The organism is Methylocaldum sp. GT1TLB, assembly GCF_051027445.1.
GTDB lineage: Bacteria > Pseudomonadota > Gammaproteobacteria > Methylococcales > Methylococcaceae > Methylocaldum.
Genome location: NZ_CP194898.1, coordinates 2,696,662 through 2,809,084, shown reverse-complemented (window position 1 = coordinate 2,809,084; position 112,423 = coordinate 2,696,662). Strand labels below are relative to the sequence as shown.

Sequence of the window (112,423 nt, the reverse complement as noted above, 5' to 3'; positions counted from 1 at the left end):
AATTCCGGCATCATTCTTACTCCGTGGCGAAGCGGATTAGGTCATTCAAGCTTCCTTCGCCTTGCTCTGCATTGAAGGCGTAGCGAGCCGCGGCGCAGTCGCCATAAACCTTATCCAGCTTTTCCATACGGTCGTTCAGGCGGCCGATAGCCTGGTTGATAAAATCCGGCCCGACCACCGGATCGACGAAAGCCAGGGACAACGAGCGCGGCTGTTGGTCACCTTTTTCAGCCAGCGCATAGGAGGCATAGGCGCGCGAGGCATAGCTGTTTTGTTTGCCGGCGGGAGCGATCTTGCACATGGCTTCGAGGATCGCGGCCAGCGTTTTTTTCGTTAGTCCGTCATCACCTTGCAAATTGTCCCGCAGCAATTCCCGATTGATGCAGGCATAGAGATAGAACACGCCGGCGCCGAAACCGCTTTCACCCATGTGTCCCGCGCCCATGTTGGCGCGGTTCAAATCATCGACGGCAGTAAAGAAATCATCTTCTTCCTGCACCTTGTGGACGGTGATGGCGTGGGCGATCTGGGCGGCGGCCTCGGTGTTGAAGTCCGGTGAACTCGCCAACATGCGGCCAAACAGGGCGATATCGGCGGCCCGGTGTTCGTGGCGCAGCAGCTTCAACTGTTCCTCCGTCGGCGCGGAGCCTTGAGCGGCCAGGGTTTGCACCAGGCTATCGATGGCGGCTTGTTCTTCCGGGCTGAAATGAGCCAGCTGTTCGATGTCCAGTTCCGCCAGTTTGTCGGTGGTTTTCTTCAACGCGCCGAACCGGCCGGCAATGGCTTTGGCCCACTCCTTGGCGTCTTTTTCCGCCACGCCCCGCGCCGTCAGATCGCGATAGATCTTTCGGCCCATTTCCTTGGTGCGCACCCCCACATGCCCTTCCAGGGTTTGCGCGAATAATTCCGAACTGCGCCAGGCGCGCTTGAGGCTTTGGGAGGAAATCCGCAGGCGTTTGACACCGCCGACAATGGCGGATTTCGGGCGGCTTAAATCGTCCCGGTTCAGATTGGAAGGCGGATAGGACGTTAACAGGTGCAATTGCAGAAAACGATGCATGGGGGATTTCCTTCTTGTTGTTGGCTACAGATTAGGATTGTGAGGCGTTCTTGGCGGCCTGGGCGAAATAGGCGTAGGCCCATTCCTTACGGATTGAGTCGTTCCAGTCGTAGAGGCTCCGCGCCAAATCCCGGACATTGGCGGTTTTGTCCAGGAGGCCCAAGACGCGGCGCATGAGCGGATAAAGCTCGTCCAGGGTTTGCGCTTCCAACAGACGGCGGAAGCGCGCGGCGCTGACCGCGGGCTTGGCGTCACCGGTCGCCATGGCTTGCGGCAATTTTTGTGCGTCGTTCGCGCGGACATGGGCCAACAGCCCCACGATAGCGGCCAAACCTTCACGCCCACATGGGTCAAGCCCGACCTGTTCCTCCAAAGGCTGGGCGATGGTGTAGAAAGCCGGACAGAGCAGAACTTCCGTGATCGTGGCGCATCGGGACAATGCCGCCCGCTCGCCTTTGTTATTCTCCAGTTGTTCCCACCACCGATATAACGTTTCGCTGGCGGGTTGCTTCGGCTCGAACGGATTCTTCATGGCGTGTTCCCCTTTTCCATGTCTTCGTTCCCCTCGTCTTTGGGCTGGATTTTGGGCAATTCGAGCGTTTCGGCGCGCAGCTTCTTGCCATTCAGCTTCTTCTGCAATTCGATGTGGGCCAAAGCGATACGCTCGGCGTTTTCATGTTCCCAGGCGCCGGCATGGGCGTGATAATCAAACGAGTGCCGGGTGTGGTCGCGCAAATCACGATACCAGCGTAAAGCCAAGTCCTGGCGCTGTTCGAGTGCCAGCCCGGTGCTCCGGCAAGCCGCGGCCGCCTGCTGCAACAGCCTGTAAAAACCAGCTTCGGTGTCATGCCAGAACGCTACGTCGAGATAAGCCAGCTTGGTGGTATCGACTTTTTCTTCGGGGCCGAACCAGGCCTGGCGCAAAGCCGTGCGCAGATAGACCGCGCACAATTCCGCCGCTCCGATCAAGCGCCGCGTGAAATCATGAAACGCCTCTCGCCAGATGTCCGGTATGGCGTGCAAGGGCATGACCGATTCGTACCAGCAGCGCGGCTTCATATTGTCCATGTCGTAACCGAACGTCCACAGTTGCACGGTGTCGCCGGTTTCGGCACGTTTTCCGAACTGGGACACCACTCTGGCCGCTTCTCCGTTGGTGTCGGCTCCGGTCGCCGCCAATCCCGGCCAATGCCGGTAAGTCATGCCGCCGGGCTGGGCGTGCAAAGGCAACGGCTGTTTGTCCTTGTCGTAGTAATAGGGACTTAACGGATGTTTCCAGCCGACGTAATTCGCTCCATAGTTCTTGGTGACGTACTGGGTGACCAGCGTTTCGTGGGGCTCGCCCGACAGACTGCATAGGCCGCTTTCGGTGTGCTGGAAATCCAGGCGGATGCGACGTGGCGTGGCCCAGTAAGCGTGGGCCGGATGAGTATTGGCCGGGGCATAGACATAGCCCGACTTCGCGTCGCTGGTTTTGATTGGCCCGGCCCAGGGAAACAGAGCTTCCGGCGTATTTGGCCCTGACCAGTCGTTCAGGAAATCCGGCTGCGGCAGCACGTTCCACCACAGCAGTTCCCACAGCGAGAGAGGCCGATTATCGTGTTTTGCTGGCATGACCAAGGTAGTCAATGGCCCGCCGCCGCGCAGGGATGTGCGGTGCCCAACACCACCGCTGGGTGCGTTGGTTTGTAGGGTGAGCAAAGCCATCGCCGCACAGGCTGGACTGAGGCCATTGATATAACCGCGTTTGACGAAATGATCGGTGTTGTCGCGTTCGGCCTTGGCGCCGGGCGCATCGATGAGCAGGGCGCCGATAGGCTTGGGCTCGCCTTCGACAAGGTCGTAATCCTGCATGAACCGAACCCCATCCCCTGCCAACTCAAAATATGGCGCATAAGAAACGAAATGCTCTTGCAAGATTTCGGGCGTGGGCGGCGACTCGCACCGATCCCGCCAAGCTTCTTCATCTTCCGGAGGGCTGAGGGTTTGCAGGAGCCCTATGAGGAATTGCGCCAGAGCGGCGTTGAAATCCAGGCGCGGCGCATCAAGCCGGACAATGGGATCGTCATCCAGACCTTGCGTGAGTTCATAGGGCGCAATAACCGCTGCCAAGCCGCTGGCGCGGCGTACCGGCAACCAGCGATCTGTAATCAGATTTAGCATGAGAGATTCCCCTTATCCGATCAGCAGTTTGGAAGCCAGCATCAGACTCACACCCAAAGCCAGGATTAACGCGAGCAGGGTCATGGCAAACAGACCGGGCAAGCGTTGACTGACTGTCGTCGACTGAAACCAAGCGATGATCTGTAACAGTTCTCTCACAATGTGTCTCCTGGCTCGTATGGAGTCAGGAATCATAGAGGCACTTAAATGAAATCTCAAGGGGTGATTACTCAGGTAAGTACGCGACCAGAGAATTCGTATAAAATAGACTTGGTCCCCACACTCAAGTAAGCCACTGGGAGGAAATCGCCCCCACCTATTTGCAGTGGGGATGAACCGGGGTGATTACTCGGTTATGTGACGTTCCCCACGCCCGTGGGGAAGGCGACGGGCTACAAAAGCCCGTCGCCTTTATCTATCAGCTATCGATCGGCGAAGACAAGCACTAAGGCTCAACGCTCAGCCCGGACCGTTCGGAATAACTGACCTTAACTCGCCGTTTCTTTCCATTCAAAGCATCACAACGCCAGGCACCGTCGGCTTCAATCAGCGGCAACAACACCGACCAGCGTCCCTTGCCGGGCAAGGATGGCTTGAGTTTCTCAAGCTCATTTCGAAGCGCCGCATCTTCGATCACGGCATCCATCACTAGCGCCTGGCGCACCCGTACTTCGCTCAAATGCCAGCCATCCTCGCCTTCGTGCCAAGGCAAGAGCTGTCCCTCCCGCCAGCGAGCAAGGCGCAATGTGTGGGTTTCCTCGCCTAACCGGGTCAGTGCAATGCGGTCTTCCCACCAGGTTTCCTCGTCCGCCTGATAGCCTGCATCCAGGCGAATCGCATGGTGTTTGACGGCGGATTGTTGCACCAACCGGCCTGCTTCGGCATCGAAATGCTTGCCCAACAAGGCACCCGGCATTGCTTGATCCGCTTCGGGGCCATAAACGCCTTCGATCAAAGCACGGGCATCCTCCGGCATTCGGAATCCTTGTTGGTCGGCCAATCGCTTGGCCGTCAGCCATAACTGACCGTGGTTGGGATAAACCGCCGCGCCCTTGGGGAAAAAGCCCTGGTACCAATCCTCGCCAACCTCGCTGTCGGGCAAGGGGCCGAAAACGATAAGCTGCGCTCCGCCGCGCCGATCCGGCTGACGGGCGGGTAAAAGGTTGCCTTGCTCGTCACGCGCATGGCGTTGCAAACGCCCGGCCCGCTGAATGAGCAAGTCTATGGGCGCGAGATCGGAGACCAGCAGATCGAAATCCACATCCAGAGATTGCTCCACCACCTGGGTGGCAATGACCAATTGTCCCGCCCGCTCCGTTGGACCGGAGTCTTTGCCAAAACGCTGGAGCATAGCGTCTTCAATGCATATCCGGTCGCCCGTGGTGAAGCGGGCATGAAAAAGATGGACGCGCGCAGGATCGAAGCGCTCGTCGTCCAGAACGCGGGCATGGGTTTCCAATGCGTCGGCCACCGTGTTGCGTATCCAGCAGGCGCAACCGCCGGCGGCGAGCGTCTCGTGCAGCGCCGCCCAAACCGATGCTTCCTCGGCCTGAAGTTCAACCCGCACCGAGCGCGCCACCTCGGGGCGAGTGCCCAACGGTATTTCGTTAGGTTTGATTGGGGAGTCGCTTATCTGCGTCAGCAGTGGATAAGCATCGGACTGTAAAGACTGAATACCCGCGCCCAGTCCACGCCGAAAGGCATCGGCCAATTGCTGTCGGCTTGCCAACGGCAAGGTGGCTGAAAGCAGAATCGCACTGCCGCCGGCACGGGCCTGCAACGTGAGAAGCTGATTCAGCAAACCCAACATGTAGGCGTCGCAGGCATGGACTTCATCCACGATCAGCAATTTGCCGAATAAACCCAGCACTCGTAGCGACTGATGCTTGCTGTGCAATACCGCCAGCAGGGCTTGGTCGACAGTGCCCACGCCGACATGGGCCAGCAAGGCTTTTTTCCGATTATCGGCAAACCAGGCATTGCAGCGGGCGGAGGCCGATTCATCGGTAGCGTTGAGGCGCTCATCTTCGACCGCATGCTCAAAAGGAAGAATCGAGGATTGAAAGCCGTCGGATAAGTGTGCCGCACCATGCGCCAATACCAGCGAAGGCTTTGCCGTTGCAGCGAACAAACGGTTGTAAACCGGTGCAATGCGCACATACATGGCATTGGAGGTCGCCATGGTCGGCAGTGCGAAATACACGCTATCGGCCAGGCCCGCCGCCATCAGACGCTGCGAGAGAATGACGGCGGCCTCGGTTTTGCCTGCCCCAGTTACATCTTCCAATACAAACAATTGCGGCCCCGACGCTAGCGGCACCCGGTCCGCTTCCATTTGCAAAGGCGTCAGGCCGGTTTTCAGGAACTCGAACAAGGTTTCCGGCTGCTGCGACGGTGCTACGGCAATCGGCAATAGATCAGTCGCCGCTACCGCTGATTCTGCCTGGTTTAGCGTGGAATCCCAGTATTTCTCCAGAGGCCATTCGTCCGAACGGTAGGGAAAGAAATCCTGGTTCGATCCCAACCAGTCCGCCAGCACCGCAAGACCCGCCAGCCACCACGAAAGCGCCCGGCTGGCTTTGGCGAAGGTTTTTGGATCGAGCGTGCTTAGAGCTTTTTCTAGGTGTTCCGTCAAGAATAGATGCCGAACGTCTTCGGCGAATTCGGCGGCGGCAAGCCGATCCTCGGCAAAGAAATGATCGGTCAAAATAAACCCCTGTCCGACCGATTTGGCCAGTATAGGTGGCTTGCCGTGATGCCCCATGACTGCCGAAGCCCAGTATTCCAGCGTGTGATTGGAGAACGTGGCAAAAGCGGAAAGTGGCTGCAATTGGGGCCAGAGACATTGTTGCCAGTAGGCAAAGCCTAAGGAATCGTGGCGAACTGTGTAATTATTCGAGCTGGTCTTGCTTTGCAATCTTTTCAGTATATCCGGCCGTTGTCCTTGGAATCTCTCGCTGAACTTGCCGAGATCATGCAGCGCTAAGAAAAAACCGAACAGAGCAACAAGGATTGTTTCGTCCAAGCCCAGAAAATTGGCCAAAAATGATCGTAAGCGATGCGTCCGACGCAGAAAAGTCACACCTACCGCCGCCACATCCAGACTGTGATACGGCAAGAGGTGGTAAGGTGTCCCGCCTTCTCCTTCTTTACGGGCTTTTCCCCAATATCTCCAAAACCTCTTCTCCATTTCTTATCCCCCATTAACCAAAAACTAGCAAAATCGCTTCGTACTTTTCTTCTAACAACGCTTTCCCAATAACCGCCGCGCCAGCAAGATCTGCATGTCGCGCCGTCCGTCCGCGATCAGCATGACATAGACGGTATCGTCGATGGTTCGATAAACGATTCGGTAAGGCTTGAAGAATAATTCGCGGTATTCATGAATGCCGAGGGCCGATAGCTCTCTCGGGTAGACGCCCTGCTTGGGAAATTCCGCGAGGCTATCGAAAACATGCTGGATTTCGTCCAGCACGTGAGCGGCGCGTCCGGTGAATCCTGTGTGCAAATGTAGTCGAACGGATCTTCGAGGTCATCGGCGGCATCAGCGGTCAAAAGAACGCGATGAACCATCACTCTCGTCCCTTGTTGCGTAATCGGCCGATAACATCGGCCGGTTCCTGCACGTTGCCGGCTTCGATCTGCCGGGTTCCGAGCGCCAAAATTTTCAGCAGCGCCAATGTTTCCTGCGTTTCCTCATAGGTTTTGACGTCCTGGATAACCGGCTTGGCTTCGCCGTTCTGGGTAATTACCAGGGGTTCGCGTTCTTCGGTGAGTTGGCGTATGACCTCGGCGGCGTGGGCCTTGAGATGGCTAATGGGCTTGATCTGTTTGGAATATTTCATTGGTGGGTTCCGGATTAAAGCAGTTTCCATTCGTACGTAAGGATTGATTGCAAATGGGCTTAGTGTGGGAGCGGGCTTTAGCCTGCGATCAGGCGATTATCGCGGGCTAAAGCCCGCTCCCACGAGCCGTAAACCACTCCGACAGCCGCTCTAAAGAGGAGGACTGGATTTAGTCTTAATTTGGTTCCTTATCAATCCGAAGCGGAGTGGCGTATAGGGTTCCAACTGCCGCTACATCGATGCAGTGATATGGCAAAAGGTGATAATTCGCCCGATCACCGGATTCGCGTCGAATTACTGCCCAATATTTCCAATAAGCACGATCAGCGGCCATCTCTTATCTCCCATGCAATGTAAACCTTATAGCATGGGTAGTGGCTCACTAGGTGAGCCTGTGCGGATGCCTGTATGTCAGAAAAGGCTGAAATTTTTGTAAGCGAATGCTTACGTCATGTATCGGAACGAGACTCTGGGGCGGGGGTTTGGGAGGTGAGTGTTTGAAATACCGATGGGATGTCGGTTTGCTCACTTGGTTTATGGACGAGTCGCCCTCACCCGGCCTGCCGGCCACCCTCTCCGAGAGAGAAGAGGGTTTCTACACAAATCGTCATCTCGGCATTGCGAACGATGCGCTTCACTGCGTTCAGCACATCCTACGAGCTCTGATTAAGTCCTTCGACAGGCTCAGGACGAACGGTAACGTATTGATTCCGTTCGTGGTGAGCTTGTCGAGCCATGAACGGAATCCACTTGTTCATAGCTTCCTTTACTTGGGCGATCGCATAGACCGGTATGCTCAGCCATTCAACCCGCCCAGTGTTTCCTTCAGCGCGTCCTCCACCTGTTCCAGCCAGATGAATTGCAGTTTCTCCTTTGCTTCGGCGGGGATTTCCTCCAGTTCCTTTTGATTGCGGGCCGGCAGGAGGACACGGGTGATGCCGGCGGCGAGGGCGGCGAGCACCTTTTCTTTGATGCCGCCGACCGGCAGGACCAGGCCGCGCAGGCTGATTTCGCCGGTCATGGCGGTGTCGTTGCGGACCGCCTTTTGGGTGAGCAGGGAGACTAGGGCGACGAAGATGGCGACCCCGGCGCTGGGGCCGTCTTTGGGCGTGGCTCCCGCAGGGACGTGGATGTGGATGTCGCTTTTTTCGAATACTTCGGGCTGGATGCCGAGATCGGCGCAGCGGGCCTTGGCAAGACTCAGGGCGGCTTGGGCGCTTTCCTTCATGACATCGCCCAGTTGTCCGGTCAGCGTCAGTTTGCCGGTGCCGGGAGCGCGGCTGGCTTCGATGAAGAGAATGTCGCCGCCCACTGGGGTCCAGGCGAGGCCGGTGGCGACGCCGGGCACGCTGGTGCGCATCGCGACTTCGCTTTCGAAGCGCCGCGGGCCCAGAATAGTCGGCAGAAGCTCGGGGGTCACCGTCAGGCGCTCGATTTCGCCTTCGGCGATGCGGACGGCGGCATGGCGGAACACGGCGCCGATTTCCCGTTCCAGGTTTCTTACGCCGGCTTCGCGGGTATAGTCGCGGATGATGGCGGTGAGCGCCTCGTCGGTGATCTCGCATTGATCGGGGTCCAGGCCGCAAGCTTCGGCCTGCTTGGAAACGAGATAACGCCGGGCGATCTGAAGCTTTTCTTCGGTCGTGTAGCCGGGCAGGTGGATCACTTCCATGCGGTCGCGCAAGGGACCGGGAATCGTGTCGAGCATGTTCGCCGTGCTGATGAACATGACGTGGCTGAGGTCGAACGGAACCGCGAGATAGTTGTCGCGGAAGGTGCTGTTCTGCTCGGGATCGAGCACTTCCAGCAGGGCCGCGGACGGATCTCCGTGGAAGCTGGCGCCGAGCTTGTCGATTTCGTCCAGCATCATGATGCAATTGCGCGCGCCGGCCTTGCGGATGGCCTGGATGATGTTGCCGGGCAAGGCGCCGATATAGGTTCGCCTGTGTCCCCGGATTTCGGCCTCGTCGTGAACCCCGCCCAGGCTGACCCGTACGAATTTGCGGCCGGTGGCCCGGGCGATGCTTTGCCCCAGTGAGGTCTTGCCGACGCCCGGCGGCCCGACGAAACAGAGGATCGGGCTTTTTCCCGCAGGATTCAGTTTGCGTACCGCGAGATATTCGAGAATCCGCTTTTTGATTTTTTCGAGGCCGTAGTGATCTTCATCCAGGACCTGCCGCGCCTCGGCGACATCCAGGCGGTCCTCGGTCTCCACCGACCAGGGCAGTTCGACCAGCCATTCCAGATAGCTGCGCACCATGGAGTGCTCGGCGCTCGCCTCGGGCATCCGTTCCAGCCGCTTCAGCTCCTTCATCGCCTGATTTTCGGCCTCTTCGGGCATTTTCGCCTTGGCAATGGCTTCGTACAGTTCGCCGATTTCCTCGGTGCGTTCGTCGGTTTCGCCCAGTTGCTTTTGAATCGTCTTGAGCTGTTCGCGAAGCAGGAATTCGCGCTGGCGCTCATCCATGGTTTGTTTGGTCTGGTCGCTGATTTCCTTGGAGATGCGGAGGACCTGAATGCGATGGCGAAGAAGGTTCGAGATTTTGTCGAGCCGTGTCTGAGCGTCGAACGTCTCGAGGATTTCCTGCTTTTCGGCGATCGCCAAATCCATGAACGAAGCCACCAGGTCGGCCAGCGTGTGTGCCGAGGATACCTGTTGAACGGCGTTCAACAATTCCGGTGGTGCCTGAGGGAGCAGCGCCAGTACTTCGGCCACTTGGTTCTTCAATTGCAACAGGCGGGCCTCGATGGCGGGCGTTTCGATCTCTTGTTCCTTGATCGGCTCGATGCGGGCTGCGAGAAACGGATACCCTTCCAGGAATTCGAGGATACGAAAGCGTTGCTCGCCCTGGCAGACGATGTTGTGCGAGCCTTCCGGCCCGGTCACGTAGCGCAGGATGGCGGCCTGGGTGCCGACCGTATAAAGTTCGTCCGGCTCGGGTACGTCTACTTTGGGGTCCCGCTGCAGCAGGATTCCGACCGAGGTGTCCCGGCGAAGCGCATACTGGGCCGCGGCAATGGAGGGTTCCCGCCCGACGCTGATGGGAACGATGACGCCCGGGAAAAGCACGATATTCCGCACCGGAATGATCGCGATGGTATCCGGAGGTAGGATTACAGCGGACTCGGAGTGTTTGTCTGATCGTTGTTCGGTTTTCATGGCGGCAATCAATCCGTCTTAAAAAGAGGAATGGTCAGACAGCCGTTTGCGTAAATCGGGTCACCGGGACGCAATCGCCAAGGCGGCAATTGGATGCGCCGCTCGAAGCGGCCGTAAGGTATTTCCAGGCGATGGATGACGGCGCTATCCGGGGCGATCTTCAAGGACCTTTCGCCGGATATGACGACTAGGTCCTCGGTTACGGCGACATCGATGGCTTCCGGAGGCACACCCGGCAATACGACCGTGATGGTGATCGCATCGCGGGTTTCGATGATGTCGACGGGCGGTTCCCACGTCGGCCGGGAGGCGATAAGTCTATGGACTTGAAAGAAGCGCCGATGGAGCCGCTCCGCCTGTTCCAGCAGTTCGCAGGCTTGCGCCCACATCCAGGTTGTCGGACCGTGCGACATAACAATAATCTCGCAAAAGCGGGCTTGAAGCCGTACATGGCGAAAGCCGACGCGAAGCCGAGAATTCGGCCGCGGATATCCGTATCCGACTCATGAACTCCCTTGAAAGACTCCCGTTTCGGTGAACCCGTGGGAGAGGCTGTGCCGTACTCAGGTTTCGCCGCTTCCCAATCGCAAACGTCGCTTTAGTCGCGACCTTCCATGTACTCCATACGTAATTGGACGTTTCGGCCGTCGCGAAATTCATTGATATCGAGCCGATAGACGGCTCGAAGGCGTCGGCAGGCCAGCCAATCGGCAGGTTCGTCGACGAAAAAGGCAATACCGTCGATCAGCTTGTCCGAGTTCGGGATCTTGAGGAGAAATTTGAGATGGCGGTCTCCGACGATGCGGCTTTGCGCCACGTCGAATTCGCCGTCGAACAAGGGTTCGGGAAAGCCTTGGCCCCAGGGGCCCGCTTGGCGCAGCAGTTCGGCAACTTCCAGCGCCATTTCGTGGGCTTCGAGCGGCCCGTCGCTGTGTATCGCGTGGTCGAGGTCCAGGTCGGCCAAATGGCGAGCCACCTCTTCCTCGAACAGCTCGGTGAAGTGCGCCAGGTCGTCCCGGTGGAGACTCAGGCCCGCGGCCATCGCGTGTCCGCCGAATTTCCGCAGCAGGTTCGGGCAGCGCGTCGCGATATCGCTCAGGACGTCGCGGATGTGCACGCCGGGAATCGAGCGCGCGGAGCCTTTGATCTCGTCGCCGTCGGTACGGGCGAAAGCAATCACCGGCCGATTCACGCGGTCCTTGATCCGGGACGCCAGTATGCCGACCACGCCCTGATGCCAGGAATCGTCAAACAAGCAAAGTCCCGGCTTAGTCGCCAAGGAGGTATCGAGGTCTTCGAGATGAGCGAGCGCGTCGAGCTTCATCTGTTCCTCGATCTCGCGCCGATCCCGGTTCAGCTGGTCGAGCCGGACGGCCATGGCGCGGGCGGCGTCCGCGTCGTCGGTCAGCAGGCACTCGATGCCGAGGGTCATGTCTTCGAGCCGGCCGGCCGCGTTGAGCCGGGGCGCGACGGCGAAGCCGAGGTCGGCTGCCGTGATGATGCGTGAATTGCGCCCGGAAACCTCCAGCAGCGCCAGCAATCCTGCGTGGGCTTGTCCCGAGCGGATGCGCTGAAGTCCCTGATGAACCAGGATGCGGTTGACGTGATCCAGCGTCACCACGTCGGCGACCGTGCCCAGAGCGACCAGATCGAGGAGTTGCGCGAGGTTCGGCTCTTCGGCACCGGTTCGAGCGAAATGGCCGGCGGCTCGAAGTCGGATTCGCACCGCGGAAAGAACATAAAACATCACGCCGACGCCGGCCAGATATTTGCTCGGGAAAGGATCACCGGCCAGATTCGGGTTGACGATGGCGTCCGCGCCGGGAAGCTCCGACCCCGGCAGGTGATGATCGGTGATGAAGACCCGCATGCCGCGGGCTTTCGCCGCCGCCGTGCCTTCCAGGCTGGAGATGCCGTTGTCGACGGTCAGGAGAACGTCCGGAGTACTTTGGGCGGCCATCGCGACGATCTCCGGCGTCAGACCGTAGCCGTATTCGAAACGGTTGGGTACGAGATAGGAGACTCGCTCCGCGCCGAGCAACCTCAGTCCCCGGACGGCCACCGCGCAGCCGGTGGCGCCGTCTGTGTCGTAATCGGCGATGACGAGAATGCTCTGATTTTTTCGAATCGCCTCCGTCAGTTGATCGGCCATGGCTTCCATGCCGCTCAACAGCCAGGGCGAGGGGAGTTTTGCCAGCGAGCGGTCCAGTTCCTCGGCGACGATCAGCCGGCGCGCGGTGTAAATGCGTTGCAGCAGCGGCGGGAGATGGGAAAAGGCTCGATCGGGAAGTTGATCCGATCCGCGGGGGACGATTTTCTTTTTAACCGGGTAGTAAGGCATTGGGCGGCAAATGGGTCTGTGGAGAGCTGTCGTAGGTCGGAAATCCCTTTCCGACACGCCGTCGGCAAAGGATTGCCGACCTACACAATACTACCGAGTCAAGCCCGCAATGAGCGGAACGTAATGATCGATCAACAAGGCCGAAAATATCCCGACCAGATAGACCAGCGAATAGCCGAAAGTTTTCATGGCCAGCTTGTTGTCTGCCTCTTTCTTGAGGCGAATCGCGTAGTATAAAAATCCGATTCCGAGCCCCACGGCCGCTCCCAGATAAAGAAAGCCGCTCATGCCGGTGAGATACGGGAACAGGCTTACGATCACCAGCAATATGGTGTAGAGCAGGATGTGCAGCTGCGTTACCTCCACGCCGTGGGTCACGGGCAGCATGGGGATGTTCACCTTGGCGTAATCGTCGCGCTTCGCGATGGCATAGGCCCAAAAATGGGGCGGGGTCCAGGTGAAGATCAGCAGGAACAGCAGCAGGGCGTAAGGGTGCACCCCGCCGGTCACGGCGCACCAGCCGAGCACCGGCGGAGCCGCGCCGGCCGCGCCGCCGATCACGATGTTCTGCGGAGTCGCGCGCTTCAGATAGACGGTGTAGATGAAGGCGTAGCCGATCAGCGAAAGAAAGGTCAAAAACGCGGTTAGCGCGTTTACGAACAGGATCAGAATCGCCATCGAGAGCGTGCCCAGAGTGGCGGCGAAGATCACCACCTGGTTCGGCTGAACGTGCCCTGAGGGCAAGGGGCGGTTCTGGGTGCGCGCCATTTCGGCGTCCGCACGGCGGTCCAGGAAGTGGTTGAGAGCGGCTGCGGACGCGGCGGCGAGACCGATGCCGAGGCTTGCCCACAACGAAACCGCCAGAGGAGGGAGTTCCGGAACGGCCAAAAACATGCCGATCACGGCGGTGAACACGATGTGGCCGACTACCTTGAGTTTGCACAGGGCGAGATAGGTTCGCCAGGAAACGGCATTCGTGGATTCGATATCAGTCGTCGAGTTCATCGTTTCGCTACGGTCTTCGTTTACAATACCGGCTGGTTCGGCAACCTGCCGTTCAATCCTCAACACATTCAGGAGAGCGTCAAATGCAGTTTCGCGGACTCCGTCTGGCCTTGCTGGTATTACCGTTGTCGCTTCACGCTGCTGAGCCTGCGGTTCACGAGTTCCGGCTGGATAACGGGTTGAAGCTTTTGGTCCAGGAAGACCACCGCGCGCCGGCAGTCGTTACGCAGGTTTGGTACAAAGTGGGCGCAAGCTATGAATACGGCGGTATCACCGGCATCTCGCACATGCTCGAGCATATGATGTTCAAGGGTACCGAGAAACACCCGCCGGGCGAATTCTCCCGTATTATCGCAGCAAACGGAGGTCGAGAAAACGCCTTCACCGGGCAAGATTACACGGCCTATTTTCAGACCCTGGAAAAAACCAGGCTGCCCGTGAGCTTCGAACTGGAAGCGGACCGCATGCGGAATCTGCTCCTGTCCGACAAGGAATTCAAGAAGGAACAACAAGTCGTCCTGGAGGAGCGGCGGCTGCGCACCGACGATCAGCCGCGCGCCAAAATGGAGGAGCATTTTCAGGCGGTTGCCTACACCAACAGCCCTTACAAGAATCCGGTCATCGGCTGGCCGGACGACGTCAGCGGATTGACGGTGGGCGATCTCAAGCATTGGTACGGACTTTGGTACGCGCCGAACAACGCCATCCTTGTCATCGTCGGCGACGTGAATCCGCAGGAGGTTTACGCACTCGCCAAGAAATACTTCGGTCCGTTGAAACCCAGCAAACTGCCGGAAATCAAGCCGCGAGGCGAAGTCGAGCAACTCGGGGCGCGGCGTATGACGGTTCGTCTGCCGGCCAAGCTGCCGTATCTCGTGATGGGCTACAAGACCCCCGCCTTGCGAACAATAGGCGAAGAGGATTGGGAGGCTTACGCGCTCGAAGTCGCCGCCGGGATTCTGGATGGCGGCAACAGCGCGCGGCTGTCCAGCCGCTTGGTGCGCGGGCAGCAGGTGGCGGCGTCCGCCGGAGCCGGCTATAACCTTTATTCACGCTTGTCCAATCTTTTTACCCTGGAGGGGACGCCCGCCCAAGGCAAGACCTTGCAGGCACTGGAGAAAGCATTGGGCGAGGAAATCCGTCGCCTTCAGGACGAACCGGTTTCCGCCGCGGAACTGGAGCGGGTCAAGGCGCAGGTTCTGGCCCATCATATTTATCAGAGGGATTCCATGTTTTATCAGGCGATGCAGCTTGGCATGACTGAAACCGTCGGGCTCGGTTGGAAAACCGTCCAGGAGTATGTGGACAAGGTCAACGCCGTGACGGCCGAGCAGGTTCAAAAGGTTGCCCGGAAATACCTGATCGACGATCGGCTGAGCGTGGCCTATCTGGAGCCGTTGCCCATGCCCGAAGGCGCGAAGGCGCCGGAAGAAGCCGCACCGATGGGAGGTGATCATGTTCGTTAAGCGCATGTCCCGATGGCTCGTGTTTCTGTTCTTGTTGATCAGCGCGCCGGTTTACGCCGTGCCGGAAATCCAGCATTGGGTCTCGCCGCAGGGCGGTCGGATCTATTTCGTGCCGACCGAAGGTTTGCCGCTGCTCGACGTTCAGGTCGTGTTCGACGCGGGCAGTGCCCGCGACGGTGAAAAATTCGGCCTTGCCGCTCTCACGTCCGGCATGCTCGACACCGGCGCGGGAGACTGGGATGCCGATGCCATCGCCCAGCGGCTCGAGAGCGTCGGAGCATCAATGGGAACCGGTGTTTCGCGCGATTCGGCCTATTTGTCGCTGCGCAGCCTGACCCATCCCGAGAAGCTCGGTGTCGCCTTGGATACGGCCCGGGAAGTCTTGGCTCACCCCCGTTTCGAGCAGAAAGACTTCGACCGGGAGAAAAACCGGACGCTGCTCGCGATCAAGCAGCGCGGCGAGGAACCGGACGAACTCGTCGAGATCGCGTTTTTCCAAGTACTGTACGGTAACCATCCTTATGCCCATCCGCAGGAGGGTTTCGCCGAAACCGTGGCGCCATTGACCCGCGAGGATCTGGTCGATTTCCATAAACGCCACTATGTGGCGAGCAATGCCATCGTCGTGATCGTGGGCGATGTGAAACGGGCCGAGGCTGAAGCTGTCGCCGAAAAACTGCTGTCGGGCCTCGAAAAAGGCTCGGCTCCGCCAGCGTTGCCTGCGCCCGCGCCGCTGCAGTCGGCCGAAATCATCAAACAGCAGTTCCCGTCGGAGCAGACTCATGTGCGTGCCGGAGTTCTAGGGATGACGGCGACCGATCCCGACTATTTTCCGCTTTACGTGGGTAACCACATTCTGGGCGGCAGCGGCCTGGTTTCCCGCGTTAGCACGGAAGTCCGCGAAAAACGAGGGCTTTCCTACAGCGCCTACAGCTATTTCATGCCGCTTCGGGAACTCGGGCCTTTCCAGATGGGGCTCCAGACCCGCAACGATAAGGCCGAGGAAGCCTTGCGCGTCGCTCTCGACACCATCAAGGATTTCGCCGCGAACGGACCGACCGATAAGGAACTGGAAGCCGCCAAGAAAAATATCATCGGCGGTTTCGTTTTGCGCCTGGACAGCAATCAGAAACTCACCTTGCAGGTGGCTAACGTCGCGTTTTACAACCGTCCTCTTGATTACCTCGCCACGTTTACCGAGAAGGTGGAGGCGGTGACCCGGGAGGATATCAAGCGCGCTTTCCGGTCCCGGATCGATCCGGGCAAGATGCGGACCGTGCTGGTCGGCGGCGGGGCGAAGTGAAGAATGAGCTCCGCATCATCGCCGGCCGTTTCCGCAGCCGCAAGCTCAAGTTTCCCGATGCTCCCGGACTCCGGCCGACGCCGGACCGGGTCCGGGAAACGCTGTTCAATTGGTTGCGGAACGACATCGAAGGCGCTCGCTGTCTCGATCTATACGCGGGTAGCGGCGCGCTGGGATTCGAAGCCGCTTCGCGCGGCGCCGCCAAGGTCGTGCAAGTGGAACGGGATGCGTTAGTGTGCGGAGCTCTCGAACGGAATCGTGCGCTATTGAACGCCGAGGCGGTGGAAATCGTCCAAGCGGAAGTCGGGCGTTTCTTGGAGGGTGCGGGGCAGCCGTTCGATGTGGTTTTTCTCGACCCGCCTTTCCACCAGGGCTTGGTCATTCCGTGCTGCCGGGCGCTGGAAGAGAACGGTTGGCTCTCATCCCACGCTAAAATCTATGTGGAAACCGAGAGCAGTTTTCGGCTCGAGAGTCTTCCGGAAAACTGGCGGACTTTGCGCGACGGCAGGGCGGGAGAAGTCGGCTACCATTTGTGCGAACGCATCTCTTCCGGTCACTTCCCATGATCATTACCGCGATCTATCCCGGAACATTCGATCCCATCACCAATGGCCATGTCGACCTGGTGACGCGCGCCGCCCGCATCTTCGATCGAGTGGTCGTCGCCGTGGCGGAGAATAAGAACAAGACGCCGTTGTTCAACCTGGACGAGCGAGTGGAATTGGCGCGAGCTTCGTTGCAGGCGGTGGGAAACGTCGAAGTTCTGGGCTTCGATACCCTGCTGGTGAACTGCGCGAAAAAGTGTGGCGCCACCGTGATTCTGCGCGGATTACGTGCAGTGTCGGACTTCGAGTTCGAATTTCAATTGGCCGGCATGAACCGCCATCTTTGCGCGGAATTGGAGACGATGTTTTTGACGCCCAGCGAAAAGTACGCGTTCATTTCGTCTTCGGTGATTCGCGAAATCGCGAAGCTAGGCGGGGACGTGTCGAGTTTCGTGCCGGAACTGGTGCGGGAAGCATTAGTCGCAAAGTACGCTAGTTTCCCAGACGCGCCTTAAAAGCTACTACGCGGTTCGAGAGCGGCGTTGCGAAGGTGTGGGACCAAATCCGCCGGGAGCGGATTGGGACGTGCGGAGCACAAGGCGTAGCCCGAGCCGGCAGGAAGCGGCGAGCACTCGTCATGTACTCAATGCACACTCCGGGCCTTGTGTTGCGGCTCCCATCCGTGGGAGCCGCCCCGAACGGGGCCTGCCTTCGGACCGCTCGCGACGCTTTTGGAACACGTTTTTAGTGAGATTGTTATGGCTCTGATTATTACCGACGAATGTATCAACTGCGATGTGTGCGAGCCGGAGTGCCCGAACGGCGCCATTTCGCAGGGCGAAGAAATTTATGAAATCAATCCGGCGCTCTGTACCGAGTGCGTCGGGCATTTCGATAAGCCGCAATGCATGGAAGTGTGCCCCGTGGACTGCATTCAAAAGGATCCGGATTACTCGGAAGACCGCGATTCCCTATACGAAAAATATTTGGCTTTGACCAAGGGGTAAGGCGCTACACGAAGCGATGCAGGTCCGGATAAGGCCGACCGTTGTTCCAAAATTGAGTTGGTCTGGAACCCCTTTCGATGTCTTTGTCGGCAAAGGATTGCCGACCTACGACTCTCCCGATCCGCATCACTAAACCGCGGTGAAAAATGCACTAGCGGCTTATCCCGGTCCACATCAGACTTAGCGTAGGTCGGCAATCCTTTGCCGACGAATGTGCCCGCTACACTGAGTCGTGTCGAAGGGGCGGCAGCCCTCGCCGGCTCTCGACTTGAAACTCTTTAGAATTTCCGCTCCGCGTGCCTGGCCATCTGCCGCAGCTTGGCCACGGCGAGTCGATTGATGTCCTCGGCCTTTTGCCCGGTCAGCAGTTCCAGGGCCTGATCCACCGAGTTCACCGCATGAACCGCGAACTCGCGGCGGCGGACGGCGTCGACGACGTCATCCTTCAGCATCAAGTTGCGGATGTTGACTTTCGGGATGACGACGCCTTGTCTGCCGGTAAGCCCCCGTGCTTCACACAGGCGAAAGAAGCCCTCGATTTTTTCGTTGATGCCGCCCACCGTTTGTACCTCGCCGTATTGGTTGATGGAGCCGGTGACGGCGAAGGCCTGTGCGAGCGGTATCCCGGTGAGAGCGGAAATCAAGGCGCAAACTTCGGCGAGGGCCGCGCTGTCGCCGTCGACATAGCCATAGGATTGTTCCAGGGCGATGTTGGCGGAGATGGCCAAGGGGAATTCCGTGGCGTATTTGTGGCCCAGATACCCGGAAAGAATCATGATGCCTTTGGAATGTATGGCCTGCCCCAGTTCGGCTTCGCGTTCGATGTCCACTACGCCGCGGCTGCCGGGATAAATGGTGGCGGTGATGCGCGCCGGCATGCCGAACCGCACGTCCCCGATTTCCAGTATGGTCAGGCCGTTGATCCTGCCGACCGAGTCGCCGTCGGTGTTGATCAGAATGGTGTCGTTCATCATGTCTTCCAGCAGAATCCGGCTGATGCGTCCGAGCCGTTCTTCCTTGGCGGCCAAGGCTTTTTGGATATGCCGTTCGGCGATTGTCTCCGCGCCTTCCTGCCCACGGAATTGCTCCGCCTCGGCGACCAGTTCGAACACATCGTGCACGCGCGCGGAAAAGCGCTCCTGGTGTTCCGCCTCCCGTGCGCTGAACTCGATCAGCCGGGCGACGGCATCGGCCGTTATGGGCTTGAACCCGTCGGCTTCGGCATGGGTTTTGATGAGCCGCGCAAAATCCAGCACCGATGCGGACGTCAGCGGGATATCGTCGTCGAACTCCGCGAGAACCCGGAACAGTTCGTTGAACTCCGGGTCCATGGACTGGAGCAGGTAGTAAAGTTCGCGAGAGCCGACCAGAACGAGCTTGACGGACAGCGGGATCACGTCCGGATCGAGTGTCGGAGCGACGGAGGGTTGCTCTTCGGCGGGAAGCTCGATCTTGATTTGCCGGGCCTTGAGCGTTCGCTTCAAGGTCGGCCAGACGTGGGGCTCGGCGAGCAACTTTTCGGCCTCGATGATCAAATAGCCTCCGTTGGCCTGGTGCATCGCGCCCGGATAAATCAGGCGGTAATGCGTGGTCAGGGTGCCTTGCTCGCTGATGTATTCGAGGCGTCCGAACAGGTTGGGGTGATTGGGATTTGCCTCGTAGATCACGGGCGCCCCGATATCGGGGCCGTGGCTGACCAGCAGCCGCGGGGCGTATTGGGTGATCAGAACGGCTCGTCGTGTTGATTCTTCATGCGCCTCATGGCCTCGGTCTTCGGCCAAGTGTTCCGCGACCACGCGAGGCAGGTTGCGGCGTATGTCGGCCAGATACTGGAGTATCGCCGGCAGGTCGGCATACTTTTGATGCAGGCCGGCCAATAGGGGCTCTATGGCTTCGTCGATGGTGGAGGCATCGAGCTGTCGCTGCCGGTTGATGCTTTCGCGCTTCCATTGCGGCATTTCCGAGAGGAGTTCGTTGAGATAGTCCTCCAAATCCCGGACGTGGCTGTGAAAGCTGGACTTTTCGGTATCCGGCAAGGCGGCGAAGTCGTCTTCGTCGGCGGGCTTGCCGTTAACCAAGGGACTGAACACTACGGTGTCGCCGTCGCGGAAAAGGGCCATCTTAAGGTCTTTCGCGCGCCGTTCGACTTTGTCGACCGCTTGGTTGTAACGTTGCTTGACCTCCCGATCTATGGCCGTTTTGCGCCTTTGATAAGCCGGATTCTCGAAGGCAGCCGGAAAGGTTGCGAGCAGATTGTCGACCAGCATTTCGATATCGGCGAGCAAGGATTTTCCCTGGCCCGGCGGAAGTTGCAGGGCAAAAGGCTTGCGCGGGTCGTCGAAATTGTTGATATACGCCCAGTCGCTCGAAGACGGCCGCTCCTTGGCTCGCGCTTTGAGGTAATGGGTCACCAGCGAAAGCCGCCCGGTTCCGGCTTCGCCCATCACGTAGATGTCGTAGCCCGGTCTTTGCATGGCAACGCCGAAGGCGATGGCCGTCTGCGCCCGGCTCTGTCCCAGCATGCCGCGAAAGGATTCCAGGTCCTCGGTCGTGGCGAAGGGCAGTTCCTCCGGTCGAATGCGAGCTTTGAGAGCTGCGGGAGGAAGTCCGGACATTCCGTAAGAGTTCGTCATCGGGGATATGCTGGCAGCGGTATTTTTTGGCGGTCGGAAAGCTATTTCAACGGAACGATCTTGGCTTCCGATGTGGAAGCACTCCGCATTTTCCGGTCCATCTGCTGTAGTGCGCGCGGAAATTCGCTTTGGATGCGCGGCATGATCTTCAGTGAGTCTTCGGTGTAATAAACCGCGTCGTAAGGGACCGGCTGGTCCAGGGCGCTGCGCTCCGAAGATCGAAAATTCTGCCAGGCGAGCACGATATTGCTGCGGGAAACGGCGCCATCCAGAAAGACGGTTTCCTCCGGATCGATCACGGCCAGATACTGCATGCTGCGGATAGGGACGAACAAAGCCTTTTCGCCGCTTCGATAAAGCAGGGTTCTCGACCGGTTGTAAACGACGGCGGCCAGATTGCGCCTTTCCCGCTTGAGCTCTCGGGTACGATAAAAGATTTCTTTCGTGTACATCTCGCCGCCCTCGCAATAGGTTCCAGCTTACGCTAACGCTTAGCCCGGCCAGTTTCAATCATCTGGAATACAAAGTGTGAGTTTGCTATATTCGAAAGGCAGACTTGTCAAGAAAGCCGGGATGTAAGCACTGCTGGCGTCCCACTTCTGGTATGAATTTAGTGGAAAGCCCCGGCATGTCGAGTCAGTTCTCACTCTCCGTTCCAAGTGCCAGCGTGAACGCGTCCGGACGAGGTCAGTCCAATTCAAGAATCATAAAAGACCATCTCATCAGCACCGTTACCCTTTGAGTTTGGAGAAAAACTATGACGATAAAAGTTGCTATCAACGGATATGGCCGTATTGGGCGAAATATCCTGCGGGCGTTGTACGAGTCGCGACGGACCGGGGAAATTCAAATCGTGGCGATTAACGATCTGGGCGACGCCAATACCAACGCGCACTTGACCAAATACGATACGGTACACGGACGCTTTCCGGGAGAAATTTCGGTGGATGGCGACTACATGATCGTCAACGGCGACCGGATACGCGTGTTTGCCGAGCGGGATCCGGCCAAGTTGCCCTGGCGCGATCTGGGCATCGATGTCGTCCACGAGTGCACCGGTATCTTCACCTCCAAGGCCAAGGCATCGGTCCATCTCGAGGCGGGGGCGAAGAAAGTGATCATCTCGGCACCGGGGGGAGAAGACGTGGACGCCACCGTCGTTTACGGCGTCAACCACCAGACTCTGAAGGCAACCGACACGGTGATTTCCAACGCCTCCTGCACGACCAACTGCCTGGCGCCGCTGGTCAAGCCTTTGCACGAGGCGATCGGTGTTCAGCACGGTCTGATGACTACGATCCATTCCTACACCAACGATCAGGTGCTGACCGACGTGTACCACAAGGATCTGCGTCGCGCCCGGGCCGCCACGCAATCGATGATTCCCACCAAGACCGGCGCCGCGGCGGCGGTCGGATTGGTGTTGCCCGAATTGGCCGGCCGGCTGGACGGTTTCGCGATTCGAGTCCCGACCATCAACGTTTCGCTGGTCGATCTCACTTTCGTCGCGTCGCGCAAGACCAGCAAGGACGAGGTCCACGAGATCATGCGCAAGGCCTCGGAAGGCTCGTTGAAGGGGATTCTCGGTTACAACGACCTGCCCTTGGTATCCATGGATTTCAATCACGATGCCCGCTCCTCGATTTACGAGGCGACCCTCACCAAGGTCATGCAGGGCAACATGGTCAAAGTACTGGCCTGGTACGACAACGAGTGGGGCTTCTCCAACCGTATGTTGGATGCCACGGTGGCTTTGATGGAAGCTAGCTAGACACGAACGATTAATTAAATGAGACGAACCAAGATCGTAGCGACTTTGGGACCGGCGACCGACGATCCGGCCATTTTGGAACGGGCCATAAGAGCGGGCATTGATGTCGTACGGCTCAATTTTTCCCATGGCGACGCCGAAACCCACAAGAAGCGCGCCGAAGCGGTGAAGGCGATCAGCCGCAAGCTGAATCGGCATGTCGGCATTTTGGTCGATTTGCAGGGACCCAAAATCCGGATCGCGCGTTTCCAAGGGGACGGCAAGGTTCATCTTCGGGAAGGCGCGCGCTTCGATCTCGACACGGCTCTCCCCCCGGACCAGGGCGACGAACGTCAGGTCGGGTGCCTGTATTCCGATCTTCCCAAGGACGTGAAGCCTGGCGACGTTCTGTTGCTGGACGACGGCCGCATCGAATTGGGCATCGACAGGATAGAAGGCTCGCGGATCGTCTGCCGGGTGGTCGTCGGGGGCGAGTTGTCCAACCACAAGGGCATCAACAAACAGGGCGGCGGCTTGTCCGCCGCCGCGCTGACCGACAAGGACAGGGAAGACATCAACACGGCCGCCGAAATCGATGCCGATTACCTCGCCGTATCCTTTCCGCGATCCGCCGCAGATATCCGTGAAGCGCGGGACTTGCTGCGCGCCGCCGGGGGAGAGGCGGGGATCGTGGCCAAGATCGAGCGCGCCGAGGCCCTGGAGCCGGGCGTGATCGAGTCCATCGTCGATGCATCCGACGCCATCATGGTGGCGCGCGGCGATCTCGGGGTGGAAATCGGCGATGCCCAGTTGCCGTGGGTCCAGAAAGATCTGATCAAGCTGGCGCGAAGCCGGGACCGTGCGGTCATTACGGCCACGCAAATGATGGAATCCATGATCCACAGCCCGATGCCGACTCGTGCGGAGGTGTTCGATGTGGCCAATGCGGTGATCGATGGCACCGATGCGGTCATGCTTTCCGCCGAAACGGCCAGCGGCAAATATCCGGACAAGGCGATCGCGGCGATGGTCCGGATATGCAAGGAGGCCGAACTGCACCCGCGGGTTCGGCAGTCCACCCATCGTATCGACGAGACGTTCGACTACATCGACGAAGCCATCGCGATGGCGTCCATGTATATCGCCAATCACTTGCCGGTTAAGGCGATCGGCGCGCAGACGGAATCGGGATCGACGCCGCTGTGGATGTCGCGCATCAGTTCCGGCATCCCGATTTACGCATTGACCCAGCACGAAAAGACCTGCCGCAAAGTGACTCTCTATCGCGGCGTTTATCCCATCAGCTTTTACAGCACGACATCCGACCACGCGGTGCTGAACCGGGAGATCATCAACGAATTCCTGAGCCGCGATCTGGTCAAGCCGGGCGACCTGGTCATCCTGACCAAAGGTGATCTTACCGGCGTGCGCGGCGGTACCAACGCCTTGAAGATTGCCCGAGTCGGCGCCGTATAACGTGCGGGCCGCCGTTCGGGGCTGTCGATTCCTGCTTTTTTCGTCATGAGGGAGAAAACATGAACGGCGACTATTTGACGCGATTTCTCATCCACGAGCAGCGCAAAAATCCGAACGCCACGGGCGAGTTCACCATGCTGCTCAGCGATATCGCGACCGCCTGCAAAGCGATTGCGCACGAGGTGAATCGCGGTGGTCTGGCCGGCAATCTCGGTATCGCGGGTTCGGAAAACATCCAGGGCGAAGCGCAGAAGAAACTGGACGTGATCTCCAATGAGATTTTCATCCGATCGCTGGAGTGGACCGGCCATCTTGCGGCGATGGCGTCGGAGGAAAACGACGAAATCATCCAGATTCCGCCGAGTTATTCGAGGGGCAAATATCTGATTTGCTTCGATCCTCTGGACGGGTCGTCCAATATCGATATCAACCTGACGGTCGGTACGATCTTTTCCATCCTTCGGGCGCCCGAAGGCCGGGACAACCCCACCGAGGCGGATTTCCTCCAGCCGGGGACCAAGCAGGTCGCCGCAGGTTTCTGTACCTACGGTCCGACCACCCTGATGGTGCTGACGACCGGCAATGGCGTGAACGGCTTTACCTTGGACCGGGATGTGGGGGAATTCGTTTTGACGCATCCCAAGATGCGGATTCCCGAGGAAACCTCCGAGTTTGCCATCAACATGTCCAATCAGCGCTATTGGGAAGAACCGGTCAGGCGTTATATCGAGGAATGTCTCAAAGGCAAGGACGGCGGCCGGGAGAAGAATTTCAACATGCGCTGGGTGGCGTCTATGGTCGCGGAGGTTTACCGCATTTTGACCCGGGGCGGCATCTTCATGTATCCCTACGACACCCGCGACGCCAGCAAGCCAGGCAGGCTGCGCTTGATGTACGAGGCCAATCCGATGAGCTTCATCGTCGAGCAGGCGGGAGGGGCCAGTTCGACCGGGCGCCAGCGGATCATGGACATCGAGCCTGCCGGCATCCATCAGCGCGTCCCCGTGATTTTGGGATCAAAAGCGGAAGTCGAGCGGGTGTTGTCTTATCACCTGTAATCTATCGGTAGGCATTCATCTCTCCCTCTGGGACATGGCAGAAACAAGGTTCCGATTCATGTTTCTGGCGTAGGGTGGGTTAGGCCGCGAGGCCGTAACCCACCGAGCGACCTCGAATCGGTGGGTTACGCTCCGCTAATCCACCCTACAGTCTACGGCCAGCCAAAATCCATAGACTGCGAAATCCCTAATTCATGCCTGCGCCGGGTATCATAGTGTTGTTGAGACGATGCGAGAATGCGCGCGGCGAACACGCGTTGCGCATCCGCTCCGGCGATTAAGGCTGCCGCAAACCTTCGGTTTGCCCTTGGTTTCCCTGCTGGACTTTAGGAAGGCCGTGGGGATGCAGAAGGCCGAAGCGGTAAGCCAATAGCAATAAGATGAACAGGCCGATGGATAAGCCGATGCGCACCGTCAAGGCTTTGACCGTTCGGGGAGAACGGGTGCGGTCCTTGACGAGATAAACCAGGGCCGTGCCTAGGCTTCCGACGATGACCAGGAGGAGCAGAATGATGAGAACTTTCACAACTAGATTGTCTTTTAGTTTGAGGTGGTGCGGGCACCGGATGTTTTCACCCGGAGGTGGCGATTGCGCGATTATAGCTTCAAACCGGGGCTGACTGCTTCGCTGATAGCGATCATGGTCCTTCCCCTGTTCATTTCCTTAGGCGTTTGGCAGTTGCATCGAGCCGACGAAAAAAAAAGCTTGATCGCATTGCATCAGCAGCGGATGCAAGATGAACCGCTGACCTTGGGTGCCGAAGAACCGAACTTGGAGGATGTTCGATACCGGCGAGTCATCGTTTCCGGGGAGTACGACGTGGAACATCAATTCCTATTGGATAACCAGGTCCACCAGCAGAGCCCCGGATATCACGTATTGACTCCTCTGCGCATTGCCGGAACGGACTCGGCGGTCTTGGTGAACCGCGGCTGGATACCCATGGGTGCAAGCCGAGCCGAACTGCCCGATGTGGATATTCGTCAGGCTAGCGTACAAATCGCCGGCTCGGTGGACCGCTTTCCGGGCGTTGGTTTAAGGCTCGAAGGCGCTGAAATACCCGCGGCTGGCTGGCCGGCCGTGGTCCAGGTCGTCGATCCTGAACGCATCGGCGAGCGGTTGGGCTACACGGTCCTTCCCTATCAGGTTCTGGCGGATGAAACGGTGGACGAAGCTTACATCCGGGCTTGGAAGGAAACCCGCCTCGATCCCGGAAAGAACCTGGGATACGCGCTTCAATGGTTTCTGTTCGCGTTAATCGGCCTGGTGTTATATGTTCGCCACGGCGTCAAATTACAGCCTCGAAGGCAATAATTTCCCTAATTTTTCACCCATTCTTCCCATGTCTACCGCAAAGAACTCTCTGTGGCGAAATCGCGCCCTGATCATTTTTATCGCCCTAATATCCATTATTCCTTTCGGGCTGGCTTGGTACTACGCCAAGAATCCGCAGCTGATCACCAAGCGCAGCAACTACGGCAGCCTGATCCAGCCGCCGAGCCCTATCGATTACGGCGAATTGCTCGCGCACCCCGTCCGTGGAAGCGAGCTATTGTCGGAGATCAAAGGTCGCTGGGTGATGCTCCACGTGATTCCGGATAGGTGCGGCGACCCTTGCGCGGAAACGATTCATAAGACCAAGCAGATCCGGCTCATGCTGAACAAGGAAATTCCGAGGGTGCGCCGTTTGCTGCTGCTCGGAAACGATTCCGCCGCCGCCGATCTCGCTCCCGTGCTCAATGACGATGAAACCTTGCTGGTGGCGGTGACGAGCGGGGCGTTATCGCAGAAATTGGCCGCCGCCGTCGGAAAGCCTTTGACCGAGGACATGGTGATTCTGATCGATCCGTTCGGGAATGCCGCGCTATGGTACGACTCCGGGTTCGATCCTTACGGCATGCTCAAGGATTTAAAGCATTTGCTTCGCGCATCCCAGATCGGCTGAATCGGATGCCCAAGCCTTCGAAACATTCTCCGATGCGGTTTAGCGCCCTGGTAGGTCGGGAATCCTTTTCCGACGCCGCGGGTTGACAAACCGTTTTCGTCGGCAAGGGATTGCCGACCTACGGTGGTGAGAAATGCTCTAAAGCAGAACCTTTAATCGTTCCGGATCGTCGTGCTGGAACCTCGAAACGACAATAACAAAGTGGGACTATGTTCAGAAATCTAACGCTTTTTTCCCTGGTTCTCGCCTTCTTTGTCATGGCGATGGGAGCCTATGTCCGCATTTCGGATGCCGGGCTAGGGTGTCCGGATTGGCCCGGCTGCTACGGAAAGATGATCGTCGAAGAGCCGCAAATCGCCGAGGCGTTGCGGCAGACGCCGTTCGACGCGGCCAAAGCCTGGAAAGAAATGATTCATCGCTATCTTGCCGGAGCCTTGGGCGTTTCGGTTTTGATACTGGCGGGACTCGTATTCCGGGTGCGGGAAAACCGAGGCAAGGCGATCGCATTGACTTACGCAAGCCTTGCCCTGGTGGTCGGACAAGCGCTACTCGGCATGTGGACGGTGAAATTCCTGGTCATGCCAGCGATCGTCACGGCCCATCTGATGGCGGGGTTCGTGACGCTTGCCCTGTTGTATTGGTTATACCGCACGGTGAGTCCGCAGATTCTGCCGGTCGGGGACACCCGTTGGCTGCGCCGCTTGAGCGGTTTTTCTTTGCTGTTGTTGTTCGCGCAGATTTTTCTGGGCGGATGGACATCGTCCAATTACGCTGCGCTGTCCTGCCCCGATTTCCCCACGTGCATGGGTTCGCTGTGGCCGGATGCCGATTACGTCGACGGCTTTACGCTTTGGCGGGGTACCGGTCCCGACTATCAGAGAGGCGGATTGCCGCTGGACGCCCGCATCGCCATCCATTGGGCGCACCGTATCGGAGCCGTCGCGGTATTTCTGGTCCTCAGCCTGTTGGCCATGGGCATTACCTCGAATCGTAAGGTGCCCCACCTGAGCAAGGCCGGTGTGCTCCTCAGCTTTTTGCTGCTGGCGGAGATCAGCTTGGGGATCGCAGCGGTGCTGCTGCGCCTGCCGGTCGCCGTGGCGGTCGCGCACCATGCCGTGGCCGCGCTGCTTTGGCTGAATGTGCTCCATGCCTATCTTTATCTCCGCCTGCCGCGCCGAGTCGAAGCCGAAGAGCCCGCGCGCGAGGAAGCCGTCGAGCGCATCGGTGTCGCGCCGCCTGCCGAGGTCTTGCCGCCGGTCGTCCCGCCGGTTCCCGTCGAAAAGGTGCCTGCGCGGCCCACGCCGGAGGGCATGTTCGTTCGGCTCAAAAGCCAGCTCGGGAAAACCCGCAGCGGTCTGACCGGATTTCTGGGTACGCTGGCGCTCGGCAAGAAGGCCATCGATCGCGACGTCTTGGAAGACATCGAGTCCCAATTGCTCATGGCCGACGTCGGCGTGACGGCGACTCAGGACATTATTCGCCATCTGACGGAAAGTCTGGAGCGGGATCAGCTAGCCGATGTCGGCACCTTGGCGGCCAGCCTCCGCGAGTATTTATACGATGTCCTGCGGCCCGTCAGCGTTCCGCTCGACATTCCGGTCGAGACGCGGCCGTTCGTGATCCTGGTCGTGGGCGTGAACGGCGTGGGCAAGACCACGACCATCGGCAAACTCGCCAAGCGTCTTCAAAACCAAGGCCACAGCGTCATGCTGGCGGCCGGCGATACTTTCCGCGCTGCGGCGGTAGAGCAGTTGCAGACCTGGGGCGAGCGGAACAACGTCCAGGTGATCGCCCAGCATACCGGGGCCGATTCGGCTTCGGTCATCTACGACGCGGTGCAGGCGGCCCAGGCGCGGGGCGTCGACGTGCTCATCGCCGATACCGCGGGACGTCTCCACACGAAATCGAATCTCATGGAGGAACTCAGCAAGATCAAGCGCATCATGGGCAGGTTGGACGAGACCGCGCCGCATGAGGTGCTCTTGGTGCTCGATGCGAGCACCGGCCAGAATGCGATTTCCCAAGCCAAGCTGTTCAACGAAGCGGTCGGGCTGACGGGCATCGCGCTCACCAAGCTCGACGGTACCGCCAAAGGCGGCGTTATTTTCGCCTTGGCCAAGCAGTTCGGGCTGCCCATCCGGTTCATCGGGATCGGCGAAGGCATCGATGATTTGCAGGATTTCGATGCGCGGAAATTTGTGGACGCGTTGTTCGCGGAGTGATCGGAGATCTACTCGCGGGAAAATGCGGTGAAGCCGTTGGCGTCGATATGACCAAGACGAGCGATTCAAGCCCGGACTGCGCAATCGGAAGCGCCGTGCCGGGCGTGTTTTAATCCCTGGTCTTGAGTCTCAGCTCGCCGAGCCGGCCTGTTTCTTCGAAAAGTCCGGTGAGTTTTCGTTTAAATTCGTTAGTAATCGGCCCCATATCCTTTCTCTCCTGAACGACTCTGGGAGTCAGGAGCACGACAAGTTCGGTTCGATTGCGGACCTTGTTGGTAGTTCCAAACAAGGCGCCAATAAAGGGAATCTTGCTTAGGAAGGGTATCCCTGTTAAGTCCTTGGTCTGATTGTCTCTAATTAGGCCGCCCAAGGCGACGGTCCCGCCACTTCCGACGGCAACTGCACTTTCAATCGCTCGCTTTGAGATGATGAAGGTATCTGTGTTTCCCACTCTGGTTTGCCTTGGCGTACTGACTTCCTGCGTGATTTCTAGGGTCACCAGTCCTCCTGCGTTGACTCGAGGGCGGACATGTAGGATGACGCCGGTATCGACATATTGAAAGCTGCTGGTTATGGTCGGCTGGTTGGTGACGCCGACGCCGGCAAGCCCGGTAGTTTGGGCGGTCGCGAGGGGAATGGTGTCACCCACGTTGATCTGTGCTTCCTGATTATTCAACACCATCAGGGAGGGCGAGGAAATCACGTTGACCTTGTTCTCGCTCGCCAAGGCATTGAGGACGATCCGGATGTCCTTGGCGCTATTGACGAAGGCATAGGAAAAGCCACCTCCCGCAGCCGCGGCAGCCGTCGTAAGCGCTTCAGCTGTTAAATCTCCCGTGCTGCCCAGTGCATACGCGCCGCTGCCTTGATTGAACAGCCACTGGAGCCCGTATCGTAATTGGCCGTCAAGGCTCAGCTCGACGATCGAGGCATCGATCAGTACCTGTAAGGGTACTCGATCCAATTCTTTGATCACCGCCTCAATTTCCTTGTACTCCTGCGCCTTGGCGGTGATGATCAGAGCGTTATTCGCCGGATCTGCAACGATGCGCATACCGGCGAACTCGGCGACAGCGGCTCCACGCGCGCGTCGGGTGCCGTTGACATCTCGTCCTCCGATGCCTCCCCTTGTTCCGGTGCCGACGCCGGTCCTGGTTCCGAGTCCCCCGGTTCCGGTTCCCAAGCCGCCGGTTCGGCGAGAACCACCCATAGTGGTAGTGCCGACGGTATCACCGGCGGCAGAGCCTAAGCCGCGGGTGGATTGAGATGTTCCAGTGGTTCCGAACGAGGATCCATCCTGATCGCCGGCGCCGCCTGCAGCACCGAAGGCGCCGATTTCAGTGCCTGTCATTCCCGGGCTTATAGAGGGTCTTGGCGCTCTCCGCTGCGCCGCTCCCTCGCCGAAAATGCCGCTGAGGGTCTCAGCTAATTCCACGGCATCCACGTTCTGCACCCGGTAAACATGGATGCCGCCTACTCGGGTGGTGCTATAGCGGTCGAGTCGTTCCACCCAGGTTTCCACCTCGTCCAAATAGCGCGGCTGGGGGGTCACCGCCAAAACGGCGTTGAGACGTTCGATAGGCAATAATCGGACTACGCCAGCCAAAGGTCCTTTGGCCGTGTCGCCCAACACTTTGTCCAATTCTTCCACTATCGTCGCAGGTTCGACGTTTCGAAGCGGATAAAGGCCAACCGACATGCCGCGCATGAAATCCACGTCGAAGAGGCGGATCGTATCGAGCACGCCTTCCAATTCCTCTCCGGTGCCGGCGAGTACCAGGATATTTCGGGTCTCATCGGCGCGGACGATGGACTTGGGCGGCATCATCGGTTCGATGACCTTTTGCATTTCCTGCACGCCCACGTAGCGCAGCGGTACGACCCGCAACTGATAGCCTGAGGGGAGCGCCTGGCTGGGTAAGCCGAGCCGGGCACCGGGAGCGTTGATCGTCGCCGTGGCGTCCGGTTCGATGCGGTACAGGTTTTGCTCGCGAATCAGTACCGCCCCGTTCATTTTGAGCAGCATTTCCAGCGTGGGGATCAGCTCCGCATCGGCAAGGGGACGCGCTGTCTGGAGGCTTACTTTGCCTGCTACCTTGGGGCTAAGCACGTAATTGACTCTCAGCATGTCGCCTAGTATGACTTTGGCCACTTCGCCCAGGTCGGCATCATCGAAATTCAACGTGTATTTTCCCTCTTTCGGAGGCCGTTTCTCGACGGGCGCGCCGGGGCCAATCACGCTGCCGGACGGAGGGTAATACTCGGGTGGTCTCGGCGGTTCTTGGGCAAGCGGTTCAGTTTGTAGGGGAACGGTCTCAGCCTCGACTTTCTGACCCTCGGTCGTTAAATTCGCCGGTAAGGACGGCGGTCTCAGTGCACTAGGCTTAAGGTATTCGCATCCAGAAAACCCCAAGGCAAGCACCAGCGGTGCTACGACGAATCGATTTGTTGTTTTGCGCATGGACTCTTTTCGTTTTTGATGTCTGGTCGTCAGTCTATCTAAAGCATTGTTTTGCAGGATGCGGTGAATACCCGAACCGCATTCTACGATTTATCACCATGATTCAACACGAATGACTACTCGGTAAAATCTCGAAAAATCGCCATTCCGGCATCTTTCGAGCAGAAAAGTGAAAGCAAAGGTTTCTTTCTCTCCCCGGATAAGACGCAGCACGTCGACCACTTGCAACGACTCCGCCCTCCATGAAGGCAGCTGAAGCAGAGCATACCGGATGCGCTCCAGGAAAGAACCGCCATCTGATCATGGCTACAGCCATTGATGACGCCGGAACGGGAAGGTTTCCTCTTTGCATCAAAAAAGCCTCATGAGTGGATTTTTCACGCCCTCATGAGACTCGGTATTCCTAATCGCTGAAGATATTGTTACTACTCTACGCCTTCGGCTTCTTCCTCAGCCGTTTCCTCTTCCTCTATGACTTCGGGTTCTTCCTCTGTTTCTTCAACCGCCGGAGGAGGCGGAGGCGCAGGCGGACGTGTCGCCGGCCTCGGAGGTGATGGCTGCTGCGGGACTTGCTGAGGCTGTCCTGGTGTCGCCTGAGCGGGTGCAGTCTTGGGTTTGGGTTTGAGCAGCATCAGCTCTCGTTGTTCGTCGTCACGTTGCAGCGTTACTTTATCCGGGGCGAACTCGACCAATGTCCAACCTTCGATCGAACCGTTTTTCTTCAAGCGTTTGTACTTGCCTTTGGCGTCTACCAGGAGGGCAGTCTTGTCGGTCGGAGTGAAAGCGATCCCCATCAGCTTCACGGTCAGAGGCATATCCGGTGTCGCCGTAGCCGTTGTTTCCCCTCCTTCCGCTCCGGGGCGGCGGCCTTCCATGAATAACGGGCGCTCGACGATCGTTTCGTATTCCTGAATGTCGGGCAGTTCGAAATCTTCGGCGTCGACCGGCTCGGTTGCTTCCTGACTCGCGGCTTTTTCCGAAGGTGTCGCCGCGATCGATCGCTTGTTTTTCAACACCGCCGATTCGACGGCGACGCCGATGAGCAGCACACTTGCAATGCCGGCCAAAATCAAACTGAGTAAATTGTCGCGGGCCCACTTGGTCATGGCTTAATTGCCCTGCATGTAACCGATAACGTCAAAGTCCACGCTCAGCTTATCGACCGGCTGGGACTGCTTGGTCGCCGGATTGCGCGGCATCCGAATCGGCCGGATATTGATGTTCTCCACGAACAGCATGGGCTTCGAGGTCTCGATGCTGTGCAGAACATCCCGCAATACGTCAGTGCTGCCGTTGACACGTATCTTGACGGCGATTCGCGTGAAATTTTCTTCCTTCCGCTCGGGGATCACCTGGGTGCTGGTCAGCTCGCCGCCGGCTTGGCTTACGATCTCTTTGACCATCGACTGCAAATCGGCGGAAGCCAAGGCCGCAGTATCGCGCGCAATAAAGCGCTCGTCCTGCTGTCCCGCGGCTTTGATCTGTTCCAGCTTGGCGAGCAGCTCGTCCTTTTCTGCGGCGACTTTTTGATAGCGTTGCAGACGAAACCGTAAATCGTCGACGGTTTCGCCGTACTCCCGGGCAAGATCGACCAGCGGGGCAATCGCCACCACATAAAGCAGGGCGATGGCACCGACTAGGATTCCTAGGGCCAGGAGCTGCGGTTTACTCAGTTGCAGCCGGTTTTTCAGAAAACCTCCCGTTGACGACTTCGCTGGCGATTTGAAAACGTTCCAATCCACTGGCCATGTCTTTTGTCACCGGCGACACAAAACTGGTATTTTGAAAGAACGGCGATGCTTCTATCAGCCCGATCAAGGCCGAAGCGGATGGTGACTGTCCTTGTACGACCAGCCGGTGATCCCGGTACTGCAAGCCGTTGAGCCAGGTTTGATCGGGCATGACGTCGGTCAGCTCCTTGAGCATGTCCACCATGGCCGGCTCGGTACGCTTCTTCTGCTGAAGAAATCTCGTCTGGTGCACCAAATCCTCTACTTGTTGGCGCAAGGATTCGACTTCCTTGGCGGTCTTGCTGGCCTTTTTCACTTCCTGTTCCAGGTCCAGTGCGATCGATCGATTGGTCCAGATCGGCAGAACTCCCAGCGTGATCAAGAGCGATGCGATCAAAGCGGCAAGTGCCAAATTGATTCTGTATGGCCAAGGATTGCGTGGCGGCCGGTACTGCTCGGGCAATAAATCGTACGCCCCGATCGGGGAGTCGCCCGCCGCATCGACGACGTCCGGTCGCCATCCCCAAACCGCCAATTCTTCCAGCAAGGCATCCAATTTGTTGCGGGGCGCCAATACCAGTTCCGCCTTGATCTGCCGATTCGTCGGCGACCGCTCCAGCAGGCGCGCCGAGTAATAAACTTGATCGCTCTTGAATGGCGTCAGGCGATCCATTTCAAATGCCGCCACCTGATTCAGGTTTTCTTCGGCCGCCAACGGAAGCTTTAACGATTTCCGCAAGCACTGGCCTGGCGTCAAGCGCAGGATTGTTTTTGCCTCGGCCAGCGTCGGCATGCTTTCTATGAGGCGTTCCCGTTTTTGGCTGCCGCTCTCGTCCAAGCTGAAATAGCCGAGCGGGCGGTCCTCTTCATCGTTGTGGTAGACCGCATTCACGCCATCGTCATCCTTGGTCAATATCAGATATTCACTGGATGCACCGAGAAGTTTTCTCAATTTCGCCGGCACGAGAAAGGACAATTCGCCGCTCCACCAGCGGAAGAATCTTGCGGCATCGAGATTGATCGGCGTATCGAGTTTCAGCATGTGTACTGCATGTGTGCTATTGGTCGAGCGCTACGCCGACTGTCTGCGGTTTCCATCTCAGGAAAACGAAAGGGCTTCCCCCAGGGCGTCTCGCTTCCCGTCGGATGACGGCCATAGCCGGCGGATCGGAATGGTTTCGCGATATCGGGCGGGCGAGAATCGTGTAAACCGAATCCCCGGTCGAGTGGAACCGAATTCCGGGAATGGCGGGAAGCGGAGGAGGTGGTGTATTCCCGGTTCCGCTCTCACGGGCGGCGAGAAAGCTGTCCACCGCCTGGCTGTTTCCGTCGGTCAGGGCCAGTAAAACAGTTATCGAGGCCTTTGCCGGGTTGACGCCATCGACGTTATTGTAGACTGTGAAAAAGGGCTCCAATTTTTGGTATAGCGACGGTGTAATTCCCAAAACGCCGCGGAGTTCTTCCAGCACGAGAAAATTACGGTTTTGCGGCATCTGATCCAGCCCGGCGGCGCGGTATTCGGCGGACTCGGCCCCACTGAGACGCTTTAGGTCATCGCTGTCGCGCCAGTCGAAAATGGCATCGGCCAATTTTACCGCCTGATCTTCGTCTTGGGTCACTTTGGTCAATATAGTCCGTAGTGTCGATTCTCGGGCGGCGTTGAGATCGATTTTTCCTGCCTCGTCGTAAATGCGTACTTCGATGGGAACGCCGCCCAATGCCAGTCGATAAGGAGTGCCGTCCGCGCGCCATCGCTGCGCCGCATTCGGCAAACTCAGCATGAACATGGCGTAATGTATGCCGCCGTCGGATAAGGCAACCGCCTTGGCGCGTTCCCGGGAATTGGTCACCAATGAGGTTTCCCGCTGGGTCGACAGCGCGAAACTGCCCGCCATGATGGTCATCAAAGCCAGTATCCAGAGCACCAAAATCAGGGCTACGCCTTGCTGTCCCGTTCGTGCGTGAAACGCCATAGGCATTATCGGTGAGTTCGCAGCGCGATCACTAAAGGAGGCCAGGGTTCTTCATGCTCCGGTTCGATTTGCACTTGAATCAGCATCGGCAACTGAGACTGCTGCCATTCCGGCAGCCAAGTCGAATTGCTTGTTTGAGCGGTCTGAAGATTTTCCGGCAGGTAGGACAATTTGATTTGATCCAGATTTTCCAGCAGCAATACATCTTCGATCGGCTCGGCCGCTACGGTGGCTTCGCGCGAATTCGGGTTCGAGACGTACGGCCGCATGGCGACCTTCAGATCGTTATGTTGCCCGTCCCTAGCGACATATAATCTGAATCGATATAGACCGCCGGCCTTGACCTGCGGCGGCATTGTCGAAACATATTCGAGCCAATCCTCTCCGCCTCTCAAGGAAATGGCGACGCCTTCGGACTCTTCCATCTCGACCAGAGGCAAAGCGCTTCCGATGTGGTTGCGCAAAAAATTCTCCACGAGGAAAAGCCGGCTTGCCCGCGCCATTTTGTCCTCGCCGCTGTCCCAACTGGTTACCCCGATACGCAAACTGCCGAATAACAAAAGCATCATGACGCCGAGCAGAGTCGTGGCGATGAGTACCTCGATCAGAGTGAAGCCGGCGCTGGTCCGGTGCTTATGCGCGGTCATCATCAAAAACTGCTGATTCCTGCTGCTTTGTTAGGCAGCAGCCTGAGTGTCGTAAGCTCGAAGAAGCGGGGTTCATCGCCTTCCTCCCATTCTATGCTGAGATCCACCTGATAGGGCGCGACAGGCAAGTTCTCGGCAAACGGGATCTGTTCCTCCCCTTGATAGGGGGTTACGCGCATAGTCCAACGAAAAATCGCGTCGATTTCGCCGCTCGTTTCGCCCGGCTGCAAAGGGGTCTCCAAGTCGGCAGCCGCAAGCAGCGATTCGGAGATCACGACCGCGCGAGCGTACTTGTCGGCGAGTCCCGAGATTCGTCCGGCGCCGCCGAAAATACGGAGCAGCACGCCCAAAGCCAGAGCCAGGATGGCGAAAGCGACCAGGATTTCGAGCAAGGAGAATCCGCGTTGTTTAGTCTTCACGGATTACGACCTCCCCGGTGAGCCAATTCACGTCCACCAGGCGCTTTTTCCCGGCCGCCTCCAAGGTCACCCGCCCGCCGGTCGAGGAGCCGTCCGGGAAGAAACGGATATTGCCGATTCCTTCGTCTCCGGCTTCCCTCTCGGCGGTGTAAAGGCTGAGGCGGACGCTGTCGGGCAGTGAAAAATGTTTTCGGCGACCGCTGACCCGGTAGGCTTTGCGGTTCACGTCGAGCTCGAATGTTGCCTCGCGCGCTCCGCTGAGCGCCTGTCCGCGTGCATAGCGCAGGCCGGACGCGATATCCCGCGTGGCAGCCGTCAGCTGGGCACGGTTCAGAAGCGGCGTGACGTTCGGTACCGCCACCGCCGTCAGTGCGGCGGCTATAGCCAGCGCCAACAGCATCTCCAGCAACGTGAATCCGCCCGACCGTGAGGGGCCGCGGGCTTCGGCTCGGAACCTTGCGTGCGGACGCCGAACCTTGTGTTTGACCGCGCGAACGGGGTACCTCAGGCTATCGAGTTTTCGGTGCGCAAATGGATTTCTCGCCTGCTGCAGCGTCTTTTTTTCAAGCCCGAGGCATTCGAAGAACACGCCTTTCTATTCCCAGCTTACGATATCCTGGTCCTCGCCTTCGCCGCCCTCGGCGTTGTCGGCCCCCAGGGTGAAAAGATCGAATTTTCCGTGCTGGCCGGGCGAAGCGTAATGATAAGGATTGTTCCAGGGATCGACCGGGACCCTTTTCTTGCGGAGGTAAGGGCCGTTCCAGATTTTGGCGTTGCTCGGTTGCTCGATGAGCGCTGCGAGTCCCTCGTCGGTGGCCGGGTAGCGGCCCACATCCAACCGGTACATGTCGAGCGCGGAAGAGAGTTCCTCGATTTGCAGCTTGGCGGTTTTGGTCTTGGATTCTCCCAGGTGCTTGACGACCTGAGGCCCGACCAAGCCGGCCAGCATGCCGATGATGGCCAGTACGACCAAGAGTTCGATCAGGGTAAAACCGCGCTGAGCGCGGCCATGATGATGTCGATGTTTTTGCATAAGAGTACGAATCATAAGTAAAACGGAATCAGGTAAACGGGTGGATGGTATAAAAACCGTGTTAAAAAGCGAGGTCATTGACGCTCAGGATCGCCATCAAAATCGAGATGATGATTCCGGCGATCATGAGACCTAGGCCAACGATTAACACGGGTTCCAGCAGAGCCAGCATACGCTGTACGGAAATCTTGATCTCCTTGTCGTAAGTGACCGCGACCCGTTCCAGCATCTCGGCCAAATGGCCGGATTCCTCGCCCAGCTTGATCATCTGCATGGCCAAGGTCGGAAACAGACCGCTCTCGATCAGGGGCGCCGACAGGCTTCCGCCTCTTTTGAGGCTTTCCACGGCTACTCCGACTCCGTCGACGATCACTCGATTTCCGAGCGTCTCCCTGACGATGGTCAGGGCCGCCAGCATGGAGACACCGTTGGCGAGCAAGGTCGCCAAAGTGCGGCTGAAACTGGCGACTTCCAGTTTGCGGATCAGGTCTCCTACCAAAGGCAGGTTCAACAACCGGGCATCCCACACCTGGCGACGCTCCTGGTCCGCGAACTGATACCGAAAATAGCTGGCGATGCCCGCGATCAGCATCAGAAGCACCCACCAGTAGGATTGCAGTCCCTCTGCCACGCCGATTACGATTTGAGTCGGCACCGGAAGTTCCTTGCCGGCGGATTCGAACATTTCGGTGAACTGCGGAACCACGAAGGTCAACAGGAGCAACAACGACAAAACCGCCATGGTGACCAGGATGGCGGGATAAATCAGCGCGGTGGTGACCGTATCGCGGAGCTCCTTGGATCGTTCCAGATAATCCGACAAGCGCTCCAACACCAGTTCCAGCGCGCCGCCCGCTTCGCCGGCACGGATCAAATTGATATAGAACCGCGAGAAAACGCCGCCCTGTGCTTCCAGAGCGTCGGACAGCTGCGCGCCGCCCTTGACCGAATCCAGCACTTTGGCGATCAGACCGTTCAAAGCCGGTTCGTTCGCGGTCAGTTCGAGCAGCACGGTCAGCGCACGATCGAGCGGCAGCCCGGCGTGCAGCAGGGTCAGCAGTTCGCGCGTGAACAAGGCGATCTGTTTCTGGGAAATCCGGTTCTTGCTGCGCTTGAGGCTCAACCAGGCGAACGGCCGCGATTTCGCCGGCGCTACCCGAATCGGCAAGAATCCTTCGTTTTGCAGGGCCAGGATCAAGGTGGCTTCGTCGGCGGCTTCGCGCTCCGCTTCCACCGTTTCTCCATCCCGATCCACGGCCTTGTAGACGTAAAGAGCCATAATCCTCAGCTATCCGAAGTGACGCGCAGAACTTCCTCGATCGTGGTCAGGCCCATGACGGCCTTGCGCAAGCCGTCTTCGTACATGGTGTACATACCCTCCTGCAGGGCAAGTTCCTCGATCTGCCGCGACTGGGCATGGCTCATCACCAGACGGCGGATACCGTCGCTCATGACCAAGAATTCCTGGATTGCAAGGCGTCCGCGATAGCCGGTTCCGTCGCACTGCTCGCAGCCTTTGGGGTGATGCAGGACCACCGGACCATCGGCGAACCTCGCCAGCCTCATTTCTTCCACCATCTCGGCCATGGCGGGATAGGGCTCGCGACAATTCGGGCAGAGGCGGCGCACCAGGCGTTGACCCAGGATGCCGTTCACGGTGGAGGTGATGAGATAGTCCTCCAAGCCCATGTCCATGAGGCGGGTTACGCCGCCCGCGGCGTCGTTGGTATGCAGCGTCGACAACACCAAATGGCCGGTAAGCGCCGATTGCACGGCGATGCGAGCCGTTTCCAAATCGCGCATTTCGCCGATCATGATGACATCCGGGTCTTGCCGGACGATCGAGCGCAGGGCGTTGGCGAAAGTCAGTCCGATCTGGGGCTTGGTCTGGATTTGGTTGACGCCCTCCAGTTGATACTCCACCGGATCTTCGACCGTGATGATCTTGCGCTCGGGCGTATTGAGCTTGTGCAGCGCCGTGTACAGCGTGGTGCTTTTGCCGCTGCCGGTGGGGCCCGTTATCAGGATGATGCCGTGGGGAAGCGCCAGCACGTTCAGGAATCGCTCGAGCATGGCTCCCTCGAAGCCGAGGGACGAAAAATCGAAGACGATGCTTTCCTTGTGCAGGAGACGAATGACGACGCTTTCGCCGTACATGGTCGGTACGGTGGAGACGCGCAAATCCAGCTCCTTGCCCTGCACCTGGAGCTTGATGCGTCCGTCCTGGGGCAGGCGGCGCTCGGCGATGTTGAGCTTGGCCATGATCTTGATGCGCGAAATTACGGCCGCGGTGGATCTGACCGGCGGAGCTTCCACCTCGCGCAGCACGCCGTCGACCCGGAAGCGGACCTTGAGCCGCTGTTCGAACGGTTCGACGTGAATATCGGAGGCGCGCGACTCCACCGCCCGCTGCATGATCAGATTGACCATGCGGATTACCGGCGCTTCGGAGGCCAGGTCCTTGAGGTGCTCCACATCGGCCTCGTCGATTTCCTCGTCGCTGCCGAGGTCCTCGACAATCTGGCCCATCAGGGTCTTTCCGGAACCGAGTTGCTGTTCGAGCGCTCGGTCGATTTCGGACGGCAGTCCCACATACGGCCGCACGGGTTTTTCGCAGGCCAGGGCGAGGGCGGCCAATAGATCGCGATCGAACGGATCCGCCACCGCAACGATGAATTCATTATCTTGGGCGGCTATGCCGACTACGTGATTTTCCTTGAGAAAACGGATGGCTACGGTATCGGGAAGCGGCGAGGTATCGGGATAGTCCGCGGGCGACACCAGGGGCAATGACCCGACCTCGGCCAATATTTCCGCGGTATCGCGCTCGGACACGATGCCGAGCCTGGCCAGAAGCGCGGGCAGCTTCTGCTCGTCGGCTTGCGCCGCCAAGCGTTTTGCGCGGTGGATCTCCGCCTCGCGCACCTTCCCGCGCCTGACGAGTTCATCGGCAAAACGCTCGTACGGGTGTTCCACAATGGATTCCGCGTAGGTTGCCGGCGGATTTAGCTGTTGCGGTGCAATGGCCAAAGTCTTTTCTCGCATAAAGCAAAGCGCCTTAGACCTAAAAAGATCTAAAAGTGCCGGATCGGAACCGAAATATTTAATTTCTCAGCAGAAATCGAAGGGAATATTACACTAAATCGCCAATAACAATCGGTTTGCCGATATCCTTGGGCGAAATCCCAGCCGTTTTCGGCTTGCTCGGCGACAGTTGGTCCGAGTTTTTTCATTGATTTGACCAAGTGCGGTAAGAGTCGTTGCATGCCGGACCCTCTATGGCCGTGCCATAGGTCTTTTATCGGCGAAGGATGAAAAGCGGCGTTGCCCGGCAATCCGGGCGACGCGATATCGGATCGGCGGAGAAACGTACTCGTCCCACTTGAGCCGTGACCTCGACTGGGTTCGGCGCAGGCGGCCGATACCACGCGATGCCGGTTAGTGAAGATGACTAAGATCACCCCGGCAGGGAATGACGGCTTAACTTAAGTGCATTGCGATACCACGAAAGGGGTTGCCCGCCTTTTTCCGGCTTCATATTATCCTAGAAAGGGCAATTGACCGCTTCGATGGGCTCGAAGAACTTCATGAGTCCCGGCTATTCCGGCTTTTATCCGCTTCGCCGCTTGGGTGAAGCTGCGGCTCACCCGATTGCCGTTTCTAGGATTATTCCCGTTCAATCTTAAATACTTGGATTTATCTATGAATTTACTCGCCTCGGAAGTATTTGAGCGTTTCAGGACTCAGGGTCTGATCGTCGACCACCGCGGACCTGATCAAGTCATCCGCCGCCTCGCGCCTGTCGACGATTGCGCGCCCGGGGACTTGGTGTTCGTAGATCATGTGAAATATCTGCCCCAAGTCCGTGAACTGAAGCCCGCCGCAGTAGTGACTACCGAGGCGATCGCCGCAGAATTGAGCGATGCCGGGGCGTCTCTGCTGATCGCACCGAATGTGCGCCTGGCCATCGCGCTGCTCAAGCAGACTTACGGCGACCGCGACGTGCGGGATGTCGAATGGCCCCGGATTCACCCTTCCGCGGTGATTCACGAGAGCGTCGCGGTGCCCGAGGATGCGGTGATCGGTCCCGGCGTGGTGCTAGGCGCCGAGGTCAGTCTCGGCCCCGGCGTAGTGATCATGGCGAATACGGTGGTGGAAAAGAAGGCGAAAATCGGGCGGGAGACGGTGATCCATCCGCGCTGCACCGTCGGCTACGAGTGCGAGATCGGCGCAAACGTCATCCTGAAGGCCGGCTGCGTGATCGGCTCGGAAGGTTTCGGGTTCGCCCAGGACGAGCGCCGTCGCAATTACCGCATTCCGCACACCGGCAAGGTTATCGTCGAGGACCGGGTAGTGATCGGCGCCAATACCAATATCGATCGCGCCACCTACGGAGCCACCATCATACGCTCAGGAGCCGTAATCGATGCCCTGTGCCATATCGGCCACAACGTCGAAATCGGCGAAGATTGCATTCTCTGCGCTCATACCGGCATTTCCGGGTCGACCCGGTTCGGGAAAAGGGTCATCGCTTCCGGCCAGACCGGAACCCTGGACCATATCACCGTGGCCGACGACGTCGTGCTGCTCCACCGCGCCGGGCTCCACAACAGCATCAAGCAGCCCGGCATGTACGCCGGCGGGCCCGCCCAGCCGTTACAGCAATATCTGAAAAACATGGCGGTTTTTCCGCGCTTGCACGAGATGTGGACGCGGTTGAAGAATCTGGAGAAAAAAATGGCTGACTTGGCGAAGGCTGAGTGATATGAAAATCGCCACTTGGAACGTCAACTCCCTGCGCGTACGTCTGCCCCACGTTTTGAACTGGCTCGGACGGGAACAGCCCGATGTGCTTGCTGTTCAAGAAACCAAGATGAGCGATCCGGAGTTTCCGGTCGCGGAACTGGCCGAAGCCGGCTATCGCTCGGTTTACAGCGGACAGAAAACCTATAACGGCGTTGCGGTGTTCAGCAAGCTCGATTGTTGCGACCCAGTCACCGATCCGACAGGCTTCGACGATCCTCAGCGGCGCATTCTTGCGGTTACTATCGGCGACTACCGGATCGTCAATCTTTACGTGCCGAACGGCGGGGAGGTGGGTTCGGACAAGTACGCCTACAAGCTGGACTGGCTGTCCAAGATGCGCGATTACCTGCGCCTCGAATTCGAGCGTCACCCGCGCTTGGTCGTTCTGGGCGATTTCAACATCGCGCCCGAGGATCGGGACGTCTATGATCCCGAGTCCTGGCGCGAGAGGATTCTCTGCAGCACGCCGGAGCGGGAGGCGTTTCGCGCCTTGCTCGATTTAGGGTTAATCGACGTTTTCCGGCGCTTCGATCAGGCCGAAAAGAGCTATACGTGGTGGGATTACCGTCTCAATGCGTTCCGTCGCAACATGGGGCTGCGGATCGATCATATTCTGGTCAGTGCCCTGCTGGCCGACGATTGCTTGGGCTGCCGCATCGATGTCGAGCCCAGAAAGCTCGAACGGCCGTCCGATCATGCCCCGGTGGTGGTAGAATTCCGGGCCTGACCGGAGGCGGCTCACTTAACGGGTGAAAACGTCGCCGGATTCTACTCGATCCGAATTCGCTCAAAGCTTCCGGTCTCCGTGATCCACAGAATCCCGTCGCCGCGTTTTCCGGTGCGGCAGTTTTCACGGATGATTTGGACGATCTCATCCACCTTGTCGTCCGGGGCGACGATTTCCACCCGAACCTTGGGCGAAAAATCGGTCAATTCTTCCCGAATGCCGTGGCTGACTTCCGGTTCCTCGTGCTGGCTGCAACCTTCCACCCGGCTCACAGTCATTCCCGGAAAGCCGCGCATCTGGCGGAATGCGTTTCTGAGCTTGCTCAGCCGCTGGGGCTGGATGATGGCTTTGATCTCTTTCATGGACTCTCCTCTTTCAAGCTTCGATGCGTTTTTCTTCGAACCATCGGTACAGGGTCGGCAGCACCACCAGGGTGAGCAGGGTTGAGGTGATCAATCCGCCGATCACCACGATCGCCAGCGGGCGCTGGACTTCGGAGCCCGGCCCCGTGGCGAACAGGAAGGGCACCAGGCCGAGCATCGCGACCGTCGCCGTCATCATCACCGGCCGGAAGCGCTGCCTGCAGCCTTCGACAATGGCCTCCCGCTGGCGCAAGCCCTCGTCCCGAAGTCCCCGGATGTAAGACACCAGCACCACCCCGTTCAGCACCGCAATGCCCCACAAGGTGATGAAGCCGACCGAGGCCGGGACCGAGAGGTACTCCCCGGTGAGAAACAGCGAGAAGATGCCGCCCATCGACGCGAACGGCAGCACCAGAATGATGAGGGCGGCGAAGCGCAACGAGTTGAACAGCAAAAACAACAGAAAGAAGATCGCCGCGATGGTGATGGGGATAATCACCATCAGGCGGTGCATGGCTCGCTCCAGGTTCTCGAATTGTCCGCCCCAGGTGACGTAATAGCCTTCCGGAAGCTTCACTTGCTCGGCGACGGCCTTTTGCAGTTCCGCGACGAAGCCGCCCAAATCGCGGCCCCTGACGTTCGCGCCGATCACCAGACGGCGCCGGGCAGTTTCGCGGCTGATCTGCGCCGGTCCGTCCACGACCTCGATGATGGCCAAATCTTCCAGCGGCACCAGGGCGCCATTGGGGGATTTCAGCAGTATTTGTCCGATGGCCTGCGGATTGTTTCTGAATTTTTCAGGAAACCGGACTACCGCCGAAAACCGCCGCTCGCCCTCGTAGATTTCGGTACTGACGCGGCCGCCGATGGCGGTCTCGATGATGTCGTTGATGTCGGCCACGTTGATGCCGTGGCGGGCGATGGCCTGGCGGTCGATATCGATGGTGAGATACTGCTGGCCGCTCACGCGTTCGACGCGGATGTCGGCGGCGCCTTCGATCGAGTTGAGCACCCTGATGATTTCATCGGCCTTTTGCTTCAGCACTTCCAGTTCGTCGCCGAACAGCTTGATGGCGATATCGGAGCGCACCCCGGTCACCATTTCGTCCACCCGGTCCGAGATCGGCTGCGCCATCACGATATTCACGCCCGGCAGCACCTTGAGCTTTTCGCGGATGGCGTCCATGACATCGTTCTGATCCCAGCCGTCCGGAAGCTGATCCTGGGGCTTGAGCGTCACGATAGGCGTGGATTCGTTTTCCGGCTGCGGATCGGTCGGGCTTTCGCTCCGTCCCAATTGTGAAACGGCTTTAGCCACCCCGGGCACTTCCATTGCCAGGCGCATGGCTTCGCTTTCGAGGCGGATCGACTCGTCCAGCGACATGCTCGGGACCCGGTTGATGCCGGGTACGATGGAGCCTTCCTTCATCTCGGGAATGAAGGACGTTCCCAGGAACGGAAACAGCAAGAGGCTGCAGACCAGTAAAGCTAGGGCGCTCGCAACTACCTTCAAAGGATTGCCCAGGGCAAAGTGCAGCAGCTTGAGGTAGGGTCGCTTCATGAATGCGATGATGCGCGTGTCGTGATCCGCCCCGCCTTTGAGAAGGTAGGAGCACAGCACCGGCGACAGGGTGAGCGACACGATCAGCGAGATGAACAGGGCGATCGCGATGGTGTAGGCGAGCGGCGCGAACATCTTGCCTTCGAGCCCGGTCATCGTCATGAGCGGCAGGAACACCAGGCAGATGATGCCCACCCCGAACAGCACGGGCGTGCCCACCTCGGCGGCGGCGCGCAGAACGATCAAGCTGCGGCTTTCGCCGGTTTCTTTAGCCTCGCCCAAATGGTGAAAGGCGTTTTCCACGACTACCACCGAGCCGTCCACCATGATGCCGATGGCAATGGCGAGCCCGCCGAGGGACATCAAGTTGGCCGAGATTCCGTAGTGGTTCATCGCCATGAAGGTAACCAGCGGCGTGATGATCAGCGTCGCCACCACGATCAGGCTGGAGCGGATGTCGCCCAAGTACAGGAACAGCACGATCACCACCAGGAAAATGCCTTCCATCAGTACCTTGGTCACGGTGTGGATCGCCGCGTCTACCAGGTCGGTGCGATCGTAGAACGGCACGATTTTAAGACCGTCCGGCAGCATCCCTTGTTCGTTGATTTCGTTGATCCGTTCTTTGACTCGGCCGACGATCTCCTTGGCGTTGCCGCCGCGGAGCTGCAGAACGATCCCGCCCACGGCTTCCGTGTAGCCGTTCTTGATCACGGCGCCGGAACGTACCGCATGACCGATGCGTACCTCGCTGACATCGTGGATATAGATAGGCGTGCCCTCGATTTCCTTGAGGACGATGTTGCCGATATCCTCGACATCGTGAATCAAGCCGACACCGCGGATGAGGTATTGTTCGGCGTATTGCGGCAATTTGCCGCCGCCGCTGTTGGCGTTGTTCAGGGCCAGCGCGGTGTAGACGTCTTTTAGCGTCAGGCCGTAATGGCGCAAGCGGTCTGGATTGGGAAGGACCTGATACTGACGCTCCAAGCCGCCGATCGAGTTGATTTCGGCGACGCCGGGGATGCCGCGGAGCAGTGGGCGGACTACCCAATCCTGTATGGTCCTGCGCTCGGTCAGTTCCTCCTCGGTCAGGGCGCGTTCGCCGTCGTCGGGCCGCTCCAGGGTGTATTGGTAGACTTCGCCCAGTCCTGAGGAAACCGGTCCGAGAACGGGCGTGACGCCTTCCGGCAAGCGTTCCGCCGCTTCGATCAGCCGTTCGAGCACCAGTTGCCGGGCGAAATAGACATCGGTTTCGTCGTTGAAGACCAGGACGATCTGCGACAGAGCATTGCGGTTCACCGAGCGCATCTCGACCAGGCCGGGAAGCCCCGTCATGGCGATTTCCAAAGGAACGGTCACGAATCGCTCGACTTCTTCCGCAGAGCTGCCGGGCACTTCGGCGGCCACTTGGACTTGGACGTTGGTCACGTCGGGAAAGGCGTCGATGGATAGGTTCTGCATGGCGTTGAAGCCGAACGCGACCAGGCACAACGCGATGATGACGACTACCAGTCGCTGCTTCAGGGCGGCGCGGATCAAGTTTTCGATCATGGCCTACTCCAGCTCTTTGCGGATACGTTCGTTGTTCAGATGGAACGCGCCATCGACGACTATCCGCTGTCCTTCGGTCAATCCCGCGATGACCCGGCGGAGTCCGCCCAGATCCGGGCCCAAGGATACCGGTGTCAATACGAACTGGTCTTCGGTCGCATGCACGAACACATAGTCCCGGTCGCCGGTTCTCACGACGGCTTTGGCCGGGATATTGAGCGAGGTGATTCGGGGCCGATGAATGACCATGGTCGCCAGCATTTCCGGTTTGATCTTGCGTTCCGGGTTTTCAAGCTCCATGCGCACGGTCACCGTGCGAGTCGATGGATTGACGATATCCGCCACGTAGATCACCTTGCCGGTGATTTTCTGTCCGGGCAGCGCCGGAATCTGCACCTCGGCCCGGCCTCCTATTTCGACCAGATAGGCTTTCTGCTCCGGTGCTTCGGCTACGACCCAGACTTCGGACAGATCGGCGATCGTGAACAAGTCATCGGCGGGCTGGACGATTTGGCCTATGGAAATCTCCCGCTCGATGACCGTTCCCGACAGCGTAGCCGTGACCGGGATCACCGAATCGATCTGGCCGCTGTTCGACAGGCGTTGAATGGCATTCTCGCTCATGCCCATTACCGCCAGTTGGTCCGCGCTGGCGCGGACTTCCACCTCGACTTCCGTCAATTCGCTTTCCCGCTCGGTGAGCTCCGCACGGCTGATCACGTCGGCTTTCAGCAGCCGGCGCGCCCGGTCGACCGCCAGCCGGTGCAGGTTCATTTGCGTCTTGGCTTTCAAATATGCGGCCTGAGCGATGCTCAGCTCGGTGCTGTTGATGGTCGCCAAGCGCTCACCTTGGCGCACGTTTTGTCCAATGAAGGCCATTACGTTGGTCACCCGGCCGGTGACGCTCGGCCCGACGCGAGCCACTCGGTGCTCGTTCAATGTGACCCGGCCCGGCAAATGAAGGGTTTCGCCGATTTCCGTCGATGTGACAGGTTCGATTTTGAGTCGTTCAAGTAATGATGGGGGCGCCTTGACGGCAATCTCGGCGGTCGTCTCCGCATTTTGGAGCTCCTGCTGTCCGAAGACGGGCCAGACGCCAAGTGCAAGCAACGCAAAAAATATGGGTTTTTTCATAACGGCTGATCCTGATAGTCCTGAGCCCGAAGCCGCTCGATTTCGAGCAGCGCGGCGTTCTTATCGAACAAGGCGTTGATGTAGTCGACGCGTACCGCTTGAAATGTGCGCTGGGCATCCAAATAATCGAGAATGCCTCTTTCGCCGAGGCGGTAGGCGGCTTCGGCGACTTTCAGTGCCGATTCGGCTTCGCGCAGCAGGCCGGATTCGAAGGTCTCGATTTGCTGACTGGCGATGCGGAAGGCGGTAATCGCGGTGTCCAGTTCGTATACGAGGCTCAGTTGCTGCTGATTCGCTAGGGCGTCCGCCCGCGCCCGGTCGGCGGCGGCGCGGGCGATGGGGCCTTGCCGCTGATTCCACAGAGGAAGCGGCACGATGAGGTCGACCCGCCATTGCTCCAGGTGGGGCTCACGATAGACGCCGGCTTTTATGGTGGGTTGGGGATAGCGCAGAGCCTGTTCCAGTTCGAGCTGGGACTTGGCCCGGTCGACTTCCGCGCGCGCCTGAACTAGGGCCGGGTGATTTTGCAAGACGCTATCCCGGAGTTTATCGAGGTCGGGGGGAGGAATTTCGGACGGCAGTTCGCCGGCGATTTCTATCTTGGGAGGCAATGCGCCGCCGATAAAGGCGCGCAGGGCGGTTTTTGCCTGTTCTACGCGCAAGGCGGCGCTTTCCCGGTTTTTGGTGGCCCCCAACAGTTCCGCTTCCGCCTTGACCAGTTCGTAGCGGGAGGATTCACCGACCTCGACGCGCAACCTGATCTTATCGCGTATGGATTCGAGGAGCTCCCGATTGGCTTCCGTCATACGAAGCAGCTCCTGCTGCCGCAGCACGTTATAGAACGCCTGCTTGACCCGGGTCAGCACATTGAGGCTGACAACGCGGTAGGATGCGCTGGCCGCTTCCACACCGGCTTCGCCGGCTTCCCGGCGAGGGCGGCGGACATACGGGAGTTCGATGGGTTGAGCGATATCGACGCCGCCCAGAGCTCCCCTCAAGACCCCCGCATCCCGCGCTACCGATTCTCCGGCTCCCATTTGAATCTCGGGGTTGGGATAAGCCTTGGCGGTGATCAGATCGCCTTCCGCTCCCTGGACTTGGGCGCGGGCAGCGACGAGTTCGGGATTGTTTTTGAGGGTCAGGTCAAGTATTTGGCTCAGAGTCAGTGGCTCGCTGGCCACAGCCGGACCGAGCATGGCCAAGGCCAGCGATCCCCATAGACAAAGCGATTGCCGTCGGTGCAGAAACATTCATGTCCTCAAGCTTCTAAGTTTGGAACAGGCGCGATCACACGGCGGATCGGAGCCGCTGTGCTCGCTTCGGCGGCCGATCAATGCCTGCCGCCGATCAAAACAGAAGATGATGAATCAGAGTCGGCGCGGAGGTGGGACTGTCGGTTTGGAAATCCAGCCCGTCGTTACGTTCTCGCTGGCCGCGAGAATCTTCGCAAGAGGACGCGACAACGGATAACAGTAAAAAGGGAGCAGGTAACGGTCGGGGTCATGATCGTCGTCGTCGTCGGCGCACGTCTGATGTTTGGCGGATGGTACGCGATCTTTATGAGGATCGGACTTATTGCTTTCCTGTGCGACGGATTCTGCGGCAGCGGGTGCCAAATGAGGAAAATCGACAAGGAATTGGAAGCGGGAAATCAGAATGAGCGCGCAGAAAAAGGCGATTAGTACGACTAAGCCGATACGTTCCTTGGGAAAGGATGAATCGATTGTTGTGGATACCCAAGGCTGCATTATTTCTCGAACAAAATGACAGATCGGCCAGTGCAAAAGCGGATGTTATAACTCCGGAATTCTACCCATCGTTCCCATGGTTTACAAACCAAGAGCTTTTAATAATGTGTTCCACAAAACGGTGAAGCCTTGTAAGCACCAAGAATTTGGGGAAGCGTATCGGCTCATGCCAAAACCTCAATCCAAGAGAGCGAAGCGCAGCATGTTTGTGGTGCTTCAAACTAAGGAGATTGTTTTTTAAGGAAAATTATTCAAACCTCAGGTCAAGCCCGCGCACACGCCCAAACATCGACTCTAGCAACACCTGCCCGGCGTAACGCCCCGGCAAGCTCCTTCGCCGTTGCACCGGTGGTGATGACATCATCCAAAATGGCTACGTGCCGATGCTCGATCGGCGTTTCAACCGCGAAGGCGTTGCGCAGGTTCTTGCGGCGCTGTTTGGCGGGAAGTTCTGCTTGGGCGGCGGTCGCGCAGATGCGGCGGCAGCTGTGGAGATCGAGCGGAATGTCCAAGCGGCGCGAAACCGTACGTGCGATCTCGATGGCCTGGTTGAATCCCCGTTGGCGGTACCGGCTAGGATGGAGCGGAACCGGCATGATGGCGCAGGGCGTTTCTTTCAGTGCCGCCAGTTTTTCCGCCATTAGAATGCCCAAGAGCCGCCCGCAAGGATAACGGGCGCCGAATTTCAGCGAATGAATCAGGTGGCGGACGGGCTCCTCGTAACGAAACACGGCGAATGCCGAGTGGAAAACCGGGGGCTTTTTCTGACAGCTTCCGCAGACCTGCGGCACGGGGGACTCGATGGGAATGGCGCAGCGCGGGCATGCCATGGTGTTATAAGGCAAAGATTGCCGGCAGCCCCGGCAAAGATCGATGCCATTGCCGCCCGGATCGCCGCATAACAAACAGGTGGGTGGATACAGCCAATTCTGTATAATGTTTGGCCACTTGTTCACGTTTTTCCGTTTTTGAAGTTGACAGCGTTCAGTCGCCGGTTCCGGCCATAGTTTAAGTCTTTCCCGGAGTAGCCATGAAAATAGCAGAAGAGTTCCAGTTGAATGCAGCGGCCCAAGCGTATTTTTCGGGTAGTCCGCTGCGTCACGACTGGCGATTGGATGAGGTCGAGGCATTGTTTGCTTTGCCGTTCAACGATCTCGTCTATCGGGCGCAAACCGTTCACCGGCAACATTTTAATCCGAACGAGGTTCAGGTCAGCAGTCTCCTGAGCATCAAAACCGGCGCTTGTTCGGAGGACTGCGCCTACTGTCCGCAGAGCGCCCGTTACGACACGGATTTGAAGCGCGAAGATTTGATGCCTTTGGACGAGGTGCTGAACGCGGCGCGCGTGGCCAAAGACCAGGGCGCAACCCGGTTTTGCATGGGGGCGGCCTGGCGCAGTCCGAAAGACCGCGACGTCGAGCGGGTTTGCGAGATGATCGAGGGCGTGAAAGCTTTGGGACTGGAAACCTGCGTCACTCTGGGCATGCTCACGGACGGCCAGACGCAGCGGCTGAAAGAGTCCGGGCTCGACTATTACAACCACAATCTGGACACCTCGGAAGAGTATTACTCCAAGATCATTACAACCCGCACCTATCAGGACCGTCTCGATACGCTGGAGCGCGTACGCGATGCCGGGATCAACGTGTGCTGCGGCGGAATCGTCGGAATGGGGGAGAGCGACCGGGACCGCGCAGGGCTGCTTCTCGAATTGGCGAATCTGCCGAAACATCCCGAGAGCGTGCCCATCAACATGCTGGTTCAGGTGGAGGGCACGCCCTTGGCCGGGGCGTCCAGGCTGGATTCTTTCGTTTTCGTGAGGACGGTCGCCGTGGCGCGCATCCTAATGCCGAAATCGCGGGTGCGTTTGTCCGCCGGACGTACGGATATGAGCGATGAAATCCAAGCGCTGTGTTTCCTCGCCGGCGCCAACTCCATTTTCTACGGCGAAAAGCTTTTGACGACGGAAAATCCGACCGTCGAGAACGATAAGCGGCTTTTCCGGCGCCTCGGGATTCGGATGTCCGGATGCGTCGATCACGCTTGAGCGTTTTTCCGAAAGCTCGGAATTGCTGAAAGTACATGTGGCGTAACTGGCTGCGCGGTCAGCTCGACGAGATCGAAAAGCGGGGGCTCTACCGTCGGCGCCAGGTCGTCGAAGGGCCTCAGGGCGCCGAAGTCACCGTCGACGGACGGCGTGTGGTCAACTTTTGCAGCAACGACTATCTTGGGCTCGCGAACCATCCGGCCGTCGTCGCAGCGTTCCGGCAGGGAGCCGAGCGCTATGGCGTCGGGGCCGGCGCGGCTCACCTGGTCTGTGGTCACGGTCGCGCTCATCATGCATTGGAGGAAGAACTGGCCGAATTTACCGGCAGGGAACGCGCCTTGCTGTTTTCCACCGGCTACATGGCCAATCTCGGTGTGATTTCCGCTTTAGCGGGGCGCGGCGATGAGGTTTTCGAGGATCGCCTCAATCATGCCTCGTTGCTCGACGCTGCGCTGCTTTCGGGCGCCCGGCTCAAGCGTTATCCCCATTCCGATCCTGCGGCGCTGGGGCGCGAGCTGGAGCTCTCCGCCGGAAAGCGATGTCTCATAGCGAGCGACGGAGTATTCAGCATGGATGGCGATCTCGCTCCGCTTCCCGCTTTGGCGGCGTTGGCCCGGCAACGGAGCGCTTTGCTGATGATCGACGATGCCCACGGTCTCGGGGTAACGGGAGACGGCGGGCGCGGCAGCCTGGCTCGGTTCGGTTTGACTCCGGACGATGTGCCGGTGCTCGTCGGCACTCTCGGAAAGGCATTCGGCACCTTCGGCGCATTCGTCGCCGGTAGCGCAGATCTTATCGAGTTTCTGATCCAGCGCGGCCGTACCTATATTTACACGACGGCCATGCCTCAAGCCGTGGCGGAAGCAACCCGGGCCAGCCTGCGCCTGATTCGGGAAGAATCCTGGCGGCGGGACAGAGTGAACGGTCTGGTACATCGCTTCCGCACCGGGGCTGCGCAGATAGGGCTGCGTCTCATGGAATCCGATACCCCGATTCAGCCGATCGTGGTAGGCGACAATCAAAGCGCCGTGCGAGCGAGCGAGGTCTTGCTGTCCGCCGGCTTCCTGGCCGCCGCCATTCGGCCGCCGACCGTTCCGGCGGGTACGGCGCGCTTGCGTTTCACATTTACCGCCGAGCATACCGAGGCTCAGGTGGACCGGCTTTTGGGGGCGCTGGCCGATCTGCCGCTTGAAACATTCGGCAGCAACGGGGGTGAGGATCGTAGTATGACCAACGAGGCCCTCCCGTCTCCCGCAGGTCATTCGGGATGAGAAAGCGAGATCTGTTGTACCGGGAAACTTTCGGTCAAGGGCCGGATCTCGTTATGGTGCATGGCTGGGGAATGCACAGCGGTATTTGGCGGGATTTTGCGGAGATGCTGGCCGCCAAGGCTCGGGTCACTTTGGTCGACCTTCCGGGGCATGGGCGCAGCGAAAGCATCGCCGACTTTTCCATCGATCATCTTGCCGATGCCTTGATGGAGACCGCGCCGGAGCGTGCCCACTGGCTGGGCTGGTCGCTGGGAGCTTTGCCCGTGCTGCACATTGCGGATCAATGCCCGACCCGCGCGAAAAGCATCATCGTCGTGGCCGGAAGTGCGCGTTTCGTGGCCGACTCGAAGAACCGCGGAGCGGAAAACGATTGGCCGGGCGTCGATCCCGCGCTGCTCGCGGAGTTTGCTTCAGCCTTGGAAGAGGATTATGAAGGCACGATCCGGCATTTTCTCGGGCTTCAAATCTTCGGCATGGAGAACGCGAGGCTACTGGTCAAGGAGTTGGCGGCGAAAGTGGCGGAATGCGATCCCCCCGATGGGGCGGCGCTGCACAGCGGGTTGAATTTGCTGCGGCAGGCCGATTTGCGCGAAGTCTTGCGTCGATCAATCGTTCCCAGCTTGATTATTCTGGGGGCGCGGGACCGATTGGTTCCCAAGTCCGCCGGGGCGTCGATGCAAGCGCTGAACCCTCGAAGCGAATTGCATGTGATCGATGGGGCGGCCCATCTGCCGTTTCTCACGCATCCCGCGGAGACCGCCTCGTTCATTACGGATTTCGTCGCAAGACATGATGGCTGTTGAATCTTTGCCAACCAGCGAATGCGGCTCCGACGGCCGTCCCGATAAGCGGTTGATCGGTCGTTCTTTTGGCGCAGCCGCGGAACGTTATGACGGACTCGCTGAATTGCAGCGCAGGGTAGGCGAGAAGCTGCTGTCCCGTTTGGCGGGTATGAGCCTCGCTCCGGAGAGAATCGTGGATGCTGGTTCCGGAACCGGGTATTTGGCGACACGGCTGATTGAGCTGTATCCAAAGGCGGACCTCGTGGCTTTGGATATCGCTGAAGGCATGCTGCGTTTCGCCAAGTCGCGGTATGGCGAGTCGGGGGCCGGACGGTTGGTATGCGGCGATGCCGAGGCAATGCCATTTCGGGACCGTTCGATCGACCTGGTTTTTTCCAATGTGGCGATTCAATGGTGTTCCGGCCTCGACTCCGTATTTCGCGAAATCGGGCGCGTCTTGAGGCCGGCCGGTATCGCTCTTTTCAGCACGTTTGGTGCCGAGACGCTGAAGGAACTTCGGTCCGCATGGGCATCGGTCGACGATTACTCCCACGTCAATCGGTTCGGCGATTCTGCGGCGGTGAGGTCGGCCCTGCGAGAGGCGGGATTCCAGGAAATCGATGTCGCCGCCGAGGTCCATAGGCTGGAGTACGGCTCGGTTTATGACTTGATGCGAGAATTGAAGGGCCTTGGTGCTCATAATGTAACGCTAGACAGACCGCGCCATTTAACCGGCAAGGGCGCGTTGCGGCGCATGATCGCGGCCTATGAACGGCAATCGGGCGGCAGTGGTCTGGATGCCACCTTCGAGGTCGTTTATGGGTGTGCCAGAGGTCCCGCGAAATGTCGTTGAAGGCGCGCGGTATCTTCGTGACGGGTACCGACACCGGCGTCGGCAAGACCATCATAAGCTTGGGGTTGATGCGGCTGTTACAGGACGCCGGACTGAAAGTGGCGGGCATGAAACCGGTGGCGACCGGAGCATTTTGGCAGGATGGACGGTTGGTCAACGAGGATGCCTTGACGCTTCAGGCGAATGCGTCGATTCGGCTGGACTACAATCAGGTCAATCCATTCGTTTTCGAACTCCCGGTTTCGCCCCATATCGCCGCCAAGAAGTCGGGCCGAGAAATCGACTTTCAGCGTATTCTGCAGGTCTACGAGGAATTGGCCGGGTCCGCCGACTACGTGGTGGTGGAAGGTGTCGGCGGCTGGGAGGTGCCTTTGAACGAGCGGCAGCGGGTGGCCGATCTAGTCGGGGTGCTTGGCCTCCCTGTGTTGCTTGTGGTGGGGTTGCGTCTCGGTTGTTTGAATCATGCTTTGCTGACCCAGTGTGCGATCGAAAATGCCGGCGCGAATTGTATAGGCTGGATTGCCAACCAAATCGAACCGGATTTTTTATTGTCTACCGAAAATATCGAGACCTTGGATCATTCGCTCGATTGGCCGTTGCTGGCCGTCGTGCCGTTTAATAGTGAGAAAGAGTTTGTTGCGCGGGATATTTTCCCTACTGTGGTAAAGGATAAAATCTTGCATGCGCTGTATTCATAAGTTACAGTCTCGCGGCTTAAGCTGCGCTAGCTGCAGGCCGGTTTTCTCAGGTGTTTTTGGTTCTGTTTGAGCCCGGACTCGAGTTGGTGTCCGACTCATGAATCGTGCCGAGGTCGGAAGTTCGAATGATCGAGTCAGAACGGGATGCTAGGCCTGGCAGCCAACGATTCGTACTGACGCCGAATGCGTCCCTAAACGGTCGTCAAGCATCGTTTCTGATGCTCGGAATCGCCTTGGTGATGGCGGTTATCGCAGGGAGCTTTGCATCGATGGGTGCGTGGCTCGTGTTGCCATTTTCCGGGGCGGAATGGGTTCTATTGGCCTATTGCTTCAGGCTTGGTCTGAGAAACTGTAGGATTCGCGAAGTCATTACGGTCACGGAGACCTTGGTTCAGTTGGAGCGAGGTTATGGCACACCGGAGCAGATCTACCGATTTCAGCGCGCATGGGTTGCGCTCGATTGGACTGAATCGCCGATAAAAGGGTACCCAAGCCGTTTGTCGTTTCGCTCCCATGGAAAGGAAATTGAAATCGGCCGATTTTTGGCCGAGCCCGAGCGCGCGGCGCTCGCGAGCGAATTGCGAAAGATTTTGTTTGATAGCAAATGATTAGACACAAAGCATTTCTATAGACTGAGGAGAGGGCTCCGTGAATAAGATAAGACGACTGCTTGCTGGGTTGGGGTTAGTGTTATGGGGGGAAGCGCACGCCGACTATGCACTTAACATGACGCCGGGCGTCACCGAGGTCAGCCGCGATATCCACGATTTACACATGTTGATTCTGTGGATTTGCGTAGTGATCGGCGTAGGCGTGTACGGCCTCATGATTTACTCGATCATGCATCACCGGAAATCCAAAGGAGTGGTGCCGGCGCAGTTTCACGAAAATACAAAACTCGAAATCGTTTGGACGGTTATTCCTTTCCTCATTCTTTTGGGCATGGCTATCCCGGCAACCAGCGTGATGGTCAAGGCTTATGACACCAGTGGAGCGGACATGACCGTCAAGGTCACCGGCTATCAGTGGAAGTGGCGCTATGAATATCTCGACGAAGGCATCGATTTCTTCAGTACCTTGGATGCCAAAAGCAATGAAGCCCGCCAATTGGGTGCCAATATCGATCCCGCCTCAATCCCTAATTATCTGCTGAACGTCGATAATCCTTTGGTGGTCCCGGTCAACAAAAAGATACGGTTTCTGTTCACGGGCGCCGACGTGATCCACTCCTGGTGGGTACCTGACCTCGGCTGGAAGAAAGATACCATTCCAGGCTTCGTGACCGACGCTTGGGCGAAGATCGAGAAACCGGGCATTTACCGCGGGCAGTGCGCGGAACTTTGCGGCCGCGATCATGGCTTCATGCCTATTGTCGTAATCGCCAAGACCAACGAGGAATATAAACAATGGGTTGCCGAGCAGAAGACTAAGGCTGAAGTAGTCAAGGCCGAAGCGACCAAGGCTTTCACCATGGATGAGCTGATGGCGAAAGGGAAGGAGGTTTATAACTCCAGTTGCGCGGGTTGCCATCAGGCCAATGGCGAAGGCATCCCGGGAACTTTCCCGGCGATCAAGGACAGTCCGGTTGCGACCGGCTCGATGGATGAACACCTTAACGTCGTACTGAAAGGCAAGGGAGACATGATGCCTGCATTCGACGATTCGCTCAATCCGGTGGAAGTCGCCGCCGTAGTGACTTATCAGCGGAACGCCTTCGGCAATAACAAGGGCGACATGGTTCAGCCGTCCGAAATCAAGTCGCAACATTAATCGATTAACAGTAGATGAGGTGAAGTGCTATGTCATCAGCAGTGGCAACTCATGATGAGCATCATGACCATGGCCCCGCCAAAGGGATCATGAGATGGGTGTTCACTACCAACCATAAGGACATCGGAACCCTATACATGACCACCGCCCTGATCATGTTCCTGGTCGGAGGCGCTATGGCACTGGTCATTCGTGCCGAGCTGTTCGCACCCGGCATGCAGTTCGTGGATCCGATGTTCTTTAACCAAATGACCACATTGCACGCCCTGGTCATGGTGTTTGGCGCGGTCATGCCGGCTTTTGCAGGCTTGGCAAACTGGATGATCCCGATCATGATCGGTTCGCCGGATATGGCTTTGCCCCGGTTGAATAACTGGAGTTTCTGGCTTCTGCCTTTCGCCTTGCTGCTCCTCGCGAGCACGCTGTTCATGGAGGGCGGTGCGCCGGCAGCCGGGTGGACGCTCTATCCGCCTCTGGTTCTCCAAGGCGGCGCGCATCTGCCGTTTGCCATCTTTTCGGTCCACTTGCTGGGTATCTCGTCGATCATGGCGGCGATCAACATCATCGTCACCGTGTTCAATATGCGCGCGCCCGGCATGACGCTGATGAAGATGCCATTGTTCGTGTGGACCTGGGTCATCACCGCATTCCTCTTGATCGCCGTCATGCCGGTGTTCGCAGGCGCGGTGACCATGCTCCTGACCGACAAGTTCTTCGGCACGAGCTTCTTTAATGCAGCCGGTGGCGGCGACCCAGTGCTTTATCAGCACTTGTTCTGGTTCTTCGGGCATCCCGAGGTTTACATCATGATTCTGCCCTCGTTCGGGGTGATTTCCATGATTATCCCGACGTTTGCGCGCAAGCCGCTGTTCGGTTACAGTTCGATGGTTTATGCCACGGCTTCGATCGGGCTCCTGTCTTTCGTCGTCTGGGCGCATCACCAGTATACCGTCGGCATGCCGCTTGCCGGGGAGCTGTATTTCACCTACGCCACGATGTTGATCGCCGTGCCCACCGGGGTGAAGGTGTTCAACTGGGTCTCCACGATGTGGAAAGGCGCGATGACCTTCGAAACGCCGATGCTATTCGCCATCGCTTTCGTGGTCCTGTTCACGATGGGAGGCTTCACTGGGCTGATGATGGCTATTTCGCCTGCCGACCTTCAGTACCATGACACTTACTTCATCGTCGCCCACTTCCACTATGTGTTGGTGCCCGGTGCGGTATTCGCGCTCTTCGCGGCGACCTATTACTGGCTGCCCAAGTGGACCGGCCACATGTATGACGAGCGTTTGGGCAAGCTGCATTTCTGGCTGTCGACCATCTCGGTCAATCTGTTGTTCTTCCCGCAGCACTTTTTGGGACTGGCCGGCATGCCGCGCCGGATTCCGGATTACGCGACCCAGTTTGCGGAATTCAATGCTTGGTCGAGTGTCGGTGCCTTCGTTTTCGGTTTCTCGCAACTGATTTTCGTTTACGTGATCATCAAGGCCATCCGCGGCGGCGAGAAAGCGACCGACGAAGTTTGGGAAGGCGCGCACGAGCACGGTCTGGAATGGACTTTGCCGTCTCCGCCGCCCTACCACACTTGGACGACGGCACCCGAGATCAAATAGGAAACGAAGCGGTCCCCGCCTCTAGGGCGGGGACTGTGGTTTAACGCTATGGATATTCGAAAAAAGAACGTACTGTTGGCGGTCGTCATCGCGATTATCGCGCTGATGCTCTATATCGGTGCGATCCTTAAATTAATTACTACGTCATCCGGTCAGTGAACGATTCAGAAAGCAGAAAAGTCAATAAGCGATTGATTTGGTCAATCGTCTTAGTGGCTGTCGGAATGTTCGGTTTCGGCTTCGCCATGGTTCCGCTGTACAACGTGTTCTGCGAGGTTACGGGACTGAATGGAAAAGTGAAAACGGAGGCGGTCGCGGACGCCGCTTATGTAGTCGATCAATCGCGGGAACTGACGATCGAATTCATCACCTCGGTCAATGAGAACATGCCGCTCGCTTTCCGTGCGGAAAAAAACAAGATGAAGATACATCCGGGGCAGTATTACACGGTCAAGTTCTATGCCGAAAATACGACCGATAACAAAATGGTCGGGCGTGCCATTCCCAGCGTAGCTCCCGGCGTGGCCACGGAATACCTGAACAAGACCGAGTGCTTTTGTTTTTCCGAGCAAGAATTCGAACCGCACAAATTGCGCGAAATGCCGGTTCGATTCGTGATTGATCCGTCCATTCCGGAAAACGTGAAGGATATGACCCTTTCCTACACGTTCTTCGATATCACCGACAAGAACCAGAACTGACGAGAGAAAGATCAACAATTTCAAAAGTAGGGGAATGTAATGGCTACGAAAGACGCGTACTATCTACCGCACAAAGCGAACTGGCCCATCGTGGGATCGATCGGCCTGACGACTTTGCTCGTGGGATTTGCTAATTACCTTAACGGATCGAGCATCGGTGGAACCTTAATGGTGCTGGGAGCGGGCATCGTGATCTTCATGATGGCCGGATGGTTTGGCTCGGTGATAAAGGAAAGCGTCGCCGGGTTGTATAACCAGCAGGTGGACGGTTCGTTTCGAATGGGGATGATTTGGTTCATTACCTCGGAAGTATTCTTCTTTGCCGCGTTCTTCGGCGCGCTCTTTTACGCACGTATCTACTCGGTGCCGTGGTTGGGCGGAGAAGGTAATTTCTCTGCCGGAGCGACTGGAGACTTGTGGCAGGGATTTCGGGCGATGTGGCCGACCAACGGACCGGGACAGGTGGGCGGCGAGTTCGAACCCATGGGCGCATGGGGTGTTCCGGCTCTGAATACTCTGATCCTGTTGAGCAGTGGCGGAACCGTTACCTGGGCGCACTGGGGATTGCTGGCGAATAATCGCGGACAATTGATCAAAGGTCTGATCGCTACGGTTGCCCTAGGTTTTCTGTTCGTGATTCTGCAGGGGGTCGAGTACCACGAGGCCTACACCGAAATGGGGCTGACCTTGGGCTCTGGAATCTACGGCTCGACGTTCTTCATGCTGACCGGGTTCCACGGTTTGCACGTGACCATCGGTGCCATCATTCTTACGGTCGTCTTGCTCCGGAGCATACGCGGACACTTCAACCCGGAACACCATTTCGCGTTTGAAGCGGCCGCCTGGTATTGGCACTTTGTCGACGTGGTGTGGTTGGGCCTCTTCATTTTCGTCTACTGGCTGTAACCCGCCACTGCTTTTTACCAAAAGGGGCGCTACTCTCCTTGGGTAGCGCTCCTTTTGTCTATCCGCCCGGAAATTCGAATAAAGATGTCAGGCCGATCATTGTCGAGTCGAGGAAGACGGGAGTCTTATTTCATTGGTAAATAAGCCGCCGATATCGACGCGATCGAAATGATAACGGCGGTTGCAGAATTCGCAGCCAACCTCGACTGAATCCTCTTGCTCCAAAATCGATTCCACCTCGTGATTCCCCAAGGTGAGCAGGACGGATTCGATGCGCTCCCGCGAGCATCCACAGCGGAAGGAGATCGGTTCCGAGTCGAAAAGCCGTACCGATTCTTCATTAAAGAGGCGATACAACAGTTCTTGACTGGGTAAATTCAGCAACTCCCCCTCGGTAACCGTATCCGCCAAGTATTCGACGCGCGTCCAATCGTCGCGATCGCGTTGTTTGGCAGGCAGTTCCTGGATGAGCAACCCTGCTGCGCGCTGTTCGTCGGCCGCTAACCAAAGTCGGGTCGCCAGTTGTTCCGAGCGTGAAAAATACGTTTCGATAGCGCCGGCCAGATCGTCTCCCTCGAGAGCGACGATACCCTGGTACGGTTCGGAATCCTCGTTCTGGACCGTCAACACCAAGTGCCCCGGACCGTAGATGTCGGACAGCGTTTCTCCCGTCACTTCGCCGCGCCAGTGTGCGAGTCCGCGAATAGTTCTCTGGTGTGTTGCCTGCGCCACTAAAGTATTCAGCGGTCCGTGGCCTTGAGCCTGAAGAATCAAAGACCCCTTGAACTTGATGGTGGCGGATAGCAATAGCACGGCAGCAAGTGCTTGTCCCAACTGGCTCGAGACGGCAGGAGGGTAAGGATGGCGTTCGAGCACGGCTTGCCAACTCGCGTCGAGCCGTACGAGTTCGCCTCGTATCCCGAGATCTTCAAACAAGAACCTTTGGAAACTGTCGAATTCACTCATCGTCTAACCAAAAAGTTTTAAGGAATGTCACTTTGCCTTTTAATAGGCAGAAACTGCTAGTCTACAAGGTTCTGCTAGCGATATTCATGCGGCTTCTGATTGACAGATCACCGAAGAGTAAATTCCATGTTTACGAAAAAGCTTTCGCTGCCTGATGACGATTCCGCTCTTCCCGGCCGAGTGGAAAAGATGCCGGTTCCGGAGTTGCATTTTGTAAATGGACATCGGATGGAGCCGCCATATCCGGAAGGATCGGAAATTGCGGTTTTCGGTCTTGGCTGCTTTTGGGGTGCGGAGCGGAAATTCTGGCAGACGCCCGGCGTTTACGTAACGGCAGTCGGCTACGCTGGCGGAGCTACGCCCAATCCCACTTACGAAGAAGTATGTAGCGGGATGACCGGTCACGCCGAGGTCGTACGCGTAGTCTACGATCCTAATAAGATCCATTACCAAGATTTGCTGAAACTATTTTGGGAGTCCCACAACCCTACACAAGGCATGCGCCAGGGCAAGGACATCGGGACGCAATACCGCTCGGTCATTTTCACCTATACGCCGCGCCAGAAAGAACTGGCTATCGTTGCCCGCGATGCTTATCAAGCAGCCTTGAGCCAAAAAGGATATGGGCGAATCACCACCGAAATCCGCGAGGCTCCCGAATTTTTCTATGCGGAACCCTATCACCAGCAATATCTGGCCAAGAATCCCGGCGGATACTGCGGTTTAGGCGGTACCGGAATAAATTGTCCTACTGAATTTGGCGCGAGCGTACACACCGACACCGATTGATAGCACTTAACTCCTTTGGCTATTATCGGGCGTCTCACAATATTAAGAGTTTCCATGAAAAGAATTCTGTTGATTGCATTTTTCACATTGGGCCTTTCAGCTTGTGCGACCTCACCTTTGGGGCGCACCCAGTTCATGATAATGCCAGAGGACCAAATGGCGGCCATGGGGGCACAGGCCTTTGTCAACATGAAACAAAAATTGCCCATCGATCAAAGTCCGCAAACGAATCAATACGTTGTGTGTGTAGCCGGGCCGATTGTTAAGGAGGTAGGGGGGGAATGGGAAGTCACGGTGTTTCAAGACGAATCGCCCAACGCATTTGCACTGCCCGGCGGGAAAATCGGTGTACATACCGGCATACTTCGGGTCGCCCGGAATCAGGATCAGCTCGCGACAGTCATTGCGCATGAGGTCGCGCACGTGCTTTCTCGGCATTCGAATGAGCGAGCTTCCCAGCAGGTGGCCGTGCAACAAGGGCTGAATGTCATCCAAGCGATAACCAATCCGACTACTCAGACGGGCCAAGTGATGATGGGGGTATTGGGCTTAGGCGCCCAATACGGTGTTCTTATGCCGTATAGTCGTCTACAGGAAAGCGAGGCCGATTTGCTCGGATTGGAACTGATGGCCAAAGCAGGCTTCAACCCGCAACAAAGCATCGATCTCTGGATCAATATGGAACAAGCGGGCGGTGGGCAGCCGATAGAGTTTCTTTCGACTCATCCGTCTCATGCTACTCGCATGCAAGAGCTTAAACAAAACATGCCCAAAGCCCTGGAAATGTATCGAAACGCACAGGCAATGGGTAAAAACCCTCGTTGCGGTGGTTGATCCGGCATCCCGGGCGATGCGCGTTCGCGCAAAAAGAAAAGTGCAGGGAGAAAGATCCCTGCACGTCAAGAGGAGGATTGTGAGCACTAAACGTGCGTCTGGTCTCAGCTAGGAGCAGCTCCTAACGAGTGATTAACATTCTAGCAGTGAAACTTGTACGCGAAATGTGACAAATTGTCGCGCAATCCAAGGATTCGCGTGTTGAAAGGAAACAATCCATCGGAAAATAAAAAAGGCAGAAGAGCTAGTCTTCTGCCTTAATGAGGAGGCTATAGCGCACAGCTACAGATAGCATCTGATCGTCGGCCTGCTACCGTCTTGCCGGTTCCTTAGGCATCAGAAACCACGATCTAATACTAGCAGTCACATTAGTAATCAAAAATGTGACAAATTGTCGCATTCGCCCAACAAAGTCGGCCATTTACAATCCGCTCCATGAACTCAAACCCGCTCATGAACATTCCCACTCCGGCGGACACGGAAACCGACGCTCGTCAAAACCTTCGCTGGCTGTTCGTTTTGCGCAATCTCATGATTACGGGGCAAGCGCTTATCGTTCTGATCAGTGTCTACGGATTGGAGATACCGCTTAGCGAAGTGCCTCTTACAGCCATCATGACGGCGCTAGGCGCCTTCAACTGGTGGACGTGGTTGAGGCTCAGCAATCCCCGCCCGGTCGCCGAAATGGAGTTGTTCATGCAACTTTCATTCGACGTCCTGGCGATTACCGCGATTCTCTATTTCACCGGGGGCGCCACCAATCCCATGGCCTGGTTTTTCCTGCTTCCGCTGATTATCGCGGCTACCGTGCTGCCCCAGTTTTATACCTGGTATATGGTGATCTTCACTTCCGGGTGTTACACCATACTCATCGGCTTTTACCAGCCGCTTCCCGACATTCAAGCCGTAACTTTGCACGGCGACGCCCCGCCCGCCGTTCAGGCCCTGATGGAGGACCACAGCATTGAACTGCACGCGTTCGGCATGTGGTTCGGGTTCGTATTCAGTGCCGTTCTCGTGGCTTACTTCGTCGTAGAGATGGCGAAAACACTGAGAGAGCGTGAACGCCGCTTGGCTGAAGCTCGCGAGCAGGCTTTACGGAACGAGCGGGTTGTTGCGCTGGGGACGCTGGCGGCCGGTGCGGCGCACGAGATGGGCACCCCGCTGGGAACCATGGCGATCCTGATTCATGAAATAGAGAGCGAATGTGAAGGCGCCAAGCAAGACGATTTGTTGGAAAAAATGAAAATCCTGCGGGAGCAGGTGGTCCGCTGCAAAAAGGCCCTTTCGGTCATGTCGGCGTCGGCCGGTGCAATCAGAGCCGAATCGGGCCACGTAATGCCGCTGACGAACTATCTGGAGGAAACGGTGGATAGCTGGCGGAAACAGCGTCTCAACGCCGAGTTGGAATACGAAAAGGTTGGGCCTTTGCCTCCGCCGTGCATTTTGGCCGAGGATACCCTTACCCACGCTTTAGTTAATATTCTCAACAATGCCGCCGATGTTTCGCCGCGTGGGATAAAGCTGCGCGCCCGCTGGAGCTTCGAGCGCGCGACTTTGGAGATCCTCGACCAGGGACCTGGCATTGCCCCTACGCTATCCCAGCGTCTGGGAAAGGCGCCGATCACGACTAAAGAACATGGGTTGGGGGTCGGGCTATTCTTGGCATTTGCCACTATCGAGCGCTTGGGCGGTCGAATAGAGATGTTACCTCGTGTCGAAGGCGGCACTTGCACGCGCATCGAACTTCCATTGCTGCGTCCGAATTAAGATCTATGAACAGTGCAAAATCCTCATCCGATACCCCTCGTCCCAGTCTGTTACTGGTCGATGACGACCCTACGTTCTGTGGAGTTTTGAAGCAAGCCCTCGAGAAGCGCGGATTCGAGGTGCACGCCGCTCAAGACCTTGAGACCGGTACCGCGCTGGCGGAACAAATCGAGCCCGAGTATGCGGTGATCGATTTGCGGATCGGCCACGATTCCGGGCTGATTTTGGTCAAGCGGCTCCACAATCTCGACGCCAACACCCGTATCGTCGTTTTGACTGGGTACGCCAGCATCGCCACGGCCGTCGAAGCCATAAAACTGGGCGCGATCCAATATCTCACCAAGCCCGCCGATGCCGACGAGATCGTCGCGGCCCTCCACAAGGATCAAGGCGACGTCTCCGTCGAAATCAAGGAAAAGCCGCTCTCCGTCCGGCGCCTGGAATGGGAGCATCTGCAAAAAGTTTTGATCGAGCACGGCGGCAATATCTCCGCTGCCGCAAGGGCGCTGGGCATGCACCGCAGGACTTTGCAGCGGAAGCTGGATAAGAGGCCGGTGAGGGAGTGAAGCTCGGGTTCTCAGTGGAAGGGAACAGTTCGCAGGCCCGTTCTTTCTTGCTGATATTCTGCTCGGCTCTGGGCCTTTAGCAGGGAACTGACGTTTAATATGGTTATCACTTCACTGGTCGCTGGGTAACGCTGACGTTACGGGCTCGCGGAGCTTGCTTGAGCCAGCTCAGGTGGACGAGTAATCAAATCACTCATCCCAGCCTCCTTAACCTGCTGGTGTGGTAGTGGCAACGGGCGTAAGCCCGTTACCTCGAGTCGGTCGCAGTTTGCAGCCAGGGATCAATATCGACGATATCGAGAATCGCACCCGTCGCGCTGTCGAGCAACACTGTCTGGTCATTTTGCGTCGCTTGGAGCGGCAGAAACTTCAACTTGGCCTGGTCGAGTTTGTGGCCTTCCAGGTAGGTCAAAAGCTTGCTGCGGGTTGCCGCATCGCGCTGCAACAATGAGTCGAGTGGCAAGGCTTTCCGGACCGCTTCAGCGGCCATTTCGCTATAGGGCACGTAATATTGCGGGAGTTGTGGGAGGTCGATGCCTCCGGAGACTGCGGAAAATAGGATTTTGGTGCGCTCAGCGCCGTCGCTAGGGCTTTGCACAGCGACGATTTCAGGTCCGGTCAGGGGCAACGATCTGAATTCCTCGCGTTTTACTTTTTTCAATTCAGTTGTCGGGATCGCGGCTGCTGTAACTAGATCGAAGCGGTCGATCGCGAAAACCATGTAAACTGGACGGGCCCAGAACATGCTGTACAGCCCATAGCCTAAGGCCAGCATTTGCAACAGGACGATTACCGCCATGTCGAAGCGCAGGCTGGGTTTTTCCATGTTCCAGACGATCAGCGTCAGGAGAGGGCCCAGGATGATGTCGACTCCCACGAGGATGGCGATGAGGCTCTGTCCGCCCATCGCCCAGACATAGGTGGGCGGATACCAGCTCAGGGCCAGCAACGCGCTGAGAGTCGCGATAACCATAGCACTGATACCTAAATGAATGGCGGAGGCTTTCCAGCGGGATATATTCGGCAACGGTCGGCTCAGACATAATGAAAATAGTAAGGGCACCATATGTATGCGAAGTAAGGATAGCCAATACAATTAAATCGACACTTACAAAGAAAAAGCCCCTCTAATAGAGAGGGGCTTGAGTTCGATTGGCACGCTTCGTCTATAATTGAACCTTGTGTATGTGCCAAAGCTAGGCCGGTTTAGACCGCGCCGCGACAGCTAGCTGGAGCATACCTGGCCGGAACCGTACCGGCGGTGCCAACAGCGAAAGTTGAGCCAGCGGATTTGCAGTGCCAATCCATATCGCCCGCCGCCCCCGGGGCAAGCGCAACTGCATTTATCGTTGGAACCAAAACGATAGTGTTTGTGCCAGCAAGTTGTGGGATAGCGTTTGCACCAGTACCGTAAGTAATAGCGACTTCCCCATTCGCTGCTGTAATTGCGATCGACGTCACGTTCTTGGAGGGAGTAAAGCAATATGTGGTCGTGGCGACGCATGCCGGAGCTATAGCTTGGGTTAAATTGGCGAGACTGCCGTCCGTCTGCCACATCTCTGTCACAACTGATTTGGCGCCTTCTGCCAGACTCAAACCTTCTGTGACTTTAGAGCGCACTGTGTAATCTTGATAAGCCGGCAGTGCGACTGCCGCCAAAATGCCAACGATGGCCACGACGATCATTAACTCGATCAAGGTGAAACCTTGTTGTGCTTTTTTCATAACGTTCATGACAATGAACTCCTTATGTTTATGGGTGGAAACAAGCTGTAAAGCTGCGAGTTCAAAATAAGCAGCTTGCGTGCCATCGACGAAAGCCCGCCCTGGGCGCTGGTTCGTTCGGTTGGGCAGGATTTTTCCTGGCGAGGGTTGTCTTCGGATGGTCGGAAAGTGACGCAAATGGTCACTCCTTCTTTTCTGGCTCTGTTCGTGGCTCCGCGTCCGCGATGGGTGGGCCGGCAGCCCGCGTAGGGCGCAATAGGGTACTCCCGTATTGCGCCGCATGAATGAGGCTTCCTATGCGGCGCAATACGCTAAGGCTATTGCGCCCTACATGTTTGCTCCGTAGTGCGAACAAGCCTGGTTTGGTAATTTTGCTGAACGCTAGACCGCTCACTGTACCGGAAACCGCTCGACGTATCGGTCCCCCATCCCATAGATTACGTGCGACTTGCTGAAGCAACGATGATGGAGTGCTTAACTTTGGCCTGCGAAGAATTATCCTCACTTCTTCTCCAACTGCCGACTCAAGTCCAGCAATTGTTGCTCGAACTTTGGCAGAGACTCACGGATGGTGTTCCATACGACTTCCACGTTGATCTCGAAATAGCCGTGGACGATTCTGTTTCGCATACCTCGCATCGGTTTCCAGGGTATTTCGGGGTGCTAGGCAGCAAAATCCGGATACTCGTTGACTAATTTGGTGGCTGCCTCGCCGATGACCAAAAGATTCAGCCCGCGTAGAGCGCAATAGTTTCAGTGTATTGCGCCGTATGGGAAGTCTTATTCATGCGGCGCAATACGGGAGTACCCAATTGCGCGCTACATGTTCTGGAACACTGTTAAGAAGGTGTTGTCCGACTTTATGGGGAAGGTCAAAGATATTCAGCACGAACTGTAACAGTCCGAGTTGGGCGCTTTAATGTTCGCGCAAGAAGAATCACTGATTAGTCAGCTTCTAGTCCATAGTTCTACGCTTTCGATAGAATCAGCATTCTCAAAAAATTGCAAATCTTCAGTTCTAAAGAGGGCATGCGAGCTCTCATGACCTGATGAGCAACGTTATCATCCTGTCCAGGTGATAGGTATGTACTTAACGCTGACCACTGAAGCTGGACGGCACAAAAATTCATCAATGGACAAAACCCATCCAATCCTGTCCGTGAGAGTTGCCCCCTTAGGATCAATTTGCTAGCCTATGCCTAGCATAGGCCAATTATCCGATAGGAGGGCTGTCATGTATATTGAACGCCATGTCCGTTTGTTCAAGAACGGTCGCAATCAAGCGCTGCGGATTCCCCGCGAATTCGAGCTTCCGGGTAATGAAGCCATCATCCGCAAGGAAGGGGATCGACTGATTGTCGAACCTGTCCAGCGTCGCTCGTTGCTGGCGCTTCTCGCCACCTGGGAGCCGCTGGACGAGGAATTTCCGGAAATCGAGGATTTTCCCCCGGAGCCCGTGGATCTTTGAGCATGGCCGATCATTGCTATCTGCTCGATACCAATATCCTGTCCAGCATTGTTAAGCACCCGGCCGGCGCGGTGGTGAATCGCATCTCAGCGGTAGGGGAAATCGCCGTCTGCACCAGCATTGTCGTCGCTTGCGAACTACGCTATGGCGCTGCTAAGAAAGGCTCGCCAACCTTGTCGCACAAGATTGAACAGCTGCTTGCGGCGCTTGACGTACTCCCGCTGGAAGATGGAGTTGATCGGAGCTATGCCGACTTGCGAGCGACATTGGAGAAAGCCGGCACACCGATTGGAGCGAATGATTGCCTGATTGCGGCACATGCGCTATCGCTGGGTCTCGTACTGGTAACCGACAACATGAATGAGTTCCGCAGAGTACCCGGCCTCAAAGTGGAAAACTGGCTGACCCCATGACCGTCCGCCTTACCTGGATATGGGGGCGAGATAAAGGCGATTGCACTGCGGCTTTGGCGTCCGCATGTTTGCCCTGGGATGCGGTAATATCAGCCTGAGATTTTGAATGTTCCCAACGAAGGAGGCCGCCCATGGGGCTTGCACTTCGCGATTCCGAACGTCATACCTACGGCGATTATCTATCCTGGCCGGAAGGTGTCCGCTATGAACTGATCGACGGCAGGGCCTATCTCATGGCGCCCGCCCCGAATCTGGAGCATCAGGATATAGCCGGGGAGATTTACCGGCAATTGAGCAATGCCCTGGAAGGCAAGCCTTGTCGCGCCTTCATTGCTCTGGTCGCTGTCCGTTTGTCCAAGGCTGGCGAATCGGACGAAGCTATCGATACCGTGGTGTAGCCAGACGTTATGGTTGTGTGTGATGAATCCAAGCTGGACCGACGCGGAGTGAGAGGCGCGCCGGTGTGCGGGAATATTGGCTGGTGCATCCAACGGACCGGATGGTTACCGTATATCGGCTGCTAAATGGCGAATATGGTAAGCCGGACGTTCAGGAGCTTTCGCGCGAAACCCGCGTTGGCGTGTGGCCGGATGTTGCGGTGGCTTGGGATGACCTGGTTCGCCGCTTGCCGCGACCGGAATTTTGACGAGAACAATAAAGCCCCGGTGCGCTCCATGCACACGGGGTTATCGCCCGCTTGGTTGGCTATCAAGACAGATCGTGGTGGTTATCACGCGGGGTGCGGCAGGCTTTCGTAATTTTGCGGAACGCCGGACCAATCAGGGTGCCGGGAACCGTTCGGCAAGTCGATCCTCACTCCAAGGTAATGCGTCGTCAACCAAAGCGCCGATGGCGGGGTGTTTGTCCTAGGTTCGGGAAACATTATCCAGGCTTTTTCTTCAACTGCCGATTCAAGTCCAGCAGTTGTTGCTCAAGCTTTGGCAGAGACTCACGAATGGTATCCCATGCGACTTCCAGATCGATCTCGAAATAGCCGTGGGCCATTCTGTTTCGCATACCTCGCATCGGTTTCCAGGGTATTTCGGAATGCTTGGCAGCGAGGTCCGGATATTCGTTGACCAATTTAGTGGCCGCCGCGCCAATGACCAGAATATTCAGTATCACCGCCTGCTGCGTCTTACGGATCAGCGAAAAAGTTCTCCTTTGTCACTCCGTTGGTGTATTCGCGTGCCAGCCGGATGGCTTCAAGCATATGACCCAGGTAATCAGCCGCACGAAGTCGGTGTTTGTCGTCGCTCACAGCGGGGCGGCCTCCTGGAGAACCTTGCTCCGGATTTCCGCAGGGAGGTCTCCGGGCGTAAGCAGGTCGACCGGCACGCCGAGTAACTCTTCAAGCGCGATCTGCAGTCCACCGAGATCAAGCAGCGTCGTTCCGGGAAGGGGATCGATCAGGATGTCGAGATCGCTCCGATCGGTATCCTCGCCGTACAGAACAGAGCCGAATACGCGAGCATTTCGGGCACGGCTTCGGTCGACCAACCGACGGATATCTTCACGATGCGCTTGCAGAGCTTCGGAGGGTTTCATGTGAATAGGCTAGACGCTTGTAATTTGTGGAGCGTTTAACCGGTAGCGCAGGCGTTGTTCATCCAACTGGCGCCCTTTGACTGGGCTTAAGAGGTCATCTATATATTATGTATATTTTGCCACCTTTGAGTTCCTTGATCCGAATTCTCTGTGAGCGAAAAACAAAAACCCCGGATGCGCTCCATGCACCCGGGGTTATCGCCTGCTTGGTTGGCTATCAAGTCACGTCCTGGTGGTTATCCCTAGAGGATAGCTGTCCTTACCTCCTTGTCGGCGACTGAATGAGTGTGGCAGAAAATTCGTTTCAGACTAAGTCGGAAAATGCTGAAAATTGTGTAAGCTTTGGCTTACATGCGGAGCGGGGCGTCCATTGTCGTGAATCGGGCTTAGCAAGACCGCGTGGCCGTTATATCATTAAGGGCCGATTTATTATTCAGAAGATCTCTTGCCGTTCATGATTAGCCGTATCGCCGATGTTGACCGCAATACACTGGAAACCCAAGTGCGGGTTTGTCTGAACCTGGATGGAGTCGGCACGGGTGTTTTCGAAACCGGTGTTCCTTTCCTCGACCATATGTTGGATCAGGTGGCACGGCACGGATTGATCGACCTTGAGGTACGTGCGAAAGGCGATCTGCACATTGATGCCCACCACACGGTGGAAGACATCGGCATTACGCTGGGCCAGGCGGTGGAAAAAGCTTTGGGGAGCAAAAAGGGGATACGGCGTTACGGTCATGCCTATATTCCCCTGGACGAAGCTTTGTCGCGCGTCGTGATTGATTTTTCCGGGCGGCCAGGTTTATCTTACGACGTAACTTTTACGCGTGCCCGGATAGGCGAATTCGATGTCGATTTGTTTCTCGAGTTTTTTCGGGGATTCGTCAATCACGCAAAAGTCACCTTACATATCGATAATCTGAAGGGACAAAATGCCCACCATATTGCCGAAACCGTGTTCAAGGCTTTCGGTCGTGCCATGAGAATGGCCATAGAACCGGATACCAGGATGCAGGATGTCGTCCCTTCGACTAAAGGAATGATTTAGAAAACTTATACGGGACTCTCGTTCGATTCGCTTTTATCCATGTCTTCCGTTGCAGTCATCGATTATGGGATGGGAAATCTGCATTCCATAGCCAAGGCGCTTCAACACGCCCACTCCAAAACCGCCGTGATCGTCACGGACAATCCCGAAACAATTCTCAAAGCCGACCGGGTCGTATTCCCAGGGGTCGGGGCGATCCGCGATTGCATGAATGCATTGGCTGATCGGGACCTCGTAACCATCATCGAACGGGCGGCGGCCTCGAAACCGCTCTTAGGTATTTGCCTGGGGATGCAGGCCCTGCTCGAGGAAAGCGAGGAAAACGGCGGAACAGCTTGCCTGGGTTTGATTCCCGGCCGGGTCGTACGCTTCGCCGATGGAGTGGCAGACGCTGCCGGTCAGCCCTTGAAAATTCCACATATGGGATGGAACCGCGTCAGCCAGCAGGAGGCCGATCATCCGTTATGGCGAGGCATCGCTTCCGACAGTTGGTTTTATTTCGTTCACAGCTACTTCGCGCGACCGACTGATTCCCGAAACGTTGCGGCGACCACCGACTATTCGGAACCCTTCGCTTCGGCGCTGGCGCGCGAAAACATCTTTGCCGTTCAGTTTCATCCTGAAAAGAGCCAGGAAGCCGGATTGCGATTGCTGGCTAATTTTCTAAACTGGGACCCGGGGCGATAAGGCACCGATCATTCACTCTATCCGTTACTGAGGATTTTTTTATGCTTTTGATACCTGCTATCGATCTGAAAGATGGCAAGTGTGTCCGTTTGCGGCAGGGCCGCATGGAAGACGATACGGTTTTTTCCGACGACCCGGTGGCGATGGCGGGGAAATGGGTGTCGGAAGGGGCGAAGCGCCTTCATTTGGTGGATTTGGACGGTGCCTTTGCGGGGATTCCGCGCAATGCGGAGGTTATCCACGCCATACGCGAAGCTTATCCGGATGTACAAATCCAGGTGGGCGGTGGAATCCGGGATGAAGAGACGATTCAGGGTTACCTGAACGCCGGCGTCGATTACGTCATCATTGGTACCAAGGCAGTCAGTGCGCCTCATTTCGTGCGGGAGGTCGCGGCGGAGTTTCCGAACCATATTATCGTCGGTCTGGACGCGAAGGACGGCAAAGTAGCGATAGACGGCTGGTCGAAGTTGTCGCATCACGATGTGATCGATTTGGCTCAAAAATTCGAGGACGATGGCGTTGAAGCCATCGTTTACACCGACATCAGCCGGGACGGCATGATGGAGGGCGTCAATGTCGAGGCAACCGCAAGGCTGGCTCGCTCCATACGCATTCCGGTGATTGCGTCGGGCGGCATCCGGAGTATTCAGGATATTCACGCCCTGGGCAGTGTGGTTGGCGACGGCGTCATGGGCGCCATAACCGGCCGCGCTATTTATGAGGGCACCCTTAACTTTGCCGAAGCCCGTAAAGTAGCGGAAGAATACTGATCCATGCTTGCCAAGCGCATTATCCCCTGCCTGGACGTCGACAATGGACGCGTGGTCAAGGGCGTCCGCTTCGTCGATATCAAAGATGCGGGAGATCCCGTCGAGATTGCTAGGCGTTACGACCGGGAGGGCGCGGACGAACTGACTTTTCTCGACATTACCGCCAGTTCGGACAATCGCGACACGATGGTGCACGTGGTGGAGCAAGTGGCGGGCGAAGTGTTTATCCCCCTTACGGTAGGAGGCGGCATCCGAACGCTCGAAGATATCCGCCGCATGCTGAATGCCGGCGCCGATAAGGTCAGTATCAATACCGCCGCAGTCGCCCGGCCGGAGTTCGTGCGCGAAGCGGCGGAGCGTTTCGGCTCTCAGTGTATCGTCGTCGCTCTCGATGCCAAGCAGGTGTCCGAAGACCCAAAGCGGTGGGAGATCTTTACTCACGGCGGGCGCAAGCCGACCGGCCTTGATGCCATCGAGTGGGCGCGTCGCATGGTGGCTTACGGAGCCGGCGAAATCCTCTTGACCAGCATGGATCGGGACGGCACCAAACAAGGGTTCGATCTGGAACTGACTCGCGCAATCAGCGAGGCCGTATCCGTTCCGGTGATCGCCTCGGGCGGTGTCGGCAATTTGCAGCATTTGGCCGACGGGATCTTGCAGGGCAAAGCCGATGCGGTGCTGGCAGCCAGCATTTTCCATTTCGCCGAATACACCATTCGGCAGGCCAAGGAATACTTGGCGGCTCAAGGCATCGAGGTGCGGCTGTGACGGAACTGGCGTGGCTCGACGAAATCCGCTGGACGTCCGAAGGGCTGGTTCCCGTCATTACGCAGGAGGCGGCCACGGGGCAGGTTCTCATGTTCGCCTGGATGAACCGGGAAGCTTTGCGGCTTACCGCCGAGGAAGGCTATGCCGTCTACTGGTCGCGCTCGCGGAATCGGCTTTGGCGGAAGGGCGAGGAATCCGGGAATCGGCAGAAAGTTCTGGAAGTTCGCCTGGATTGCGACGAGGATGTGATTTTGCTCGCGGTCGAACAGGCCGGCGGAATCGCCTGTCATACCGGACGGCATCACTGCTTTTTTCGGGTGCTGCGGGATGGCTGCTGGGAGACGGTGGAACCTGTCCTGAAATCTCCGGAAACGATGTATAAGCGCTGATATGGACGTGTTGAAGGAGTTGGCTAGGGTGCTCGAGGAACGGAAATCTCAGGATCCGCAAAAATCCTATGTGGCGAGTCTTTATGCCAAAGGGCTCGATGCTATCTTGAAAAAGATCGGCGAGGAGGCCACCGAAACCGTAATGGCCGCCAAGGACGGAAACCTCGACAAGATTGTCTACGAAGTTGCGGATTTGTGGTTTCACAGCCTGGTATTGCTCGCTCATCAAGGGTTGAGTCCGGATCAGGTATTGGCCGAATTGCAGAGGCGGTTCGGTCTCTCGGGGCTCGAAGAAAAAGCGGGACGCGACGACAAGTCCGGTTAGAGCGTTTTTCACCGAAGTTCAGTGGTAAGGATAGGGAAATTCGTAGGTCGTTGAGGAGCTTTGTCGGCAAAGGATTGCCGACCTACGAAATCTAAAGCGTTTTTCATCGCGGTATAGCGGCGGGCATAGGAAAACCGCCCCGTACCCAGTCGAAGTAGGTCGGCAATCCCTTGCCGACGCTCCGCCGGACGTTCATGGAATCGAGCCGAAACGCAGATGCAACGCCCAGGTCGTTGAGCTGCCCGCGATCAGGAAGCCAAGCACCGCGATCCAGGCCTTGCGGCGATATCGTTTGGTCAATGTGCCCTGTGGAACGACCGATAGCAGATAAGGACGGCCATAACCGGGCTTTTTCATCAGGTGGAACTCGGTTTGCTTCGTTCTTTTGCGCCAGGATGCCATGACTTCACGCTCGGCGTGCTGCCGGGCGATTTCCCACTCCTCCGCATCGATCTCGCCGTCGCCGTTCTTGTCGAAGCGCTTGAGAAGCTCGGAACGGTTTCTCTTCCAGCGGATTAACAGATCGCCTACCTCGTTATGGAAGCTGGTGCCTTCGGAACTTCCGAGAGACACGAACTGACCGATCGCATAAAGCGGATCGTTTGCCTCGATGCGGTATTCCGTGTAGCGATACGGTCCGGACGAGAACAGTGAATCCCAAAATCCGGTTTGCAGCGGTGGGTATCCTGGTCGCGCGAGCTGCCCGCGCCATTTGAGTCGAATGGACGGCGTGACCTCCGCGCCTTCGGGATCGACAATGCACCGTCCGGTGTCGTCTTCCAGGTGGAAGATGGCCTCGCTAACGCCGCTCTCAATGGTTTGCCATCGTGTCGTGCGGTGGCCGTCTTCATAGTCGGTCACTTGCTTTTCAACTTTGTAACTGTACCAAACGCAGCGTGCGCCGCTAAGCGGGGCATGGATCGGCTCGCCATCCATCAATTGGGCTCGACCGTCGAGTTCGACGTAACCCTGGGCTGCCGACCGGACCTTGGCCGTGGGCGTGTCGGCGATCAGGCGAGCGCGATGTAGCCAGCGGAATGCGAGAAAGAATAAGGCCGCTCCGGTCAGGGCGACAAGCCCTGTCGCCAGCCAGAAGTGCTGTGGAGAGGATTCGAGGATGAGGTCGCGAAATAGCACGGCTTTCGCCTTAGCCGAACAGCGCCTTTAGATCCACATCGCGTTTTTCTTCTTCCGTGAATTCCAGCAATTCGAAGGGTTTGAAGTTGAATAACCGGGCGATGATCACATCCGGAAATTCTTCCAGCCGGACATTGTTGTTATTGACGCTCTCGTTGTAGAACTCGCGGCGGTCGGCGATGGCGTTTTCTAGTCCGGTAATCCGGGATTCCAGTGCCCGAAAGGAAGCGTCCGCCTTCAGTTCAGGGTAACTCTCCGCTACCGCGAAGAGCTGCATCAATCCTTGCCGTAGCTGGCTTTCCGCCGCCCCCAGAGCATGCAGATTGGAGGACTCCCGTGCCGCAAAGATCCCGGCACGGGCCTGCATGACTTTTTCCAGCGTCTCCCGCTCGTGTTGCATGTACTGCTTGCAGGTTTCGACGAGTTTCGGCAATTCGTCGTGACGCTGTTTGAGCAGCACGTCGATGTTGGACCACGCTTTTGCGGTATCATGCTTCAAATTGACCAGCCGGTTGTAGATCAAGATGGCGTACACGATCACGAACAAGATCGTGCCGACCAGAATGAAACCGCCTACGCTCATAATCTCTCCTCGCGTTCTTGAAGTTGAATCAGGGCTTGGAGAAGTATAGACGGCGGGCCCGGCGCATCATTTGATCAATCGGAGTGTCGTAAGGTGACGATTCAGATTTATAACGGTGTCGAGCCGAAATTGGGAACAGGAACTTACATTGCCGACAGTGCGCTGGTGATCGGTGACGTGACATTGGGCAACGACGTCTCCATTTGGCCGATGGTGGTCGCGAGAGGCGATGTGCACCGAATCGAGATTGGCGACGAAACCAATATTCAGGACGGCTGCGTGCTGCACGTCACCCAACGAAGCCGCTACAACGAAGAGGGCAATGCCTTGATCGTCGGGCGGGGTGTCACCGTGGGGCACCGGGCGGTACTGCATGGGTGCACCATCGGTGATCTATGTCTGATCGGCATCGGTGCGGTGATCATGGACGGTGCCGTCGTGGAGGACCGGGTAATGATCGGTGCGGGGGCTTTGGTGCCGCCCGGCAAGCGTTTGGAAGGCGGTTTTCTTTACGTGGGATCGCCGGCGAAACAGGCACGCCCGCTCAAGGAGGCCGAGCTGGAATATTTAAGTTTTTCCAAGGACGGTTACGTGCGTTTGAAGAATCAATATCTGAGTGATGCCAGATTGCTTGGCGCTTAGCACTAGCGACCACGCTCCCGATTGAGAATGTCGATCACGGGATGCGTTTCCGGCCGTATGCCCCGCCAGATAAAAAACGCCTCGGCCGCTTGTTCGACCAACATGCCGATGCCGTCAACGCTGACATCGGCCCCCACATCTTTTCCCCATCGGACGAACGGTGTGGGCTCCGTCCCATAGGCGAGATCGTAGCAACATCCGCCGGCTCGGAGAATATTCTTCGGCAGATCCGGCAGTTCGCCAATCAGGCTGGCGGCGGTGGCGTTCAGAACGAGATCGAAGGATTCCGTGCCCAAGTCTGAAAAGCCGCATCCGGCGATCGGGCCGAGATCCCCAAACTCCTCTGCCAGCCGGACCGCTTTGTCGGGTGTGCGGTTGGCGATCACCAGGCAAGACGGACCTCGCTCCAACAGTGGACCAATAATGCCGCGGCTTGCGCCGCCCGCGCCCAAAAGAAGGACTCGGCGGTTTTCCAAGGAAAGTCCGAGATTGACCGTAAGGTCTCGCATCAAGCCGACGCCGTCGGTGTTGTCCCCGTAAATCGTTCCATCCGGACGTAAGGCCAAGGTATTGACGGCTTTGCTGCGTTCCGCGCGCTCACTTTTGGAATCGGCAATTTTCCAGGCGAGTTCCTTGAGGGGAACGGTGCAATTCAAGCCTTTCCCGCCACCGGCGAAAAAGTCTCGCACGCGGATTTCGAACGTTTCCGGCAGAACGTCTTGCGCGGTATAGGTCAGACGCTCTCCGGTCTGTTCTGCAAAAAGCGCGTGAATACGGGGCGATTTGCTGTGGCCGATGGGGTGACCGAAGACGGCATAACGATCTGCTGGCAGCATGACTAGGTGAATCCGGCGGAAATCTTGATGAAGACAGTTTTAGGTTTCAGCCTTTGCGCAGTTTAGGTGCTCTGTCTCATGGCGTCTTCGCGAAGCCATTCGGCAACGGTCCTGGCGTAATAGGTCAGAATGGCGTCCGATCCTGCGCGCTTGAGCGCCAGCAAAGATTCGAGCACGGTCTTGCGCTCGTCGAGCCAGCCGTTTTGTGACGCGCCTTTGAGCATGGCGTATTCCCCGCTGACTTGGTAGGCGAACGTAGGGACGCCAAAGCGGTCTTTGACGCGGCGGATGATGTCCAGATAAGGCAATCCCGGTTTGACCATGACCATGTCCGCGCCTTCCGCCAAATCGAGCTCGACTTCCCGCAGGGCCTCATCGGAATTGGCGGGATCCATCTGGTAAGTGTATTTGTCGCCGCTCCCCAGGTTGGCCGCCGAGCCCACGGCATCTCGGAAAGGTCCGTAGAAGGCGGAGGCGTACTTGGCGGAATAGGCGAGAATACGCGTGTGGACGAATCCTTTCTCTTCCAATGCGTCCCGGATTGCGCCGATGCGCCCGTCCATCATGTCCGAAGGCGCCACGATGTCGGCGCCGGCTTCCGCATGGGACAGCGCCTGTTTCACGAGTACTTCGACGGTTTCGTCGTTGACCACGTAGCCGTTTTGATCTACGAGCCCGTCTTGGCCGTGAGTCGTGAAAGGGTCTAGAGCGACATCGGTGATGACACCCAGTTCCGGCAGCTGTCGTTTCAGTAGGCGTACCGCTCGTTGCACCAAACCCTCAGCATTGTAAGCCTCGCGTGCGTCATCCGTTTTTTTGTCGGGTGACGTTACGGGAAAGAGTGCGATGGCGGGAATGCCAAGCCGAAAAGCCTTTTCGCTTTCGCGTAACAGCAAGTCGATGCTTAGTCGCTCGACGCCGGGCATAGAAGCGACCGGTTCCCGCCGATTTTCGCCTTCCAAGATGAAAAGAGGGTAAATCAAATCATTGGTGGAAAGCTGTGTTTCCCGCACTAAGCGCCGGCTGAATTCATTCCGTCTCATTCGGCGCAAGCGAACATTGGGGTAAGAAATGCTATTATTTAACGACATGGTGGCCGGTTTATTGCGTGGGACACAGAGGAACTCGGTAGTTTAGTGCATGCCGCCGAGTTATGATAAGAATATTAAAAAGTCAGCAGGAGTTTTTAAATGAAATTTACTAAGTCTTCCTTCGGCCTGGCAAGTTGGGCCGTTGCATTGTCGTTGCTGTTAAGCTTCTGGGGAGCGGCAGCGTGGGCGGAGGAAGGATTACTCCCTCCACAGCAGGTTATCCAGCACAGTGCCGACGAGCTGCAAACCACGCTGCAAAAGCCGGAATACAAGGGCGATTTCAGGAAAGCTACTCAGTTCGTTGATGGCATCATCGAACCGCATGTGGATTTCGATCGTGTGTCGATGTTGATTTTAGGAAAGTATTGGAAGACGGCGACGCCCGAGCAAAAAGAACGTTTTAAAAAGGAATTCCGGATGCTGCTTGTGCGTACGTATACCACCGCCTTTACCGAATACGCCAACTGGAAAATCCGTTATCTGCCGCTGCAGATGAAGCCGGAGGACAAGAAGGTTATGGTCCGTACCGAAATTCTCCAGGCGGGTGCTCAACCCGTGGCGGTCAACTATCGAATGGTGTTCACCAAAAACGATTGGAAAGTGTACGACGTATTGATCGAGGGCATCAGTTTGCTACAGAACTATCGTGCCAGCTTTACCGATGAGGTTGCCCGTACCGGCTCCCTCGATCAATTGATTTCACACCTGGCAGAGCGCAACGCTACCGCCATGAAAGAGCCGCTCGGGGCAGCGGGCGGCGGCGATAAAAGAGGCTCATAGCCAGTCTCTAGGTTTCAGGTAATTCTTGTACAGATTATCTTCGGCGCTACCTTCCTGCGGCTTCCAGTTATAGCGCCAATGCGCGATCGGCGGCAGAGACATTAGAATGGATTCTGTCCTGCCGCCCGATTGCAATCCAAACAAAGTTCCTCGGTCATAAACCAGGTTGAATTCGACGTATCGTCCGCGGCGATAGAGCTGAAATTCGCGCTCCCGTTCGCCGTAGGGCATATCCTTCCGTTTTTGGACGATCGGAACATAAGCCTTGATGTAATGATCTCCGACGCTGCGCAAAAAATCGAAGCAGCGATCGAACCCCCATTCATTGAGATCGTCGAAAAATAATCCTCCGATGCCCCGGGTTTCATTGCGGTGTTTGAGAAAAAAGTATTCATCGCACCAGCGCTTGAACTTGGGGTAAATATCTTCGCCAAAGGGAAGACAGGCATCCCGGGCTACAGTGTGCCAATAAATCGCATCTTCTTCGAAGGGATAATAGGGTGTGAGATCGAAGCCGCCGCCAAACCACCATACCGGCGTTTCGTTTTCCTTCTCCGCGAGGAAAAAACGGATATTGGCATGAGAGGTCGGGACATATGGATTCAGAGGGTGAATGACCAGGGATACGCCTACGGCTTGAAATGTCCGGCCTGCGAGTTCTGGCCGATGCGCAGTGGCGGAGGGTGGCAGATTTCTGCCGAACACGTGGGAGAAATTGACGCCGCCCTGCTCGAACGTTTTTCCGCCGGTCAATACGCGGGTTCTTCCTCCGCCGCCACCATTGTATTGCCAAAGATCCTCCAGAAATCGTGCGTCTGGTTCCTCGTTTTCCAGGGCGAGACAGATTTTGTCTTGGAGGTCTTGAAGATAAGCTTTAACTTGTAAGATATCGGGTGTGTTCATTCGGCGATCTTCCCGTAAAAGTCGAGTGTGGATGGGAGTCTCCGGGATGTTGTTCGGCTCGAGCGCTTTGCGGCTTTCTTCTTCTAAATGGACGACGAGATTGTAGCACGGTGGAATAGGGATGTTGTTGCCTCGAAAACATTATGAGTCCCGAAGGGGAAACGGAAACCAACAAGGTAAGCGGCGCCCCAAAGAATGGCGGCAACCCATTGAACGAGAATGTCCAATTGTAATTTGAGCCTGAAGGTTTATTCGGATCTGTTTTCGGTGCTTGGCCGGCCGTACTTGCGTACTTGGCTGGACGGGTTGCCGACTCGGTTGGACGCGGTTTTTAGCTCCGCGCGGCATGGCGATTGGCCGGCTTGGCAGGCCGCACTCGATGGCCTGCCAAAAATCGATGCGTCCGTGGTCGATTTGAATGCCGATAGCATCCTTGTCGATGGGGGATGCAACGAAGAACAGCGGGACCGTATCGAGAGTCTGCTGCTCAGGCTTCATCCGTGGCGCAAGGGTCCATATGCCATTCATGGCATTCATATCGATACTGAATGGCGCTCCGATCTTAAATGGCGCAGGCTGAAAGATCATATTCAGCCGCTTGAAGGCCGAACCGTGTTGGATGTCGGCTGTGGAAATGGTTACCACGCCTGGCGCATGATTGGATGCGGGGCCGAGTTGGTGATCGGAGTTGATCCGACACTCTTAAATGTCGCGCAATTTCTGGCGATCAAGCATTTTGCCGGCGATTTTCCGGTTCATGTGCTTCCCTTGGGTATAGAGGACGTTCCGCTCAATCTTCGTGCCTTCGACACCGTTTTTTCGATGGGGGTGCTTTACCATCGTCGTTCGCCTTTCGATCATCTTTTGGAGCTCAAGGGCTGTCTCAGATCCGGCGGTGAATTGGTCTTGGAGACTTTGGTCGTCGACGGTGGGCTGGGTCAGGTTTTGGTGCCCGAGGATCGCTATGCGCAGATGCGCAATGTGTGGTTCATTCCGTCCTGCGCTACCTTGTTATCGTGGCTAAGGCGATGCGGTTACCGAAACGGTCGGGTCGTCGATGTGACGAGGACCACAGCCGACGAGCAACGCTCCACGGACTGGATGCGCTTTCAGTCTCTGTCCGATTTCCTGGACCCGGCCAACCCGGAACTGACGATCGAGGGCTTGCCCGCGCCGGTGCGAGCGGTGTTCATCGCCGAGAGCCCTTAGAATCGGAAACCACCGCTGGCGTAAAATTATCCCTCTATCCTTTGTTCCTCCCTCGCATATTTCTTCATGAAAACACCCTGTATCGGTTTTGTCAGCCTTGGCTGTCCCAAGGCGTTGGTAGATAGTGAACGCATTCTGACCAAGTTGCGTGCCGAAGGTTACAGCCTCGTTCCGACATATAAGGACGCTGATCTTGTCGTTGTGAATACCTGCGGATTCATCGATGCCGCGGTCGAGGAGTCCCTGGACGCCATAGGCGAGGCTTTGAAAGAGAACGGTAAGGTCATCGTTACGGGATGTCTGGGCGTTCGCGAGAGCGAGATTCGATCCCGCCATCCTCAAGTACTGAAGGTTACCGGCGCCCATGCCTATGAAGAGGTTGTCGAGGCGGTGCATGAGCATTTGCCGCCTCTTCACGATCCTTTTGTCGATCTGGTGCCGCCGGAAGGAGTCAAACTAACGCCTCGCCATTATGCTTACCTGAAGATCTCCGAGGGCTGCAATCATCGCTGCACGTTTTGCATTATTCCGAGCTTGCGCGGTGATCTGGTCAGCCGCCCCATCGGCGACGTGATGGCGGAAGCGGAGCGCCTAGTTTCGGCTGGAGTGAAGGAACTGCTCGTCGTATCGCAAGATACCAGCGCCTACGGCATCGATTTGAAGTATCGAACCGGCTTCTGGGGCGGGCGTCCGCTCAAGACCCGCTTCTATGATTTGGCCAAGGCTCTGGGGGAGTTCGGGGTTTGGGTGCGGATGCATTATGTTTATCCCTATCCCCACGTGGATGAAGTGATCCCGCTCATGGCGGAGGGAAAAATCCTGCCCTATCTGGACATTCCGTTCCAGCACGCCAGCGCCCGAATTCTGAAGCTGATGAAGCGTCCGGCAGCCGCAGAGGATGTCTTGGCCCGGATCGCCGAGTGGCGGAACATCTGCCCGGAAATCACGCTTCGCAGTACGTTCATCGTCGGCTTTCCGGGGGAAACCGAGGCGGATTTTGAGCAGCTGTTGGCGTTTCTTCAAGAAGCCCAGCTCGACCGGGTCGGGTGCTTTACCTATTCGCCCGTCAAGGGCGCGGTTGCCAACGAGTTATCCGATGTTGTGCCGGAAGCCGTGAAAGAAGAACGCCTCGCACGGTTTATGGAGGTTCAGGCTCAAATCAGCGCTGATAGGCTGCAGTCGAAGATCGGGTTGCAGGAAATCGTTTTGGTCGACGAGGTTGTGGAGGAGGGAGCGGTCGCTCGCAGCCGGGCCGATGCTCCTGAAATCGATGGCCAAGTATTTATCGATGGCGCGACCCATTTGAAGGTCGGCGACTGGGTCGAGGTGGTTCTTGAGGATGCCGACGACCACGATTCGTGGGCGCGTCTCGCAAACCGTTAGATTTGTAGGCGGCTATCCGGCGAAGAAAGATAGCCGCCTCGTTCTGCGAATCGAATCAGCCGTGGTGATGTCCGCCCGGGCCATGTACGTGGCCGTGATCCAACTCATCGGGCGTAGCATCGCGAACGTCCGTGATTTCAACCTCGAAATTCAAAGTAAGGCCGGCCATCGGATGATTGCCGTCCAGGACTACCTCGTCATCGTCTACGCCGATTACCGTAAGCAGCTGAAGACCTTCCGGAGACTGCGCTTGAAATTGCATGCCAGGCAGTATCTCTTGTCCCTCTTCAAAGGCCGTTTTCGGTACCGACTGAATAAGGTCGTCGTCTCGCAAGCCATACGCTTCTTCCGGCGGAATGCTGACCTTGAGCTTGTCGCCCACGGCGCGACCGGTTAACGCATTCTCCAGTCCGGGAATGATGTTGCCCATGCCGTGAATATAGGCCAATGGACCTTGATCCTTGGAACTGTCGAGGATGTCGCCGTCATCGCTGGTGAGGGTGTAGTGGATATGGACCACTTTGCGGGGTGATACTTGCATGAGATACCCTTGCTGTCGCGGTGGTTGAAATTCCCATCATAACGAGTTTTCACTATGATAGACAGCGTTTTTCCGATTTAGATCAAGCGACAAAGCGATAAGGAGATTTTTTGGGTTTCCCGGCGGGTTTGCTTTGTTCCTTGTAGATGAGATACACGAAAATCCCCATCAATGCTGTCAAAATCCCGCATTTCACCCGCAGCAGAAAATCCAGTTTCGCGATCCAGTGCGGATGAGAGAGGATGAACTCGTTCATCTGGCTGAACCAGTTCTCAAACATAAGCACGACTCCTCGAAATACTCTGGATGAGTGAACTTTCTTCTTAGAACCGATCTTACTCGTTTGAATCCGTAATTTTTCAAAAATCGGTGTTGATGATCTGAGCCGATCGACGCTGTTGTGATACGGAAGCAGATCGAGGGTCCGGCACGTTGAGTGTGCCCGCCGCCTAAGGTAACATTCCGGCTTCTTTTAGGTCTAACGAATAAGATACTCCTCTGCCAATCTTCAACTTCGTCAAAAGGTTGTTCAAATTGCCGCAGCCCAAGCCGGAGGCAGCGGTGAGCGTTAGGATTTATCCGCGATCTGAACACATGATTTCCCGATCGATGATCAGCGATAACGCGCTAAAGGTGCTTTATCGCCTGAAGAAATCCGGGTATCAGGCTTATTTGGTCGGCGGTTGCGTACGCGACTTGCTTTTGGGGCGCGAGCCGAAAGATTTCGACGTGGTAACCAGCGCGCATCCCGAAGAGATCAGGGCGATTTTCCGCAATTGCCGTTTGATCGGTCGGCGTTTTCGCCTCGCTCATGTGCATTTCGGCGAGGAAATTATCGAAGTGGCAACCTTTCGAGGGCTCGCAGGCGAGGAGAGTCACGGGGGGCGCATCATCGAGAATGGCCGCATCCTTAGGGATAACGTCTATGGAACCATCGAAGAGGACGCCTTCCGCCGCGATTTCACGGTTAATGCGTTGTATTACAACATCAATGATTTTTCCGTGGTGGATTACGTCGGCGGCATGGAGGATCACAAGGCCGGTATGCTGAGACTAATCGGCGACCCGGAGCAACGTTATCGGGAGGACCCGGTACGGATGCTGCGGGCGTTACGCTTCTCCGTCAAACTCGGCTTTACCATTCATCCGAGCTGCGCCGATCCGATCAAACGGTTTTCGAGTCTGCTACAGGAAATTCCGCCGGCTCGTCTTTATGAAGAGGTTCTTAAGCTGTTCTTGTCCGGTTATGCGGTACAGACTTTCGAACAGCTCAGGCACTACGGTTTGTTCGCGGCACTGTTTCCCGAGACGGAGCGGTGTTTGGCCAAGGAGCAGCAGGGGTTTCCGCTGACATTCTTGGCCAAAGCCTTGGAACGGACCGATCAGCGAGTGCAAGAGGGAAAACCGGTAGCGCCATATTTTCTGTTCGCGGCCTTGTTGTGGGAACCGGTTCGGGCGGGCGCGCAAGCCCGAATCAAGGCCGGAGAAAGCGATATTTTGGCCTATCAGGAAGCTGCGGGTGAGGTGATTGCACGGCAAGTTCGTCATACCGCTTTGCCCCGGACGGTCAGTCTACCGGCTCGGGAGGTTTGGGCCTTGCAGCCGCGTTTTGAACGGATTGTCGGCTCACGGCCGTTTCGTTTGTTGACCCATCCCCGCTTTCGTGCCGCTTACGATTTCCTGTTGCTCCGGGCCGAGACCGGAGAGGCCGAGCCGTCGCTCGCCGAGTGGTGGACTCGATTCCAGCAGGCCGACGAAGCCGAGCGGAAAGCCATGACGAGTCCCGGCCGGCGCCGCTCCGGCAGATCCCGGTCGCGTAAACGCAAATCGCGCTCTGAATCTTCTGCCAATGTTTCCGTCTGATCATGTTGTGCCATTCGATAAAACGGCGGCCTATATCGGTCTGGGCGCCAATTTGGGCGATCCCATCGAAACCATCAAGTCGGCGCGCTCGGCTATTAGTAAGATAGAGGGTATCCGGGAGTTGGCTTTTTCGAGCCTTTATTGCAGTGCGCCCATGGGACCGGGCGATCAGCCCGATTACATCAATGCCGTAATGTCGGTCGAAACGACATTGGGGCCGCTGGAGTTGTTGCGCGAACTTCAGGCCATAGAGACGGCTCACGGGCGGGTGCGCAAGGGCGAACGCTGGGGACCTCGGACGCTGGACCTGGATTTGTTGCTGTACGGGTGCGAAATCATAGCGAGCGAAGTGCTGACCGTCCCTCATCCGGGAATCGCGGACCGCGAGTTCGTGCTGTATCCGCTCGAGGAGATCGCGCCGGAGCTCGAGATTCCCGGCAAGGGGCGATTGGCTGATCTGGTTCGGAAGTGTCCGCAACGAGGATTGAGGGTAATCGAGCATGTATGATGCGGCCAAGGCTTTGACTATTCCGGATCTCGCGGCGATGAAACGGCGCGATGAAAAAATCGTGGCTCTTACCGCTTACGATGCCAGCTTCGCCAAACTCATGGACGATGCCGGCGTGGATCTGGTTTTGGTCGGCGATTCCTTGGGAATGGTCGTGCAAGGCGAGCCGACGACGTTGCCGGTGACCTTGGACGATATGGTCTACCATACCCGGTGCGTGGCGCGCGGAATTCGCCGCGCCGTATTGGCGGCGGACATGCCGTTCGCCAGTTATTCCGGTCCGGCGCAGGCGATCGATAGCGCCGCTAGGTTGATACGTGGCGGGGCACATATGGTCAAGATCGAAGGCGGGCGGAAGCGGGTCGAGATCGTTCGTGCCTTGGTAGAGCAGAATATTCCCGTTTGCGGTCACTTGGGGCTGCTGCCTCAATCGGTTCATCAGGTCGGCGGTTATCTCGTGCAGGGAAAAGAAGAAAAAGCCGCACAGGCAATCCTCGAGGATGCCTTGATTCTTCAGGAAGCGGGTATTAGTGTGTTGGTGCTCGAATGTGTGCCGGCGACCTTGGCCGGCGAGATTACGGCGGCTCTCGATATCCCGACGATCGGCATAGGTGCGGGTCCGGGCTGTGGGGGCCAGATTCTCGTACTGTACGATATGCTCGGCATCACGCCGGGCAAGCGCCCCAAGTTTTCCAGAAATTTTCTTCAAGGCGCCGAGGATATTCCGTCGGCTATCCGCAATTACGCAGACGATGTGAGATCCGGCCGGTTCCCGGCGTTGGACCACAGTTTTTAGCGGTTCTTTCGGCGGATAATCCAAGGCTCGTCATGCTCATTATCGAATCCATAAGCGATTTGCGCCAAGCCGTGCGGGAATGGCGTTCGAAAGATCTTTCCGTGGCTTTCGTGCCGACCATGGGAAACCTGCATGCCGGGCACGTGCATCTTGTCCGCGAGGCGAAGCAACTCGCCGATAAGGTTGTGGTGAGCGTCTTCGTCAATCCGACTCAATTCTCTCCCGGCGAAGATTTCGATGCCTACCCGCGAACGCCCGCGGAAGATTCGGAAAAGCTTCGCAGCGCGGCAGTCGATCTCCTGTTCATGCCTTCGGTGGCCGAGCTGTATCCCACGGGTTCGGGGGTTACAACTTTCGTCGAGGTGCCGGGTTTGTCCGATGAACTCTGCGGTCGGTTCCGGCCGGGACATTTCCGAGGCGTCGCCACTATCGTCAGCAAGCTCTTCAACCTGGTGCAGCCCGATGTCGCGCTGTTCGGCGAGAAGGATTATCAGCAGCTGTTGATAATCCGCCGTATGGTGGCGGATCTCGATTTTCCCGTGCGCATTCGCTCCGTCCCGACCATCAGAGAGCCGAGCGGATTGGCGATGAGTTCTAGAAATGCGTATCTCACGAGCGAGCAGAAGGAACAGGCGGCTATCTTGTATCGCTGCCTTTGCCTCGCGGCGGAGGCAATTTGCAGGGGCGATAGCGATTTCGACCGTATCGAACGGCAGCAGATCGAAACCTTGCAAGCCGCCGGATTTCGTCCGGATTATTTCAGCGTCCGGCGCGAATCCGATCTGGTACCGGCAGGACAGGACGATTCCCATCTCGTCATACTGGCAGCGGCCTGGCTGGGCAAAACTCGCTTGATCGATAACGTTCGGCTGACGCGCTCCTAATGAATGGGAGCGCTAATTCTTTCCGTTCAAGGCGGTCCTGATGATGTCGCTATTGACGAATCGGCCGGCTTCGGTTCGGACGAATTCCTCGAACTCCCGTGCCACTGCGGACAGGCGTTTGCCGGCCCGATGCACGATGTACCATTGGCGCATGATGGGAAACGATTCCGCATCTAAAACGACCACCCGGCCGTCTTCCAGTTCGCGTTCTACGGTATGTATTGAAACAATGCCAAGCCCGAGTCCTTCTTCCACGCCCTGTTTGATGGCGCCGTTGGTGTTCATTTCCATGCTGGCGGAAATTTGCACGCCCTTTTCCGACAAGAAGCGCTCGACCGCATTGCGGGTGCCGGATCCCTGCTCCCGCATGAGGAAGGTTTCATGATTCAGTTCGCTCAACGGAATGCTCTTTTGGCCCGCCAACGGATGATTGGCGGGGGCGATGGCGACCAAGGGGTTGTCCATAAATGCTTCTGCCGTCAAGTCCTGATCCTCCGGCGGCTGCCCCATCAGTACGATGTCGGCCTCATTGTCGTCGAGTTGCTGGAGCAGCCCTTTGCGGTTGGTGACTTTAAAGCTGACCTTAACTTTCGGATAACGCCGGCAAAAATCGGCCAAAAGGCGGATAGCGAAATAATGAACGGTACTGGCAACCGACACGGCCAAACGCCCGCCTTCCGTGCCTTTCAGTTCCTCGATCAGTTGTTCGGCTTCTTCCAATTGCAACGAGATGGTGCGGCTCAGCCGATATAGTTCTTCCCCGGCCCGGGTCAGGTAAATTTTTTTGCCCAACCTCTCGAATAACGGCAAACCGATGACATCCTCGAATTGTTTGATTTGCATCGAAACGGCAGGTTGCGTCAGATAAAGCTCCTCCGCCGCGCGGGTGAAGCTCAGGCGGCGTGCCACCCTCTCAAAGACTTTTAACTGCCGAAGTGTAATGTTCATGCTTTCGCGCCAACAGGCAATCTATAAAGAATTATTTATCTTGAAAGTATGGACTCATTGATTCTTCTTATGCAATATCCTCAGGCCGGTGTTCAGTCGTGATCTTAAATTCAGCAAGGGTAGCGCAGAGCTTCGACGTGGCGGCAGTCTGCCACCGTCGTTCCGTGGACTATGGTTGAATTAGGCGTTTTCAGGGGGCGGCGGTGATGAGGTGGTTGGTCGATATCGCTTTTTGCCCGTACTGCGTCGTCGCCGCTTGCATCGGGTTGGATGCAGTCTGCCGTGAATTTAGGGTGGCCTCGTGGTCCATACATGCGCCCGTGCGGTTAGAATAACGAAATAGGAGGAGGCTCTCATGTCCAAGAAACATCCCGTCATCGCTGTCACCGGTTCGTCGGGTGCAGGTACGACTACCGTAAAACAGGCGTTCGAGCATTTGTTCTTTCGGCTGAACATTGAGCCGGCGGTGGTGGAGGGTGACAGTTTTCACCGTTACGACCGTGCCGAAATGCGTAGCCATATCGCCAATGCTCAAGCGGAGGGCCGGCATTTCAGTCACTTCGCCGTCGAGGCGAACTTGCTCGAGGATTTAGAAAGCTTGTTCCGGCAGTACAGCGAAACTGGCACCGGCAAGCGTCGCTATTACATCCACAACGAGGAAGAAGGCCAGCGTCTGGGGGGGTACAAACCGGGTACCTTCACGCCGTGGGGCGATATTCCCGAGGGAACCGACTTATTGTTTTATGAGGGATTGCACGGCGCTGTGAAGAACGAGGTCGTGAATATTCCGCAATATGCGGACCTCTTGGTGGGTGTGGTCCCCATCGTCAATCTGGAATGGATTCAGAAAATCCACAGGGATACTGCGGAACGCGGCTACAAGCCGGAGGACGTGACCGATACGATTCTGCGACGCATGTACGATTACGTGAAGGTCATCACTCCGCAGTTCTCCCAGACGGATATCAATTTTCAGCGAGTGCCTCTGGTCGATACCTCGAACCCATTCATCGCACGTGACATTCCGTCGCCGGACGAAAGCCTCGTGATTATCCGCTTCAAGAATCCACGCAAGTTCAACGTAGATTTCCAAAATCTTTTGTCGATGATCAAGGACTCGTTCATGTCCCGCTACAACTCGATCGTCGTGCCCGGCGGCAAGATGGGGCTGGCCATGGAAATCATTTTCCGCCCCATTCTCGAGCGGATGATGGAAGAGAAGAAAAATGCTTGACCGAGGCCGAACATGCGACAAGGCGGCTTTTTCAAGGCCGCTGTAAATTTGCGTATGCGAGCATCAGCCACTTGACTCCGGAGTCGGCAAAATTCACCTGAACCCTGGCTTGATTGCCATCCCCCTCGTACTGAAGGATAACGCCTTCCCCGAATTTTGCGTGGCGAACACGCTGTCCCAGCTTAAAAACACCGTTATTATCGGTGGTGCTGGGTGACGGCTGCGAGGAAGTCATGGGCCGGCCGATGCTTCCGCGCATGCGGACTTCCTGAAGATGTTCGGACGGAATCTCCCGTAGGAAACGCGAGGGGCGGGGATAGGTTTCCTTGCCGTACAGCCTCCGGGCTTCGGCATAGGTGAGGTAAAGTTTGCGCTTGGCGCGGGTGATGCCGACGTAGCAAAGGCGGCGCTCTTCCTCCAGGCGTCCCGGTTCTTCCAGCGATTGCAGGCTGGGAAACAATCCCTCCTCGAGCCCAGCGATGAACACCAGTTCGAACTCCAGTCCCTTGGCCGCATGCAGGGTCATGAGCTGAACGCAGTCCTCGAACTCGTCGCTTTGATTCTCCCCGGCCTCCAGCGCGGCGTGGGACAGAAACTGGTCGAGCTTCGAAAGCTCCGTGTCCAGTTGCGGCTCGTATTCGAACTGGCGGGCGGCGTTGACCAATTCGTCCAAATTCTCGATTCGCGCTTCGGCCTGTTCGCCCTTTTCCTTTTCATAATGGGCTCGGAGACCCGAGGTGGGAATAACATGCTGCACCTGTTCCCAAAGAGAAAGCTCGGCCGTGTCTCGGGTCATGGTCTCAATCAGTTGCAGAAAGCCGGCTAAGGGATTCCTGGCGCGGGTGGGCAACGCGGCGTCGCGGCAGAGCATTTCCGCCGCCTGCCAAAGAGAGCAGCGCTCCGAGCGGGCTAAATCACGGATCAAGTCGAGTGTCTTGGCGCCGATGCCGCGCACGGGCGTATTGACGACGCGTTCGAAGGAGGGGTCGTCATGGCGGTTGGCGATAAGGCGGAGATAAGCGAGAGCGTCCTTGATTTCTGCCCGTTCGAAGAAGCGAAGTCCGCCGTAGACCCGATAGGGAATTCCCATGGCCAGCAATTTCTCTTCAAACTGGCGGGATTGAGCGTTGGAGCGGTAAAGGATTGCCGCATCTCGGCGGGCGTTACCTTCTTGCCCCCACTGCTTTATCCGCTCGGCCACGAAATAAGCCTCTTCCTGCTCGTTGAAGGCGGCATATACCGAAATCGGCTCGCCGATGCCGCCGTCGGTCCATAGGGTTTTTCCGAGTCGGCCTTCGTTATTCGCGATGAGGGCGTTCGCGGCATTTAATATGTTGCTGGTGGAACGGTAGTTCTGCTCCAGCCGAATCAGACGGTGACTTGGATAATCCTTCTGAAATTTATGGAGATTCTCGACTTTCGCACCGCGCCAGCTGTAGATGGACTGATCGTCATCGCCAACGACGAACAGATTCTCGCGCTCGCGGGTGAGAAGCCGCAGCCAGGCGTACTGAATTCGGTTGGTGTCCTGGAATTCGTCTACTAGTACGTGATGGAAACGGCGCTGGTAATGATCCAGCACTTCGGGTGTATCCCGCAGGAATTCGTGGGCGCGCAACAGCAATTCGGCAAAATCGACCAGGCCCGACCGCTCGCAGAGTTCCTCGTAAGCCAGATAGATGCGCTGCATCTGTTTTTGGAATGGATCGTACGACTCCGGCAGGTGACGGGCTCGGCGTCCTTCTTCTTTGTGGGCATTGATGAACCATTGTACGTGGCGTGGCGGCCAACGGGCCTCGTCCAGGTCGAGACTCTTGAGCAGACGACGGATGAGCCGATGCTGGTCGTCCGAGTCGAGGATCTGGAAGGCATCTGGCAATCCCGCTTCCTTGGCATGACGGCGCAACAGGCGGTGCGCGAGTCCGTGGAAGGTGCCGACCCATAAGTTTTGAGCGGATATGTTCAGCAGACTTTCGATACGTCCGCGCATTTCGCTCGCCGCTTTGTTGGTGAACGTGACTGCCAGGATGCCGTGGGGCGACGTGCCTTCCACCTGCATCAACCAGGCGATGCGATGTACGAGTACGCGGGTCTTGCCGCTTCCGGCGCCGGCCAATACCAGAAGGGCCGGAGTGGGCGAAGTTACCGCCTCTCGCTGAGCCGGATTCAGGGGATCGATAATCGGGGTAATGTCCATGGTGCTATTTTAATGGAATCAGCTTGCGCGATTGATATGAAGCTTGCACAATCGCACTCTCTTTGAGAGAGGAGGTTAGCGATGAGTTTCGATATAAAAAAAATGACTAAACGCGAGCTCAACGTCGGGCTTAAAGACCAGAAAATCCGTTACGGTGTCGGCGCCGCACTGGCGCTAGTCTCGGTATTTCTGGCCAATATCCCGCTGTTGATCGTAGGCGGTATTCTATTGGCTTCTGCTCGTCTTCGCTGGTGCCCCGTCTATTCCGGGCTCGGTAAGAACACGGTAGATCCGACTGAAGAGCAAGCTAGTTCCACCAGTTCTCAGACGGATCATTAAACCGGCTTTCATCGACTGGACCTCGTCGGTCCCAGTGCTACACGGCGCAGGGAAGCGCCGAAATACTCGCCTTCTGCCTTGTCGCGCGCAGCGCCAAGTTGTCTTTGAATAGTCATGTTCGGTAACTCGCCGGCGCTTGAGTCCGCTGCCGAATCCGTCTCCTCCCGCCTCCAACGATAGACAATTCGGGAAAGAATTCATCGTAATCAGTCTAAGTTTCGAGCTGAACTTCACGTAAGAATTTTACGTGGAGATTTAATAACGAACGATGAATTTATTGGGGGTGCATGTTGCGTATCCTTAAAGGCTTTATCGCTGTTTTTTTTCTATTTGGGGTTCCGAGTCTCCTTCCGGGATCTATAGTGCGAGATTCCGTCTTTGTTGTCCGGCTTCTGTTTGAAAACCCGCCGACCACTCTGCCGGTTCCCGTCGCCGGTGTTAAACCACGAAATCTGCAAGATACATGGGGAGCGATAAGAAGCGGCGGCCGAACGCATGAGGGGATTGACATCTTCGCTCCCAAAGGAACCCCTGTCCATTCGACTACGCACGGGATTGTTATGAGAGTCGGACAGAATCGATTAGGCGGGAATGTCGTCTCGGTGTTGGGGCCCGGCCGTCAGGTTCACTATTACGCTCATTTCGAACGTGTGGCACCGATCCGGGTAGGGGATATCGTATGGCCAGGCGATCTTTTGGGTTACGTAGGGAATACGGGTAACGCTCGCACTACGCCGAGCCACCTTCACTATGGCCTCTATCTTCCAGGGGGTAGAGCTTCAATCCATTTCCTCTGCTCGCCGGAAATTAGCCTTCGGTGTCGTTTCGCGTGTGCCGCGTTGTCGTTCAGGGGCAAGCGATTCTTAATATAAAGAAGCTTGGTCAACGTTTGCATCTATCGATCATTATAGTTTCTTGTGAGGAATCAATATTTATATAATTTTGATTATTGTAAACGTAAAGTGGCGTAATATGATGGAACCGCTGGCGATCATTAGTCGGTTGATACCCGCGGGAGGTTTAAATGATTGTGATGACTTGGGTTGAGCTTCTGTTAACTGGCTTGCTTGTGGCTTCCGTAGCCTTTTCGATTGGTTTCTGTATCAACAACTACGCAAACGTTAATAAAGAGGGGAGCATCGGATTTATGAAGAAGGCGACGAAATGAGTTTGCTTTCTCCGGGGCTTTTGCAGCCCTGGGGCGATGTTTTCCGATTCGTGCATGATCGATTTTTGTAATTTTCCGGGGGATGGTGGTCGTTAGGCCTATTCCTCGGAAAAGCTTCTCCACTCCGGAATGATCTTTTTCGTCATTGTCTGATCTAGTCGCCGCCAGCGACGCCGATTTCATTCAACTTCATCTGCAAATTTTTCGATGGATAGAGGCATTGCCTCTATCCACGACAGAACTCTATTCCCTTCATGGCGCGTATCCCAACCGATCAACGAGTTTGGCGTGACGGGTTTCGAGCAATATCGACCTTCGGGTTGGATCGCCGATCAAGCCCGTTTTTGCCGCGCTCGCGCAGTGAAAACTGACAATCCGCTGATTCACGGTTTCTCGTCGAGTTCATCGAGCACCGAAGGCTCTCTCGGTGTATGTAACAAATTGTTGATTATTAAAAAGAACCTTCCAGTCGAGGCGCCTTCGTCGAGGTTGGTTTCGACTATGCCATTGCCCCGAAAAAATATTCAAGGATCTTGCTTGACTTGGTTGCAGATGATTTCTATATTCCATTCAGGTGGTAATAAGTGGAAAAAAATGGAGCCCAATGGAAGTAGGGGGATTTCTTGTTTCGAGGCGTTAACTCCATCAATCTCGACGAAAAAGGTCGTCTGGCCATGCCTACGCGTTATCGAGCGGAGTTGCATGAGAATTGTGACGGCCAATTGGTGGTTACGGTCGGTCTGGACAAATGCCTCATGCTCTACCCGCTTCCCGAGTTTGAAGAGATTGAGCGCAAGCTGGTGAAGCTTCCTTCTCTAAATAAACAGGCAAAGCGTTTGCAGCGCCTGTTGATCGGCCATGCCACCGAGTGTGAGATGGATGGCCAGGGACGGTTCCTGGTTCCCGAGCCTTTGAGGAAGTTCGCCGGATTGGAAAAGCGTGTGGCGCTGATCGGTCAAGGTAATAAATTCGAGATTTGGGACGAGGATTCCTGGAATGCCTCTCGTGACGAGTGGATCGAAGAGGAGCGCCTGGAGAGCCTGGAGGACTTGTCGCCCGAGTTGGGATCTTTGGCGCTGTGAGTCAGGAAGATCGGGCGCACCGGCCGGTCATGCTGCGTGAGGTGCTGGATGGTTTGGCACTGAAGGCTGACGGCTTGTATGTCGACTGCACGTTCGGGCGTGGCGGACATAGTGGAGCAATCCTCGAGAGCTTGGGGCCGGAAGGAAGACTGCTGGCTTTGGACAAAGATCCCGAAGCCGTAGCCTCCGAAGAGGCCCAGCGGCTTATGACGGATCCGCGGTTTGCCCTCGAATACGGCAGTTTTGCGAGTCTGCGCGAATTTGTACAGCTCCGCGGATGGTCAAGTCATGTCGCCGGAGTGTTGATGGATTTAGGCGTGTCTTCGCCTCAGTTGGATGAGGCGGGCCGGGGATTCAGTTTTATGCGCGACGGTACTTTGGATATGCGCATGGATACCGGCCGAGGCATGACGGCGGCCGAATGGCTCGCGGGTGCGTCCGAGAGCGAGCTGGTCAGCGTGCTTCGGGATTACGGCGAGGAGCGTTATGCCCGGCGCATCGCCGGGGCGATCATCGAGAGGCGCTCGAAAAGCCCGATCGTATCCACGGGCGAATTGGTCGAGCTCATCGAAAAGGCCGTTCCCACGCGAGAAAGAGGCAAACATCCGGCGACGCGGAGTTTCCAGGCGATCCGCATCTTCATAAACAGAGAGCTGGAGGAGCTTGAGCAGGGACTGCGGCAAGCCATGGATGTACTAAAGCCCGGCGGGCGGTTGGTGGTCATAGCTTTTCATTCATTGGAGGACCGGATCGTGAAGCGATTTATGCGTGATGAGGAGCGCGGAGGGGCGGTGCTCTCGCATTTTTCCTTGCACCCTACCGAGCCTGGAAGGCTGAAGCGCATCGGTAAAGCTCGCATGCCGGAGCCGGAGGAAGTTCGAAGCAATCCGCGTGCTCGAAGTGCGGTCCTGCGCGTGGCGGAGCGCATCCAATCATGAGATTTCTGCTGATGTTGCTTGTGGTGGCCGTGGCCTCTGCCTTGGGTGTTGTGTACACCAAGTATCGCTCGAGGATGTTGTTCGCCGAGGTTCAGCAGCTCGAGCAGGAGCTGGACGCCTATGACGAGGAATGGGGACAGTTGCAGCTCGAGCAAAATACGTGGGCCGAGCATAGCCGTATCGAGAGGCTGGCGCACGGCCGCTTGGGCATGATGTTGCCTGCTAGAGAATCAATCATTTACATCAAACCTTAGACGTCGCGCCGAAATATGTTGATTATCCAACCCAGGCCGGTAAATGAGGCAGACTACAGCGGTCGCTGGTATTTTCTGTTGATCGTTATGCTGGTCGCCATGACGGGTTTGATCGGACGCGCCGTTTACCTACAGGTGTTGGATCGACAATTCTTAAAACGTCAAGGCGATCTGCGTCACGTCGGGATATTACCGGTGCCGGCGCACCGGGGGCGGATTTTTGATCGTAACGGAGAGTTGCTGGCCATTAGCACGCCGGTCAAATCCATCTGGGTCAATCCGAAGGAGTTCCGCGAGGCACAGATTCCGGCGGACAAGCGCAAAGCCTTGGCGGATCTTCTAGGCCTATCGTCCGGCGCGCTCGAGAAACACGTCGGAAGCGACGAGCATCGCAGTTTCGCTTATCTGAAGCGAAGGATAAGCCCAGAATTGGCCGACCAGGTGATTGCGCTGGGCATCGCGGGTGTTTATTCGGAGCGCGAATATCGTCGGTACTATCCCACCGGAGAAGTGGCTGCTCACCTGGTCGGCTTTACCAATATCGATGACAAGGGCCAAGAGGCGATGGAATTGGCCTACGACGATTGGCTGAAGGGCGTGGAGGGCGCCAAGCGGATAATCCGTGACGGCAAGCGGCGCGTCATCGAAGACTTGGAAAGCATCAGGCCGCCGGTACCCGGCAAGGATCTTGCTCTGAGCATCGATCAGCGCCTGCAATATTTAGCGTATCGAGAACTCAAGAAAGCCGTACTTCAGCATCAAGCGCGCTCCGGCTCTTTGGCGTTGCTGGATACTCAGACGGGTGAAGCGTTGGCGATCGTCAATCAGCCTTCCTACAACCCCAACAGCCGTACTCAGGTCAAGGGCAGTGCGTCGCGCAACCGGGCGATCACCGATATTTACGAGCCGGGTTCGACGATGAAACCGTTTGTTGTGGCCCTGGGCCTGGAGCTCGGACTGTACCGCCCCGATACCGTGATCGATACGGCGCCGGGTACGATGCGCGTGGGACACAACATCGTCAAGGATATCCACAACTATGGCGTTCTCGATGTTGCGCATGTCCTTCAAAAGTCGAGCAACGTGGGCGTCACGAAGATCGCGCTCAACTTGCCTTCGAAAAAGTTCTGGGCGTTCTATAACAATCTAGGTTTCGGCCAACCTTTGGAGACCGGTTTTCCCGGTGAGGCCAATGGTCGCCTTGCGGACTATCAAGGCTGGAGTCCGTTCGAACAGGCGACCTTGTCCTTTGGTTATGGCGTATCCGCCTCGACGTTACAGCTCGCGAGAGCTTACCTGTCCTTGGCCAATGACGGGGTGATGCCCATGGTAAGTCTGGTCAAGCGAAACAACTCACCCGAATTGCATCGGATCATGTCGGCCCAGACCGCTGGCGGCGTGCGCGCAATGCTGGAGCAAGTCGTGACCCGTGAAGGGACCGCGCTGAAGGCTGCCATTCCAGGCTTTCGCGTGGCCGGCAAGACCGGGACGGTCAAGAAAAGCGGGGTGGGCGGCTACTCATCTTCACGTTATTTGTCGGTTTTCGCGGGAATGGCGCCCGCAAGCAAGCCACGCCTAGTCATGGTGGTCATGATCGATGAGCCGTCAGCAGGCGAGTATTACGGCGGAGCGGTGGCCGCGCCTGTTTTCTCGCGTGTCATGGAGGGGGCTTTGCGATTGTTGAACATCGCCCCGGATCAGGGAGATATCATGCCAATCCTCGCCGCGCAGCAGGATGAGCCCGCATGACGACCGTCGAAACACAGATTCGGGCGCATAGGCTGGATGCCTTATTGTCCGGCTTTGTCGATGCTCCCGTTTCGCGTTCGGTTGAGGTCGGCGGACTCAGTCATGACAGTCGGCGCACTCGTCCAGGCGATCTTTTCGTGGCGCTGGCGGGACACCGTTCGCATGGCATGCGCCATGCCGAACAGGCGATTCGGCAAGGTTGTTCGGCCATCATTTATGATCCTGCGGGTGACGGCGATGTTTTGGCAAGGGGTATTGCCGGAATGCCCTGCATGCCGGTCGAGTCGCTCGACCAAAAAATCGGCTTTATCGCGGATCGTTTTTTTGGCGAGCCGTCCGCGTTCTTGGACATTGTCGGCATTACCGGCACCAACGGCAAAACCTCGTGTAGCCACTTCCTCGCCGATGCACTTTCGGCTAAAGCGCCGGCTGCCGTAATCGGAACTCTGGGCTGGGGGGTGCCCGGCTCACTCGAGATTACTCACCACACCACGCCGGACGCCATCGAAGTTCACGATCTTTTGGCTCGCCTGCACGGCCGAGACGTCAAGTTCATAGCCATGGAAGCCTCGTCCCACGGCCAGGTTCAGGGTCGACTCAACGGCGTCCGTTTCAAGGGGGCGCTATACACGAATTTCAGCCGTGATCATCTGGATTACCACGGTACGATGGATGCCTATCTGGAAGCAAAGTTACGTCTTCTGGCTTGGCCGGGGCTCGAATTCGCGGTTTTCAACGCCGATGATCCGATCGCCGACGCCATTTTGAGCCGGGCACCATCTCATCTAAAATTGGTCGCTTTTAGTTCGCGCGAGCGAAAAATCGAATCTGGAGCCGTGGTCTCCGTAAGCGTCGTACATCAAGATTCGCAAGGAATCGCTTTTCAGGCACGGTATCGTCAGCAGCTTGCCGATGTGTTCGCACCGGTCTACGGCGATTTCAACGTGGAAAATCTGGCTGCTTCCTTGGCCGTTTTGCTTGGTTTGGATTGCGAATTGCCCGAAGCAGCGGAACTGCTCAAGAATGTTCGCCCCGTGCCCGGACGCATGGAACGATTTTCCGAGCGAGGGCGGACCGCTGTCGTGGATTACGCCCATACCCCCGATGCCCTTGCCAGTGTTTTGAGGAGCTTGCGTCGGCATTGCGAAGGAAAGTTGTGGGTGGTTTTCGGGTGTGGCGGCGACCGCGACCGCGGCAAGCGGCCGCTGATGGGTGCCGTCGCAGAAGATCTGGCCGACGGCGTCGTATTGACCGATGACAATCCCCGCTCCGAGAATGGTGACCAGATCATCCGGGATATTCGGTCCGGTTGTCGTCTCGGTAATACCGTCACGATCCGCGATCGCCGTGAAGCCATCGCCTGGGCACTCGAACGGGCGGCTGTCGGCGACATCGTTCTGGTAGCTGGAAAAGGACACGAAGACACCCAAGAAATTCAAGGCCAGAAATATCCTTTCAGTGATCGCGAAGTGGTAATGGAAATCCTTTCCGCACTGGAGTTGCCGAGATGAAGATGCGTCTTTCCGAATTCAGCACGATTGTCGGCGGTGAGCGGCATGGCGACGATGTGGCATTCGAGAATCTAAGTATCGATACCCGGTCTTTGAAGCCCGGTGATCTCTATCTGGCTATTCGCGGAGCCCGGTTCGACGGCAACGAGTTCGTCGCCCAAGCGAAATCGGCGGGTGCCTGTGGAGCAGTGGTCGAGCGCTGGACCGATTGCGAATTGCCACAAGTGAGGGTCGAAGACGGACGAATAGCGCTCGGACGGTTTTCGGCGGCTTGCCGCGATCGTTGGACCGGTCGTTTAGTCGGCATCACCGGCAGCAACGGAAAAACGACCGTCAAAGAGATGATTGCGGCCATCCTGGGAGTTGCCGCACCGGTGCTCAAGACGCAGGGCAACCTCAATAATGATATCGGTGTTCCTTTGATGTTGTTGCGGCTGGCGGACGAATACCGTTTTGCAGCAATAGAAATGGGTGCGAATCATCCGGGCGAGATTGCTTACGTCGCCGGATTGGCGAAACCGGACGTCGCCGTAATTTCCAATGCCGGAGCGGCGCATCTGGAAGGTTTCGGCTCGCTCGAGGGCGTGGCGTCAGCAAAAGGAGAATTGATTGCTTCACTCGGGCCGGACGGTGCTGCCGTGCTTAACGCGGACGATCGTTTCTTCGGACGCTGGCGCGAAATGGCCGGCTCCCGGGAGGTCATCAGTTTCGGCTTCGGCCCCGATGCTGTGGTACGCGCCGATGCGGATTCCATACGAACGGGCATAAGCGACGGTAAGTTCCGCTCGTCCTTCGATCTTCTATATCAAGGAGGCCGTTATCCTCTGGCTTTGTCCTTGGCTGGAAATCATAACGTGACGAATGCGCTAGCGGCGGCAGCGGTGGCTTACGCACTGGGTTTCGATATCGAACAGATACGGACAGGGCTTTCCCGCGTTGTTCCGGTGCCGGGGCGCGTCGAGCCGGCAAACGGCATTCGAGGATCCTTGTTGATTAACGATGCCTACAACGCCAATCCCAATTCCTTTCGGGCCGCTCTAAATGTGCTACGGCAGCTTTCGGGCGAGCACTGGGTTGCCTTGGGCGCATTCGGCGAACTGGGTGAGGCGAGCGCGGAGTTGCACGCCGAGATCGGCCGCCAAGCGAAAGCGATGGGCGTGGCTCGGTTATTTGCCGTGGGCCCGAATGCGGACCGGGCGGCGGAGTCTTTCGGCGAAGGTGCTCTGTATTGCCAAGAGCAGGACCAGTTGATTGAACAAATACGACAGCAGATTAACGAGAACGTTGTGTTATTGATTAAAGGTTCACGCAGTCAACATATGGAGCGGGTAGTAGAGGCATTGCGGGAGCGGAGCGATCTATGCTGCTGATACTGGCAGAGGCTCTCCAAAAGTACTTCGACGTTTTTCGCGTCTTTCAGTATCTGACGTTACGAGCCATTTTGGGCGTGTTAACCGCCCTGATCATTTCATTCATTGTCGGACCGGTGATGATCCGACACCTCAGTAAATATAAAGTCGGACAGAGTATCCGGAGCGACGGGCCGCAGAGCCATTTTTCCAAAGCAGGAACCCCGACCATGGGCGGGGCGCTCATTCTGGTGTCGATAGCGATCAGCACCCTGCTTTGGGCCGATCTCAGCAATCGCTATGTGTGGGTCATTTTGCTGGTCACGCTGGCATTCGGCCTGGTGGGTTTCGTCGACGATTACAAAAAGCTGGTACTGCGCAATAGCGACGGCTTGGCCGCACGACACAAGTACTTTTGGCAGTCCGTGGTCGGTATGGCGGCAGCGGTGTTTCTTTATGGCACTGCCACGGTCTCGACCGAGACTCAGTTCATTGTGCCGTTCTTCAAGCAGGTTGTGCTGAACTTGGGTTTCGCCTATCCAATTCTGGCCTATTTCGTGATCGTAGGTTCGAGCAATGCGGTGAACCTGACCGATGGCCTCGACGGCCTCGCCATCATGCCGACGGTGCTCGTGGGCGGTGCTCTCGGCATCTTTGCCTACGTCTCGGGCAACGTGAACTTTGCCGAATACCTAGGCATTCCGTTTATACCCAAGGCGGGCGAGTTGGTGGTATTTTGCGGCGCCTTGGTGGGGGCCGGGCTCGGATTTCTTTGGTTCAACGCTTATCCGGCTCAGGTCTTCATGGGCGATGTTGGTGCCCTGGCGCTGGGCGCCGCTCTCGGAACACTCGCTGTTTTGGTCCGGCAAGAGATCGTGCTGATGATCATGGGCGGCGTGTTCGTCATGGAGACCTTATCGGTGATGCTTCAGGTCATTTCATTCAAGCTCACCGGTCGCCGTATTTTTCGCATGGCACCTATTCATCATCATTTCGAGTTAAAGGGATGGCCGGAACCGCGCGTGATCGTACGCTTTTGGATCATCACCGTGATTCTGGTCTTGATTGGACTCGCGACCTTGAAGTTGAGGTGAAAGATGGCGGCAAACGCAGAGGTTTATCTTGATGCCGTAAATCCATTGGACAAACTCGGATTGGACCGCCGCTCCGCGCGTGTTCTGATTTTCGGGTTGGGCAAGACCGGTCTTTCGGTAGCGCGTTTTCTGGCAGGCCAAGGTATCGAATTTGCGGTGACCGATACTCGGGAATGGCCCCCGTGTCTGGCAGAATTGCGCGAGACTTGCCCCGACGCCGGAGTCTTTCTGGGCGGCCTTCACAGTGCGGCATTCTCGGCCGCTACCCATTTGATCGTCAGCCCGGGCGTGCCGTTGGACCAGCCGAAAATCAAGGAGGCTCAACGGCGGAAGATACCGGTATTCGGCGATCTCGATCTTTTCGCATGCATGGCGAAAGCGCCCATTCTGGCGATCACGGGAGCGAACGGCAAAAGTACCGTAACGACACTAGTCGGCCTGATGGCGGAAGCCGACGGCAGGAATGTGCGAGTGGGGGGGAATCTCGGTACACCGATGCTGGAGCTTCTGGACGACCGAGCGGAGCTTTACGTTCTAGAGCTGTCGAGCTTTCAGTTGGAGCGTTCCTCGCTTTTAAGGCCGGACGCAGCGACCGTTCTCAACATCAGCCCCGATCATATGGATCGCTATCCGGACATCCAGGCTTATGCCGATGCCAAGCGACGAATTTTTCGCGGGCAGGGCGTAATGGTGCTGAATCGCGACGATCCTATGGTTGCGGCGATGGTGGAACCGGATCGACGCTGTGTGTGGTTCGGCTTGCGAGAGTCGGGTGTCGATTACGGCATTTCGGTCGCCGACGGAGCGGAGTGGCTGACAAGTCACGGCGAGTCGCTGATCCGGACTGAGAAAATCGGTATTCAAGGACGCCATAATGTATCCAACGCCCTGGCGGCCGTCGCGCTGGGAGAAGCGATCGGCTTGTCGCAAGCGGCCATGATCAATGCGCTCGAAAAGTTTGAGGGGCTGGCGCATCGCATGCAAACGGTGGCGGAAATCGACGGCGTCACGTGGATTAACGACTCCAAAGCCACCAACGTCGGTGCGTGCATGGCGGCCTTGGCCGGGTTGCATTCCAAGGCAATACTGATTGCGGGGGGGGATGGTAAGGATGCAGAATTCTCCGTACTCAGACCCGTAGTCGCCGAAAAGGTGCGGGCGGCGGTGCTGATGGGCAAAGACGCCCCGTTGTTGGAAACGGCGTTGAGAGATGTCGTTCCCACGGTCCGCGTCGAAAATATGCGTCAGGCGGTCCGGGCTGCACGGTCCTTGGCGCAGCGTGGCGATTCGGTTCTGCTGGCTCCGGCATGTGCCAGCCTCGATCAATACAAGGACTATCAGGAAAGGGGACGGGTGTTCACGGAAGAAGTCATGGGGCTTTCGCCATGAGGGCGAAAGTGACAGTCCGCGGGCGCGGGTTGGTGCTGCATTGGGGGGACCGGCGCTTTTATTTGGACACTGTCTTATTGGTTGCGTCCTTAGGGCTTCTGCTCCTCGGTTTCGTAATGGTTGCCTCGGCCTCTCTGCACCTCGGGGAGAAACTCGCCGAGGACAGCTTTTATTTCCCCCGACACCAGCTAGTCCACATCGCTCTCGGTCTTTGCGCCGGTTGCGCCGTCGCCTCGGTCAAGTTAGAGTCATGGCAGAAATCGTCGTTGAGCTTGTTCCTGTTTGGGCTCGTTCTACTGGTCGTGGTTTTGATGCCCGGCGTCGGCAAGGTCGTGAACGGGAGTTCGCGCTGGATCAACTTATTCGGCATACGGGTTCAGGTTTCCGAGGTATTCAAGCTCATCGCCGTCATTTATACGGCAAGCTATATCCACCGTCATCTCCGCACGGTGCGCGACTCGGTTCAAGGAATGATCCGGCCTCTGGCGCTGCTATCCATAGGTGCATTACTGCTGCTCATGGAGCCCGACTTCGGTGCGACTGCGGTAGTCATGGCGACGGCACTGGGCATGTTGTTTCTGGGTGGTGCGAGATTATGGCAGTTCGGCGTACTGCTCGGCCTAATGACATTTGCCGGGGTTGGGCTGATTTACAGCGCTGAATACCGTTTGAAGCGCGTACTCAGTTTTACCAATCCCTGGGAACATCCGCTCGATACCGGTTTTCAGCTTACCCAGGCCCTGATCGCGTTCGGTCGCGGCGAGTGGACCGGGGTGGGTTTGGGTTCGAGCGTGCAAAAGCTGTTTTATTTGCCGGAGGCGCATACCGACTTTCTCTTTTCCATCATTGGCGAAGAGTTGGGATTGGTCGGTACCACCGCTGTTATCTCGCTGTTTATGCTGATTGTTTGGCGTGCGCTCGTAATAGGTCAGCTGGCCGACCGGGCTGAGAACCGCTTTGGTGCGTTCGTTGCTTACGGCATCGGTATTTGGTTTGGACTTCAATCGTTTATCAATATGGGAGTGAATATGGGCATGTTGCCCACGAAAGGACTGACCTTGCCGCTGATGAGTTACGGCGGCGGAAGCATGATGGTTATGTGTGCGGCATTAGGACTTTTATTTCGGGTTCGGAGCGAAGCCCTCGAGGCTTATGCCGCGGCGCCCAGGGTTAGGGCCAAATGGGCGCACGTCTGATGATCATGGCCGGCGGTACCGGCGGTCATGTGTATCCGGCCTTGGCGGTCGCGCGGGAGCTTTTGGCGCGGGGGCACGAGGTAGTCTGGATGGGGACTCGGTCCGGGTTGGAGGCTCGAGTTGTGCCGGCGGCCGGTATCCCCGTGGAATGGTTGTCGGTGTCAGGTTTGCGCGGCAAGGGCTGGTTAGCCAAGTTGAGTTTTCCGTTCATGCTGACGAAAGCTTGCTTGCAGGCATTGTTCATTTTGCGTCGCGTCAAGCCGAGCGTGGTTCTCGGGATGGGGGGATTCGTCTCGGGGCCGGGGGGGCTTATGGCGCGTCTGCTGGGTATCCCCTTGGTGCTTCATGAGCAAAACCGCATTCCAGGAACTACCAATCGCTGGCTCGCCCGGAGGGCGCAAGCGGTATTGGAAGCTTTTCCCGATAGTTTCGCACCCAAGTTGGGAGCGCTCTGTACCGGAAATCCGGTACGGCAAGAAATTGTTTTTCTTAAACGAGAAATCGGGGCCGGATGGGACGAGCCCCTTAAGATTTTGGTTCTCGGAGGTAGCCAAGGCGCCAGGGCTTTGAACGAGATCGTGCCGGAGGCCCTCGCGAGGGTTGAGATGCCGATTCGCGTTTTTCATCAGACCGGAGAGGCGATGCGGGCAAAAACAGCGGTCCGGTACGCACAATTGAGACTGTCGGCGCGGATCGAAGCATTTGTCGAGGACATGGCCGAGGCTTACGCCTGGGCAGATTTGGTGGTTTGCCGTTCGGGAGCGATGACGATCAGTGAGCTGACCGCGGCGGGGTTGCCGTCGATCTTGGTTCCGTATCCATACGCCATAGACGATCATCAGACTCACAATGCCCGGTACCTCGTCGATAATGGAGCGGCCGTGCTGATTCCTCAGGCCGAGCTGTCCGCGGAGCGTCTTGCCGAAGAAATCACCGCCCTGATGCAGGAACCGGCCCGACTGAAGGCCATGGCGGAGCGCGCATCGGCCCTGGCGAAGCCGGATGCGGCCCAGGTGGTAGCCGAAATCTGCCTGAATGAGGTCGACCGTGAAGCTGCCTGAGCAAATCGCGGGACAATACGGCATGAACCGCATCCGTCGGATTCACTTCGTCGGGATCGGCGGCACCGGCATGTGCGGCATTGCCGAGGTTCTTCTAAATCTCGGGTATCAGGTCTCGGGCTCGGATCTTAATGAAAATGCCAATACACGGCGCTTGGCTGAACTCGGCGCGAAAATATTCTTCGGTCATGCGCCCGTGCATATCGCGGAATCCGAGGTCGTGGTCGTATCCAGTGCCGTCAATCGATCCAACGTGGAAGTCGATGCTGCACGTTCCCAGAAAATTCCGGTCATTTCGCGGGCGGAGATGCTCGCCGAACTGATGCGGTTCCGCTACGGCATCGCCGTAGCCGGCACCCACGGCAAGACCACGACGACCAGCCTGACATCCAGCGTACTTGCCGAAGCCGGACTCGATCCTACATTCGTTATCGGAGGGCGCCTCAACAGCGTAGGCACCAACGCTCAGCTCGGCAAAGGCTCCTATCTTGTCGCCGAGGCGGACGAGAGCGATGCCTCTTTCTTATATTTGCAGCCCATGATTGCCGTGGTCACCAATATCGACCGGGACCACATGGAGACCTATAGCGGTGATTTCAGCAGACTGAAGAGGGCCTTCGTCGAATTCTTGCATCATGTGCCGTTCTACGGTCTGGCCGTGCTGTGTCTGGACGATCCGGGCGTCAGGGATATTCTGCCGGAAATCAGTAAGCCGATGAAAACCTACGGTTTCAGTCCGGAAGCCGACATCCGGGCCGTGAATATCCGTCAAGACGGATTGCGTTCGCATTTTTCGGTGCTTAGGTCGGGGTGCGATGAACCGCTCGACGTGAGCCTAAATCTCCCGGGGCGGCATAACATATTGAATTCATTATCAGTAATTGCCATCGCTGGAGAATTGGGTATTTCCGACGAGATCATACAGCGTGCTTTGCTGGGATTTCGGGGTATTGGACGGCGTTTTCAGATCAATGCCGAGGTACCTTTCGGCGGCTCCTTCGTCACTTTCGTCGACGACTACGGGCATCACCCGCGAGAGATTGCGGCGACCCTCGACTCGGCGCGCCAAGCCTGGCCGGACCGGCGGCTGGTATTGGTGTTTCAGCCGCATCGCTATACGCGGACGCGCGATCTGTTCGAGGATTTTGTGCAGGTTCTGTCCAAAACCGACGTTCTGGTGCTACTCGATGTCTATGCCGCCGGCGAAGCGCCGGTAATCGGCGCGGACGGGCGGGCATTATCGAGGGCGATCCGGGTGCGAGGCCAGATCGATCCGGTTTTCGTCGAAAAGGTAAGCGACCTGGCTGAAATCCTTCCGGGCATAGTCGAGCCGGGCGATGTCGTTTTGACGCTCGGGGCCGGAAGCATCGGGCAAGTTGCTGTCGAATTGCCGTTGTGCTTGACCGACATGCCGGTCGGAGCAATCCAGTGACTGCGGTCTGCGAAGATGGGATAAGCGCGGTCAGTTCGCTCGGTTTAAGGGGCGAGATGCGCTATAACGAGCCACTGGCGAACCACACCTCCTGGCGCGTCGGTGGACCGGCCGATCGCTTTTACTTGCCGGCCGACGCGGACGATTTGGTTCTGTTTTTGCGTTCGCTGCCTCCCAATGAACCGGTTTTCTGGCTGGGCCTGGGCAGTAATCTGCTGGTTCGGGACGGCGGAATCAGAGGTACGGTTATCTGTACCCGAAATCGTTTGAGAGTACTCCGGCGTTCAGGTTCCGGACGCATTTATGCCGAGGTGGGCGTGCCTTGCGCTCACGTGGCCAGATTTTGTTCGGAACAGGAACTGACCGGCGCCGAATTCCTGGCGGGAATTCCGGGCACCATGGGCGGCGCCCTTGCAATGAATGCCGGGGCATTCGGCGGCGAGACATGGCCCCTGGTGGCGCGGGTGGTGACGGTCGACCGTTCCGGTACGTTGCGGGACCGCAGCGGGGGCGACTTTCTCGTTGGCTACCGCAGCGTGAAGGGTCCAGAGAACGAATGGTTTTTGGCTTGTGAGCTCCGGCTTCAGTCTGGTGATGCGGTTGCCAGCCGCGAACGAATCCGGGCGTTGCTGGCTAAACGAAGCGCATCGCAGCCCATCAATCTGCCGAATTGCGGCTCGGTGTTCCGGAACCCGGTGGGCGATCATGCTGCGCGCCTTATCGAAGCCTGCGGGCTCAAGGGGTATCGCATGGGCGATGCATGCGTTTCCGAAAAACACGCCAATTTCATCATTAACACGGGTGCGGCCAGGGCGGCCGATATCGAGGCTCTGATAGGGTTCGTCCAGACGACCGTTGAGCAGACATTCGGGCAGCACTTGATTCCCGAAGTTCGGATCGTGGGCGAAAAATCGACGAGGAGAGATTGAATGAGCAAGCGAATCCTGAAATCGGCTGAATTTGGACGTGTTGCCGTGTTGATGGGCGGTGCCGCCGCGGAGCGCGAAATTTCTTTGAAGAGCGGTCAGGCGGTTTTGGCGGCCTTGTTGAAAAATAACATCGATGCGGTCGGCATAGATGTAACGAGAAATCCGATACAGCCGCTGCTCGAACAACATTTTGACCGCGTGTTCAACGTGATCCATGGAAGGGGTGGCGAAGACGGCGTTCTTCAAGGGGCTCTGGAAGCCTTGGGACTGCCCTACACCGGAAGCGGTGTCCTGCCGTCGGCCTTGAGCATGGACAAGCTCAGGACCAAGCTGTGCTGGCTCGGAGCGGGATTGCCGACGCCGCGCTGGATGAAACTTCAAGGGCCGGAGGACGTAGACCGGTGCGCCGATCTGCTGGGATTCCCGGTCATCGTGAAACCCGCTCAAGAGGGTTCCAGCATCGGAATGGGGCGGGCCGAAAATAAAATCGAATTAATGGAAGCATGGGAACGCGCTTCACACTATAATTGCGCGGTTTTTGCGGAGGCTTGGATTGTCGGTCGGGAATATACAGCCGGCGTGCTCGACGGCGAGCCGTTGCCGTTGATTCGCTTGGAAACGCCCCATTCTTTTTACGATTTCGATGCCAAATATCGCGCCGAGACCACTCGTTATCACTGTCCGGCCGGACTTCCCCGTGAAGAGGAGGCCGCTCTCCAGAAATTGGCTCTACAAGCTTGCGATACGCTCGGCGTGACCGGCTGGGCTCGGGTGGATCTTTTGGTCGATCAAGATAACCAGCCGTGGTTGATCGAGGTCAACACGGTTCCCGGCATGACCGACCACAGCTTGGTTCCGATGGCGGCGAAAGTGGCGGGCTTATCGTTCGAGGACTTGACGTGGCGAATATTGGAAACGAGCTTCCCGCGTCGCGGAGAGGGCGATGCCGAGGCCTAAAGCGGTGCCCGTCAGGGCATTGTTCTTTTTTGGGGTCGTGGCTCTCTGCGGTCTGGCTGCCATGAGTGTCGATCTCGGGCAGATCAAGGGTTTCATGCCCATACGTTATGTGCGCGTGGAGGGGGAGATTCGGAATCTCGATGCGGCAGAGTTCACGAGGACTTTGCTGCCGTTGACCCAGGTCGGATATTTTCTAGTGGATACGCATGGCATTGAAGAAGCCGCCAAATCATTTCCTTGGTTAGACAGTGTTCAGGTTGCTCGGCTCTGGCCCGATACCTTGCTGCTGAAAGTCGTTGAGCAAAAACCGGTTGCCCGCACCAGCGACGGTGGGCTGATCAACGATCGCGGGGGGCGGTTTTCGCCCGGAAACGTCCAGTCCTATGTGAAGTTGCCGATCCTCGACGGCCCACCGGGACAGGAAAAGCAGCTTTTGAGCATGCTTTATCTATTGAACGGGAAGTTAAAGCAGAAAGGTATGCGAATCGATTCCTTGAAGCTCACGGGGCGGCGGGCGTGGAGCGCTCGTCTGGCCAGTGGCGTGGAAATCGAGTTCGGAAAACAAGATCCGGCTCTTGCGCTGGAACGTTTGCTGACGTTATTGCCGCGCTTGGGCGAAGCGCGAATTGCGGCGCTCCAGAAAGTGGACTTGCGCTATCCGAACGGGTTTGCAGTGATTTTCAGACCGCAATCCCAAGCGGATCTTGTTTCTCTGGCCCAACCCGATTGCATCGCGCGCGGCCGAATTCGGAGCAGGATATATACCTGACGTGAATTAAAAACAAAGATTCATTGCAATGGCTAGAAAATCAGATCGGAATCTCATCGTTGGCTTGGATATCGGTACCTCCAAGGTGGCTTGCATCGTCGGTGAGATAAACGAGGACGGTGAAATCGAGGTGGTCGGTATCGGTACCCATCCGTCCCGCGGCCTGAAAAAGGGTGTGGTGGTCAACCTGGAGACCACGGTTCAATCGATCCAGCGTGCCGTCGAGGAAGCCGAATTGATGGCGGGATGCCGGATTCAGTCGGTCTATGCGGGCATCGCGGGCAGCCATATCAGCAGCATGAATTCGCACGGCATCGTCGCCATCAAGGAGAAGGAAGTAACCCAGAGCGACGTGGATCGCGTAATCGATTCGGCGCGCGCGGTTGCCATCCCGGCGGATCAGAAAATCCTTCACATCCTGCCGCAGGAGTTCGTGATCGATAGGCAGGAAGGTATCAAGGAACCGGTCGGCATGTCGGGAATCCGTCTCGAAGCACGGGTGCATATCGTAACCGGCGCGGTCAGTGCGGCGCAGAACATCATCAAATGTATTCGTCGCTGCGGCCTGGACGTCGAGGACATCATCCTGGAACAGCTTGCGTCTTGCACGGCGGTGCTGACCGAAGATGAGAAGGATCTCGGCGTATGCTTAGTAGACATCGGTGGAGGAACCACCGATGTGGCCGTATTCACCGACGGAGCCATTCGCCATACGGCCGTCATTCCTATTGCCGGAGATCAGGTAACCAACGACATCGCGGTGGCGCTTAGGACGCCGACCCAGTTCGCCGAAGAAATCAAGATCAAACACGCTTGTGCGTTAACCCAATTGGCCAAGCTGGAGGACACCATCGAGGTGCCCAGTATCGGCGACAGGCCGGCGCGCCAGATTTCCCGCTTGAATTTGGCTGAAATCGTCGAGCCTCGCTACGAGGAGCTGCTGTTGCTGGTGCAGCAAGAGCTGCGTCGGAGCGGTTTCGAGGACTTGATCGCGGCCGGAATCGTGCTGAGTGGCGGCAGCGCCAAGGTCGAGGGATTGGTGGAGCTGGCGGAAGAAATTTTCCACATGCCGGTACGCCTGGGTTTGCCGCAGTATGTCACCGGTCTGACCGATGTGGTTCGAAATCCGATTTACGCGACGGGCGTCGGACTGCTTCTATTCGGCAAGCAGCACCAGACGCTGGCGGGGAGGTATATGCCCTTGGGAACGGGCTTTAAAGGGTTGTGGGCAAGGATGAAGAGTTGGTTCACGGGTAATTTTTAGGATCGAAAATTCCCCGGAGTGGAAATGCAGTTAAGACGGGGTGGAAACAATGCAATTCGAACTAGTGGATTCTTATAGCCAAAACGCGGTTATCAAGGTAATTGGCGTCGGGGGCGGTGGTGGAAATGCTCTCAACCACATGGTCAACAGCCATGTCGAGGGCGTTGAATTCATATGCGCCAATACCGATGCGCAAGCTTTGAAGAACATTCGGGCCAAGTCGGTCATTCAGCTGGGAAATGCACTGACCAAGGGGCTTGGAGCGGGAGCGAATCCGGAAATCGGCCGACAGGCCGCCTTGGATGATCGCGATCGCATCATGGAAGTTCTGGAAGGTGCGGACATGGTGTTTATTACCGCCGGCATGGGCGGCGGAACCGGGACTGGAGCGGCTCCGGTGATTGCCGAGATTGCCAAGGAAGCGGGTATTCTTACGGTTGCCGTGGTCACCAAACCGTTTCCGTTCGAAGGCAAGAAACGGCGTAGCGTGGCGGAAAGAGGCATCGAGGAGCTCGGTCAATTCGTCGATTCGCTGATTACGATTCCGAACGAGAAGCTGTTGCCGGTATTGGGCAAAGACGTCAGCTTGATCAATGCCTTCGCTGCCGCGAACGATGTCCTGCTCGGCGCGGTGCAGGGCATCGCCGATCTCATTACCCGGCCGGGGCTCATCAACGTGGACTTCGCCGATGTGCGTACGGTAATGTCCGAGATGGGCATGGCGATGATGGGTACCGGTGTGGGTACCGGCGAGCACCGTGCCCGCCAGGCAGCCGAAAAAGCCATCGCCAGTCCCTTGCTCGAAGACATCAATCTTCAGGGCGCGCGTGGCGTTCTGGTCAACGTTACGGCCTGCCAAACTCTCTCGATCGGCGAGTTCAGCGAGGTGGGCGACGCCATAAGAGACTTCGCTTCGGATGACGCGGTCGTCGTGATTGGTACGGCCATCGATCCGGAGCTGGACGATGAAGTGCGCGTTACGGTGGTGGCGACGGGACTAAACAACCAGCGGCAGGCGAACGAAGCGACGATCAAGTTGGTGCATAAGCACACGGGTGAGATCGATTATGATCAATTGCAGCGTCCGACTGTAATTCGCAAGCAGCCCAAGCATGATGTTCGGGCGGAAGCGAAGAAGGATATGGATCTCGATTACTTAGATATTCCGGCGTTCTTGCGCCGTCAGGCCGATTGAGAAAGTAGCGAGGACGCTTCGGTCCGCCCCCACTGGTCTGAGCCCTGCGTAGTTCGTATGCTTGGGCGGTTTAAACTGTGCAGGGCTATATGAGGGATTTTTGGGGATAGTCAGACAAGATAGGTGAGTCGAATGATCAGGCAAAGAACACTAAAGAACGTTATTAGAGGTACCGGAGTCGGGTTGCACACCGGAGAGAAGGTCTATCTGACCCTCCGTCCGGCTGCTCCTAACGCGGGTATTGTATTCCGGCGCGTGGACTTGCCTGAACCCGTCATCATCGAGGCAAGGCCGGAAAATGTCGGCGAAACCACCCTATCGACAACCCTCGTCAAGGGGGACGTGAAGATTTCCACCGTCGAGCATCTCCTATCGGCGTTCGCCGGGCTCGGAATCGACAATGCCTATGTCGATGTGAGCGCGCCGGAGGTACCCATTATGGACGGCAGCGCCGGCCCATTCGTGTTTCTCATTCAGTCGGCGGGCGTGGAGGAGCAAAACGCACCGAAGCGTTTTATTCGGATAAAGCGCAAACTTAGGGTTGAAGACGGTGATAAGTGGGCTAGTTTTGAGCCTTATGACGGCTTTAAAGTTACCTTTACGATCGATTTCGAACATCCGGCTTTTCGCAAGGATGTGCAAACGGCCAGCATCGATTTTTCATCGACATCTTTTGTTAAGGAAGTGAGTCGAGCGAGGACCTTTGGCTTTATGCGCGATATCGAAGCCTTGCGCAAACGCAGGCTGGCCCTGGGAGGCAGCATGGATAATGCGATAGTGGTGGATAACTACCGCGTCTTGAACGAAGATGGGTTGCGTTACGCCGACGAGTTCGTAAAACACAAGATTCTGGATGCGATCGGGGACCTTTATCTCCTCGGACACAGTCTGATCGGTTCGTTTACCGGCCATAAATCCGGCCATGGTTTGAACAATCGACTGCTGATGGAGCTGCTCAAGCAAAGGGATGCCTGGGAATCGGTGACTTACATGGAAGACGACGTTCTGCCGATTTATTTCATGAGGGCGGCGCAGGCCGCTGGCTGATTCCTTTTCTCTCTGGACTGGTCAGGTCCAGGCGAACGATCGGTGTTAAATCCTTATCGAAATGCGGCAGGGAAGCCGATTCTTATCCAGCCGCCGGGTTGGACTTCTCTCGCGTGCCCGTAATTTGGGCATCAGTCCAGGGGCAAACGATCTCTGTCGGCTGAATTTTCGACGCTGTTTTTTATTGATTTTCTTTTCCGGGGTCGGCGTTCCTCAGTGCCTGCACTGTTGCGCTCAGCCGCAGCAGCGCTTCCTTAAGTTCCCCGGAAGATGTCGACAATGCGCTATTTTTCAGTACCTCGGCGGCGAAGCCGGAT

The 112,423-nt window shown here is 57.1% G+C and carries 114 protein-coding genes (2 of these 114 running past the window's edge); 66 read left to right on the top strand and 48 right to left on the bottom strand.

What is annotated here, in order from left to right; all coding sequences use genetic code 11:
• From cas5e to cyoE, 12 genes are all read right to left on the bottom strand, one after another.
• On the bottom strand, window positions 1-14 hold the 5' portion of the coding sequence (gene cas5e, locus ACR2R1_RS12220; protein ID WP_086135107.1) for a type I-E CRISPR-associated protein Cas5/CasD. 709 nt of this gene lie to the left of the window's left edge; only the first 14 of its 723 coding nucleotides appear in the window; the start codon lies at window positions 12-14; its stop codon lies off the left edge, out of view.
• A gap of 2 nt (window positions 15-16) precedes the next feature.
• Complete coding sequence (cas7e, locus tag ACR2R1_RS12215) at window positions 17-1,060, bottom strand: type I-E CRISPR-associated protein Cas7/Cse4/CasC (RefSeq protein ID WP_086135108.1); 1,044 nt, start codon at window positions 1,058-1,060, stop codon at window positions 17-19.
• 31 nt (window positions 1,061-1,091) lie between these two features.
• Complete coding sequence (gene casB, locus ACR2R1_RS12210; RefSeq protein WP_086135109.1) at window positions 1,092-1,592, bottom strand: type I-E CRISPR-associated protein Cse2/CasB; 501 nt, start codon at window positions 1,590-1,592, stop codon at window positions 1,092-1,094.
• Complete coding sequence (gene casA / locus ACR2R1_RS12205; protein ID WP_086135110.1) at window positions 1,589-3,223, bottom strand: type I-E CRISPR-associated protein Cse1/CasA; 1,635 nt, start codon at window positions 3,221-3,223, stop codon at window positions 1,589-1,591. The genes casB and casA overlap by 4 nt, the downstream gene beginning before the upstream one ends.
• Window positions 3,224-3,235: 12 nt before the next feature.
• Window positions 3,236-3,382 carry a hypothetical protein gene (locus ACR2R1_RS12200; RefSeq protein ID WP_168183879.1) on the bottom strand — a complete coding sequence of 49 codons (147 nt, stop codon included), beginning with the start codon at window positions 3,380-3,382 and terminating at the stop codon, window positions 3,236-3,238.
• Between the two features lie 286 nt (window positions 3,383-3,668).
• Window positions 3,669-6,413 carry a CRISPR-associated helicase/endonuclease Cas3 gene (locus ACR2R1_RS12195; RefSeq protein ID WP_086135111.1) on the bottom strand — a complete coding sequence of 915 codons (2,745 nt, stop codon included), beginning with the start codon at window positions 6,411-6,413 and terminating at the stop codon, window positions 3,669-3,671.
• Between the two features lie 51 nt (window positions 6,414-6,464).
• The gene (locus ACR2R1_RS12190) at window positions 6,465-6,731 is read right to left on the bottom strand and encodes a type II toxin-antitoxin system RelE/ParE family toxin (RefSeq protein ID WP_205781130.1); all 267 of its coding nucleotides are present in this window, start codon (window positions 6,729-6,731) and stop codon (window positions 6,465-6,467) included.
• A 64-nt stretch (window positions 6,732-6,795) separates the two neighbouring features.
• The gene (locus ACR2R1_RS12185) at window positions 6,796-7,068 is read right to left on the bottom strand and encodes a type II toxin-antitoxin system Phd/YefM family antitoxin (protein ID WP_086135112.1); all 273 of its coding nucleotides are present in this window, start codon (window positions 7,066-7,068) and stop codon (window positions 6,796-6,798) included.
• Window positions 7,069-7,864: 796 nt separating this feature from the next.
• Entirely contained in the window at window positions 7,865-10,228 is a 2,364-nt protein-coding gene (lon, locus tag ACR2R1_RS12180; protein WP_434110247.1) for an endopeptidase La, read from the bottom strand.
• Window positions 10,229-10,236: 8 nt separating this feature from the next.
• Window positions 10,237-10,641, bottom strand: a complete 405-nt coding sequence (locus tag ACR2R1_RS12175) for an Hsp20/alpha crystallin family protein (RefSeq protein WP_086135113.1) — start codon at window positions 10,639-10,641, stop codon at window positions 10,237-10,239.
• Between the two features lie 185 nt (window positions 10,642-10,826).
• On the bottom strand, window positions 10,827-12,569 hold the full coding sequence (gene recJ, locus ACR2R1_RS12170) for a single-stranded-DNA-specific exonuclease RecJ (RefSeq protein ID WP_086135114.1): 1,743 nt from the start codon (window positions 12,567-12,569) through the stop codon (window positions 10,827-10,829).
• Window positions 12,570-12,659: 90 nt separating this feature from the next.
• Entirely contained in the window at window positions 12,660-13,574 is a 915-nt protein-coding gene (gene cyoE / locus ACR2R1_RS12165; protein ID WP_077732518.1) for a heme o synthase, read from the bottom strand.
• 83 nt (window positions 13,575-13,657) lie between these two features.
• Between cyoE and ACR2R1_RS12160 the strand changes: the two genes are divergently transcribed.
• The 5 genes from ACR2R1_RS12160 to ACR2R1_RS12140 all read left to right on the top strand — a co-directional run bounded on the left by ACR2R1_RS12160 (window position 13,658) and on the right by ACR2R1_RS12140 (window position 17,895).
• A complete protein-coding gene (locus ACR2R1_RS12160) occupies window positions 13,658-15,040 on the top strand; it encodes an insulinase family protein (RefSeq protein ID WP_086135115.1) in 1,383 nt (460 codons plus the stop codon).
• A complete protein-coding gene (locus ACR2R1_RS12155; RefSeq protein ID WP_434110244.1) occupies window positions 15,030-16,343 on the top strand; it encodes a M16 family metallopeptidase in 1,314 nt (437 codons plus the stop codon). The genes ACR2R1_RS12160 and ACR2R1_RS12155 overlap by 11 nt, the downstream gene beginning before the upstream one ends.
• Window positions 16,340-16,909, top strand: a complete 570-nt coding sequence (rsmD, locus tag ACR2R1_RS12150) for a 16S rRNA (guanine(966)-N(2))-methyltransferase RsmD (protein WP_210023749.1) — start codon at window positions 16,340-16,342, stop codon at window positions 16,907-16,909. The genes ACR2R1_RS12155 and rsmD overlap by 4 nt, the downstream gene beginning before the upstream one ends.
• Window positions 16,906-17,403 (top strand): pantetheine-phosphate adenylyltransferase, encoded by a 498-nt coding sequence (gene coaD, locus ACR2R1_RS12145; protein ID WP_077732514.1) that lies wholly within the window; start codon window positions 16,906-16,908, stop codon window positions 17,401-17,403. Before rsmD ends, coaD begins: the two co-directional genes overlap by 4 nt.
• Before the next feature lie 243 nt (window positions 17,404-17,646).
• The gene (locus ACR2R1_RS12140; RefSeq protein ID WP_077732513.1) at window positions 17,647-17,895 is read left to right on the top strand and encodes a YfhL family 4Fe-4S dicluster ferredoxin; all 249 of its coding nucleotides are present in this window, start codon (window positions 17,647-17,649) and stop codon (window positions 17,893-17,895) included.
• Window positions 17,896-18,173: 278 nt separating this feature from the next.
• Here ACR2R1_RS12140 and ACR2R1_RS12135 read toward each other — a convergent pair whose 3' ends face one another.
• Together ACR2R1_RS12135 and ACR2R1_RS12130 are read right to left on the bottom strand one after the other, a co-directional pair.
• Complete coding sequence (locus ACR2R1_RS12135; protein ID WP_434110242.1) at window positions 18,174-20,528, bottom strand: Lon protease family protein; 2,355 nt, start codon at window positions 20,526-20,528, stop codon at window positions 18,174-18,176.
• A 41-nt stretch (window positions 20,529-20,569) separates the two neighbouring features.
• Window positions 20,570-20,980: a hypothetical protein gene (locus ACR2R1_RS12130; protein ID WP_077732511.1), complete on the bottom strand. Its 411-nt coding sequence runs from the start codon at window positions 20,978-20,980 to the stop codon at window positions 20,570-20,572.
• A 305-nt stretch (window positions 20,981-21,285) separates the two neighbouring features.
• On the opposite strand from ACR2R1_RS12130, the gene gap reads away from it, so the two are divergent.
• From gap to ACR2R1_RS12115, 3 genes are read left to right on the top strand one after another with little or no spacing between them, the layout of a single operon-like run.
• Window positions 21,286-22,299 carry a type I glyceraldehyde-3-phosphate dehydrogenase gene (gene gap / locus ACR2R1_RS12125; RefSeq protein ID WP_210023750.1) on the top strand — a complete coding sequence of 338 codons (1,014 nt, stop codon included), beginning with the start codon at window positions 21,286-21,288 and terminating at the stop codon, window positions 22,297-22,299.
• Between the two features lie 18 nt (window positions 22,300-22,317).
• Entirely contained in the window at window positions 22,318-23,754 is a 1,437-nt protein-coding gene (gene pyk / locus ACR2R1_RS12120; protein WP_434110239.1) for a pyruvate kinase, read from the top strand.
• Window positions 23,755-23,813: 59 nt separating this feature from the next.
• The gene (locus ACR2R1_RS12115) at window positions 23,814-24,812 is read left to right on the top strand and encodes a class 1 fructose-bisphosphatase (RefSeq protein WP_434110237.1); all 999 of its coding nucleotides are present in this window, start codon (window positions 23,814-23,816) and stop codon (window positions 24,810-24,812) included.
• 277 nt (window positions 24,813-25,089) lie between these two features.
• Here the strand turns inward: ACR2R1_RS12115 and ACR2R1_RS12110 are convergent, their stop codons facing one another.
• Window positions 25,090-25,338, bottom strand: coding sequence for a twin transmembrane helix small protein (locus ACR2R1_RS12110; RefSeq protein ID WP_077732507.1), 249 nt, complete (start codon window positions 25,336-25,338; stop codon window positions 25,090-25,092).
• Between the two features lie 63 nt (window positions 25,339-25,401).
• Here ACR2R1_RS12110 and ACR2R1_RS12105 point away from each other — a divergent pair, with 63 nt between their 5' ends.
• The 3 genes from ACR2R1_RS12105 (at window position 25,402) to ftsY (ending at window position 28,980) form a co-directional block, all read left to right on the top strand.
• Window positions 25,402-26,127, top strand: coding sequence for an SURF1 family protein (locus ACR2R1_RS12105; protein ID WP_434110235.1), 726 nt, complete (start codon window positions 25,402-25,404; stop codon window positions 26,125-26,127).
• 28 nt (window positions 26,128-26,155) lie between these two features.
• Entirely contained in the window at window positions 26,156-26,758 is a 603-nt protein-coding gene (locus ACR2R1_RS12100) for a hypothetical protein (protein ID WP_133717581.1), read from the top strand.
• Between the two features lie 209 nt (window positions 26,759-26,967).
• The gene (gene ftsY / locus ACR2R1_RS12095; protein WP_434110233.1) at window positions 26,968-28,980 is read left to right on the top strand and encodes a signal recognition particle-docking protein FtsY; all 2,013 of its coding nucleotides are present in this window, start codon (window positions 26,968-26,970) and stop codon (window positions 28,978-28,980) included.
• Between the two features lie 109 nt (window positions 28,981-29,089).
• Here ftsY and gspD read toward each other — a convergent pair whose 3' ends face one another.
• The 11 genes from gspD to gspE form a co-directional block, all read right to left on the bottom strand.
• Entirely contained in the window at window positions 29,090-31,441 is a 2,352-nt protein-coding gene (gene gspD, locus ACR2R1_RS12090; RefSeq protein ID WP_347257317.1) for a type II secretion system secretin GspD, read from the bottom strand.
• 425 nt (window positions 31,442-31,866) lie between these two features.
• A complete protein-coding gene (locus ACR2R1_RS12085) occupies window positions 31,867-32,547 on the bottom strand; it encodes a hypothetical protein (protein ID WP_077732503.1) in 681 nt (226 codons plus the stop codon).
• Between the two features lie 3 nt (window positions 32,548-32,550).
• Complete coding sequence (gspM, locus tag ACR2R1_RS12080; RefSeq protein ID WP_077732532.1) at window positions 32,551-33,183, bottom strand: type II secretion system protein GspM; 633 nt, start codon at window positions 33,181-33,183, stop codon at window positions 32,551-32,553.
• Window positions 33,107-34,213 (bottom strand): PilN domain-containing protein, encoded by a 1,107-nt coding sequence (locus ACR2R1_RS12075; protein ID WP_077732502.1) that lies wholly within the window; start codon window positions 34,211-34,213, stop codon window positions 33,107-33,109. The genes gspM and ACR2R1_RS12075 overlap by 77 nt, the downstream gene beginning before the upstream one ends.
• Before the next feature lie 16 nt (window positions 34,214-34,229).
• Window positions 34,230-35,144, bottom strand: coding sequence for a general secretion pathway protein GspK (locus ACR2R1_RS12070; RefSeq protein ID WP_166642577.1), 915 nt, complete (start codon window positions 35,142-35,144; stop codon window positions 34,230-34,232).
• Window positions 35,145-35,149: 5 nt separating this feature from the next.
• Window positions 35,150-35,794, bottom strand: a complete 645-nt coding sequence (locus ACR2R1_RS12065; protein WP_077732500.1) for a prepilin-type N-terminal cleavage/methylation domain-containing protein — start codon at window positions 35,792-35,794, stop codon at window positions 35,150-35,152.
• Window positions 35,794-36,210: a type IV pilus modification PilV family protein gene (locus tag ACR2R1_RS12060; RefSeq protein ID WP_077732499.1), complete on the bottom strand. Its 417-nt coding sequence runs from the start codon at window positions 36,208-36,210 to the stop codon at window positions 35,794-35,796. Before ACR2R1_RS12060 ends, ACR2R1_RS12065 begins: the two co-directional genes overlap by 1 nt.
• Window positions 36,200-36,799 carry a GspH/FimT family protein gene (locus ACR2R1_RS12055; protein WP_276205421.1) on the bottom strand — a complete coding sequence of 200 codons (600 nt, stop codon included), beginning with the start codon at window positions 36,797-36,799 and terminating at the stop codon, window positions 36,200-36,202. Before ACR2R1_RS12055 ends, ACR2R1_RS12060 begins: the two co-directional genes overlap by 11 nt.
• 6 nt (window positions 36,800-36,805) lie before the next feature.
• Entirely contained in the window at window positions 36,806-37,243 is a 438-nt protein-coding gene (gspG, locus tag ACR2R1_RS12050; RefSeq protein ID WP_077732498.1) for a type II secretion system major pseudopilin GspG, read from the bottom strand.
• A gap of 61 nt (window positions 37,244-37,304) precedes the next feature.
• Window positions 37,305-38,522, bottom strand: a complete 1,218-nt coding sequence (locus ACR2R1_RS12045) for a type II secretion system F family protein (RefSeq protein ID WP_077732497.1) — start codon at window positions 38,520-38,522, stop codon at window positions 37,305-37,307.
• A 5-nt stretch (window positions 38,523-38,527) separates the two neighbouring features.
• Window positions 38,528-40,288: a type II secretion system ATPase GspE gene (gspE, locus tag ACR2R1_RS12040; protein ID WP_133717586.1), complete on the bottom strand. Its 1,761-nt coding sequence runs from the start codon at window positions 40,286-40,288 to the stop codon at window positions 38,528-38,530.
• A 657-nt stretch (window positions 40,289-40,945) separates the two neighbouring features.
• On the opposite strand from gspE, the gene lpxD reads away from it, so the two are divergent.
• Window positions 40,946-42,007 (top strand): UDP-3-O-(3-hydroxymyristoyl)glucosamine N-acyltransferase, encoded by a 1,062-nt coding sequence (gene lpxD / locus ACR2R1_RS12035; protein WP_077732733.1) that lies wholly within the window; start codon window positions 40,946-40,948, stop codon window positions 42,005-42,007.
• Between the two features lies 1 nt (window position 42,008).
• Complete coding sequence (gene xth, locus ACR2R1_RS12030; RefSeq protein ID WP_077732734.1) at window positions 42,009-42,776, top strand: exodeoxyribonuclease III; 768 nt, start codon at window positions 42,009-42,011, stop codon at window positions 42,774-42,776.
• 41 nt (window positions 42,777-42,817) lie between these two features.
• On the opposite strand, the gene ACR2R1_RS12025 is transcribed toward xth, so the two are convergent.
• The 4 genes from ACR2R1_RS12025 to ACR2R1_RS12010 are packed head-to-tail and all read right to left on the bottom strand — an operon-like array spanning window position 42,818 to window position 48,637.
• On the bottom strand, window positions 42,818-43,138 hold the full coding sequence (locus tag ACR2R1_RS12025; RefSeq protein ID WP_077732735.1) for a P-II family nitrogen regulator: 321 nt from the start codon (window positions 43,136-43,138) through the stop codon (window positions 42,818-42,820).
• 13 nt (window positions 43,139-43,151) lie between these two features.
• Window positions 43,152-46,253: an efflux RND transporter permease subunit gene (locus ACR2R1_RS12020; RefSeq protein ID WP_434110229.1), complete on the bottom strand. Its 3,102-nt coding sequence runs from the start codon at window positions 46,251-46,253 to the stop codon at window positions 43,152-43,154.
• A gap of 3 nt (window positions 46,254-46,256) precedes the next feature.
• Entirely contained in the window at window positions 46,257-47,387 is a 1,131-nt protein-coding gene (locus ACR2R1_RS12015) for an efflux RND transporter periplasmic adaptor subunit (protein ID WP_077732737.1), read from the bottom strand.
• Entirely contained in the window at window positions 47,384-48,637 is a 1,254-nt protein-coding gene (locus ACR2R1_RS12010; RefSeq protein WP_086135126.1) for a TolC family protein, read from the bottom strand. The genes ACR2R1_RS12015 and ACR2R1_RS12010 overlap by 4 nt, the downstream gene beginning before the upstream one ends.
• A 60-nt stretch (window positions 48,638-48,697) precedes the next feature.
• Here ACR2R1_RS12010 and ACR2R1_RS12005 point away from each other — a divergent pair, with 60 nt between their 5' ends.
• Window positions 48,698-49,069, top strand: coding sequence for a hypothetical protein (locus tag ACR2R1_RS12005; protein WP_143735312.1), 372 nt, complete (start codon window positions 48,698-48,700; stop codon window positions 49,067-49,069).
• A 329-nt stretch (window positions 49,070-49,398) separates the two neighbouring features.
• Here the strand turns inward: ACR2R1_RS12005 and ACR2R1_RS12000 are convergent, their stop codons facing one another.
• Window positions 49,399-50,091, bottom strand: a complete 693-nt coding sequence (locus tag ACR2R1_RS12000; protein WP_210023751.1) for a ComF family protein — start codon at window positions 50,089-50,091, stop codon at window positions 49,399-49,401.
• A gap of 74 nt (window positions 50,092-50,165) precedes the next feature.
• Between ACR2R1_RS12000 and bioB the strand changes: the two genes are divergently transcribed.
• The 10 genes from bioB to ACR2R1_RS11950 all read left to right on the top strand — a co-directional run bounded on the left by bioB (window position 50,166) and on the right by ACR2R1_RS11950 (window position 59,779).
• Entirely contained in the window at window positions 50,166-51,182 is a 1,017-nt protein-coding gene (bioB, locus tag ACR2R1_RS11995) for a biotin synthase BioB (protein ID WP_210023752.1), read from the top strand.
• A gap of 35 nt (window positions 51,183-51,217) precedes the next feature.
• Window positions 51,218-52,453 (top strand): 8-amino-7-oxononanoate synthase, encoded by a 1,236-nt coding sequence (gene bioF, locus ACR2R1_RS11990; RefSeq protein ID WP_210023753.1) that lies wholly within the window; start codon window positions 51,218-51,220, stop codon window positions 52,451-52,453.
• A complete protein-coding gene (gene bioH / locus ACR2R1_RS11985; RefSeq protein WP_077732743.1) occupies window positions 52,450-53,256 on the top strand; it encodes a pimeloyl-ACP methyl ester esterase BioH in 807 nt (268 codons plus the stop codon). The genes bioF and bioH overlap by 4 nt, the downstream gene beginning before the upstream one ends.
• Complete coding sequence (gene bioC, locus ACR2R1_RS11980) at window positions 53,243-54,088, top strand: malonyl-ACP O-methyltransferase BioC (RefSeq protein ID WP_347257320.1); 846 nt, start codon at window positions 53,243-53,245, stop codon at window positions 54,086-54,088. Before bioH ends, bioC begins: the two co-directional genes overlap by 14 nt.
• On the top strand, window positions 54,079-54,786 hold the full coding sequence (bioD, locus tag ACR2R1_RS11975; protein WP_210023755.1) for a dethiobiotin synthase: 708 nt from the start codon (window positions 54,079-54,081) through the stop codon (window positions 54,784-54,786). Before bioC ends, bioD begins: the two co-directional genes overlap by 10 nt.
• A 125-nt stretch (window positions 54,787-54,911) precedes the next feature.
• Complete coding sequence (locus tag ACR2R1_RS11970) at window positions 54,912-55,394, top strand: DUF2244 domain-containing protein (RefSeq protein WP_210023756.1); 483 nt, start codon at window positions 54,912-54,914, stop codon at window positions 55,392-55,394.
• A gap of 40 nt (window positions 55,395-55,434) precedes the next feature.
• Window positions 55,435-56,556, top strand: coding sequence for a cytochrome c oxidase subunit II (gene coxB, locus ACR2R1_RS11965; protein WP_077732746.1), 1,122 nt, complete (start codon window positions 55,435-55,437; stop codon window positions 56,554-56,556).
• A gap of 29 nt (window positions 56,557-56,585) precedes the next feature.
• Window positions 56,586-58,172 carry a cytochrome c oxidase subunit I gene (gene ctaD, locus ACR2R1_RS11960; protein ID WP_086135132.1) on the top strand — a complete coding sequence of 529 codons (1,587 nt, stop codon included), beginning with the start codon at window positions 56,586-56,588 and terminating at the stop codon, window positions 58,170-58,172.
• 155 nt (window positions 58,173-58,327) lie between these two features.
• Window positions 58,328-58,873: a cytochrome c oxidase assembly protein gene (locus ACR2R1_RS11955; RefSeq protein WP_077728531.1), complete on the top strand. Its 546-nt coding sequence runs from the start codon at window positions 58,328-58,330 to the stop codon at window positions 58,871-58,873.
• A gap of 39 nt (window positions 58,874-58,912) precedes the next feature.
• The gene (locus tag ACR2R1_RS11950; protein WP_156880834.1) at window positions 58,913-59,779 is read left to right on the top strand and encodes a cytochrome c oxidase subunit 3; all 867 of its coding nucleotides are present in this window, start codon (window positions 58,913-58,915) and stop codon (window positions 59,777-59,779) included.
• Between the two features lie 96 nt (window positions 59,780-59,875).
• Here ACR2R1_RS11950 and hslO read toward each other — a convergent pair whose 3' ends face one another.
• Window positions 59,876-60,745, bottom strand: a complete 870-nt coding sequence (gene hslO / locus ACR2R1_RS11945) for an Hsp33 family molecular chaperone HslO (RefSeq protein WP_077728529.1) — start codon at window positions 60,743-60,745, stop codon at window positions 59,876-59,878.
• A 126-nt stretch (window positions 60,746-60,871) separates the two neighbouring features.
• On the opposite strand from hslO, the gene msrA reads away from it, so the two are divergent.
• The 4 genes from msrA (at window position 60,872) to ACR2R1_RS11925 (ending at window position 64,704) form a co-directional block, all read left to right on the top strand.
• A complete protein-coding gene (msrA, locus tag ACR2R1_RS11940) occupies window positions 60,872-61,534 on the top strand; it encodes a peptide-methionine (S)-S-oxide reductase MsrA (protein ID WP_156880835.1) in 663 nt (220 codons plus the stop codon).
• 54 nt (window positions 61,535-61,588) lie between these two features.
• Entirely contained in the window at window positions 61,589-62,368 is a 780-nt protein-coding gene (locus ACR2R1_RS11935) for a M48 family metallopeptidase (RefSeq protein ID WP_156880836.1), read from the top strand.
• A 453-nt stretch (window positions 62,369-62,821) separates the two neighbouring features.
• Window positions 62,822-64,138: an ATP-binding protein gene (locus ACR2R1_RS11930; RefSeq protein ID WP_077728526.1), complete on the top strand. Its 1,317-nt coding sequence runs from the start codon at window positions 62,822-62,824 to the stop codon at window positions 64,136-64,138.
• Window positions 64,139-64,143: 5 nt separating this feature from the next.
• Window positions 64,144-64,704 (top strand): response regulator transcription factor, encoded by a 561-nt coding sequence (locus ACR2R1_RS11925; RefSeq protein WP_133717601.1) that lies wholly within the window; start codon window positions 64,144-64,146, stop codon window positions 64,702-64,704.
• A 247-nt stretch (window positions 64,705-64,951) separates the two neighbouring features.
• Here the strand turns inward: ACR2R1_RS11925 and tfpZ are convergent, their stop codons facing one another.
• From tfpZ to ACR2R1_RS11910, 3 genes are all read right to left on the bottom strand, one after another.
• The gene (gene tfpZ / locus ACR2R1_RS11920; protein WP_280858145.1) at window positions 64,952-65,770 is read right to left on the bottom strand and encodes a TfpX/TfpZ family type IV pilin accessory protein; all 819 of its coding nucleotides are present in this window, start codon (window positions 65,768-65,770) and stop codon (window positions 64,952-64,954) included.
• Window positions 65,771-65,910: 140 nt separating this feature from the next.
• Window positions 65,911-66,606, bottom strand: a complete 696-nt coding sequence (locus ACR2R1_RS11915; protein ID WP_210023759.1) for a pilin — start codon at window positions 66,604-66,606, stop codon at window positions 65,911-65,913.
• Between the two features lie 324 nt (window positions 66,607-66,930).
• Window positions 66,931-67,083, bottom strand: coding sequence for a HepT-like ribonuclease domain-containing protein (locus ACR2R1_RS11910; RefSeq protein WP_347257321.1), 153 nt, complete (start codon window positions 67,081-67,083; stop codon window positions 66,931-66,933).
• A 580-nt stretch (window positions 67,084-67,663) separates the two neighbouring features.
• Here ACR2R1_RS11910 and ACR2R1_RS11905 point away from each other — a divergent pair.
• The 4 genes from ACR2R1_RS11905 to ACR2R1_RS11890 all read left to right on the top strand — a co-directional run bounded on the left by ACR2R1_RS11905 (window position 67,664) and on the right by ACR2R1_RS11890 (window position 68,956).
• Complete coding sequence (locus ACR2R1_RS11905) at window positions 67,664-67,897, top strand: antitoxin (RefSeq protein WP_133717603.1); 234 nt, start codon at window positions 67,664-67,666, stop codon at window positions 67,895-67,897.
• Window positions 67,898-67,899: 2 nt separating this feature from the next.
• Window positions 67,900-68,310, top strand: a complete 411-nt coding sequence (locus ACR2R1_RS11900; RefSeq protein ID WP_210023761.1) for a type II toxin-antitoxin system VapC family toxin — start codon at window positions 67,900-67,902, stop codon at window positions 68,308-68,310.
• Window positions 68,311-68,441: 131 nt separating this feature from the next.
• Entirely contained in the window at window positions 68,442-68,708 is a 267-nt protein-coding gene (locus ACR2R1_RS11895) for a Uma2 family endonuclease (protein ID WP_245245423.1), read from the top strand.
• Between the two features lie 101 nt (window positions 68,709-68,809).
• Window positions 68,810-68,956: a hypothetical protein gene (locus ACR2R1_RS11890; protein WP_245245437.1), complete on the top strand. Its 147-nt coding sequence runs from the start codon at window positions 68,810-68,812 to the stop codon at window positions 68,954-68,956.
• 236 nt (window positions 68,957-69,192) lie between these two features.
• On the opposite strand, the gene ACR2R1_RS11885 is transcribed toward ACR2R1_RS11890, so the two are convergent.
• Both ACR2R1_RS11885 and ACR2R1_RS11880 read right to left on the bottom strand, forming a co-directional pair.
• Window positions 69,193-69,435, bottom strand: a complete 243-nt coding sequence (locus ACR2R1_RS11885) for a HepT-like ribonuclease domain-containing protein (protein ID WP_348529935.1) — start codon at window positions 69,433-69,435, stop codon at window positions 69,193-69,195.
• Window positions 69,436-69,567: 132 nt separating this feature from the next.
• Window positions 69,568-69,858 (bottom strand): nucleotidyltransferase family protein, encoded by a 291-nt coding sequence (locus ACR2R1_RS11880; protein WP_077728519.1) that lies wholly within the window; start codon window positions 69,856-69,858, stop codon window positions 69,568-69,570.
• 454 nt (window positions 69,859-70,312) lie between these two features.
• Here ACR2R1_RS11880 and hisB point away from each other — a divergent pair, with 454 nt between their 5' ends.
• The 6 genes from hisB to ACR2R1_RS11850 are packed head-to-tail and all read left to right on the top strand — an operon-like array spanning window position 70,313 to window position 73,848.
• The gene (gene hisB, locus ACR2R1_RS11875; RefSeq protein WP_086135138.1) at window positions 70,313-70,906 is read left to right on the top strand and encodes an imidazoleglycerol-phosphate dehydratase HisB; all 594 of its coding nucleotides are present in this window, start codon (window positions 70,313-70,315) and stop codon (window positions 70,904-70,906) included.
• A gap of 39 nt (window positions 70,907-70,945) precedes the next feature.
• A complete protein-coding gene (gene hisH, locus ACR2R1_RS11870; protein WP_210023763.1) occupies window positions 70,946-71,593 on the top strand; it encodes an imidazole glycerol phosphate synthase subunit HisH in 648 nt (215 codons plus the stop codon).
• A gap of 41 nt (window positions 71,594-71,634) precedes the next feature.
• Window positions 71,635-72,366: a 1-(5-phosphoribosyl)-5-[(5-phosphoribosylamino)methylideneamino]imidazole-4-carboxamide isomerase gene (gene hisA, locus ACR2R1_RS11865; RefSeq protein ID WP_077728516.1), complete on the top strand. Its 732-nt coding sequence runs from the start codon at window positions 71,635-71,637 to the stop codon at window positions 72,364-72,366.
• Window positions 72,367-72,369: 3 nt separating this feature from the next.
• The gene (gene hisF, locus ACR2R1_RS11860; protein ID WP_077728515.1) at window positions 72,370-73,134 is read left to right on the top strand and encodes an imidazole glycerol phosphate synthase subunit HisF; all 765 of its coding nucleotides are present in this window, start codon (window positions 72,370-72,372) and stop codon (window positions 73,132-73,134) included.
• Between the two features lie 5 nt (window positions 73,135-73,139).
• On the top strand, window positions 73,140-73,523 hold the full coding sequence (gene hisI / locus ACR2R1_RS11855; RefSeq protein WP_434101847.1) for a phosphoribosyl-AMP cyclohydrolase: 384 nt from the start codon (window positions 73,140-73,142) through the stop codon (window positions 73,521-73,523).
• Between the two features lies 1 nt (window position 73,524).
• Entirely contained in the window at window positions 73,525-73,848 is a 324-nt protein-coding gene (locus tag ACR2R1_RS11850; RefSeq protein ID WP_077728513.1) for a phosphoribosyl-ATP diphosphatase, read from the top strand.
• A gap of 192 nt (window positions 73,849-74,040) precedes the next feature.
• Here the strand turns inward: ACR2R1_RS11850 and ACR2R1_RS11845 are convergent, their stop codons facing one another.
• Together ACR2R1_RS11845 and ACR2R1_RS11840 are read right to left on the bottom strand one after the other, a co-directional pair.
• Window positions 74,041-74,985, bottom strand: a complete 945-nt coding sequence (locus tag ACR2R1_RS11845) for a GIDE domain-containing protein (protein ID WP_434110219.1) — start codon at window positions 74,983-74,985, stop codon at window positions 74,041-74,043.
• A gap of 10 nt (window positions 74,986-74,995) precedes the next feature.
• The gene (locus ACR2R1_RS11840; protein WP_434110217.1) at window positions 74,996-75,568 is read right to left on the bottom strand and encodes a LemA family protein; all 573 of its coding nucleotides are present in this window, start codon (window positions 75,566-75,568) and stop codon (window positions 74,996-74,998) included.
• A 93-nt stretch (window positions 75,569-75,661) separates the two neighbouring features.
• Between ACR2R1_RS11840 and ACR2R1_RS11835 the strand changes: the two genes are divergently transcribed.
• Entirely contained in the window at window positions 75,662-76,210 is a 549-nt protein-coding gene (locus ACR2R1_RS11835; protein WP_077728510.1) for a gamma carbonic anhydrase family protein, read from the top strand.
• A gap of 2 nt (window positions 76,211-76,212) precedes the next feature.
• Here ACR2R1_RS11835 and aroE read toward each other — a convergent pair whose 3' ends face one another.
• Together aroE and hemB are read right to left on the bottom strand one after the other, a co-directional pair.
• Window positions 76,213-77,046 (bottom strand): shikimate dehydrogenase, encoded by an 834-nt coding sequence (aroE, locus tag ACR2R1_RS11830; protein WP_086135143.1) that lies wholly within the window; start codon window positions 77,044-77,046, stop codon window positions 76,213-76,215.
• Between the two features lie 62 nt (window positions 77,047-77,108).
• The gene (hemB, locus tag ACR2R1_RS11825; RefSeq protein ID WP_347258827.1) at window positions 77,109-78,137 is read right to left on the bottom strand and encodes a porphobilinogen synthase; all 1,029 of its coding nucleotides are present in this window, start codon (window positions 78,135-78,137) and stop codon (window positions 77,109-77,111) included.
• A gap of 99 nt (window positions 78,138-78,236) precedes the next feature.
• Between hemB and ACR2R1_RS11820 the strand changes: the two genes are divergently transcribed.
• Window positions 78,237-78,917: an MlaC/ttg2D family ABC transporter substrate-binding protein gene (locus tag ACR2R1_RS11820; protein WP_077728507.1), complete on the top strand. Its 681-nt coding sequence runs from the start codon at window positions 78,237-78,239 to the stop codon at window positions 78,915-78,917.
• Here the strand turns inward: ACR2R1_RS11820 and hemF are convergent.
• On the bottom strand, window positions 78,912-79,820 hold the full coding sequence (gene hemF, locus ACR2R1_RS11815; RefSeq protein WP_086135145.1) for an oxygen-dependent coproporphyrinogen oxidase: 909 nt from the start codon (window positions 79,818-79,820) through the stop codon (window positions 78,912-78,914). The two genes, ACR2R1_RS11820 and hemF, sit on opposite strands and share 6 nt — an antisense overlap.
• Window positions 79,821-80,039: 219 nt before the next feature.
• Between hemF and cmoB the strand changes: the two genes are divergently transcribed.
• Both cmoB and rimO read left to right on the top strand, forming a co-directional pair.
• A complete protein-coding gene (cmoB, locus tag ACR2R1_RS11810; RefSeq protein ID WP_434110214.1) occupies window positions 80,040-81,029 on the top strand; it encodes a tRNA 5-methoxyuridine(34)/uridine 5-oxyacetic acid(34) synthase CmoB in 990 nt (329 codons plus the stop codon).
• Window positions 81,030-81,095: 66 nt separating this feature from the next.
• Window positions 81,096-82,412 (top strand): 30S ribosomal protein S12 methylthiotransferase RimO, encoded by a 1,317-nt coding sequence (rimO, locus tag ACR2R1_RS11805; protein WP_077728504.1) that lies wholly within the window; start codon window positions 81,096-81,098, stop codon window positions 82,410-82,412.
• A 55-nt stretch (window positions 82,413-82,467) separates the two neighbouring features.
• On the opposite strand, the gene ACR2R1_RS11800 is transcribed toward rimO, so the two are convergent.
• A complete protein-coding gene (locus ACR2R1_RS11800; protein WP_077728503.1) occupies window positions 82,468-82,953 on the bottom strand; it encodes an FKBP-type peptidyl-prolyl cis-trans isomerase in 486 nt (161 codons plus the stop codon).
• Between the two features lie 82 nt (window positions 82,954-83,035).
• Window positions 83,036-83,233, bottom strand: a complete 198-nt coding sequence (locus ACR2R1_RS11795; RefSeq protein WP_077728502.1) for a hypothetical protein — start codon at window positions 83,231-83,233, stop codon at window positions 83,036-83,038.
• A gap of 245 nt (window positions 83,234-83,478) precedes the next feature.
• Between ACR2R1_RS11795 and pcnB the strand changes: the two genes are divergently transcribed.
• Genes pcnB through panC form a run of 4 tightly spaced genes read left to right on the top strand, consistent with a single transcriptional unit; the run spans window position 83,479 to window position 87,004 of the window.
• A complete protein-coding gene (gene pcnB / locus ACR2R1_RS11790; RefSeq protein ID WP_240502387.1) occupies window positions 83,479-84,816 on the top strand; it encodes a polynucleotide adenylyltransferase PcnB in 1,338 nt (445 codons plus the stop codon).
• A 7-nt stretch (window positions 84,817-84,823) separates the two neighbouring features.
• Window positions 84,824-85,324, top strand: a complete 501-nt coding sequence (gene folK / locus ACR2R1_RS11785; protein WP_240502386.1) for a 2-amino-4-hydroxy-6-hydroxymethyldihydropteridine diphosphokinase — start codon at window positions 84,824-84,826, stop codon at window positions 85,322-85,324.
• The gene (panB, locus tag ACR2R1_RS11780) at window positions 85,317-86,120 is read left to right on the top strand and encodes a 3-methyl-2-oxobutanoate hydroxymethyltransferase (protein WP_077728499.1); all 804 of its coding nucleotides are present in this window, start codon (window positions 85,317-85,319) and stop codon (window positions 86,118-86,120) included. Before folK ends, panB begins: the two co-directional genes overlap by 8 nt.
• A 32-nt stretch (window positions 86,121-86,152) precedes the next feature.
• Window positions 86,153-87,004 carry a pantoate--beta-alanine ligase gene (gene panC, locus ACR2R1_RS11775; RefSeq protein ID WP_434110211.1) on the top strand — a complete coding sequence of 284 codons (852 nt, stop codon included), beginning with the start codon at window positions 86,153-86,155 and terminating at the stop codon, window positions 87,002-87,004.
• Window positions 87,005-87,016: 12 nt separating this feature from the next.
• On the opposite strand, the gene ACR2R1_RS11770 is transcribed toward panC, so the two are convergent.
• Complete coding sequence (locus tag ACR2R1_RS11770) at window positions 87,017-87,952, bottom strand: LysR family transcriptional regulator (protein WP_434110209.1); 936 nt, start codon at window positions 87,950-87,952, stop codon at window positions 87,017-87,019.
• Between the two features lie 355 nt (window positions 87,953-88,307).
• On the opposite strand from ACR2R1_RS11770, the gene ACR2R1_RS11765 reads away from it, so the two are divergent.
• Entirely contained in the window at window positions 88,308-89,186 is an 879-nt protein-coding gene (locus ACR2R1_RS11765; protein WP_077728496.1) for a phosphoribulokinase, read from the top strand.
• 31 nt (window positions 89,187-89,217) lie between these two features.
• Here the strand turns inward: ACR2R1_RS11765 and uvrD are convergent, their stop codons facing one another.
• Window positions 89,218-91,383, bottom strand: a complete 2,166-nt coding sequence (gene uvrD / locus ACR2R1_RS11760; protein ID WP_434110207.1) for a DNA helicase II — start codon at window positions 91,381-91,383, stop codon at window positions 89,218-89,220.
• An 81-nt stretch (window positions 91,384-91,464) separates the two neighbouring features.
• On the opposite strand from uvrD, the gene ACR2R1_RS11755 reads away from it, so the two are divergent.
• Both ACR2R1_RS11755 and ACR2R1_RS11750 read left to right on the top strand, forming a co-directional pair.
• Window positions 91,465-91,722, top strand: coding sequence for a YgaP family membrane protein (locus ACR2R1_RS11755; RefSeq protein WP_077728494.1), 258 nt, complete (start codon window positions 91,465-91,467; stop codon window positions 91,720-91,722).
• Window positions 91,723-92,009: 287 nt separating this feature from the next.
• The gene (locus tag ACR2R1_RS11750) at window positions 92,010-92,594 is read left to right on the top strand and encodes a M23 family metallopeptidase (protein ID WP_434110205.1); all 585 of its coding nucleotides are present in this window, start codon (window positions 92,010-92,012) and stop codon (window positions 92,592-92,594) included.
• Window positions 92,595-92,776: 182 nt separating this feature from the next.
• Here the strand turns inward: ACR2R1_RS11750 and ACR2R1_RS11745 are convergent, their stop codons facing one another.
• Window positions 92,777-93,073 carry a hypothetical protein gene (locus ACR2R1_RS11745; RefSeq protein ID WP_133717623.1) on the bottom strand — a complete coding sequence of 99 codons (297 nt, stop codon included), beginning with the start codon at window positions 93,071-93,073 and terminating at the stop codon, window positions 92,777-92,779.
• A gap of 440 nt (window positions 93,074-93,513) precedes the next feature.
• On the opposite strand from ACR2R1_RS11745, the gene mraZ reads away from it, so the two are divergent.
• The 17 genes from mraZ to lpxC all read left to right on the top strand — a co-directional run bounded on the left by mraZ (window position 93,514) and on the right by lpxC (window position 112,106).
• Entirely contained in the window at window positions 93,514-93,972 is a 459-nt protein-coding gene (gene mraZ, locus ACR2R1_RS11740; protein WP_077728492.1) for a division/cell wall cluster transcriptional repressor MraZ, read from the top strand.
• Entirely contained in the window at window positions 93,969-94,910 is a 942-nt protein-coding gene (gene rsmH / locus ACR2R1_RS11735) for a 16S rRNA (cytosine(1402)-N(4))-methyltransferase RsmH (protein WP_077728491.1), read from the top strand. Before mraZ ends, rsmH begins: the two co-directional genes overlap by 4 nt.
• Window positions 94,907-95,164, top strand: a complete 258-nt coding sequence (gene ftsL / locus ACR2R1_RS11730) for a cell division protein FtsL (protein ID WP_077728490.1) — start codon at window positions 94,907-94,909, stop codon at window positions 95,162-95,164. The genes rsmH and ftsL overlap by 4 nt, the downstream gene beginning before the upstream one ends.
• A 15-nt stretch (window positions 95,165-95,179) precedes the next feature.
• Window positions 95,180-96,913 carry a peptidoglycan D,D-transpeptidase FtsI family protein gene (locus tag ACR2R1_RS11725; protein WP_434110203.1) on the top strand — a complete coding sequence of 578 codons (1,734 nt, stop codon included), beginning with the start codon at window positions 95,180-95,182 and terminating at the stop codon, window positions 96,911-96,913.
• Window positions 96,910-98,424 carry a UDP-N-acetylmuramoyl-L-alanyl-D-glutamate--2,6-diaminopimelate ligase gene (locus tag ACR2R1_RS11720; protein WP_434110201.1) on the top strand — a complete coding sequence of 505 codons (1,515 nt, stop codon included), beginning with the start codon at window positions 96,910-96,912 and terminating at the stop codon, window positions 98,422-98,424. The genes ACR2R1_RS11725 and ACR2R1_RS11720 overlap by 4 nt, the downstream gene beginning before the upstream one ends.
• Entirely contained in the window at window positions 98,421-99,794 is a 1,374-nt protein-coding gene (locus tag ACR2R1_RS11715; RefSeq protein WP_434110199.1) for a UDP-N-acetylmuramoyl-tripeptide--D-alanyl-D-alanine ligase, read from the top strand. The genes ACR2R1_RS11720 and ACR2R1_RS11715 overlap by 4 nt, the downstream gene beginning before the upstream one ends.
• Window positions 99,785-100,867: a phospho-N-acetylmuramoyl-pentapeptide-transferase gene (gene mraY, locus ACR2R1_RS11710; protein WP_077728486.1), complete on the top strand. Its 1,083-nt coding sequence runs from the start codon at window positions 99,785-99,787 to the stop codon at window positions 100,865-100,867. The genes ACR2R1_RS11715 and mraY overlap by 10 nt, the downstream gene beginning before the upstream one ends.
• A 3-nt stretch (window positions 100,868-100,870) precedes the next feature.
• A complete protein-coding gene (gene murD, locus ACR2R1_RS11705; protein ID WP_210023770.1) occupies window positions 100,871-102,256 on the top strand; it encodes a UDP-N-acetylmuramoyl-L-alanine--D-glutamate ligase in 1,386 nt (461 codons plus the stop codon).
• On the top strand, window positions 102,253-103,452 hold the full coding sequence (gene ftsW / locus ACR2R1_RS11700) for a putative lipid II flippase FtsW (RefSeq protein ID WP_077728484.1): 1,200 nt from the start codon (window positions 102,253-102,255) through the stop codon (window positions 103,450-103,452). The genes murD and ftsW overlap by 4 nt, the downstream gene beginning before the upstream one ends.
• Complete coding sequence (gene murG, locus ACR2R1_RS11695; RefSeq protein WP_086135153.1) at window positions 103,437-104,513, top strand: undecaprenyldiphospho-muramoylpentapeptide beta-N-acetylglucosaminyltransferase; 1,077 nt, start codon at window positions 103,437-103,439, stop codon at window positions 104,511-104,513. The genes ftsW and murG overlap by 16 nt, the downstream gene beginning before the upstream one ends.
• 22 nt (window positions 104,514-104,535) lie before the next feature.
• The gene (gene murC, locus ACR2R1_RS11690) at window positions 104,536-105,945 is read left to right on the top strand and encodes a UDP-N-acetylmuramate--L-alanine ligase (RefSeq protein WP_434114240.1); all 1,410 of its coding nucleotides are present in this window, start codon (window positions 104,536-104,538) and stop codon (window positions 105,943-105,945) included.
• A gap of 56 nt (window positions 105,946-106,001) precedes the next feature.
• Window positions 106,002-106,874, top strand: coding sequence for a UDP-N-acetylmuramate dehydrogenase (gene murB, locus ACR2R1_RS11685; RefSeq protein ID WP_077728481.1), 873 nt, complete (start codon window positions 106,002-106,004; stop codon window positions 106,872-106,874).
• A complete protein-coding gene (locus ACR2R1_RS11680) occupies window positions 106,875-107,831 on the top strand; it encodes a D-alanine--D-alanine ligase (RefSeq protein ID WP_077728480.1) in 957 nt (318 codons plus the stop codon).
• Window positions 107,818-108,600: a cell division protein FtsQ/DivIB gene (locus tag ACR2R1_RS11675; RefSeq protein ID WP_077728479.1), complete on the top strand. Its 783-nt coding sequence runs from the start codon at window positions 107,818-107,820 to the stop codon at window positions 108,598-108,600. The genes ACR2R1_RS11680 and ACR2R1_RS11675 overlap by 14 nt, the downstream gene beginning before the upstream one ends.
• Window positions 108,601-108,628: 28 nt before the next feature.
• Window positions 108,629-109,864, top strand: a complete 1,236-nt coding sequence (ftsA, locus tag ACR2R1_RS11670) for a cell division protein FtsA (RefSeq protein ID WP_077728478.1) — start codon at window positions 108,629-108,631, stop codon at window positions 109,862-109,864.
• A 49-nt stretch (window positions 109,865-109,913) separates the two neighbouring features.
• Window positions 109,914-111,059: a cell division protein FtsZ gene (ftsZ, locus tag ACR2R1_RS11665; RefSeq protein WP_077728477.1), complete on the top strand. Its 1,146-nt coding sequence runs from the start codon at window positions 109,914-109,916 to the stop codon at window positions 111,057-111,059.
• Window positions 111,060-111,191: 132 nt separating this feature from the next.
• Complete coding sequence (gene lpxC, locus ACR2R1_RS11660) at window positions 111,192-112,106, top strand: UDP-3-O-acyl-N-acetylglucosamine deacetylase (RefSeq protein WP_077728476.1); 915 nt, start codon at window positions 111,192-111,194, stop codon at window positions 112,104-112,106.
• 181 nt (window positions 112,107-112,287) lie between these two features.
• Here lpxC and ACR2R1_RS11655 read toward each other — a convergent pair whose 3' ends face one another.
• On the bottom strand, window positions 112,288-112,423 hold the end of the coding sequence (locus ACR2R1_RS11655) for a DciA family protein (protein ID WP_077728475.1). Its footprint extends 332 nt past the window's final position; only the last 136 of its 468 coding nucleotides appear in the window; the start codon falls outside the window, past its right edge; it ends in the stop codon at window positions 112,288-112,290.

Coding starts and splice junctions, on each gene's coding strand:
- cmoB (WP_434110214.1), top strand. CDS start 80,040: ATGTCCAATTGTAATTTGAGCCTGAAGGTTTATTCGGATCTGTTTTCG.
- lpxC (WP_077728476.1), top strand. CDS start 111,192: ATGATCAGGCAAAGAACACTAAAGAACGTTATTAGAGGTACCGGAGTC.
- ACR2R1_RS11750 (WP_434110205.1), top strand. CDS start 92,010: ATGTTGCGTATCCTTAAAGGCTTTATCGCTGTTTTTTTTCTATTTGGG.
- ftsZ (WP_077728477.1), top strand. CDS start 109,914: ATGCAATTCGAACTAGTGGATTCTTATAGCCAAAACGCGGTTATCAAG.
- bioC (WP_347257320.1), top strand. CDS start 53,243: ATGATGGCTGTTGAATCTTTGCCAACCAGCGAATGCGGCTCCGACGGC.
- ACR2R1_RS11950 (WP_156880834.1), top strand. CDS start 58,913: ATGGCTACGAAAGACGCGTACTATCTACCGCACAAAGCGAACTGGCCC.
- ACR2R1_RS12175 (WP_086135113.1), bottom strand. CDS start 10,641: ATGTCGCACGGTCCGACAACCTGGATGTGGGCGCAAGCCTGCGAACTG.
- ACR2R1_RS11935 (WP_156880836.1), top strand. CDS start 61,589: ATGAAAAGAATTCTGTTGATTGCATTTTTCACATTGGGCCTTTCAGCT.
- ACR2R1_RS12045 (WP_077732497.1), bottom strand. CDS start 38,522: ATGGCTCTTTACGTCTACAAGGCCGTGGATCGGGATGGAGAAACGGTG.
- murD (WP_210023770.1), top strand. CDS start 100,871: ATGGCGGCAAACGCAGAGGTTTATCTTGATGCCGTAAATCCATTGGAC.
- ACR2R1_RS11840 (WP_434110217.1), bottom strand. CDS start 75,568: ATGAGCGTAGGCGGTTTCATTCTGGTCGGCACGATCTTGTTCGTGATC.
- panB (WP_077728499.1), top strand. CDS start 85,317: ATGTATGATGCGGCCAAGGCTTTGACTATTCCGGATCTCGCGGCGATG.
- ACR2R1_RS11755 (WP_077728494.1), top strand. CDS start 91,465: ATGAGTTTCGATATAAAAAAAATGACTAAACGCGAGCTCAACGTCGGG.
- ACR2R1_RS11765 (WP_077728496.1), top strand. CDS start 88,308: ATGTCCAAGAAACATCCCGTCATCGCTGTCACCGGTTCGTCGGGTGCA.
- ACR2R1_RS12135 (WP_434110242.1), bottom strand. CDS start 20,528: ATGACGAACTCTTACGGAATGTCCGGACTTCCTCCCGCAGCTCTCAAA.
- cas7e (WP_086135108.1), bottom strand. CDS start 1,060: ATGCATCGTTTTCTGCAATTGCACCTGTTAACGTCCTATCCGCCTTCC.
- ACR2R1_RS12115 (WP_434110237.1), top strand. CDS start 23,814: ATGAACGGCGACTATTTGACGCGATTTCTCATCCACGAGCAGCGCAAA.
- ACR2R1_RS11850 (WP_077728513.1), top strand. CDS start 73,525: ATGGACGTGTTGAAGGAGTTGGCTAGGGTGCTCGAGGAACGGAAATCT.
- bioH (WP_077732743.1), top strand. CDS start 52,450: ATGAGAAAGCGAGATCTGTTGTACCGGGAAACTTTCGGTCAAGGGCCG.
- ACR2R1_RS11970 (WP_210023756.1), top strand. CDS start 54,912: ATGATCGAGTCAGAACGGGATGCTAGGCCTGGCAGCCAACGATTCGTA.
- ACR2R1_RS11720 (WP_434110201.1), top strand. CDS start 96,910: ATGACGACCGTCGAAACACAGATTCGGGCGCATAGGCTGGATGCCTTA.
- hemF (WP_086135145.1), bottom strand. CDS start 79,820: ATGAACACACCCGATATCTTACAAGTTAAAGCTTATCTTCAAGACCTC.
- tfpZ (WP_280858145.1), bottom strand. CDS start 65,770: ATGGTGCCCTTACTATTTTCATTATGTCTGAGCCGACCGTTGCCGAAT.
- ACR2R1_RS11900 (WP_210023761.1), top strand. CDS start 67,900: ATGGCCGATCATTGCTATCTGCTCGATACCAATATCCTGTCCAGCATT.
- ACR2R1_RS12015 (WP_077732737.1), bottom strand. CDS start 47,387: ATGAAAAAACCCATATTTTTTGCGTTGCTTGCACTTGGCGTCTGGCCC.
- ftsY (WP_434110233.1), top strand. CDS start 26,968: ATGTTCAGAAATCTAACGCTTTTTTCCCTGGTTCTCGCCTTCTTTGTC.
- hisB (WP_086135138.1), top strand. CDS start 70,313: ATGATTAGCCGTATCGCCGATGTTGACCGCAATACACTGGAAACCCAA.
- ACR2R1_RS11745 (WP_133717623.1), bottom strand. CDS start 93,073: ATGAAATCGGCGTCGCTGGCGGCGACTAGATCAGACAATGACGAAAAA.
- ACR2R1_RS11905 (WP_133717603.1), top strand. CDS start 67,664: ATGTATATTGAACGCCATGTCCGTTTGTTCAAGAACGGTCGCAATCAA.
- lpxD (WP_077732733.1), top strand. CDS start 40,946: ATGAATTTACTCGCCTCGGAAGTATTTGAGCGTTTCAGGACTCAGGGT.
- gspG (WP_077732498.1), bottom strand. CDS start 37,243: ATGCAAAAACATCGACATCATCATGGCCGCGCTCAGCGCGGTTTTACC.
- ACR2R1_RS11770 (WP_434110209.1), bottom strand. CDS start 87,952: ATGAACATTACACTTCGGCAGTTAAAAGTCTTTGAGAGGGTGGCACGC.
- hisH (WP_210023763.1), top strand. CDS start 70,946: ATGTCTTCCGTTGCAGTCATCGATTATGGGATGGGAAATCTGCATTCC.
- bioF (WP_210023753.1), top strand. CDS start 51,218: ATGTGGCGTAACTGGCTGCGCGGTCAGCTCGACGAGATCGAAAAGCGG.
- mraY (WP_077728486.1), top strand. CDS start 99,785: ATGCTGCTGATACTGGCAGAGGCTCTCCAAAAGTACTTCGACGTTTTT.
- casA (WP_086135110.1), bottom strand. CDS start 3,223: ATGCTAAATCTGATTACAGATCGCTGGTTGCCGGTACGCCGCGCCAGC.
- ACR2R1_RS11895 (WP_245245423.1), top strand. CDS start 68,442: ATGGGGCTTGCACTTCGCGATTCCGAACGTCATACCTACGGCGATTAT.
- hemB (WP_347258827.1), bottom strand. CDS start 78,137: ATGTCGTTAAATAATAGCATTTCTTACCCCAATGTTCGCTTGCGCCGA.
- uvrD (WP_434110207.1), bottom strand. CDS start 91,383: ATGGACATTACCCCGATTATCGATCCCCTGAATCCGGCTCAGCGAGAG.
- recJ (WP_086135114.1), bottom strand. CDS start 12,569: ATGCCTTACTACCCGGTTAAAAAGAAAATCGTCCCCCGCGGATCGGAT.
- ACR2R1_RS11800 (WP_077728503.1), bottom strand. CDS start 82,953: ATGCAAGTATCACCCCGCAAAGTGGTCCATATCCACTACACCCTCACC.
- msrA (WP_156880835.1), top strand. CDS start 60,872: ATGTTTACGAAAAAGCTTTCGCTGCCTGATGACGATTCCGCTCTTCCC.
- ACR2R1_RS11820 (WP_077728507.1), top strand. CDS start 78,237: ATGAAATTTACTAAGTCTTCCTTCGGCCTGGCAAGTTGGGCCGTTGCA.
- panC (WP_434110211.1), top strand. CDS start 86,153: ATGCTCATTATCGAATCCATAAGCGATTTGCGCCAAGCCGTGCGGGAA.
- hisF (WP_077728515.1), top strand. CDS start 72,370: ATGCTTGCCAAGCGCATTATCCCCTGCCTGGACGTCGACAATGGACGC.
- murC (WP_434114240.1), top strand. CDS start 104,536: ATGAACCGCATCCGTCGGATTCACTTCGTCGGGATCGGCGGCACCGGC.
- ftsA (WP_077728478.1), top strand. CDS start 108,629: ATGGCTAGAAAATCAGATCGGAATCTCATCGTTGGCTTGGATATCGGT.
- ACR2R1_RS12070 (WP_166642577.1), bottom strand. CDS start 35,144: ATGGCGTTTCACGCACGAACGGGACAGCAAGGCGTAGCCCTGATTTTG.
- ACR2R1_RS11890 (WP_245245437.1), top strand. CDS start 68,810: ATGGTTACCGTATATCGGCTGCTAAATGGCGAATATGGTAAGCCGGAC.
- ftsW (WP_077728484.1), top strand. CDS start 102,253: ATGAGGGCGAAAGTGACAGTCCGCGGGCGCGGGTTGGTGCTGCATTGG.
- murB (WP_077728481.1), top strand. CDS start 106,002: ATGCGCTATAACGAGCCACTGGCGAACCACACCTCCTGGCGCGTCGGT.
- ACR2R1_RS11795 (WP_077728502.1), bottom strand. CDS start 83,233: ATGTTTGAGAACTGGTTCAGCCAGATGAACGAGTTCATCCTCTCTCAT.
- ctaD (WP_086135132.1), top strand. CDS start 56,586: ATGTCATCAGCAGTGGCAACTCATGATGAGCATCATGACCATGGCCCC.
- hslO (WP_077728529.1), bottom strand. CDS start 60,745: ATGAGTGAATTCGACAGTTTCCAAAGGTTCTTGTTTGAAGATCTCGGG.
- ACR2R1_RS12100 (WP_133717581.1), top strand. CDS start 26,156: ATGTCTACCGCAAAGAACTCTCTGTGGCGAAATCGCGCCCTGATCATT.
- gap (WP_210023750.1), top strand. CDS start 21,286: ATGACGATAAAAGTTGCTATCAACGGATATGGCCGTATTGGGCGAAAT.
- ACR2R1_RS12195 (WP_086135111.1), bottom strand. CDS start 6,413: ATGGAGAAGAGGTTTTGGAGATATTGGGGAAAAGCCCGTAAAGAAGGA.
- ACR2R1_RS12185 (WP_086135112.1), bottom strand. CDS start 7,068: ATGAAATATTCCAAACAGATCAAGCCCATTAGCCATCTCAAGGCCCAC.
- ACR2R1_RS12025 (WP_077732735.1), bottom strand. CDS start 43,138: ATGAAAGAGATCAAAGCCATCATCCAGCCCCAGCGGCTGAGCAAGCTC.
- murG (WP_086135153.1), top strand. CDS start 103,437: ATGGGCGCACGTCTGATGATCATGGCCGGCGGTACCGGCGGTCATGTG.
- ACR2R1_RS12140 (WP_077732513.1), top strand. CDS start 17,647: ATGGCTCTGATTATTACCGACGAATGTATCAACTGCGATGTGTGCGAG.
- hisA (WP_077728516.1), top strand. CDS start 71,635: ATGCTTTTGATACCTGCTATCGATCTGAAAGATGGCAAGTGTGTCCGT.
- casB (WP_086135109.1), bottom strand. CDS start 1,592: ATGAAGAATCCGTTCGAGCCGAAGCAACCCGCCAGCGAAACGTTATAT.
- ACR2R1_RS12010 (WP_086135126.1), bottom strand. CDS start 48,637: ATGTTTCTGCACCGACGGCAATCGCTTTGTCTATGGGGATCGCTGGCC.
- ACR2R1_RS11680 (WP_077728480.1), top strand. CDS start 106,875: ATGAGCAAGCGAATCCTGAAATCGGCTGAATTTGGACGTGTTGCCGTG.
- rimO (WP_077728504.1), top strand. CDS start 81,096: ATGAAAACACCCTGTATCGGTTTTGTCAGCCTTGGCTGTCCCAAGGCG.
- ACR2R1_RS12130 (WP_077732511.1), bottom strand. CDS start 20,980: ATGTACACGAAAGAAATCTTTTATCGTACCCGAGAGCTCAAGCGGGAA.
- ACR2R1_RS12155 (WP_434110244.1), top strand. CDS start 15,030: ATGTTCGTTAAGCGCATGTCCCGATGGCTCGTGTTTCTGTTCTTGTTG.
- cyoE (WP_077732518.1), bottom strand. CDS start 13,574: ATGAACTCGACGACTGATATCGAATCCACGAATGCCGTTTCCTGGCGA.
- ftsL (WP_077728490.1), top strand. CDS start 94,907: ATGAGATTTCTGCTGATGTTGCTTGTGGTGGCCGTGGCCTCTGCCTTG.
- ACR2R1_RS11925 (WP_133717601.1), top strand. CDS start 64,144: ATGAACAGTGCAAAATCCTCATCCGATACCCCTCGTCCCAGTCTGTTA.
- gspE (WP_133717586.1), bottom strand. CDS start 40,288: ATGCGAGAAAAGACTTTGGCCATTGCACCGCAACAGCTAAATCCGCCG.
- bioD (WP_210023755.1), top strand. CDS start 54,079: ATGTCGTTGAAGGCGCGCGGTATCTTCGTGACGGGTACCGACACCGGC.
- ACR2R1_RS12065 (WP_077732500.1), bottom strand. CDS start 35,794: ATGATGACCGCGCATAAGCACCGGACCAGCGCCGGCTTCACTCTGATC.
- ACR2R1_RS11725 (WP_434110203.1), top strand. CDS start 95,180: ATGTTGATTATCCAACCCAGGCCGGTAAATGAGGCAGACTACAGCGGT.
- ACR2R1_RS11930 (WP_077728526.1), top strand. CDS start 62,822: ATGAACATTCCCACTCCGGCGGACACGGAAACCGACGCTCGTCAAAAC.
- ACR2R1_RS11675 (WP_077728479.1), top strand. CDS start 107,818: ATGCCGAGGCCTAAAGCGGTGCCCGTCAGGGCATTGTTCTTTTTTGGG.
- gspD (WP_347257317.1), bottom strand. CDS start 31,441: ATGCGCAAAACAACAAATCGATTCGTCGTAGCACCGCTGGTGCTTGCC.
- aroE (WP_086135143.1), bottom strand. CDS start 77,046: ATGCTGCCAGCAGATCGTTATGCCGTCTTCGGTCACCCCATCGGCCAC.
- xth (WP_077732734.1), top strand. CDS start 42,009: ATGAAAATCGCCACTTGGAACGTCAACTCCCTGCGCGTACGTCTGCCC.
- lon (WP_434110247.1), bottom strand. CDS start 10,228: ATGAAAACCGAACAACGATCAGACAAACACTCCGAGTCCGCTGTAATC.
- ACR2R1_RS11715 (WP_434110199.1), top strand. CDS start 98,421: ATGAAGATGCGTCTTTCCGAATTCAGCACGATTGTCGGCGGTGAGCGG.
- coaD (WP_077732514.1), top strand. CDS start 16,906: ATGATCATTACCGCGATCTATCCCGGAACATTCGATCCCATCACCAAT.
- ACR2R1_RS11880 (WP_077728519.1), bottom strand. CDS start 69,858: ATGAAACCCTCCGAAGCTCTGCAAGCGCATCGTGAAGATATCCGTCGG.
- bioB (WP_210023752.1), top strand. CDS start 50,166: ATGAAAATAGCAGAAGAGTTCCAGTTGAATGCAGCGGCCCAAGCGTAT.
- ACR2R1_RS12085 (WP_077732503.1), bottom strand. CDS start 32,547: ATGACCAAGTGGGCCCGCGACAATTTACTCAGTTTGATTTTGGCCGGC.
- ACR2R1_RS12160 (WP_086135115.1), top strand. CDS start 13,658: ATGCAGTTTCGCGGACTCCGTCTGGCCTTGCTGGTATTACCGTTGTCG.
- ACR2R1_RS12075 (WP_077732502.1), bottom strand. CDS start 34,213: ATGCTGAAACTCGATACGCCGATCAATCTCGATGCCGCAAGATTCTTC.
- pyk (WP_434110239.1), top strand. CDS start 22,318: ATGAGACGAACCAAGATCGTAGCGACTTTGGGACCGGCGACCGACGAT.
- ACR2R1_RS12020 (WP_434110229.1), bottom strand. CDS start 46,253: ATGATCGAAAACTTGATCCGCGCCGCCCTGAAGCAGCGACTGGTAGTC.